The organism is uncultured Pseudoxanthomonas sp. (assembly GCF_947498795.1).
Lineage (GTDB): Bacteria > Pseudomonadota > Gammaproteobacteria > Xanthomonadales > Xanthomonadaceae > Pseudoxanthomonas_A.
In genome coordinates, this window is the sequence record NZ_CANMLQ010000001.1 from 1 (window position 1) to 113448 (window position 113448).

Below are 113448 nucleotides of genomic sequence, written 5' to 3' on the forward strand. Positions count from 1 at the left end.
GGGTGCCGAAGGCGGGTGAGGGGCGACGGCGCCGCGGGGCTGTGTCGTCGCGTGATGCATCGAGCGGTGTGATGCCCTGTCGTCGTGCGCGGAGGGATTCGGTGGTCCGAGAACGCACTGGCTTCGTTCGCCCCGCATCCGCCCTCTGGGCACCTTCTCCCCGCGCGCGGGGAGAAGGAAAAGATCGCACGATGCTGAAGATGCTTTTCCCTCTCCCCGCCAGCGGGGAGAGGGTGCCGAAGGCGGGTGAGGGGCGACGGCGCCGCGGGGCTGTGTCGTCGCGTGATGCATCGAGCGGTGTGATGCCCTGTCGTCGTGCGTGGTGGGATTCGGTGGTCCGAGAACGCACTGGCTTCGTTCGCCCCTCATCCGCCCTCCGGGCACCTTCTCCCCGCGCGCGGGGAGAAGGAAACAACCGCACGATGCTGAAGATGCTTTTTCCTCTCCCCGCCAGCGGGGAGAAGGGAGAGGCCTGTGGTGGTCGATCACCTCTGTGCGGTACTTGTCGTCATGCGACTGAACCAGAAAGGTGCGCTGTCAGAGCGCATCGCCTCGTTCACGAGGTTCGGAAGCTGGCGCACAAGGGAAATTTTCTTCAATGCACAAAGTTCCAGGGTGAGACGACGAGGAAGATTCGTTCGCGCGCGAGGCTCGAAGCTGTCATGACGAGACGAACTTCATCGACGTCGAACCTGGAAGGGTCGGAGGGTCGAGGCTTTTGGGTGAGACGACGAGGAACATGGCGATGCGATCGAACCAAACAGGTGCGCCGGCAGGGAGATCTTCTTCGCGCGCAAGGCGGTTCTGCCTCGCCATCGAGGAAATTTTCTTCGACGACGCCCTCCGCAACGCCGACACCCTCTCGACGTGACACGACAACAGGCAGAATAGTGCGATGACCGACGCCCGCCACCGCCAGGCCGATGCCCTGATCGACCACCTGCAGCGTGAGCAGGGCGGGCGGCTGACGATCTTCCTGGGCGCCGCGCCCGGGGTCGGCAAGACCTACACCATGCTGTCGCGGGCGCGCGAGCTGCGTCGCCAGGGCCGCGACGTGGTGGTGGGCATCGTGGAGACGCACGGCCGGGGCGAGACCGCCGCGCTGACCGAAGGATTGGACATCCTGCCGCGCAAGCGCGTGGCCTACCAGGGACGCTGGCTGGAGGAGATGGACCTGGATGCGCTGCTGGCGCGTCGCCCGCAGATCGCGCTGGTGGACGAACTCGCCCACCGCAACGCGCCGGGCAGCCGCCACGAGCGCCGCTGGCAGGACGTGATCGAACTGCTCGATGCAGGCATCGATGTCCACACGACGATCAACATCCAGCACCTGGAAAGCCTCAATGATGTCGTCCACCGGATCACCGGCGTGCGCGTCAGCGAAACCGTGCCGGATGCCGTGTTCGACCGGCTGCGCGACATCGTGCTGGTGGACCTGCCGCCGCGCGAACTGATCGAACGCCTGCACCAGGGCAAGGTGTACCTGCCGGAACAGGCGTCGCAGGCGTTGCAGGCGTTCTTCTCGCCCTCAAACCTGATCGCATTGCGCGAACTGGCCATGCAGACGGCGGCCGACCGTGTCGACGCCGACCTGCGCGAAGACCAGGCTGCGCGTGGCCTTCCCGGCATGCCGCTTCGCCGTCGCGTGCTGGTGGCGATCGACGGGCGGGGTCAGTCCGAGTATCTGGTGCGTGCCGCGCGCCGCATCGCCGAACGGCGCGATGCACCGTGGAGCGTGGTGACCGTGCAGGTGTCGGACACGGTGGACGAGGCGCAGCAGCGCGAGATCGACCAGGCCTTCGCGCTGGCACGCCGGTTGGGCGCGGACACCGACGTGCTGCGCGGTGCGCGCATTCCCGATGCGCTGCTCGACCATGCCACCCAGAGCGGCGCGTCCACGCTGGTGCTGGGACGTACGCGTGAACGGCCGTTCGCGCGCATGATCAACCGCACGCTGACGCAGCAGATCCTGCAGCGCGGCGCGCACTACGAGCTGGTCATCATCAGCACGCCGGAAGCGCGCGCGCGTTCGCGCCGTGGCAGTGCCGGTCCGAACGGCTGGCTGCCCCGGGAGGAGCTGGGCTTCGCGGCGACGGCCTCGGTCCTGTCAGTGGGCGTCGCCTGGCTGGCCGAGCGCTGGGTAGGGCTGGAAGATCTGTCGATGGTCTTCATCGTCGCGGTGGTGCTGGTGGCCGCACGCACGCGCATGACCGCTGCCGTGGTGGCCGCGCTGTTGAGCTTCCTGGCCTACAACTTCTTCTTCATCGAGCCGCGCTTCACCTTCAACATCGGCGCGCGCCAAGGTGTGGCCACGGTGTTCCTGTTCCTGGTGGCGGCCCTCGTTGCAGGACGCCTGGCCTCGCGCCTGCGCATGCAGGTGGTCGCGCTGCGTGCGGCCAATGCGCAGGCCACGGCATTGCAGGCCCTGGGCCGCGACCTGGCCGGCGCCGCCGACCTGGGCCAGGTGCTGGTCGCCGGCCGCAAGGCGTTGGAGCGCGCACTCGGCGCCGATGCCTGGCTACGCGTGCAGGGGCGCGAAGAGCCTGTCGACGCCACGCTGAGCGAGATCGACCGTGCTGCCAGCGGCTGGGCGCAGCAGCACGGACAACCGACCGGACGCCATACCGACACGCTGGCGGGCGCGGCGCGCTGGTTCCTGCCGCTGCGCGGCGACCGCGGCAGCCTAGGGGTGGTGGGGCTGCGTTTCGAGGACGCCGCCCGCCTGCTGCCGGAGCAGCGGCGGCTGGCGGAAGCGATGACGGAAGACATCGCGCAGGCGGTGGTGCGCACGCGGCTGGTGACGGAGCTGGAAGACGCGCGCGTCAGTGGCGAGACCGAACGCCTGCGGTCGGCGCTGCTGTCGTCGGTGTCGCACGATCTGCGCTCGCCGCTCGCCTCGATGATCGGTTCGGCCAGCAGCTTGGCCAGCTACTGGAGTGCGATCAGCGAAGGCGATCGACGCAGCCTGCTCGACACCATCCAGCAGGAAGGCGAGCGGCTGGACCGCTACATCCAGAACCTGCTCGACATGACGCGGCTGGGCCATAGCGGATTGACGCTCAACCGCGACTGGATCGGCGTGGACGAACTGCTCGGCTCGGCGGTCTCGCGCCTGCAGCGTTACCAGCCGGACGTGCGCGTGCAGACCATGATCGCCGCGGACGTGCCGACGATCTGGGTGCATCCGGCCTTGATCGAGCAGGCTGTATTCAACGTGCTGGAGAACGCCGCGAAGTTCTCGCCGCCGGGCGAACCGGTGCAGGTCGACGCGAAGCTCGTGGACGACGCACTGCGCATCGACGTGCGCGACCGGGGACCCGGCATTCCGGAAGACGAGCGCGCGCGCATCTTCGACATGTTCTACAGCGTGGAGCGCGGCGACCGTGGCCGCCACGGCACCGGTCTGGGACTGGCGATCTGCCAGGGCATGGTGGGCGCGCACGGCGGCAGCGTGCAGGCGCTGCCCGGGCCGGATGGCCGCGGCACGGTGATCCGGATTACCCTGCCGCTGCTCACTCCCGCACCACAGGCACCGGCTTGACCTACACCGCGCCACCCCCCGCGTCCGCACCGCCGGCCCGCATCCTGGTGATCGACGACGAGCCGCAGATCCGGCGGTTCCTCGACATCAGCCTGCGCGCGCAGGGCTATGTGGTGGCGCTGGCCGAGAGCGGACATGCCGGACTGGCCGAGCTGGCGGCGCAGGGTGCCGACCTGGTGGTGCTGGACATCGGCCTGCCCGATCTGGACGGCCACGAGGTACTGCGCGAACTGCGGCAATGGTCGCAGGTGCCGGTCATCATGCTGACCGTGCGCGACGGCGAAGCGGAGAAAGTCGCCGCGCTCGATGGCGGCGCGAACGACTACGTCACCAAACCGTTCGGCGTGCAGGAGCTGATGGCGCGTATCCGCGGCCTGCTGCGCACGCGCATCGCCGCCAGCGATGCGGCCATGCCGCTGTTCGACGACGGGCACCTGCACGTCGACCTCGGCCGCCGCGAAGTGACGCTGGACGGCGAACCCGTCGCACTGAGCCGCAAGGAATTCGCCCTGCTAGCCCTGCTGCTGCAACACCCCGGCCGCGTGGTCACCCAACCGCAACTGCTGCGCGAACTCTGGGGCCCCACCCACCAGGACGACACGCATTACCTGCGCATTCTCGTCGGCAAGCTGCGGCAGAAGCTGGGTGATGACGCGACAGCGCCAAGGTATATCGCGACGGAGCCTGGGGTGGGGTTGCGGTTTGTCGTGCGGGAGTGAGGCGAGAGGCGCCCCGTTACAATGGCGGCATGACGTCCCCCCCGATTCCCCATGACGCCCTGCGCCTGTCCGTCGCTCCGATGATGGATTGGACGGACACGCACTGCCGCGTGTTCCACCGGCTGCTGGCGCCGAACGCACGCCTGTACACCGAGATGGTGCATGCGCAGGCGGTGATCCATGGCGACCGCGATCGACTGCTTGGGTTCGATGCGGGTGAGCATCCCGTGGCGGTGCAGCTGGGCGGCAGCGAGCCGGCGCACCTGGCGCAGGCCGCGCGCATCGCGCAGGAATGGGGGTACGACGAGGTGAACCTCAACGTCGGCTGCCCGTCCGACCGCGTGCAGGCGGGGCGGTTCGGTGCCTGCCTGATGAGGGAACCCGCGCTGGTGGCCGAGTGCGTGGCGGCGATGATCGAGGCCGTGAGCATTCCGGTGACGGTGAAGTGCCGTCTCGGTGTGGACGAGCAGGAAGACTACGACCTCTTCCTCGCCTTCATCGATACGGTCGCGGCCACCGGTTGCAACACGTTCTTCGTGCATGCGCGCAAGGCGTGGCTGCAAGGGCTGTCGCCCAAGGAAAACCGCGAGATTCCTCCGCTGCGTTACGACTGGGCCTACCGGCTCAAGCGCGAGCGGCCGGCGCTGACGGTGGCGATCAACGGCGGCATCACCACGACCGCGCAGGTGCACGAGCACCTGCAGCACAGCGATGGCGTGATGATCGGCCGCGCCGCGTATCACGAGCCCTATGTTCTGCATGAAATGCAGGCGACCTTGTTCGGTGGCGACATTGCGCCCCGCGCGGACCTGCTGCGCGCATGGCGCCCGTATGTCGAAGCGCAGCTGGCGAAGGGCGTGGCGCTGAAGCACCTGACGCGCCACGTGCTGGGGTTGTTCCATGCGCAGCCGGGCGGACGCGCTTTCCGGCAGATCCTCAGCGAAGGGGCGCACAAGCCGGGCGCGGACTGGTCGCTGGTGGAACAGGCGCTGGCGGCGACCGTGCGCGAAATGCGGCCGGCGGCCTGAGCATGATCACGCGCGACGTCGCCGAGTTCGTCGCGCATGCGCGCACGCTGGCGCCGGACGTCGGGCCCGCCACGGCGCGTGCCGCGTTCCTCGTGTCGCCGGATGGATTCATGCGCGCCGAGCAGTCCGCGCAGGACAACCGGTACATGGCGGGCGCCGAGGCCTTCGACGCGGATGCCGCGCTGCGCGAGCATCACGCGCTGCATCGGGCGTTGGCGCAGGACGTGCCCGTGATCTGCTTCCCCGGCGACGATGCGACACCGGATGCGGTGTTTCCCAACAACGTGTTCGCCACCGCGCGCGTCGGCGGGGAACCGAGGCTGATCGTCGGCCGCATGCGCCACGAAGTCCGCCGGCGCGAGGCGGAACGCGCGGACATCCGCCGCTTCTTCCGCGACGCCCTGGGTTATGCCGAGATCGATCTGTCCACCCAGCCGCATCCCTGCGAACTGACGGGCGCGCTGGTCATCGATCGCGCGCGCGGGATCGGGTTCTGCGGGTTGTCCGAACGCTGCGACGAAACGGGGGCGGCGAGGATGCACGAGGCGTTCGGACTGCGTGCCACCTTGACGTTCGACCTGGCTCCCGGCGAGTACCACACCAACGTGGTGTTGGCGGTGCTGGCCGGCCGGGTCGCGCTGGTGCACCAAGAGGGGTTGGTGTCCCCTGGGCTGGTGGCCGCACTGGACGCGCTGTATCCCGATCAGGTGGTCGAATTGGATGCGGCGGAGCAGGCGGCCTTCGCTGGCAATGCCATCTCGCTGACCGAGGGCAGGGTATGGATGAGCCGGCGTGCACATGCAGCCCTCCGTCCCTCCTCGCTGGCGCGCCTGGCCGCCGCGGGACTGGCGGTGCATAGCGTGGCGCTGGACGCGATAGAAGCAGGCGGCGGTTCGCTAAGGTGTTGTGTTGCCGAGGTTTTCTGACGATTCAGCTGGCTGAATGCGGGGCGTTGCCCTGTGGATAAATTCAGAACCGATTCACTGCCGCGGACCAAGACTGCGCTTCCATTCTCCAGAGGCGGTTTCGGGTTTCGTTCAGTTTCGCGACCCCACTTCCGTTACGATTCCGTTATGCGTTTTCGTGCCCCGACCCTCGCCGCCCTTGCCCTGGCGGTTCTCGCCGCCGTCGCCGGCACCCATGCGGTGCAGGCGCAAGACGAGCGTGGCCGCAACGACGGTCCGCCGCCCCGCGAGCGCGGCTTTCCGCGCAGCGATGACCGGGGCCACCGCAATTCCATGTCCGATTCGGTGCGCCGCGTGCGCAGTGAATCGGGCAATCAGGTGTTGAGCGTGGAGCGCATGCAGTACGACGGCCGCGATGTCACGCGCGTCAAGTACATCGACGAGCGTGGTCGCGTGCGCACGGAAACCCAGGACGACCGAGGGGCGTCGCGCCGCGACGCAGACTCGCCCGTTCGTCCGCGTCGCGACCTTGCGCTGCCTCCGCAGCCTGCACGCGGCGATAACCCCCCGCGCCCGTAGTCTTACGTAGAATCCAGGCTCAACAGAGCACGTCCCGCGCGGCCCGCTGCCGCGCCGCATTCCCAAGGAGAGTCCATGCGTATCCTGCTGGTCGAAGACGAAGCCCCCCTGCGTGAAACCCTTGCCGCGCGCCTCAAGCGCGAAGGCTTCGCGGTGGACGCGGCCCAGGACGGCGAAGAAGGCCTCTACATGGGCCGCGAAGTGCCGTTCGACGTGGGCATCATCGATCTCGGCCTGCCCAAGATGTCGGGCATGGAGCTGATCAAGGCGCTGCGCGACGAAGGCAAGAAATTCCCCGTGCTGATCCTGACGGCGCGTTCCAGCTGGCAGGACAAGGTGGAAGGCCTGAAGCAGGGTGCCGACGACTATCTGGTCAAGCCGTTCCATGTGGAAGAACTGCTGGCGCGCGTGAACGCGTTGCTGCGCCGGGCGGCGGGCTGGAGCAAGCCGACGCTGGAGTGCGGACCGGTCGCGCTCGACCTCGCTGCGCAGACGGTCAGCGTCAACGGCAGCAATGTCGACCTAACCAGCTACGAGTACAAGGTGCTCGAATACCTGATGATGCATGCCGGCGAGCTGGTTTCGAAGGCCGACCTGACCGAGCACATCTACCAGCAGGACTTCGATCGCGACTCGAACGTGCTGGAAGTGTTCATCGGCCGCCTGCGCAAGAAGCTGGATCCCGATGGCGAGCTGAAGCCGATCGAGACCGTGCGCGGCCGCGGCTATCGTTTCGCGATCCCGCGCAGCGGCGAAGGCTGATGTCCCGCGCCGGCATCGCCTGCACTTGATGCCTGCGCCACCGTCCGGCGCCGCGCCTTCCGCCCCCGTCGGCCGTGACCGGTTCGACGGGTGGCGTCCGCGATCGTTGCGCGCGCGCCAGCTGCTGGCCGCCAGCCTCGCGCTGGTCGCGTTCCTTGCCCTGGCGGGCTACGCGCTGGACCGTGCGTTCGTCGACACCGCCGAGAACAACCTTCGCCAACGCCTGAAGAGCTATGCGCTCTACTACACCGACAAGGTGGAGTTCGGGCGCAACGGCACGTTGATTCCTCCCTACAACACGCCGGACCCGCGCTTCGACATGCCCGACAGCGGCATGTACGCGCAGGTGGTGCTGCAGGGCGTGCCGCCGTGGGGATCGAATTCGACCCTCGGGCCGGAGTTGCCAGCCCCGCGCATGCTGGGCGCGCTCGAGGAATCGTTCGAAGGGCCGTTGCCGATCCGCCGCGCCGATGGCAGCGACAGCGAGGCGTACCGGTATGGCGTGGGCTATGCGTGGCCGGCGACGCACCAGCACGCCGAGATCCCGTACAGCATCTACATTTTCGAGGATGCGCAGGCGCTGAGCGCGCAGATCCGCGTATTCCGGGGTTCGCTGTGGGTGTACCTCGGCGGTGCCGGCGTGATCCTGCTGTTGCTGCAGATGCTGGTGTTGCGATGGAGCCTGCGCCCGCTGCGGCGGGTGATCTTCGAACTCAGCCGCGTGCAGCGCGGCGAGCTGTCGGGCATGACCGAGAGCCATCCCCGCGAGCTCGAGCCGCTGACCGACAGCATCAATGCCTTCATCGAAAGCGAGCGCGAGAACCTGGAGCGCCAGCGCAATACGCTGGCCGACCTGGCGCACAGCCTGAAGACGCCCATCGCGGTGCTGCGGACGCAGCTGGACAGCGGGGGCGGCGATCCGCAGGCCTTGCGCGAGGAGCTCGATGTGCAGCTCAAGCGCATGAACAACCTGGTCTCGTACCAGCTGGCGCGCGCTGCGTCGAGCGGACACAAGCTCTTCTCGGCCGCGGTACCCATCGAGCCGCATGCCGAGGAAATCGTGCGTGGCCTGGAGAAGGTGTATGCGGCGAAGGGCGTGATCTGCGAATTCGAAATCGATCCGCGCGCCCGTTTCCACGGCGAGACCGGCGACCTGCAGGAGCTGATGGGCAATCTGCTCGAGAATGCGTTCAAGTGGGCGCGTTCGCGCGTGCTGTTGACGGTGATGGTGGGCGCGACGGCGCCGCAGCGTCGCCCCGGTGTGTTCATCGCCGTCGATGACGATGGCCCCGGCATCGCCGAGGACGACGTGGCGAAAGTCCTGCAACGCGGCGTGCGCGGCGACGAGCGCGTGCAGGGCCATGGCATTGGCCTGTCGATCGTGCAGGACCTGATCCGCGACTACCGCGGCGAGCTGCAGGTACGGCGCTCGGAAGAACTGGGCGGTGCGCGCTTCGAAGTGCGCCTGCCGCCCGGACTCTGACTCATTCCGCGTCGGGCGCCATCGGCGAAGGGCCGTAGAAGCGTTGCAGGTGCGCCGCCACGTCCGGCATGGCCTCGGCCAGTATGTGCGGCGCGGAGAAGTGGTATTCCGTGACGACCGCGAAGAATTCTTCCGGCGCCTCGGCGGCGTAGGGATCGAGGGTGGTGTCGCGGCCCAGGTCGACCTGCATGCAGAAGTCGTCGTACGCGCGCTGGAAGTCGCGTGCCCAGCGGCCGCGCCACGCATCCGGAAGCGGCGGGGTGCCGTCGAGTTCGCCATCCAGCACGTCCAGCTTGTGCGCCATTTCGTGCACGGCCACGCAGAAACCGGCGTCCGGTTCGGCCAGGTCGGCCTGCACATCGGCCCACGACAGGATCAGCGGCCCATGGTCCCAGGCTTCGCCCGCGAGGTCGTCTTCCCACTCGTGCAGCACGCCGGCGGCGTCGGTGTGCGTGCGCTGCACGCGGAAGGCGTCGGGGTAGACGATCAGCTGCGACCATCCGCGCAGGCCGGCTTCGCCGAACTCGAGCAGCGGAAGGCAGCACAGCGCGGCCAGTTGCGCCCGCTGCGCGTCGTCCAGGCGCAGTCCTGCCAAGGGCGTGATGGTCTTTCGATGCAGGAACAGCGCGGTCAAGGCGCGCAGCCGCTCCGCACGTACCTCATCCAGCGCGGACACCCATGGCGTGCCGGTGAGGATGGACTGCCACAGGTTGTCTTCAATCGTCGGGGGCGCGGGCCGCAGGCGGCGCAACAGTCCGATCACGTGGTACCGACGTCCGCCTCAGCGGAACATGCCCGGCAGGAAGCTGTGCCACTTGGACCCGCGGTTGCGCGGCAGCGGGGTGTCGTCGTCGTCGCCACCGCCCCGCGTGGTGACGGGCGCCAGGGTTGCCGGCACGCCGTACTTGGTACGGGCGGCATTCGCGCGAGCGCGCCGGGGGTCCGAGGCAACCGGCACGGCATCGACCTGCCGTTCCGCAACCGCGCGGTCGGCGATCTCCGGACACGTGTCGACGTTGCCGTTGGCGAGGCCACGCCCGTTCTGGGCGAACGCCACGGCCGAAGCAGCCAGGAGCAGCAGGGCAAGGCTGGCGCGAAGCATCGGGGAGACTCCTGTCAGTCGGGTACAGCGGCCAGAGAACGCCGCTGACTATAGCCGGATTGGCGCCGGAGGGCATGGATCCTCGAGCGCTTTGCGACGAAACCGCGCCCCGCGGCGACGGACCGGGGGAAACCCGGCATGGGCTGCTGCGACGCAACAGGGCGGTGCCCGCGCTTGCGGCAGACTCTTGCCATGCCCGCGCCCCACGACCGTCCCCTGACCGCCCCCGCCCTGCGCCTGGCGCTGATCGCCGGGGCCCGTCGGGTCATTGCGGCCCGGGATGGATTGAACCGCATCAATGTGTTCCCGGTCGCCGATGGCGATACCGGCAACAATCTCGCCTCGACGCTCGGCAGCGTGCTGCACGGCGCGCTCAGCCAGCCCAGCCAGCATGCCGGCGATTTGCTCAGCCGTGTCGGCAATGACGCGATCGATGGTGCGCGCGGCAATTCCGGCGCCATCCTGGCGCAGTTCCTCCATGGGGTGGCCGAGCACGTGCATGCGTTGCCCGAACTGGACGCGCGTTCGCTGGCGGCCGCGGTGCGCCGCGGTGCGCAGAGCGCCCGGCAGGCGCTGGCCCAGCCGGTCGAGGGCACAATCCTCAGCGTCATCAGCGCCTTCGCCGACGAACTCGACGCGGCGGCGGAAAGTGCGCAGCCCGACACGCGCAGCGGGTTCACGCGTGCGCTCATGCGCGCACGGCATGCGCTTGCCGACACGCCGCGCCAGATGGCGCTGCTGCAGAAGGCCGGCGTGGTCGATGCCGGCGCGCAGGGCTTCGTCGACCTGCTGGAGGGCATCGCCGAGTTCGTCGAGGGGGGGCCGCGCGCCGTGCGCGTGCGCGCCGGTGCACCGGTCGCGGCGAACGACGCCGCCGCCCCCCTGGACCATGACCACGAGATCGACCCGGATCGCCGCTGGTGCACCGAATGCCTGCTGCTCGGCGAGGGTCTGGACCGCGAGCGCCTGCGCGCGGCGCTGGAGGCGATGGGCGCCGATTCCATCGTCATCGCGGGCGGTACCGCGCGCCTGCGCGTGCACGCGCATGCCGGATCGCCGCAGGCCTTGTTCGATGCCTGCGCGCAGCAAGGGCGCGTGGAGGGCATGAAGGCCGACGACATGATCCGGCAGCAGGCGGTCGCCGCTGCGCCGCAACCGCTCGTGGTGGTCACCGACAGTGCCGCCGACCTGCCGGACGACATCGCCGAGCGTTACGCGATCGGCGTGGTGCCGGCCCGGGTGGATCTGGACGGCCGCGATTACCTCGACAAGGTGGGGCTGTCGACGGCCGAGTTCTATCGGCGCATGGCGGCTTCGCGCCAGTTGCCGCGCACGAGCCAGCCCCCGCCGGGGGATTTCCGCCGCCACTTCGAACTGGCGCTCGCACATCATGCGCGCGTGCTGTACGTGGGCCTGTCGCGGGCGTTGTCGGGCACGCTGCAGTCAGGCGAGCATGCGGCGGCCCGCGACCCCGGCAGGCGCGTGCGCGTCTTCGATACGGTCAACGCGGCCTGCGGCCAGGCCCTGCTGGTCTGGCGCGCCGCCGAGCTGGCCGCGCTGGGGCATGACGAGGCGGAGGTGCTGGCCGAACTCGCGCGCCTGCGTCCGCAGACCCGCATGTGGGCCATCGCACCCGACATCTCCCACGCGGTGCGTGGGGGCCGCATTCCCCGCTGGGCGGCGCCGATCGCACGGCTCAGTGCGCTGACGCCGATGGCGAAGATGAGCGTCGACGGCCGCATGGTCGTCGCCGGGCTCCTGCTGACCCGCGATCGCGCACCCGAAGCGTTCGCACGGCGCGTTGCGCGACAACTGCCGGCGGGACAGCGCTGGCGCCTGATCGTCGGACACTGCGATGCGCGGCCCGAGGGCGAGCGCCTGCTGGCCGCACTGCGTGCGCGCGTGTCGATCAGCGAAGACCGGTTGGTGGAAACCGGGGCGGCGATCGGTGCACACGCCGGGCAGGGCGCGCTGATCGTGGCGGTGCAGCCGGCCGCCGATGCCTGAACCTGTGCGGGGGCGTGGCCCATAATGGCGCCATGCTGATCGCCTCCCTGCTGTTGTTGTCCGCCTATCTGGTCGGGTCCGTATCGGGCAGTCTGGTGCTGGGCCGCCTGCGCGGCGTGGACATCCGCACGCAGGGCAGCGGCAACGCCGGCGGCACCAATGCCTTCCGTACCCAGGGCGCGAAGTTCGCGCTGGGCGTGGTGCTGGTCGACATCGGGAAGGGCGCGCTGGCGACATGGCTCGCGCTGGCCTTCGCGCCGGAGGACGGATCCGTGCCGCCGCGCGTGCTGGGCTTCATGGCGGCATTCGTGGCGGCGCTGGGCCATGTCTGGCCGGTGTGGCACGGCTTCCGCGGTGGCAAGGGGGTAGGCACGCTGTTGGGCGGCATGGCCGTGATGTGGCCGATGGCGCTGCTGCCCCTGTTCGCGGTTTGGGTGGTCGTGCTGGTGGCGACGGGCTACGTCGGCCTGGCGTCGATCGTCGCCACCGCTTGCCTGGTGCCGCTGTCGTGGTGGCTGCCGGTCGATCGCGCTGCACAGGTGTTCGCGATGGCCGCCGCGCTGCTGGTGCTGTTCACCCATCGGGTGAACGTCCGGCGCTTGCGCGATGGCACGGAATCGCGCTTCGAGCGCGTCCGTATCTGGCGCCGTCGCGCGTGAGCGGCGAACGCGAACTGCTGCAGCGCCTCATCGACGGCCCTGCGACAGGCGACGCGCTCGCGCGCGATACCGGGTTGACGCGTGCGGCGATGTGGAAGCGCATCGAAGCCTTGCGCGCAGGGGGAGTGCGCATCGACGCGCAGGCGGGGCGTGGCTATGCGCTGGCCGACGCGGTCGAGCTGCTGGATGCCCACCTGATCCGCGCGCGCATGCGGGATGCCGCCGCGCTGTCGTCGCTCGATGTGGCATGGGCCTTGGATTCCACCAACAGCGAGCTGCTGCGGCGCCCGGCACCGGAGCGCGGCGTGGAGGTGTTGTTGGCCGAACAGCAGACCGGGGGCCGCGGACGACGTGGCCGCCAGTGGGCATCGCCGATCGCGTCGAACCTCTACCTGTCGCTCTCGCGCCAGTTCTCGGGCGGGCTCGCCCGCCTGGCAGGCCTGAGCCTGGTGGTCGGCGTGGCCGTCGCGGAGGCGCTGCGGCAGGCCGGGTACGCCGCGGTAGGGGTGAAATGGCCCAACGACCTGCTGGCGCACGACCGGAAGCTGGGTGGCATCCTGGTGGAAGGGGGGGGCGAGCACGGCGGACCGGTACGTGCGGTGATCGGCATGGGCGTGAACGTGCGCATGCCGGCGCCGTTCGGCGCCACCATCGACCAGGCATGGACGGACTTGGCGAGCCTTGCCGAGGGCGTGCCATCGCGCAACGCACTGGCGGCCCGACTGCTGGACGCCCTGCTCCCGGCGCTCGACCAGTTCGACCGTGATGGGCTTTCGCCCTTTCGCGCGCGCTACGCCGCGCTGGATGCACTGGCAGGACGTGCCGTCACCGTGCATGGATCGCAGGGCGACGAGCAGGGCGTGGCCGACGGCATCGGCGACGATGGCGCGTTGCGGGTCAGGATGGGCGAAGCGGTGAAGTACGTGCATGCGGGCGAGGTCAGCGTGAGGACGACATGACGCAGTGGCTGTTCGATCTCGGAAACTCGCGGCTGAAATGCGCGCAACTGCACGACGACGGGAGCGTCGGGGACGTGCGGGCGATGACGTATGAGGAAGGCCTGGCGGACGCGCTCGCGGCTACCGTGGGGCATGACGGAACGTCGGCCGTCCTTGCCAGCGTGGCGTCGCCGGTGCGCACGGCGGTGGTCGTCGACTGGTTGACGACACGCTTCCAGACCGTATCCATCGCACGCACGGAGGCTGCATTGGCGGGCGTCCGTATCGCATATCCCGACCCTGCCCGGATGGGCGTGGACCGCTTCCTGGCCCTGCTCGGGGCGCGCCGGCGAGGTGCTGTCCCGTGGCTGGTCGTGGGGGTAGGCACGGCGATCACCGTGGATCTGCTCGATGGCCGCGGGCAACACCGGGGTGGGCGCATCGCGCCGTCGCCGCGCCTGATGCGCGATGCGCTGCAGGCCGCGGCCGCGCAACTGCCGGCATGCGGCGGTGACTATGTGGAGTTCGCCACGGAGACGGCCGATGCCTTGGCCTCCGGCTGCGAGGGCGCCGCGTTGGGGCTGATCGAGCGCAGCCTGCAGCAGGCGCATGCACTGCTGGGAGAACGGCCCGCCCTGCTGCTGCATGGCGGGGGTGCCCCCGGGCTGGCGTCGCAGTTGGATGCGCCGGCCGTGGCACCGGCACTCGTGCTCGAAGGGCTGGCGGTGTGGGCACGTCTGGGTGCGGCCGCTTGAGCGCGGATAGAATCGCATCATGCTGATCCGCGCCCTGATCGTCTTGTTGGTCGTCCTGAATCTGGGGGCCGCCGCGTGGTGGCTGAGCCGCCCCGCGCCGTTGTCCGAACCGGAGCCGGCGCTTCCCGCAGGCGTCGCCCGCCTGCAATTGGTGGATGAAACGGGACCGGCGGCGCTTCCGTCATCCCCCACGGCCGCACCTTCGGCCACGCCGACCGCCTGCGTCAGCCTGGGGCCCTACACGAGCCAGGCTGCCGCGACGCAGGCACAAGCCACGGCCGCCCGCCACCTAGTGCGCCCGCGCGTGCGTGAGGTCCCCGGCATGAGCGCCAGCGGCTATCAGGTGGTGATCCCGCCCGCCGCATCGCTGGAAGACGCACAGGCGGAAGCGGCGAAGATCGGTGCTGCCGGCTTCGACGACTTCCTCGTCGTGCGGCAGGGTGACCAGGCCAATGGCATCGCCCTGGGACGCTACCGCAGCCGCGACGCGGCGGAGCGTCGACTCGCCCAGCTGCAGGCAGCGGGCTTCGCCGCGCAACTGCAACCGGTCGGTCGCGCCGGTCCCGGCCTCTGGTGGCTGGATGCCGGCATCGTCGAGGGTACCGACCCCGCCGCACTCGCGCGCACGGCAGGCAGCGGCGAGCCGCAGCCGCTCGAGTGCACCGCGCTGCGCTAGAATTGCGCCCGCGCCGCTTTAGCTCAGCTGGTAGAGCAACCGCCTTGTAAGCGGTAGGTCATCCGTTCGATTCGGATAAGCGGCACCACGCTTCCCCGCCTCGCCGTCGCGCCACGTGCTGCGATGCCACAGGCCCGTCATCGCCGACCGCATAGACTGTGCGCCTGTTTTCGCCGCAGGACGTACCCATGAGTCGAGTCTTCCCCCCCGTCTCCCTGATCGGCGTTCCCACCGACGTCGGCGCCGGCCATCGCGGCGCCCGCATGGGCCCGGATGCACTGCGCATCGCCGGCCTGGGCGAGGCACTGGCAGCGCGTGGCGTGGACGTCGTCGATACCGGCAACGTGCAAGGGCCCGCCAATCCCTGGACGGGTCCGGTCAGCGGCTACCGTCACCTCGACGAAGTGGTGGCATGGAACCGGGCGGTGATGGATGCCACCGCGGCGGAACTGGCGCGCAACCGTCTCCCGATCATGCTGGGCGGCGACCACTGCCTGGCGATGGGGTCCATCACGGCCGTGGCGCGACACTGTCGCCAGGCCGGCAAGAAGCTGCGCGTGCTGTGGCTGGATGCGCACTCGGATTTCAACACCAGCGACATCACGCCGTCGGGCAACATCCACGGCATGCCGGTGGCGTGCCTGTGCGGCATCGGCCCCGATGCGCTGACGAAACTGGGCGGGGAGTCGCCGGCCATCACCCCGGCGATGGTCCGGCAGATCGGGATCCGCTCGGTCGATCCGGAGGAGAAGCGGCTCATCAAGGACCACCAGGTCGATGTGTACGACATGCGATACATCGACGAGGTCGGCATGAAGCGCACCATGGAGACGGCGCTTGAGGGGCTGGATGCCGATACCCACCTGCACGTGAGCTTCGACGTGGATTTCCTGGACCCCAGCATCGCGCCCGGCGTGGGCACCACGGTGCCCGGCGGGCCCAACTACCGCGAGGCGCAGCTGGTGATGGAGATGATCGCGGACACGCGGCTGATGGGTTCGCTGGACATCGTCGAACTGAATCCCGTGCTGGATCGCCGCAATCGCACTGCCAAGCTGACGGTGGACCTGGTGGAAAGCCTGTTCGGCAAATCCACCCTGATGCGCGACTAGGCCTGCCGGGACGAGGAAACTGCGCCTGAACGCGCCGGCAGGGGCTTCACGCGGCCTATACGCCACGACGACGAAGGTGCACGCACACGCCGCTGCGGTGTGGGACGCACCCGCATCGGCACCCCTTTTTCCACCCAGGAGATGACACATGAAGCGTGCAATGATGCTGCTGCTGACGGCGATGTTCTCGATGGCGGTCCTGTCGGGCTGCAACACCATGGCCGGTGCCGGCAAGGACGTGCAGAAGGTCGGCGAGAAGGTCGAGGACAAGGCCCAGGACTGCAAGGACGGCAAGTGCTGATGCATGCGGGTTGATGCGACCGCTCCTCGCGGAAGCGTTACAGGAAGGGGCCGGGCGACCGGCCCCTTTTGCTTGTCCGCTCGCGGCGCATGGTCAGCCTGCAGCCAGCGTGGTTGAATGACACTGCGGTCGTGCGGAGGCCGGGTCCCGCACCCCGGTTCGGCTTGCCCCGGCCCGTGAATACTGTCCACAGGAGTCGCCTATGAAGCGTGTCGCCGCGTTGCTGATGTTGTCCCTGTTCTCCATCGCCGTGCTGTCCGGCTGCAACACCGTCAAGGGGTTCGGCAAGGACGTGCAGAAGGTGGGCGAAAAGGTCGAGGATTCCTCCGGCAAGTAAGCGCCGGCTTCCTCACGCGTCATCAGGACGGGCCGCCATGCGGCCCGTCTTTTTTGCATCGCCGGGTGTTCATCGCCGCGAAGGCGCCGTCATTCGACTGAACGAGCCCGCGTTTCCTAATGCCGCGTTGACGCGCGTTTGATCGGATGGGAACGCCTGCCTTGCGATGCTGTCCCCGCGGCGCCCCCTGCCGCTCACTCAATGAGGCAACACCATGAATCAGGACATCATCGCCGGCAACTGGAAGCAGCTGAAAGGCAAGATCCAGGCGAAGTGGGGCGATCTGACCGATGACGATTTCAAGGTCGCGGAAGGCAACGCGGAGTATCTCGAGGGCAGGCTGCAGGAGCGTTACGGTTACGATCGCGACCGCGCCCGCACCGAGGTCGCGGACTTCCAGCGCACGCTGCGTTCCGACAGCAGCTTCAAGCACTGAGCCATCCGCGTTTCGCGGACGCCGGAACAAGACGGGCCGCCCCAGGGCGGCCCGTCTTTTTTGTCAGCGGCGAGGAGGGTCGGCGACGAACCCACCCGGGAAGGCACGTGGCGCGTCGTCGCGCCAGATCGGGCCTTGGCGGTGGCGCGGCAGGATGCCCATCGCGACCAGTCGACGATGCTCGTCGTAGCGCAGTTCACTCACCTGTTCGGGCTGGCGGGTTGCGCGCTCGAAGCCGGTACGTGAGGTCGGGGCCCATTCCCGGCCACCATGGCCGGTGCCGATGCTTTGCTGGCGCGAATATTCGTCGGCAACGATGCTGCGCGATGATCCGGCAGGCGCTGCGGCTTCGGCTTCCGCCTGCTTGCTCATCGTCCCGCGGGCGATCGGCGGCGGTTCGTACTGCGGGTAGCGGTAGGCAGGCGCTTCGCGGAATGCCGCCACGCCGATGACACCGACGTTGCGTTGACGCCCAGTACGCGCGGCGTAGCTGTTGCCCAGATCGGTGAACACGAACTGCGCCACGTCGTCCATCGACTTCCGCCAGCCGTTGATCTCGGTGGTCTGCCATGGCTCCAGTACATAGCCGGTTTGTGAGGGGTTCGCTGTCTGGCCGGTGACGGCGTTGATGCCGTCCACCGACAGCACGACCAGCACGCGCTCGCCGGTGGTGTTGGCCAGCCGCACGCTGTAGCGATGACCAGGCATGCCGGCGACCCAGAGGTCACCGCGATGCGGGTACCGTGCCAGCCATTCGCCGGTGTCGCGGTCGACCACGCTGACGTCCACCAATGGGCGGGCATGGGACGGGGCGCACGCGGCGAGCAACGCCAGCGTGGCCAGGGAAGCAAGGAAGCGATGCAGCATGTCCGTTCTCTAGGTGGGGACGATGCTGGGAACGGATCGTCGGCGGCAGTGGGGTTGCCTGGAACGGCGATGCCTGCCCCGGTTAAGCCGCCAGTGGGCCGCGCCTGCGACGCCGTGTCGCAGGCCGGCCACCGGCATCGCCCGCCCCCAGCCGGTAAACTGGCCGCTTTCCCGCATTCCCCGCTTCGCACATGACCACCCGCGTCCTTACCGGCATCACCACCTCGGGCACGCCGCACCTGGGCAACTACGTCGGCGCCGTGCGCCCCGCCGTGGCCGCCAGCCGTGCCTCGGACACGGAGAGCTTCTACTTCCTGGCCGACCTGCACAGCCTGATCAAGGCCCAGGACCCGGGGCGCACCCAGCGCTCCACGCTGGAGATCGCGGCGACCTGGCTGGCCTGCGGCCTGGAACCGGACAAGGTCTGGTTCTACCGCCAGAGCGATGTGCCGGAGATCACCGAGCTCACGTGGTTCCTGACCTGCGTGGCGGGCAAGGGCATCCTCAACCGCGCGCATGCGTACAAGGCCGCGGTGGACAAGAACAACGCCGACGGTGAAGACCCGGATGCGGGCGTCAGCGCGGGCCTCTTCATGTACCCGGTGCTGATGGCGGCAGACATCCTGATCTTCAACGCGCACCAGGTGCCGGTGGGTCGCGACCAGATCCAGCATATCGAGATGGCGCGCGACTTCGGCCAGCGCTTCAACCACGTCTACGGCAAGGAGTACTTCACCCTGCCGGAGGCGCTGATCGACGACAACGTCGCCACGCTGCCCGGCCTGGACGGGCGCAAGATGAGCAAGAGCTACAACAACACCATCCCGCTGTTCGCGCCGCGCGAGGAGCTCAGGAAACTGGTGTTCTCCATCCTGACCGACTCGCGCGGACCCGGCGAGCCGAAGGACGCCGAAGGTTCGGCGCTGTTCCAGCTGTATCAGGCCTTCGGCAGCGCCGAGGAAACGCGCGCGTTCGCCCAGAAGTTCGCCGACGGCATCAGCTGGGGCGATGCCAAGCAGCAGCTGTTCGAACGCATCGATGCGGAAATCGCACCGCTGCGCGAGAAGTACGAAGCGCTGATGGCCAAGCCGGCCGACATCGAAGCCATCCTGCGCGACGGCGCCCGTCGCCTGCGCGAACGCTATGCCGCGCCGCTGCTGGCCGAGCTGCGCCATGCGGTGGGCCTGCGTGACCTGTCCCAGCAGCCGGTGGTCGAGGCGAAGGCCACGGCATCGAAGGCCGCGCTGCCGGCGTTCAAGCAGTACCGCGATACCGATGGCCGCTTCTACTTCAAGCTCACGGACGCCGAGGGCAACGTGCTGGTGCAGAGCAACGGCTTCGATTCGCCGAAGGACGCCGGCAAGCTGATCGGTGTGCTCAAGCAGGCCGAGCAGGCGGACGCGATGGAGACGCCGGAGATCGTGCTGCAGGTCCCCGCCGGTGATGTGCTCGCGGCGTTGGCCGCGCTGCGCGCCGCGGAGGCCTGAGCCATGCCGTACCTGGCGGTCATCCTGTTCCTGCCGTGGTTCCTGTTGCTGGGATCGTTGTACTGGCTGTTCCCGCGCCAGCCGCGCAACGCGCGCCGCAAGGGCTTCGATCTCGCGGCGCTCGCGGTGGCCTTCGTGCTCAGCTTCATCGGCATGCAGTGGGGGTACGCGCTGGGTGCGTCCGATGTGGGCACCGGCGCGATCTGGAAGCAGGTGCTGGCGACGCTCGTCGCCTACGGCGCTTTCCTGTTCGTGCTGACGTTGGCGGTGCCGCTGCGCGGCTGGTGGTTGTCGCGCGGTTGACCTGCGCGTGGAGGGCGTGTTCCACCAAAGGCGGGTCGTGCCGTCGCGGATCGCGGACTAGAATCGGGCCATCCGTCCCCACACAGGCCCGCGGATGAGCCTCCACGGCATCCATACCATCGACACCGCGTTCCAGCGCGATCACTTCGACGCCGCCTACCTGATCGTCGAGGAAGGTCGCGGTGCGTTCATCGATTGCGGCACCAACCACTCCGTGCCGCTGTTGCTGGCGGCGGCGCAGCGCGCTGGCCTCGCCGCTGCCGACATCGAGCTGCTGATCGTCACCCACGTGCACCTCGACCATGCCGGCGGCGCCGGCCTGCTGATGCAGCACTTGCCGAATGCCACGCTGGTCGCACATCCGCGTGCGGCGCCGCACCTCATCGACCCAGGGAAGCTCATCGCGGGGGCGACCGCGGTGTATGGCGAAGAGGAGATGCAGCGCAGCTACGGCGCCATCCAGCCGGTGCCGGAGGCGCGCGTGCACATCGTCGAGGATGGCGAGACGGTGCTGTTGGCCGGCCGCGTGCTGGAATGCATCGATACGCCGGGGCATGCGCGCCACCACCACTGCATCTGGGATGCGCGCAGCCGCAGCTGGTTCACCGGCGACACGTTCGGGCTTTCGTATCGCGAACTGGACGGACCGCACGGCGCCTTCATCCTGCCGACCACCACGCCCGTGCAATTCGAACCCGGGGCGCTGAAGGCCAGCATCGCGCGCATGGTCGAACGCGCGCCCGAGGCCATGTACCTCACCCACTACGGGCCCGTGTCCGACGTACCGCGCCTTGCGCAGTCGCTGTACGAACAGATCGATGCGATGGTGGCCATCGCCGACGCCTGCGACGGGCGTGCGGATCGTCATCGCTGCATCGCCGCCGCACTGTCGGCGCTGTACCTCGAGCGCGCCCATGCCCAGCAGGTACCGCTGGCGGACGAGGACGTGCTGCGCCTGCTCGCCATGGACGTCGAACTCAATGCGCAGGGTCTGGGCGTGTGGCTGGATCGTGGGCGACCGTGATGGTGTGTTGCCTCCGGTAGGAGCGACGTGAGTCGCGACCGGATGCCATCATTGATGAGATGCCTGATTGTGCGAGGTGCGGTCGCGCCTTTGAGAAAGAACCGGAACTCCCGATTCATGCGGTCGCGACTCACGTCGCTCCTACACCAGCCGCATCGCATAGACTCCCGGTGTCCTCACGCCAGGTCATTTCCATGAAGTCTTCGCTCCCGCTGCTGCTGGTGTCCCTGTGCGCGATGCCGGTACTCGCCGCCGACATCCCCGGCGGCGGCATCAATGCCGACAACCTGTCGCGGCATGTGCGCGTGCTTGCGTCGGACGAGTTCGAGGGCCGTGCACCGGCGACGCGCGGTGAAGAGAAGACCGTCGCCTATATCGTCGACGAATTGAAGAGGGCGGGCGTCCGCCCCGGCGGCGAGCAAGGCACCTGGACCCAGGACGTGCCGCTGGTGCGTGCGCAGGTGGAGGGCACGGTGACGGCATCCCTGCGCATCGGCGGCAAGACGCAGGTGCTCGCCAATGGCGATGACGTTGTTCTGCAGAGCCTGAGGCCGGTTGACCGTGTGTCGCTCGTCGACGCGCCGCTGGTGTTCGTCGGCTACGGCATCACCGCGCCTGAGCGCAGCTGGAACGATTACAAGGGCGCCGACCTGAAAGGCAAGGTCGCGGTGGTGCTGGTCAACGATCCGGACTTCGAAACCGCATCGCCCGGTGCATTCGACGGCCGCGCGGTGACGTACTACGGCCGATGGACCTACAAATACGAGGAACTGGCGCGACAGGGTGCCGCAGGGGTGCTGATCGTCCACGAGACGGCACCGGCCGCGTATGGCTGGGCGACCGTGCGCGCGTCGGGCGTGTCTCCGGTGTTCGACATCCCGCGCGCGGACGCCGCGACCTACCACACGCCGCTGCGCGGCTGGATGCAGCGCGACCTGGCGGTGTCGCTGTTCCAGCGTGCCGGACTGGACTTCGAGATGGAGAAACGCCGTGCGCAGACGGCCGCCTTCGCTCCCGTGGCGCTGGGCGATGCGACCTTGTCGGCCACGTTCGCCGTCAAGCGTGACCAAGTGGTAACGCGCAACGTCATCGGACGCTTGCCGGGTGCGACCCGACCGGACGAAACGGTCATCTATTCCGCGCATTGGGACGCCTTCGGCATCGGCGAGCCGGACACGACAGGCGATGCGATCCGTCATGGAGCGGTCGATAATGCCACCGGTGTCGCGGCGGTGATCGAACTGGCGCGCGTGTTCGCCGCCGGTCCACGCCCGCAGCGGACCCTGTTGTTCATGGCGCTGACCGCGGAGGAGAAAGGTCTGCAGGGCGCGAGCTATTACGCCGCCAACCCGGTGGCGCCGCTGGAGAAGACGGCGGCGGTGCTCAACATCGAAATGCTCAGCCCCGATGGCCCGAATCGCGATATCGCTTCGTGGGGCAAAGGCCGTGTGTCGCTGGAAGGCGACCTGAAACGCGTGGCGGAAGCGCAGGGGCGCAACTATTCGGAGGATCCCAACCTGGAGGCGGGCTTCTTCTATCGCGCGGACCACTTCGCCTTTGCGCGCGCCGGCGTTCCCGCGATCACCGTGGGTGCGGGACTGGATCGCGTGGAGGGCGGCGTCGCAGGCGGCCGGGCGCTGCGCGATGCCTATTTTGCCCGTTGCTACCACCAGCCCTGCGATGCGTGGACACCGTCGTGGGATGCAGGCGGTCAGGCACGGGATGTGGCGCTGCTCTACACCCTCGGCCGCGAGATCGCGGACAGCGATGCCTGGCCCCGCTGGCTGAACGGTTCAGAATTCGAAGCGATCCGCGCGCGCAGCGAGGCTGAACGCAAATAGCGGCGCACGCGCACGGCGTTCATGTGATTCGCTGCGCTATGCTGCGTGTCCTTTCGCGATACCGGAGCGCACGTGGCCCCTCTTCATGCCCTGGTCTATCAGAGCCAGGCCACGCGCCCGCTGGATGCGGCCGATCTCGACCAGCTGCTGCTGGATGCGCGCGTGGCGAATGAACTCGCCGAGGTGACCGGTGCGCTCCTGTACGGTGGGCAGCGCTTCGTGCAGTACCTGGAAGGCGCGCGTGCCGACGTGGAGCAGATCTACGCCCGCATCGCGCGCGCCAGCCAGCATCAGCGGCTGGAGATCCTGGAGCAGGGCAGGGTGGAGAAACGCCTGTTCCAGCGTTGGCACATGGGATTCGCGACCGCACCGCAGACGCTGGTGCAGCAGCTCAGCCAGTCGCAGTGGCGTCGCGAGATTCCGTGGCTGGAAGACGAGTCCGCCGACTCTGCGGGCCTGACGCGCTTGCTTGCCTTCTGGAAAGACGAAGCCAGGCTGACGCGCTGAAGGCACCTCAGGGCCAGCGGTTGGGTCTGCCGCGCGGGCTGCCTTCGTCCATCGGCACCACGCAGAAGCGATGGCCGGTGGGCGCTTCCATCACCCACCAGCGGTTGCGTACGTGCTGGACGCGCCTGGCGCCGAGCGCTTCCAGCCGCGCGACTTCGGCCTCGATGTCGTCGGTCTCGATGTCGAGGTGCACGCGCGCGTCATGCTTCACCTTCTGCACTTCGATATGCAGGCCACCCGGGCCGGGCTCGAACTTGTCGTAGATGCCCAGACCGCCGTCGTCGGGATCGGTGACCTTCAACCCCAGGGCGGCGCTCCAGAAGGCAGAGGCGGCGGGCAGGTCGTCGACCTGGCTGTCTATGATGAAGCCGGCGAGACGGCTGCGGTGGGTCATGGCGACTCCTGCGGTGGGATCACGGCGGCATCCTGCCACGCTTCGCGGTCGCGCGTTGTCCTCTCACCACAGCGCTTGCCCACTGGAGGATTGAGCGACGAAACCCTGCGTCGCTCATCCCTTGCGACGGCCGCTCTACTGGGGCAGGGCCAGATCGTCGATCAATGCCTTGAGGAAACGCGCCGCTTCGCCACCCGTGCACGCGCGATGGTCGAACGTCACCGACAACGGGATCACCTTGTGCGATTCGAAGCCGCCCATCACCGGCGTAATCTGGTGGCGGGCGCGACCGGCGGCGACGATGGCCACGCACGGCGGCACCACCACAGGGGTCGCGTAGCGGCCGGCGAACATGCCGAAGTTGCTCAGCGAGATCGTGTAGCCGGTCAGCTCCGACGGCGGGATGCTGCGGTCTTCCACCTGCGCGCGCAGGCGGTTGATGCTCTCGCGCACGCCGCCGGCCTCCAGCAGGTCGGCGTTGCGCAGCGCGGGGACGAACAGGCCGTCATCGGTATCCACGGCGATGCCGATGTCGACATGCGGGTGCAGCGTGCGGGTGAGCTTCTCGCCATCGAACCAGGCGTTCATCGCCGGCACCGTCTTGCAGGCGCGGACGATGGCGCGGACCAGGCGGCCGGTTATGTCGTTGCCGGGTGTCCAGGCGTGCACGTCGGCGTCGTCGCTGAGCGTGGTCGGCACGACCTTGGCATGCGCATCGGCCATCACGCGCGCCATGTTCCGGCGCACGCCCTTGAGTTGTTCCGGCTGTCCGCTGACCGACACGCCCGGCGGCTGCGTGCGCATCGGCTTGCCGCTGGCGGACAGCGCAGTACGTTGATCTTCCCTTCTCCCTTCGGGAGAAGGTGCCCGCAGGGCGGATGAGGGTTCGGTGCGAGTACTGGCGGTCGGATGCTGTGAACCCTCACCCCCAACCCCTCTCCCGACGGGAGAGGGGAGCAGGCGCGTCCCGTCGGCAGCCGCCTGCTTGACGTCCTGCATCGTCACCGCACCATCGGCGCCGGTGGCGCGCACGCGCGCGAGGTCCACCCCGAGCTTCTTCGCCATCGCGCGCACGGCGGGCATGGCCTTGACGCCGCCCACGGCGATCGCCTGCTCGGTATGGATCGCGTTGGACGATTGCATGGCACCGACCACGGTGCCGGCGTCGGTCTCCGTGGGAGCGACGTCAGTCGCGACGACGGGGGATCCGGTTGCAGGGGTCGCGACTGACGTCGCTCCCGCAGAAGCGGACTTCGGCGGACCGTGGTGATGGCCGGTGTCCTGGCCCTCCGCACGCTGCGGCAGGCTGGCATCGGGCTCGAACACGGCCAGCATGCTGCCGGTGATGACGACATCGCCCGCGGCGCCGGCGAGCTTCATCACCTTGCCGGACACCGGGGAGGGCACTTCGACCACGGCCTTCGCGGTCTCCATCGACACCAGCGGTTCGTCCAGCCGGATCACGTCGCCTTCCTTGACGAACCATTCGACGATGGTCGCGTCCGGGAGGCCTTCGCCCAGGTCGGGAAGATGGAAGGTCTTGCTCTCGCTCATTCGGAAGTCTCTTCGGAAGTCGTGTCGTTGATCAGGTACAGGTCGCGCGCCGGCAGCCAGCCTTCGCGTCCATCCGCATGCGTGCACCACCACCAGTCGCCGAGGTCATGATGCAGTTCGACGATGTCGCCGGCCCGCACGTCCAGTTCCTGCGCGGAATAGTCACGCAGGGCGACCGCAAGGCCGTCGTCCTGTGGTTGCAGCCAGTCCACCGGCGCCCAGCCGGCATTGCCATCGGCCGTGGTGGTCCAGGCGAAGGCCGGCCATTCGGTGTCGCGTGCGCCGAGTGCGACCACGTCGCCGCGCGCGAACCGGATCGGGTTCGCGTACTGCCTGCGGTAGTCGCGGACGGCGCGGGCGCGCATCAGCCGTTCGCCATCGCCCGCTTCGCCGCCGCGACGATCTTGTCGACGCTCGGCAGGTACTTCATTTCCAGGCGGAACAGCGGGATGTGGGTGTCGTAGCCGGTGACGCGTTCGACCGGGGCCAGCAGGTCGTACATCGAGTGTTCGGCCAGACGCGCGGCGATCTCGGCGCCGAAGCCCGCGGTGCGCGGCGCTTCGTGCACGATCACGCAGCGGCCGGTCTTGGCCACCGATTCGGCGATGGTGTCGAAATCGAGCGGACGCAGCGTGGCCACGTCGATGACTTCGGCGCTGATGCCTTCGCCGGCCAGCTTGTCGGCGGCTTCCAGCGCTTCCTTCACCTGCGCGCCCCAGGTCACCAGGGTCACGTCGGTACCGTCGCGCAGCACGTAGCACACGTCCAGCGGCAGCGCTTCGCCATCGTCGGCGACCACTTCCTTGTACTGGCGGTAGATGCGCTTGGGCTCCATGTAGATGACCGGGTCCGGGTCGCGGATCGCGGCCAGCAGCAGGCCGTAGGCGCGCTGCGGCGAGGACGGCATCACCACGCGCAGGCCGGGCACGTTGGTGAAGATCGCTTCGTTGGCCTCGCTGTGGTGCTCCGGCGCGCGGATGCCGCCGCCCCACGGCACGCGCAGCACCATCGGGCAATGCAGGCGGCCGCGCGTGCGGGTGCGCAGGCGGGCGGCGTGGCAGATGATGTGGTCGACCATCGGGTAGACGAAGCCGTCGAACTGCGCTTCGGCCACGGGCTTCATGCCTTGCGCCGCCAAGCCGACGGTCAGGCCGGCGATGGTGGTTTCGTCCAGCGGCGTGTCGAGCACGCGCTCCGGGCCGAACTTCTGCTGCAGGCCGGCGGTGGCGCGGAACACGCCGCCGTTCACGCCCACGTCCTCGCCCAGCACCAGCACGGATTCGTCATGCGCGATCTCCCATGCCAGCGCCTGGGTGATGGCTTCGATCAGGGTGATCGCGGTCGGGGTCGCCGCGGCGTCCTGCTTCGCGACTGACGTCGCTCCCACAGTCTTGTTCTCGGGCTTCATCACGGTGCTCATGGGCGGCCCTCCGCGGCGATCGCGGCGGCGCGTTGCTGCAGCAGTTCCGGTGGGGGATCGGCGTACAGGTAGTCGAACATCGCCTCGACCGGCTGCACTGGCGTGTTGAGGTAGCTGTTGACCTCTTCGTCCACGCGCACGCCGCACTCTTCCTTCCATGCGGCCTCGTCGGCTTCGCTCCACGCGCCCTGCGCGGTCAGCCAGGTGCGCAGGCGCGTCATCGGTTCGCGTTCCCAGCCGGCTTTCACTTCGGCGTCATCGCGGTAGCGTCGTGCGTCGTCGGCGGTGGTGTGGTCGGACAGGCGGTAGGTGACGAATTCGATCACCGTGCCGCCCTGGCCCTTGCGGGCTCGCTCGCTGGCGCGGCGCATGCCTTCGAGCACGGCGATCAGGTCGTTGCCGTCCACCTGCAGGCAGTGCAGGCCGCCGGCCAGGCCCTTCTGCGCCAGCGTCTGCGCGCCGGTCTGCGCGCTGCGCGGCACCGAGATCGCCCAGCCGTTGTTGATCACGCCGAGCACCAGCGGCAGCTCATAGGCGCCGGCGGAATTCAGCGCGGCATAGAAGTCGGTCTTCGACGAACCACCATCGCCGCAGGTCGCCACCGCGATGTGCGGTTGCTTGCGCAGCTTGAACGACAGCGCCGCGCCGGCGGCGTGCAGGCACTGGGTGGAGATCGGCACGCAGAACGGGAAATCGATGCGCGCATCGCTGTCGCGGTCGAAGTCGCTGCCGCGCTCGTCGCCGCCCCAGTACATCAGTACGTCGCGCGGCTTCACGCCGCGCATGAACATGGCGCCGTACTCGCGGTAACTGGGGGCGTAGACGTCGCCGGTGCGCATCGAGGCGCCGATGCCCACATGGGTGGCCTCGTGGCCGAGGCAGCTGGCGTAGGTGCCCAGCTTGCCGGTGCGCTGCAAGGCGATCGCCTTGGTATCGAACGTGCGCACGAACAGCATCTGCTTGAACAGGTCGCGCAGGCGGGCGATGTCGCGCCCGGCCTCGGGCAGGTCATTGCGTACCAGGGTGCCGTCGGGGCCCAGGTACTGGAGGTATTCGATCTCGAAGCTTGCGGCGGTGGTCATCTGGACGGTGTTCTCGTCAGCCGGCGGAATTGGTTTCAAATGTAATTTTAGGAGCGATGGGGCTGGCGGCTGTCGTGCAATGCAGCAAGACGGGGGTGCATGGCAGGTGGCTGCGCGGAGAAACCGGTGCGGAAACAGGCGCTTGCCCGGGTGTCGTTCGGTGTCACCCTGCCTGCAGCCGGCGTGCGCCGGACGTGATCCGCGTCGCGGGCTGCGCAAACGACAAGGGGCGCGGTCGCCCGCGCCCCTGTCGACCCCACGATGGCGGGAAAGTTCAGCGGATGCGCTGGACCAGCCGGTCGTGGTTGTTGGCGGGGTTCGGGTCCGTGGTCGTGCTGCTAACGGTGGCGTCGAACTCCAGTTCCGTACCGCGCTTCGGCTTGCCCGGCACCACCAGGGCGAAGGCCAGCGTCTGCACGCCGCGCGGCATGGCGCCACGACGGGTGCAGTCGGCGGCGGCGCCGTCGGTGGTGTCCTGCACGCGCGTGCAGCTCCAGCCGCTGGGGGCGGCGACGGCGGCGTAGCGGGCATCGACGTTGCTGGTCAATCGCACGGTGACCTGCTCGGCCGCATCGGCACCGGCGTTGCGCACCGGCACCAGCAGCGTGGCGATGGTGCCGCGACGCAGCGGCAGGGCGGCGCCGAGCAGCTGCACCGACAGGTCGGCGCGGGTCTGCGGCAACGCGGCCACGGCCACCGACACGGCGGCGGTGTTGTCGCCGTTGGCCGGGTCGAGCACGGTCGAATTGGCCGACACGCCCAAGCCGAGCGTGGCACCCGCTGCGCTGGCCGGGATGACGGCGTCGAGGGCGAAGGTCGCTTCGTCACCGACCGCCAGCGACGGCACGGTGCAGGCCACGCGGGTGGTGCCTGCGGTGACTTCCGGTGCCGCGCAGCTCCAGCCGGCCGGCAGCGTGGCCAGCGACGGCGACAGTTCGGCCGAGAACACGAAGGCGAAGGCCGCCGGCGATGCCGCGCCGGGACCGGCGTTGCGCACCGTGGCGGTGTAGCGGACGGTCTCGCCCACGTTGGCGGTGGTGCGGTCTGCGCCGACGGTGGCCGACAGGTCGGCGCGGGCGAAGGACGGCACGCGGATGCTCAGGCGCACCGGGTCGTGGTCGGACGAACGCAGGGCCAGCGTGGCATCGCCGAAGTTGTCCACGCCGAAGTCCGCGTTGATGCGCGCATGGTCCACGCGCAGGCCGGCGTCCATCACCAGGGCTTCGTTGACCAGAACGTGGTCCAGCGTCTGCGCATTGCCCTCGAACGAGTACGAGTAACGCTGCGCAGGATCGGCGATCAGCTGGGAGCCGTCCACGAGCGGCACGCTCAACGGGCTGGGCATGTACGTCAGCACCTGGTCTTCCGCCGCGGCTTCGCCCTTGATGATGCCCATCACGTCGACATAGCCGTCGTTGAACTCGAACGCGTTGAAGTCGCCGACCAGCACGATCTTCTCGTCCGGGTTCGCCTGCTGCATCTCCTGCACCAGCTGGGCCAGGTAGACCGCCTGGGCGCCGCGCTTCACCCGCACGCGTTCGCCGCCGGTTGCCCAGCCGCTGCTGCCGGGCAGGGTGTCGTTGATGTCGTTGAGCGAGCGCAGGTGGTTGACGACGACCGTCAGCGGGTAGCTCGACGTGCCGTCCTGGTGAACGCGGGCGCGCAGGCGCAGCGGCGGACGGTCGTTGAGCAGGCTGGTGGTGCCGTTCGGGTTGGCGATGGTGGTCTCCTTGCCGAACTGCGCGACGTCCAGCACTTCCACGCGGGCGATGCCGTCCGCGGTCAGGCGCGAACTGACCAGGAAGCCGACGTTGATGCCGCCCACGTCGTTGCCCGGCTGCAGGTACGGCACGTAACCCGGACGCGTGGCGCAGGTCGCGTCGATGCGCTCGGAGAGCAACTGCAGCACGCGCAGGTTCTCCACTTCCACCGCGCCCAGGATGTCCGGGGTCTTCAGGTAGTCGCAGATCGCCAGCGCCGCCTTGGCCAGGCGCTTGTCCAGCGCTTCCGGCGTCAGTGTCACCGCACCGTTGCTGTCGTTGACCTCGTCGAACAGGCGCAGCAGGTTGAAGCTGCCGACGGTGACTTCATCGTAGGCGGCATCGTTGACGGCTTCCGGCGACATGCCGCCGGTGACCGTGGGCGGCGTGGCCACGTCGGGCAGCAGCGCCCACGTGCCGGCGAAATAGTCGAGCACGCCGAGCAGGCCGGTGACGTCGGCACCGGTGTCGGCCGAGAGCGGCGACGCGCCGACCTGGCCGCGACTGCGCACCATCAGGCGTTCCTGGTTGGTGTCGAAGCGCGGCGGGTTCTTGCCGGCCGGCACGGTGATGGCATCCATCACGGCGATGCCGGGCTCGCGGAACGGACGCGCCACGCCGGGCAGGGCGACGTGGAACACGCCGTCGCTGAAGGACAGCGCATCGTTCTCGTCGATGCTGCCGCCCGACGGGGCGATCACCACCGACTGCGCCACGCTGACGCGCATGCCTTCCAGGCGTTCCAGCGTGCCGGGCAGGGCGTCGGGCCCCAGCTCGGCGGCGGTCAGTTCGATCGCGGCAGGCAGGGCGACGCCGGTTTCCAGCACCTCGAGCGTCGGGGTGACGATCTCGGTGATGGCCAGCTGGTGCGGATTGGACGACGGGGTGAATTCCTCGACCGTACCGGTCACGCGCACGCGGTTGCCGACCGCGGCGGTGGCGGGCGGGGCGCTGCTGGTGAAGACGAACACGGCGTCCGACGTGGCCGGGTCGCCGTCGTCGTTGGCTGCCTGCAGGAAGAAGCCGTTGTTGAACTTGATCGCCGTGACGATGCCTTCGGTCACCACGCGCTTGCCGTTGTGCGGCGACAGCAGGCCGTTGCCCTGGATCTGCGCGATGGTCAGCGCCAGCGGCGGATCGGGCGGTTCCGGCGGCTCGGCGCCGCTGTTGCGCGGATTCGGCGCACCGACCGCGAAGTCGGCGCCGTTGTTGTTGGTGTCGATGCTGCCGTCGCCGCCACGCAGCGCCGCGGTGGTGTTGCTGAGCGTGCCGGTCGGCGCGCTGCCTTCGAAGCAGTTGGCCGCACTGCCGAAGCCGACGAAGTCGACCACGTTCGCATCGGCCGTCGGGCAGGCGCCCGTCAGCGCCGTGGTGCTGCGGCTCAGCGCGACCTTGCCGGCGGTGCCGCTCATCGCAATGGTGCCCACCGCGTCAGGCGCGGGGAGGTCCACCGTGCCGCCGGCGCCCTGCGCCTGCTGGACCAGGTAGAAGCCGCCGGCCGGGATGGTGCCCGTCAGGTTGGTGCGCCCGCTCCAGGTGGTGCCTGCGGAGGAGGTGTACTGCACGCTCCAGCCGGTCACGTCGACCGCAGTGGGGCCGTTGTTGCGCAGCTCGATGAAGTCGTTCTTCAGCGTGGCGCCGCTGTTGCCGCCGCCGCCGTAGACCTGGCTGATGACCACCTGTGCCTGGACCGACGAAGCGGCGAACAGCAAGGCGAAAGACGCGAGCACGGCCGCGACGCGGCCCCGTGGCATTTCCATGTAACGGGTTCTCCCTCAGTGGATTGGACGCCGACCCCCGCGGGAGCGATGCCGCCCCCGGTCGACGCAATGTAGCCCAAGCCTGTGGTACGCGCATTGCATGGGCGTGACACCGGCGCCGGTTTCCCGTCGCATCGCCCGGGCCGTCGACCGGCATCGGTTACGCTGGCGTCCCCGCCGCCGCTTGGGTGGTGCACCGGTTGAACGACGGATGGCCGTAGAGAAGAACGAACGCCCGCTGGAAGCAGGCATCCACACCGACCTGTCCGGCCGGATGAGCTACGGCGGCTACCTGCAGCTGGACCGCCTGTTGTCTGCACAGCACCCGGTGTCGGACCCGCCGCACCACGACGAGATGCTGTTCATCGTCCAGCACCAGGTCTCGGAGCTGTGGATGAAGCTGATGATCCACGAGCTGCAGGCGGCGATCGGCTTCCTCCAGCGCGACCAGGTCTGGCAGGCCCGCAAGGTGATGGCTCGCGCCAAGCAGGTGCTGCGCCAGCTGACCGAGCAGTGGTCGGTGCTGGAAACGCTGACCCCGTCCGAGTACATGGGCTTCCGCGACCTGCTGGGCCCGTCGTCGGGCTTCCAGTCGCTGCAGTACCGCACCATCGAATTCCTGCTCGGCAACAAGAATGCGGCGATGCTTAAGGTGTTCGCCCATGACCCGGAGGGCCATGCCGGGCTGGAGGCCGTGCTCGACGCCCCCAGCCTCTACGACGAATTCCTGATGTACCTTGCCCGCTGGGGCCACGGGATCCCCCTGCAGCACCTGCAGCGCGACTGGCGCCAGTCGCACGCCGCCGACGCCGCGCTGTTGCCGGTGTTCGAAGCGATCTACGAGGACACCGACCGCTACTGGCGCGAGTACTCGCTGTGCGAGGACCTGGTGGATCTGGAAAGCCAGTTCCAGTTGTGGCGCTTCCGCCACATGCGCACGGTGATGCGCATCATCGGCTTCAAGCGCGGTACCGGCGGGTCAAGCGGCGTGGGCTTCCTGCGCCAGGCGCTGGAGCTGACCTTCTTCCCGGAACTGTTCGACGTGCGCACGTCGATCGGCCCCGATCGCTGATGGGCGAGCAGGGTCGGCCGGATCGAAATCCCTTGGAAATCAGTGGATTGACTCGCTGAACAGGCAAGGCGACTGCTACACCACCGGCGTTTCAGCGATTTGACGAGGGCCCGCCGGGTCGGTGATCCTCGCCCGTCCCCTGCGCTCGTTGCAGGGGAAACCGAAATCCTGAACCACTTTTCTAGGGGGAGCCCGCATGAGCGGAGCCGTCGATACGTCAACGCCGGAACGGATACCGGAATTCAAGCAACTGCTGGGGCATCCGCGCCCCCTGTGGATGCTGTTCATGACCGAGTTCTGGGAACGCTTCGCGTTCTATGGCATGCGATGGGCCCTGGCCCTGTACATCGTCGCGCAGTTCTACGGCGGCGATAGTGCGGGCGAAGCGCCGGCCAGTCGCCTGTACGGCGCTTATCTGGCGCTGGTCTACGCGGCGGCGCTGTTCGGCGGCTACGTGGCCGACAAGGTCATCGGCTACCAGCGTTCGATCCTGCTGGGTGCGGTGGTCATGGCGGCGGGTTTGTTCATGATCATGTGGCCGGATGAGAACATCTTCAAACTCGGCCTGGCCACCGTGATCGCGGGCAACGGCCTGTTCAAGCCGAACATCTCGACCATGGTCGGGAAGCTCTACCTGCAGGGCGATGATCGCCGCGATTCCGGTTTCACCCTGTTCTACATGGGGATCAACTTGGGCGCGATGATCGCGCCATGGCTGACCGGCCTGCTGGCCGAGCGGATCATGGGCGGCTCGTCGGACATGCCGGTCTACAAGGTCGTGTTCCTGGTCTCTGGCATCGGCATGCTGATTTCGCTGGTGTGGTTCTGGTTCGGGCGCAAGCAGCTCGAAGGCATCGGCCGGCCGATGCCGGGCACAGAGGGAGCCGGCCGCGTGCTGGTGACGGCGATCTGCACCCTGCTCGCCATTCCGGTGATCTACTTTCTGCTGTCGATCGGTGCCGGCGCCCTCCAGTGGATCCTGACCGCGCTGTTCGTGGCGCTGTGCGTGCTGATCCTGCGCGAAGGCTTCAAGGATGGGCCAGTGCGTCGCGACATGGCCATCGCCATGCTGATCATCTTCGCGTTCAACGTGCTGTTCTGGTGCTTCTTCGAGCAGGCCGGCAGTTCGTTCAACTTCCTCGCCCAGAACATCGTCAATCGCGATTTCGGTGGCTGGACCTTCCCCGTGGGCTGGTTCCAGTCGGTGAATTCCATCGCCATCATCACGATGGCACCGCTGCTCGCTTGGCTGTGGGTGAAGCTGGGTAGCAACAACCCGTCGATTCCGCGCAAGTTCGGCTTGGGCCTGCTGTTCAACAGCCTGGCCTTCCTGCTGCTGATGTTCGCGCTGTCCAGCCTGGTGGATCCGCAGAGCCTGAAGATCCCGTTCTGGACCCTGTTCGCGGTCTACTGGATCCAGTCGATCGGCGAGCTTTGCCTGTCGCCCATCGGCCTGTCGATGGTGACCAAGCTGGCGCCGGTGCGCCTGGTCGGCTTCGGCATGGGTGGCTGGTTCCTGTCCACCGCGATCGGCAACAACCTCTCCGGCATCTTCGCCAGCCACGTCAGCGGCGAGAGCGGGATGAGCGTGGAGTCCGCGCTGAGCGGCTACACCTTCGGGTTCTGGGCATTGTTGATCCCGGGCGTGCTGCTGTTCCTGATCGCGCCGCTTATCCAGCGCCTGATGCACGGCGTGAAATAACGCATCGGCGCGCACCCCGCGGGTGCGCCTTTGCCGATGTGTCATCCCTGCGCAAGCGGGGATCCATTGAAAACGGCGGCCATGGGCCGCCGTTTTTTTGTTCGTAGAGCGGAGCTTGCTCCGCTGCTGTCGGGTTCGCACGCATCGCGCAGCCAAGCAAGCTCGGCTCTACGGAAGCGGGCCGCTCAGCCCTCGATGCGCTTCACGCCCTCGCCGGCCAGCTTGTCGATCAACTGGTCGAGCATCGCGCGTTCCTCGTCGCTCAGCGGCTCCAGCATGCGCTGGTGGTACTCGATCACCATCGGTGCGACTTCGTCGTAGACCCGGAAACCCTCGTCGGTCAGCGCCAGCACCGAGCGGCGCCGGTCGTCGCCGTGGATCTCGCGCTGGATCAGGGCCCGTTCCAGCAGGCGGGCGACCGCCCGGCTGACGGCGACCTTGTCCATGGCGGTGCGGCTGGCGACCTCGCCGGCGGACAGGCCCGGGAAGCGGCCCAGGACGGCCATGACCCGCCATTCGGTGATGGCCAGGCCGAAACGGCGGTGGTATTCGCGGGAAATCGCGCTGCTGATCCGGTTGGACAGCACGCTCAACCGATAGGAGAACAGGCGGTCGAGGTCGAAATCGGCGTGGACGGGCGGGCTGTCGGGCGGCTGGCTCATTGTTGCGCTGCTACTTGTGGGTGGTTTCAGCTGAAACTATATTGGCGTGCATCCACGCAAGCCTAGCGAGACGCCCCATGAACGCACAACCCAACCTGGGCATGCAGCCCACGACGTTCGACAACCCGATGGGCATCGACGGCTTCGAATTCGTCGAGTTCGCCGCGCCCGCCGGGCAGGCTCACCACCTGCACGATTACTTCCGCAAGCTGGGCTTCGTGCAGGTCGCGCGCCACAGGACGCGCGCCATCAGCACCTATCGCCAGGGCGACTGCACCTTCCTGATCAACGAGGACCCCGATTCCTTCGCTGCCCGCTTCGCTGCCGAACACGGCCCCAGCGCGTGCGGCTTTGCGATCCGCGTGAAGAAACTGGCCGAATGGGCGCGCGTGCAGGCGCTCAAGAACGGCGCCGAGTCGTTCGACGCGGCGGACGAGCTGACCAAGGCCGTGGCCGCGCCGGTCATCAAGGGCATCGGCGACTGCATGCTCTACATCGTCGACCGCTATGACGACCAGGGCACCATCCACGACCCCGACTACGAATACCTGCCCGGCGTGGACCTGATGCCGAAGGGCTTCGGGCTGACTTTCATCGATCACCTGACCCACAACCTCTACCACGGCAACATGGCCAAGTGGGCGGACTACTACGAGCGGCTGTTCAACTTCCGCGAGATCCGCTACTTCGACATCAAGGGCGCAAAGACCGGCCTGCTGTCCAAGGCGATGACCGCGCCGGACGGCATGGTGCGCATCCCGCTCAACGAGTCCAGCGACCCGAAGAGCCAGATCAACGAGTACCTCGACGCCTACAAGGGCGAAGGCATCCAGCACATCGCCTGCTTCACCGACGACATCTACACCACGGTGGAGAAGATGCGCGAGTCGGGTGTCGAGTTCCTCGACACGCCGGATACCTATTTCGACGTGATCGACCAGCGCATCCCGAACCATGGGGAAGACGTGGCACGCCTGGCGCGCAACAAGATCCTGATCGATGCCGACGTCGAGACCAAGCAACGCAAGCTGCTGCAGATCTTCACCCAGAACGCGCTGGGCCCGATCTTCTTCGAGATCATCCAGCGCAAGGGCAACGAAGGCTTCGGCGAAGGCAACTTCCAGGCACTGTTCGAGAGCATCGAGCGCGACCAGATGAAGCGCGGGGTGCTGTAGTCTTCTGCCTCAAGCCCCTCTCCCGACGGGAGAGGGGTTGGGGTGAGGGGCAGGAGGACAAGGATGACGAACCACCGCAGACCTCCGATGGCCACTCGTGCTTTGGAACGGGTGAGGGAACTGCGGGCACGATCGACAGATGCGGAACGCAAACTTTGGTCGATCCTCAGAGGCGGTGGCATCGAGGGTTTGAAGTTCCGTAGACAGCATTCCATCCCGCCCTACACGGTTGATTTCTGGTGCGTATCGATCAAGTTGGTGATTGAAGTGGATGGATCGCAGCACACGGAAACATCCGATCACTTACGAACGCAGTTCCTGGAATCAAAGGGTTTCACCGTCCTGCGGTTCTGGGACAACGAAGTACTGATGCAGATCGAAGCGGTGGCTGAGGCGATCTGCAGGACCGTCTCACCATCGCCCCTCACCCCAACCCCTCTCCCGTCGGGAGAGGGGCTTTAAAGGCATCGAGATGAAAACGCCCCCCGATCGCGGATACATGACCGGCTTCGGCAACCACTTCGCTACCGAGGCGATTCTCGGCACGCTGCCCGAAGGCCGCAACTCGCCGCAGCGCGTGGCGCACGGTCTCTATGCGGAGCAGCTCAGCGGCACCGCGTTCACCGCGCCGCGCGCCGAGAACCGCCGCAACTGGCTGTACCGCATCCGCCCGGCGGCGATGCACGGCACCTTCGCGCCCTACGCGCAGCATCGCCTGCACAGCGATTTCAGTGCCGGTCCGGTGTCGCCGGACCAGATGCGCTGGTCGCCATTGCCGATGCCGGAAGCGCCGACCGATTTCGTCGATGGCCTCTACACCATGGCCGGCAACGGCACGCCGGAAGCCCAGCACGGCGTGGGCATCCACCTGTACGCCGCCAACCGCTCGATGCAGGGGCGCTACTTCTACGATGCCGATGGCGAACTGCTGATCGTCCCGCAGCAGGGCAGCCTGCGCATCGCCACCGAGTTCGGCGTGATCGACGTCGAGCCGCAGCAGATCGCGGTGATTCCGCGCGGCGTGCGCTTCCTGGTCGAACTGCCTGACGGTGAGGCGCGCGGGTATGTCTGCGAGAACTTCGGCGCGCAGCTCCGCCTGCCGGACCTGGGGCCGATCGGTTCGAACGGGCTGGCGAATCCGCGCGACTTCGAAACGCCGGTCGCCGCCTACGAGGACGTCGAGGGCGAATTCGAACTGATCGCCAAGTTCCAGGGCCACCTGTGGCGTGCAGACATCGGCCATTCGCCGCTCGACGTGGTGGGCTGGCACGGCAACTACGCGCCCTACCGCTATGACCTGCGCCGCTTCAACACCATCGGCTCGATCAGCTACGACCATCCGGATCCATCGATCTTCCTGGTGCTCACCTCGCCGAGCGATACCCCTGGCGTGGGCAACATGGACTTCGTGATCTTCCCGCCGCGCTGGCTGGTGGCGCAGGACACGTTCCGTCCGCCGTGGTTCCATCGCAACATCGCCAGCGAGTTCATGGGCCTGATCCATGGCGTCTACGACGCGAAGGCCGAGGGTTTCGCGCCGGGCGGCGCTTCGCTGCACAACTGCATGACCGGTCACGGGCCGGATGCGGCGACGTTCGAGAAAGCGTCGGGCGCCGATCTGTCCAAGCCCGATGTCATCACCGGCACGATGGCTTTCATGTTCGAGACGCGTGCGGTGATCCGGCCAACGCGGCAGGCGGTGGACGCCGCACACCGCCAGCGCGACTACCAGGCGTGCTGGGCCGGCCTGCGCAAGCACTTCGCGCCGAAGGACTGAGCCGCGTTCACCGCAAGGCGTTTTCTTCCTGCGGGACCAGGCTCTCGTGCATGCGGGGCAGGGCCTCCGTGGGCAGTGCCTCGAAAAGGCGCTGCCGGATGCGTCCGGCGAGCGTGGCGGCCACGCGTCCCTCCAGGAAGCGGAAGGCATCGGCGAGCGCGTCGAGCATCGCCGCATCGTCCAGCCGCGCCTGCAAGCGGTCACGGTGGTGGCGCGCGCCGTCGTCGCGTTGCAGTTCCAGCATGCCAGACAGGTAGACCTTGGCCGCCACCAGCGAACGCCGTGGTCCTGGAGTAGTGGCGGAAGCGACGACGGCGGCGGCAGGCGCGGTGACCTGCATGCGCGACCCGTCGACGAGATATCCGGCCTGTACCAGGCGCTGCACCAGCAGCGGTGCATCCTGTCCCAGCAACTGCACCAGCTCGGCGAGGTCGCGTCGACCGTCGCAGAGGATCAACGTGCGTCGCTCGCGCATGCCCAGTGCACCCGTGTGGGCCTGCAGGATGTCACGGGCCAGATCGGTTTTCGACGGTCGCATGGCGAAAGGAACGGAAGGTCGCGCGCAGGCTATTCGCCGGCCATGAAGTGCGCATGACAACTGCACGTTCGCAGCGAATTAACGCGTGAACGCTACGATTCAGGTTTGTGCAATGGAGAGAGCCGATGAAGTCGATGCTGCCGATCGTGATGGTCGTCACCTTGTTGTCCGCGTGCCAGCGCGAAGAAGCCGGTACGCCGCCAGCCGAGCCGACGACCACGGCGACCAGCACACCGATGGCGGAAGCCCCGGCACCGACGCCCGCCGTGGACGACACCGCCGCGCCCGCCGGTCCGGTGACCCAGGCCAGTTTCCTCGGCTACGGCGACATGAAGCTGGGCAGCACGGTCGATGAGGCACGCGCGGCATGGGGCGGTGAACTCAATGGCGCGCCGATGGAGGGCACCACCTGCCACTACCTGTGGCCGAAGTGGATCACCCGCCCCGCCGACTTCGCTTTCATGATGGAAGAAGGCAAGTTCGTCCGCTACGACGTCGGCACCGACAAGGAAACCGCGCCGGGTGGCGGCAAGGTCGGGATGGGCATCGATGAATTGCAGAAGCTCTATGGCGGCGCGTTGAAGGCCTCGCCGCACAAGTACACGCAGGGTGGCCAGTACCTGGCGATGGACGCGGGCGACGTGGCACCGACCCGCCTGGTGTTCGAGGCCGACGCATCCGGCAAGGTCACTGCCTGGCGCGTGGGCCTGTCGCCGCAGGTCGACTACGTGGAAGGCTGTTCCTGAGCCACCTCGCCGCGAGGCGGTGCCCATGCTGGCTCCACCGTCGCGCGCAGGCATAGAATCGCCGCACACCACACGGGAAGGGGTCGTGCGATGACGGAAGCCTGGGGATATTTCGCGCTGGGACTGGTGCTGCTGGCGCTCGGCGGCGACTCGATCGTCAAGGGTGCATCCGGGCTGGCGCAGCGGATCGGCGCGTCCCCCTTCGTGGCAGGCCTGTTGCTGATCGCGTTCGGCACGTCGTTGCCGGAACTGGCGGTCAATGCGCGCGCGGCCTGGGTCGGGGCGCAGGAACTCGCTCTCGGCAATGCGGTAGGCAGCAACATCGTCAACCTGGGCCTGACGCTGGGCGTGGCGGCGCTCGCCGCGCCGGTGCTCGTGCGGTTGCGCGTGCTGTCCCCGTTGCTGGTCTTTCTGGCGCTGGCCTCGCTGGGGCTGATCGTGTTCGGCCTGGATGGCGTGGTCAGTCGCGTCGAAGGCGGCATGCTGTTGCTGGGTTTCGTCGCGGCGCTGGCGTTCCTGCTGGCGCGCGCGCCACGCGAAGCGCAGGCGGTGCGGACGGACGTCGAGGCGTTCGCCAGCACGCGCATCGTGCTTTGGTTGAACCTGCTGCGATTCGCCGTGGCGGCGGCCCTGCTGTACTTCGGTGCACGCTACGTGGTGCAGGCGGCGCCGGTGATCGGGGAGGGATGGGGGTTGTCGCCGCTGCTCACCGGCCTGCTGCCGGTCGCCATCGGCACGGCGCTGCCGGAGATCGCGGCCGCAGCCATGGCGGCGCGGCGTGGACAGGGCGACATGGTCGCCGGCCACGTCATCGGCTCCAGCCTGTTCAATCTGCTGGTGGTGGTAGGCGGCATGGCGGCATTCCGTCCGCTGGCGCTGCCGGAGTCCTTCGTGCGGCTGGAACTGCCGGCAGCCATCGCGTTCGTGCTGGTGCTGTATCCCATGCTGCGCGGCGACCTGCGTATCAGCCGCGTGGAAGGCGGCATCCTGCTCGCCGCCTTCGTCGGCTGGCTGATCCTGGAGATCGCATTGCTCGCCTGACCTGAACCGCGGGGTCAGGCTTATGTGAACGGGTTTGTTAAACTCGGGGCGATTGCTCGCGAATGACGCATTCCCTGCAACGCAAGGCGGTAGATGATTCCTTTCCTTGAAATCCTGCTGGCGCTGCCCTTCGTGCTCGCGCTGGTGGTGGCGCTGGCGCGCGGCCTGCCGCGCGGCGCGACCGCATGGCTGGCCGGGCTCGCACCGCTGCTGGGCCTGGTGCTGCTGGCGTGGATGACGCCGAGCGTGCTGCAAGGGTGGAACCTGCGCGCCGATCATGCGTGGATCCCGCAGATCGGTCTCGCGTTCACGCTGCGCCTGGACGGGTTGGCGTGGATGTTCGCCGGGTTGGTTCTGGCGATCGGTGCACTGGTGGTGATGTACGCGCGCTACTACCTCAGCGAGAAGGACAGCGCGCCGCGCTTCTTCGCCAGCCTGCTGCTCTTCATGGGGTCGATGCTCGGCGTGGTATTGGCCGGCAACCTGCTGTTGTTGGTGGTGTTCTGGGAACTGACCAGCATCAGTTCGTTCCTGCTGATCGGCTTCTGGTCGCATCGCCAGGATGCGCGTGAAGGTGCGCGCATGGCGCTGGCGATCACGGGCGCGGGCGGACTGGCGTTGCTGGGCGGCGTGTTGCTGATCGGCCGCATCGTCGGCAGCTACGACCTGGATATCGTGCTGGCGTCGGGCGACCTGATCCGCGCGAGCACGCTGTATCCGTGGGCCCTGCTGCTGGTGCTGGCGGGCGTGTTCACCAAGAGCGCGCAGTTCCCGCTGCATTTCTGGTTGCCGCATGCGATGGCCGCGCCCACGCCGGTCTCGGCCTACCTGCATTCGGCCACGATGGTGAAGGCCGGCGTGTTCCTGCTGGCACGCCTGCACCCGGCGCTGGCCGGGACCGACCTGTTCTTCTACGTGGTGACCAGCGTCGGCGCACTGACGCTGCTGGTTGGCGCGTGGTACGCCATCTTCCAGCACGACCTGAAGGGGTTGCTGGCGTATTCGACGATCTCCCACCTCGGCCTGATCACGCTGCTGTTCGGCATCTCCACGCCGATGGCCGTGGTGGCCGGTGTGTTCCACATCCTCAACCACGCCACGTTCAAGGCGTCGCTGTTCATGGCGGCCGGCATCATCGACCACGAGACGGGCACCCGCGACATGCGCAGGCTGGGAAACCTGCGGCGCTACCTGCCGTGGACCAGTGCGCTGGCAATCATCGCGTCGCTCGCGATGGCAGGCATTCCGCTGCTCAACGGGTTCCTGTCGAAAGAAATGTTCTTCGCCGAGGCGCTGGATATCCCGGGGCATCGCGCGATGCGCGACGCGATCAGCGTGGCGGCACTCCTGTACGGCGTTTTCGGCGTGGCTTACAGCCTGCGGTTCGTCTATGAGACGTTCTTCGGCGACGATCCGCACGCCGGTGGCGTAATCCCGCATGAGCCGCCCCGCTGGATGAAGATTCCCGTTGAGGTGCTGGTGGTGCTGTGCGTGGCGGTCGGCATGTTCCCTGCGTGGACCGTAGCCCCGGTGTTGCATGCCAGCGCAGCTGCGATCCTTGGCGATGCCATGCCCGAGTACAGCCTGGCGGTGTGGCACGGGATCAACAAGCCGCTGCTCATGAGTCTGGCGGGCATCGCTGGCGGCATCGCCCTGTATTTCGGATTGCGGCGGTTGTTCGACCTGCACGCCATCGTGCGTCGTTCGCTCGGTCGCAGCGTGTTTCGCTGGAACATGGAGGCGCTCTACGCGCTGGCCGGACGTTTCACCGGAGCGCTTGCCAACGGCAGCCTGCAGCGCAGCCTGCTGTGGCTGGTGCTTGCGGCCATCGTGGCCGGTGCCGCGCCCTTCATCGGTGGTGATGCCGCACCGGTGCAGTGGCGTGCATCGCAACCGATGCCGCTGCTCGGCTGGCTGCTGTGGCTGGTGCTGGTGACCTGCGCGGTGTGGACGATCCGCCTGTACCGGCAACGGCTGCTCGCCGTCGTGGTGCTCGGCGGCGCGGGACTGGTGGTCAGCCTGACGTTCGTGTTCCTGTCGGCGCCGGATCTGGCCCTGACGCAGTTGATGGTGGAAATGGTCAGCCTGGTCCTGCTGCTGCTGGGCCTGCACTACCTGCCGCCACGCTCGCCGCCCGAGCGCACGCCGCGCCGCCGCGTGCGCGACATCGTGGTGGCGCTCGCGGCGGGCATCGGCACGGGCGTACTGTCCTATCTGGTAATGACACGGCCGGGCGACACGATCAGCGGCGAACTGCTGGCGCGTTCGCTGCCCGAGGCCTATGGCAGCAACGTGGTCAACGTGATCCTGGTGGATTTCCGCGGCTTCGATACGTTCGGCGAGATCACCGTGTTCGGCATCGCCGCGCTGATCGTGCATGCGCTGCTGCGCCGCGCGCGGATGGCGCCGGAGAAGATCATGTCCGGCCCGCCGATCCCGCTGCCGGTACCGGCGGACCTGGCGCAGATCATGTTCCCGCTCACGCTGACCGTCTCCGTATTCCTGTTCCTGCGCGGCCACAACGCACCGGGTGGCGGTTTCATCGCCGGCCTCGTACTGGCGGTACCTCTGTTGGTGCAGTACGTGATCCAGGGCGCGGCGTCGGTCGAATCCCGCTTCGGCTTCGATTACGTACGCTGCATCGGCGTGGGCCTGATCGTCGCCGGCCTGAGCGGCGTGGCGTCGATGGGCTTTGGCGTGCCGTTCCTGACCAGCGGGCATCTGGATCTCGAGCTGCCGATCATCGGGAAGGTGCCCCTTGCCAGCGCGATCGGCTTCGACACCGGCGTCTACCTGGTGGTGTTCGGTGGCGCAATGCTGATCCTGTCGATGATGGGCACTATCAAGCCCTCGCGCACGCGCGTCTCGCACCTGGGCGTGATGGAGCCGGGCGAACGCTCCACCCGTACCGGAGAACTGCGCTGATGGAACTGGCCATGGCGAGCGCGATCGGCATCCTTACCGCAGCCGGGGTGTACCTGCTGCTGCGTGCGCGCAGTTTTGACGTCATCCTGGGGCTTACGCTGCTCTCGTATGCGACCAACCTGCTGATCTTCAGCGGCGGTCGGCTGGTGCCCGGCAAGCCGGCGGTGCTGCGCGAGGGCGTGGCGCCGACCCTGGCGAACTACACCGACCCGCTGCCGCAGGCACTGGTGCTGACGGCCATCGTGATCGCCTTCGCGATGACGGCGGTGACAGTGGTGCTGGCCATCCGCAGCCGTGGCGACAACGACAGCGACCATGTCGACGGCAGCAGGGCCGAGCGTGCGTTCCTCGCCGCCGAGCAGCGCCGGCACGATGAAGCCCGCGATGCCGCCAAGGCCGATGAGGCGGAGCCACGCGCATGAGCCACCTGCCGGTGCTGCCGATCCTGATCCCGCTGTTCGCCGCGTCGATCGCGCTGTTCTTCGAACACCGCCGGTTCGGCATGGTCCCGCAGCGCATCGTCGCGTGGGCCTCGATCGCCGCCATGCTGGCCGTGGCCTGCGTGCTGGTCGCGTCCGCGGGGTCCGGCGAGGTCTCGGTCTACCTGCTCGGCGACTGGCCGGCGCGATTGGGCATCGTGCTGATGGTGGACCGGCTGTCCGCCCTGATGCTGCTGGTGGGCCTGCTGCTGGGTGCGGCCTGCCTGCTGCATGCATGCGCCGGCTGGGACAGGCGCGCACCGCACTTCCACGCGTTCTTCCAGTTCCAGCTGATGGGCTTGAACGGCGCGTTCCTGACCGGCGACATCTTCAATCTGTTCGTGTTCTTCGAAGTACTGCTGATCGCGTCGTACGGGTTGATGCTCAGCGGTGGTCGTGGCGAGCGGATGCGCGCGGGCCTGCATTACGTGACGTTCAACATCGCGGCGTCGACACTGTTCCTGATTGCGCTGGGACTTCTGTACGGACTGCTCGGCTCGTTGAACATGGCCGAGCTGTCGGTGCGGGTGGCGCAACTGCCGGCGGGCGACATCGCGCTGGTGCGGGCGGCGGCAGGCCTGCTGTTCGTGGTGTTCTGCGCGAAAGCGGCGTTGCTGCCGATGTATTTCTGGCTTCCCGAAACCTATACCCACGCGCCGGCGGCGGTCGCGGGCCTGTTCGCCATCATGACCAAGGTCGGCCTGTACGCGGTGTTGCGGTTGGGCACGCTGACCTTCGGCGCAGCGGGACCGCTGGACGGGTTCGCCTGGCCCGCACTGTTGGCGCTGGGCGCGGCGACGCTGGCGCTGGCATCGCTGGGCGTCCTGGCGGCGAACCGGCTTCGCGCGCTGGCCGCATATCTTGTGCTGGGCTCGGCGGCGACGCTGTTCGTCGCGTTCGCGCTGCACACCGCCGGCACGATCGGTGCGGGGCTGTATTATCTGGTGCACAGCAGCTTCGCAGGTGCCGCACTGTTCCTGCTGGCGGACCTGATCCGTCGCCGGCGTGGCCGTGCCAGCGACCGCAAGGACGTGATCGCGGCGCTGCCCGACAAGACCGTGCCGGGCCTGCTGTTCCTGGTCGCTGCGGTTTCGCTGGCGGGCCTTCCGCCGCTGTCGGGCTTCATCGGCAAGCTGCTGCTGCTGGAAGCGGTGCCCTCCGGTCCGCGTACGTTCTGGATCTGGGCGCTGGTGCTGGGCACCAGTTTCCTGATGCTGGTCGGATTGGCGCGCGCGGGCACGCGGTTGTTCTGGCGCGTGGAGCCGTGGCCGGACGCGAGTGCGGAACGGCAGGAAGCATTCATGCCTGCCGACCAGATGGCGGTGGCACCCTCGCGTCCGCTCGAGACGGCGGCCGTCGTGCTGTTGCTCGCCTATGGCATCGTCCTGGTGCTCGCTGCGTCGCCGATCCTGGACTACACGCGGGCCACTGCGGCGCAGCTGCAGGCGCCCGAAGACTACGTCGATCACATGCGCGCCGTCGCGCCCATCCTGAGGGAGCCCTGAGCATGGCTGCGACCTGGCGCAAGCGCTTGCTGCCGTCGCTGCCTCTGAGCGTGACGGTGTTCTGCTTCTGGCTGCTGATGAACGACGAGATCAGCGCGGGCCAGGTGACGATGGCGCTGCTGCTGGCGTTGTTGATTCCTCCCTTCGCCGCACGGCTGGACCGCGAGTTCGCTAGCATCGGCCGCCTGCGCAGCGTGCCGCGCATGCTGGGCGTGCTGGCGCTAGACATCGTGCAGGCGAACGTCACCGTGGCGCTGCAGGTGCTCGGTCCCGAACGGAACATCCGCCCCGGCTTCATCTGGGTGCCGCTCGACATCAACAACATCCATGGCATTGCGGCCCTGACCAGCATCATCACGCTGACCCCCGGCACGGTGTCGTCGGTGCTGTCGGATGACCGGAGCCACCTGCTGGTGCATGTGTTGAACCTGGATGATGCCGACGAGGTGATCCGGCAGATCAAGACACGCTATGAAATGCCGCTGATGGAGATATTCCCGTGACCCCGCAGGCGCTAGTGATGTACGCGATCGTGGGCTCGATGCACGTGGTCGGGCTGGCGATGCTGTTGGCACTCGTGCGGCTCGTTCGCGGGCCCAGCGTGCCCGACCGCATCCTCGCGCTCGATACGCTGTTCGTGGCGGCGATCGCGCAGCTGGTGCTGTTCGGCATGTACCTGGGCACGGCAGTCTACTTCGAAGCGGCGCTGATCATCGCCATGCTGGGCTTCGTCGGCACCGTGGTGCTGAGCAAGTACGTGCTGCGCCGGGACATCGTCGAATGAGCTGGGTCTTCGCCATCCTGCTGGTGCTGCTGCTGGCCGTGGGCAGCTTCTTCATCCTGGTCGGCTCCTTCAGCCTGTTGAAGCTGTCGGAGTTCTTCAAGCGCCTTCACGGCCCCACCAAGGCCAGTACGCTGGGCGTGGGCTGCATGCTGATCGCGTCGGTCGGCTATCACGCGCTGAGCGGCACCGATCCGCAGCCGCGCGAACTGCTGATCACCGCGTTCCTCTTCATCACCGCGCCGATCAGCGCGCACCTGATGGCCAAGGCCGCGCTGTCGCTGCACATGGCCGAGCGTCCCCCGATGCCGGGCGGTGAACCGGCCAAGCCCGTCGATGCGGTCGACGAAGACGCCGGCCAGGACGCCTGATCCGCAATGCGTACCGCCCTCGTCTTCGGTGCCAGCGGCCAGATCGGCGAGGCGCTGCTCGCGCGGCTCGACGCACGCGACTGGCAGGTGTTCGCGGTATCGCGGACCGCGCGTCCTCCGTTGTCGAACGTGCAGTGGCTGCCGGGCGGGTTCGCCGGCATCGAGGGACTGCCCGACAGCGTCGATGTGATCTTCAGCACCGGCCCGCTGGATGGTTTCGCGCAGTGGTATGCCCGCGGGCTGGTCGCGGCGCCACGCGTGGTCGCGTTCGGATCCACCAGCCTCGACACCAAGAAAGCGTCGGGCGACGCGCACGAGCGCGACGTCGTCGCGCGGCTGCAGACCGCCGAACGAACCGTGTTCGAGACCGCGTCGGCCAATGGCGCCGCAGCAACGTTGCTGCGTCCGACCCTGGTCTATGGCGCCGGACGCGACCAGACGCTCGCGCGGATCGCGGCGATGGCGCGGCGCGTGGGCTTCTTCGTGTTGCCGCGTGGCGCCGAGGGCAAGCGCCAGCCGGTGCACGTCGACGATCTGGCGATGGCAGCACTCGCCGTCGTGGAGGCATCCGCCACCCACGGACATGCCTATTCGCTGCCGGGAGGCGAAACGCTGGCCTACAGCGACATGGTGTCGCGCACGCTGAAGGCGCTCGATCCGCCGGCGACGCTATGGCAGCTGCCGATGCCGGTCTTCCGCGCGGTGCTGTCGTTCGCCCGGATGGCGGGCGCGATGCGAGGGCTCACCGACGATGCGGTGGCGCGCATGCGCGAGGATCTGGTGTTCGATGCGGCGCCGGCGCGACGCGACTTCGGCTACGTGCCGCGGAAATTCATGGTCGACAAGCGCGCGGTGGAATCGTAGAGCGGAGCTTGCTCCGCTGCTGTTCGCAGTTCAGATAGATGCCGTGCACGGCATCAGCCAAGCAAGCTCAGCTCGGCCCTACTCAGTACTTCCAGCCCATCTTCCTATAGAACTTGCTCAGAACCCAGGCCGGCCCGATCAGCAGGTAGGTCAGGTCGGTCAGGAAGCTCGGCTTCTTGCCCTCGATCTTGTGGCCGATGAACTGGGCGATCCACGCCAGCACGAACACTGCGACCGCCACGAAGAACAGGTTCTGCAGCCCGAGCACGGCTTCCAGCCAGCGCGTCAGCCACGCCATCGCGATGAAGATCGCCAGCATGCCGAAACCGAGCGGTCGCGAGAGTTTGTAGTAGTACATCCACGCGCCGAACATCGCCAGCGCCGCCCACATGCCGGATTTCACCCAGGTGCCGAACACCGGGATGCACCAGAGCAGCGCCACCACCGTCCACAGGATCGCCGGCACGGCGAACACGTGGATCAGCTGGTTGGTCTCGTTGACGTGGTCGCCGGAATAACTGGCGAACCAGCGGTCCACCGGACGTTGCGCGGTCGCGTTCATTCATCCCTCCCGAGGATGGCAATGCGGCAGGGTATGGAGCATACCCCAGCCCGTCGGGCGCTGCCGGCCCGGCCGTCAGGTCGGTGGAGAGGTTCGACTGTGGGAGCGACGTCAGTCGCGATCAGTCTGGCCGCGGCCTTCCATCGCGACTGACGTCGCTCCCACAGGGGTCAATCGACGACGATGCCGGCCAGTTTCTGCAGCGCTTCGGCGTACTTGGCGCGTGTGCGCTCGATGACCTGGGCGGGCAGCGCCGGGCCGGGCGCGGTCTTGTTCCAGTCCAGCGTTTCCAGGTAGTCGCGCACGAACTGCTTGTCGTAGCTCGGCGGGCTGGTGCCGACTTCGTACTGGTCCGCGGGCCAATAGCGCGAGGAATCCGGAGTCAGCATCTCGTCCATGATGTAGAGGCGGCCGTCTTCGTCCGTGCCGAACTCGAACTTGGTGTCGGCCAGCAGGATGCCGCGTTCGGCGGCGACATCGGCGGCGAAGCGGTAGATGCGCAGGGTGGCGTCGCGCACGCGCTCGGCCAGTTCGGCGCCGACGGTCTTCACCATGGCGTCGAAGTCGATGTTCTCGTCGTGGTCGCCGACCGCGGCCTTGGTCGACGGGGTGAAGATCGGCTCGGCCAGCTTCTCCGCCTGGCGGAGGCCGTCGGGCAGCTCGATGCCGCTGACCTTGCCGGTGCGCTGGTAATCCTTCCAGCCGCTGCCGATCAGGTAGCCGCGCGCAATGGCTTCCACCGGCACCGGCTTGAGCTTCTTGGTCACCACCGCGCGCTTGGCGTACAGCGAGGCGTCGACGCCGGCCGGCAGCACGCTGGCCACGTCGATGCCGGTCAGGTGGTTCGGCATCAGGTGCGCGGTCTTGGCGAACCAGAAGTTGGAGATCTGGCAGAGCATCTCGCCCTTGCCGGGAATGGGGTCGGGCAGCACCACGTCGAACGCGCTGAGGCGGTCGGTGGCGACCATCAGCAGGTAGTCGCCCGGGGGCGCATCGGCGGGCAGGCGCTCGCGGGGCAGGTCGAACACGTCGCGGACCTTGCCGCGATGGCGCAGGGTGAGGCCGGGCAGATCGGATTGAAGCAACGTCGTGGGCACAAACACTCCTTGGGGAGTCCGGAAACCAGCGAAGCGGTACAGCGTCGTCGGGGCGTGCGGCAGGCCGTGCGCCCGTGCCCCGGGGCGGCCGTCTACCCGCGGTGGCGGGGCCGGGTACCTGACCGGGCCGCGTAGTGTACGGGCTGACGGGCGGCGTGTGCCGTAAAATGCCGCGATTGCCGGAGAAGGCGGGCCGAATGAAGCGCTGGTACGGAAAACTGCTGGGATTCGTGGCCGGTTGGCTGCTGATGCGCCATCCCCTGGGCGGCCTGGTGGGCCTGATCATCGGCCATGCCTTCGACGAGGACTGGTTCAGGCTCGGCCGCGACAATCCGTATCGCGCGCTCGGCCTGACCAGCGACGCCAGCGATGCTGAGGTCGATCAGGCTTATCGCCGGCTCATTTCCCAGTACCACCCCGACAAGATGGCTGGTGCCGCGGAAGACCTGCGCCGCCAGGCCGAACGGAAGGCAGGCGAGATCAACGCCGCCTACGACCGCATCAAGACCCAGCGCAAGCGCAAGTGAGCCTCTCCATGTCGAACTGCATCATCGCCCCGTCCATCCTGTCCGCGGACTTCGCCCGCCTCGGCGAGGAAGTCGACAACGTACTGAAGGCCGGCGCCGACTGGGTCCACTTCGACGTGATGGACAACCACTACGTCCCCAATCTGACCATCGGCCCGCTGGTGTGCAGCGCGCTGCGCAAGCATGGCGTCACCGCGCCGATCGACGTGCACCTGATGGTGGAGCCGGTGGACCGCATCATCCCGGACTTCGCCGAAGCCGGCGCCAGCATCATCAGCTTCCACCCGGAAGCCTCGAAGCACGTGCACCGCACGATCCAGCTGATCAAGTCGCTGGGCTGCAAGGCCGGCCTGGTGCTCAACCCCGGCACGCCGGTCGAAGTGCTGGACTGGGTGCTGCCGGAACTGGACCTGGTGCTGCTGATGTCGGTGAACCCGGGCTTCGGCGGGCAGGCCTTCATTCCGTCGGCGCTGGACAAGCTGCGGGCCGTGCGCGCGATGATCGACAAGACCGGCAAGGACATCCGCCTGGAGATCGACGGTGGCGTGAAGGCCGACAACATCGGCCAGATCGCGGCTGCGGGCGCGGATGCCTTCGTCGCCGGCTCGGCGATCTTCAATGCACCGGACTACAACGACGTGATCGATCGCATGCGCCAGGCCGTGGCGCATGCGCGCAGCTGAAGGGTGCATAGAGCGGAGCTTGCTCCGCTTGCCTTGCAAACAGCCGAGCAGGCTCGGCTCTACATTGAAAAAGGCGATGGCTTTCGACACCGCCCCGGAAGAATTGGAGGCTGATCCTGCCTCCGCCCGTCGTCCCTGCTATGGCCTTCCATACTACGGACCGACTGTGACGGGCCCGTGACAAGGGGAGGCGCGTTGTGGGAGCGATGTAAGTCGCGAGCCTTCAGTCGGCCAACGCGATCCATCATCTGCCGTGGGTTCCGGGCACGATGTTCGCGACTCACGTCGCTCCCACCCCCGCACCCGCTATGCTCGCGCGTCCCCCAGGAATTCCTTATGACCACACCCCGCTGGCGCCTCATCCTCAACGGCAAGTCCGCCGGCGATGACGACCTGCGCGAGGCCGTGGCGAAGATGCGCGAAGACGGCATCGCCCTTGACGTGCGGGTGACTTGGGAGGATGGCGACGCCGAGCGCTATGTCGCGGAGGCGATCGCCGATGGCGTGGACACCGTCATCGCCGGGGGCGGCGACGGCACGCTCAGCGAAGTGGCGACGACCCTCGCTCACCGCGACCAGAGAGCCGACGCGCTGCCTTCGCTCGGGTTGGTGCCGCTGGGCACCGCGAACGACTTCGCCACCGCCGCCGGAATTCCGGACGACGCGCTGCCTGCGCTGCAGCTCGTCCACGCGGGGGCCGCCGTGCCGCTGGACCTGCTGCGCATCGAGGCCGACGACGGTGTGCACTGGTGCGCCAACCTCGCCAGTGGCGGCTTCGGTACCGAGGTGACGGTGGAAACCGACGAAGGCCTGAAGAAGATGCTCGGCGGTCTTGCCTATCTCATCACCGGTATCGCCAGGCTGGGGCGCATCGAGCCGATGACCGCGCGCGTGCGCGGCCCGGAGTTCGACTGGCGGGGCGACTTCATTGCACTCGGCATCGGCAACGGGCGCCAGGCCGGCGGCGGGCAAGCGCTGTGCCCGGATGCGCTGGTCGATGACGGCCTGCTGGACGTGACGCTCGTGCCGGAGCTGTCCGGCGAAGTCGCCGCCACCCTCGGGACGCTGGTCAAGGACGGCAAGCACGCGGCGCTGGACCGCGTCGCCACCCGCGCACGGCTGCCCTGGGTGGAATTGGACGCGGACCAGCCACTGACCCTCAATCTGGACGGCGAGCCCGTGCAGTCCCGCCGTTTCCGCATCGAGTGCGTCCCCGGCCGGGTCCGCATGCATCTGCCGGCACCCTGTCCGTTGCGGATGCAACCTTAGGGAAGCGCTGAAAGCGCTCGCTTGCTCGTCATTCCCGCCTGACCAGACGTGCGTCTGTTGAACGCCGCGCGGATGACGGCAACAATTCATGCGTTCCCCAGTGGTCGTCGGCCCGATGCGTCGGGTAAAGTAGGCCCGTGTCCCATCCCGCGCTCCCGCTTTCCAAAGATTCCGCACGCCATGGCTGGCGATGGTGGCCCGTTGCCGTCGCCCGCACCGTCACCGTGTCCCGGAAGGAAAGCCCGCTTGATCTCGCACGCCCAGTTCCAGCAGTACGCTGCTGAAGGTTCCAACCGCATCCCTGTCGTCCGTGAAGTGCTGTCCGACCTGGACACGCCGCTCTCGGTCTACCTGAAGCTCGCCGACGCGCCATACACCTACCTGTTCGAATCGGTGGAAGGTGGCGAGCGCTTCGGCCGCTATTCCATCATCGGCCTGCCCGTGCGCCGCGTGGCGACGTTCCGGGGCCACACGCTGCAGATCCACGATCACGGCCAACGGGTCGAAACGCGCGAGGTCGCCGATCCGTTCGCCGAAGTAGAGGCACTGCGCGCCGCTTATGCGGTGCCGAAGCTCGAGGGTCTGCCCGGATTCACCGGCGGCCTGGTCGGCTGGTTCGGCTTCGAATGCATCGGCTATATCGAGCCCCGCCTGGCGATGGGCGCGAAGCCCGATGAACTGGACACGCCCGACATCCTGCTGATGCTGTCGGAAGAAGTGGCCGTGTTCGACAACCTCAAGGGCCGGCTCTACCTGATCGTGCACGCCGATCCGCGCGAAGCCGATGCATGGGAACAGGCGCAGGCGCGGCTGGACGCACTGACCGCCAAGCTGCGCCAGCCGGGTTCGTACCCCACCCCGATCGCCTGCGATGTGCTGGACGAGAGCCACTTCGTTTCCGGCTTCACCCATGACGGATTCATCGCCGCGGTGGAGCAGTCGAAGGAATACATCCGTGCCGGCGACATCTTCCAGGTGGTGCTGAGCCAGCGCCTGAGCGTGCCCTTCAACGCGCGGCCGGTGGATGTCTACCGCGCGCTGCGTGCGCTGAATCCCTCGCCGTACATGTACTTCCTCGACGTCGGCGACGTGCAGGTGGTGGGCTCGTCGCCCGAGATCCTGGTGCGCCTGGAGCAGGGCGAAGTGACCGTGCGGCCGATCGCGGGCACGCGCCCACGTGGGAAGACGCACGACGAGGATCTCGCGCTGGAAGCCGAGTTGCTCGCCGATCCGAAGGAACGCGCCGAGCATCTGATGCTGATCGACCTGGGCCGCAACGACACCGGTCGCGTGTCGGAAGCCGGCACGGTGCAGGTGGGCGAGCAGTTCGTCATCGAGCGCTACAGCCACGTCATGCACATCGTCAGCGAAGTCACCGGCAAGCTGCTGCCCGGACTGAGCTACGCCGATGTGCTGCGCGCGACGTTCCCCGCCGGCACGGTCAGTGGTGCGCCGAAGATCCGCGCGCTGGAAGTGATCCGCGAACTGGAGCCGATCAAGCGCAACGTCTACGCCGGCAGCATCGGCTACATCGGCTGGCACGGCGATGCCGACACCGCCATCGCCATCCGCACCGCCGTCATCAAGGACGGCCGGCTGCACGTGCAGGCCGGTGCCGGCATCGTCTACGACTCCGATCCCGAGAAGGAATGGGACGAGACGATGAACAAGGGGCGCGCGCTGTTCCGCGCCGTGGCTGAAGCGGCGAAGGGGCTGTGATGGAGATCGCGGTCGAGGGCGCCCGGATCAGCCTGCGCAACGACTACAGCGAGGGTGCGCATCCGCGCCTGCTGCAGGCGCTCGCTGTGGCGAGTGCCGAGATCAACCGCGGCTACGGGCTGGATGTCCACAGCGTCCGCGCCGCGGCGCTGATCCGCGACCGGCTCGCCCGCGACGCCGACGTGCATTTCCTTGCCGGCGGCACGCAGGCCAACCTCGTCGCGCTCGCGGCCTTCCTGCGTCCGCATGAGGCCGTGATCGCGCCGGCCAGCGGCCATATCGCCACGTACGAGACCGGCGCCATCGAGGCCGGTGGGCACAAGGTGCTGACGGTCGCCACGCCGGACGGCAAGTTGAGCCCGGCGCTCATCCAGCCGTGTATCGACGGCCACGCCAGCGAGCACATGGTGAAGCCCCGGCTGGTCTACATCTCCAACACCACCGAGTGGGGCACCGTCTACAGCGCGGCGGAGCTGCATGCACTCGGCACGTTCTGCCGTGCTCGCGATCTGCTGCTTTATGTGGACGGCGCGCGACTGGGTTCCGCGCTGACCACGCAGGACAACGATGTGGATCTGGCCCTGCTGGCGGCGGAAGCGGACGCGTTCTACATCGGCGGCACCAAGAACGGTGCGCTGCTGGGCGAGGCCCTGGTGATCATCAATCCGGCCCTGCGCGCCGATTTCCGCCACATCATCAAGCAGCGCGGCGCGATGCTCGCCAAGGGCATGGTAGTCGGTGCGCAGTTCGAAGCCCTGTTCGAGGACGGCCTGTACTTCGTGCTGGCGACGCATGCCAACGTCATGGCCGAACGGTTGCGCGGGGTCCTGCAGCAGGCGGGCGTGCCGCTGGCGGTGGACTCGCCCAGCAACCAGGTGTTCCCGGTGTTGCCCGATGCCGTCGTCGAGCGCCTGCAACAGCGGGTCGAGTTCGAAACCTGGGAGCGGCGCGGCGACGCCACCACCGTAATCCGGCTGATGACATCGTGGGCGACGCCGGAGTCCACCATCGAGGCATTCGCGGACGTTCTCGTACACATCCGCCACGAGAGGGCCGCCGAGTGAGCGGATACGCAACCCCGCTGTCGCCGCCGGTGCGTTCCACCCCAGGGTCCACCCACGGAGAGGTCCGATGAACGTTCGCTGCCTGTTGCTGGTCGCCACCCTGCTGTGGTCGCCCCACCTGTCCGCACAAGTCAACACGCTGCCTTCCCAGCCGCACCTGCTCGTGAAGGGCCAGGCCGAACGGACCGTCATGCCGGACCGCTTCACCCTGGACTTCCTCGTGCAGTCCACGATGCCGTCCCCCGGGGATGCGCGCGCGAAGGTCGAGCATAACGTGGCAACGGTGCTCGCCCTCTTCAAGGCGAACAGCGCACTCGCCGACAGCATCCATGCGTCGACGCTGTCCATTTCCCCTGAGCATGCCTTCGAGGGAGGGAAGCAGGTGTTCAAGGGAACCAAGGTGGTCCGCAGGCTACGTGCCACGTTCGTCCGGCTCGATGATGTGCGCGCCGTGTTGTCCGGGGTCGAATCCGGCCCGGAACTGCAGATCACCGGCATCCGTTCGGGATACGCGGCCGCCGCCGGTCTGCGCGCAGAACTCAAGCGCGAAGCCGCACAGCAGTCGCGCCGGTCCGCCGAGGGCCTGGCCTCCGCCTACGGCACGCGCCTTGCCGGTCTCTACACCATTTCCGATGTCGCGCCGAGCTTTGCCTACGGTGTGCAGGCGGGCATGTGGCCTGCGGCAGACGACGACACGGGCGTGACGCCGCCCGCGCCACCCGCGCCGGCGGCGGACATCGGCACCACGGTCGAGGTTACCGGCACCCGGATCGCGCCCGAGACGCTGCAGACCGGCACGATCACGTTCACCGAGAACGTGTACGCCATCTTCCTGATTTCGCCCTGAGTACCGTCCCATGCTGTTGATGATCGACAACTACGACAGCTTCACCTACAACCTCGTGCAATACCTGCAGTCGCTGGGTGCCGAGGTGAAGGTGGTGCGCAACGATGCGATGACGGTGGATCAGATCGCCAAGCTCGCGCCCGAGCGCATCGTCATCTCGCCCGGGCCGTGCACGCCGAACGAAGCCGGCGTGTCGCTAGAGGTCATCGAACGGCTGGGTCGGAACACGCCGATCCTCGGTGTCTGCCTCGGCCACCAGAGCCTGGGCCAGGCCTATGGCGGCAATGTCATCCGCGCGGGCCGCATCATGCATGGCAAGACGTCCCGCATCCGCCACGAGGGGAAGGGCGTGTTCGCCGGCCTGCCGGATGCGTACGAGGCCACGCGCTACCACTCGCTGGTGGTGGAGCGCAGGAGCCTACCCGACGCATTGGAAGTCACGGCATGGACGGAGAACGAAGACGGCAGCTTCGAGGAGATCATGGGCCTGCGGCACCGCGAATTCCCGGTGGAGGGCGTGCAGTTCCACCCCGAGTCGATCCTGACCGAGCACGGCCACGCGTTGCTGAAGAACTTCCTCGAACGATGATGTAGGGCGGGCCTCGGCCCGCCATCGCCACACCGGTGGGCCAAGGCCCACCCTACGGAGCCGACATGCCCCTGACCCCCCAAGAAGCCCTGCAGCGCACGATCGAGCACCGCGAGATCTTCCACGACGAAATGGTCGACCTGATGCGGCAGATCATGCGCGGCGACGTGTCGCCGACGATGAGTGCGGCGATCCTGACCGGCCTGCGCGTGAAGAAGGAAACCGTCGGCGAGATCGCCGGCGCCGCCACCGTGATGCGCGAGTTCTCGCGCACCGTCGAGGTGCCAGACCGCACGCATCTGGTCGACATCGTCGGCACCGGGGGCGACGGCTCGCACACGTTCAACATCTCCACGTGCTCGATGTTCGTGGCATCCGCTGCCGGCGCGCAGATCGCCAAGCACGGCAACCGCAGCGTGTCCTCGAAGTCGGGCAGCGCGGACGTGCTGGAAGCACTGGGCGTCAACATCGAGTTGCAGCCCGACCAGGTCGCACGGTCCATCGTGCAGTCCGGCATCGGCTTCATGTTCGCGCCCATCCACCACCCGGCGATGAAGGTCGTGGCGCCCGTCCGTCGCGAGATGGGCGTGCGCACGATCTTCAACATCCTGGGTCCGCTGACCAATCCGGCCGGCGCGCCGAGCATCCTGATGGGTGTATTCCATCCTGACCTGGTCGGCATCCAGGCGCGCGTGCTGCAGGAGCTCGGCGCCGAACGGGCGCTGGTGGTGTGGGGCCGCGACGGCATGGACGAACTGTCGCTCGGCGCCGGGACACTCGTCGGCGAACTGCGCGATGGGCAGGTACGCGAGTACGAGCTGCACCCCGAGGACTTCGGCATCGCGATGGCCGCGAGCCGCAACCTCCGCGTCGCCGATGCTGTGGAGTCGAAGGCGATGCTGCTGGGGGTGCTCGACAACCGTCCGGGTCCCGCGCGCGAGATCGTCGTGCTGAATGCGGGTGCGGCCCTGTACGTCGCCGGCGTCGCCGAAAGTATCGAAGACGGCATCGCGCGGTCGCGCGACGCCATCGCCAGCGGAAGGGCGCTGGCGCGGCTGCATCAGTTCGTGGCCACAACGCAGGCACTGGGAAAACAGGAAACGCACTGACATGGCCGCCAGCGGATTCGCCAGACTGCCCAAGCCGCCGTACTACGCGGTGATCTTCTCGTCGCAGCGCAATGCACATGACGATGCAGGATACGGCGCCATGGCCGAGCGCATGGTCGAGCTGGCCGTGCAGCAAGCGGGATTCCTTGGGGTGGAATCCACGCGCGGCGAGGATGGGTTCGGCATCACCGTGGCGTACTGGGAGAGCGAGGACGCGATCCGCGCCTGGCGCCACCATGCCGAACACACCGCTGCACGCGAGCAGGGGCGGCGCGACTGGTACGACCACTTCGAGCTGCGGGTGGCCAAGGTCGAGCGCGCCTACGGTTGGGACCGCGCCGAAGCCCCTCCTGAAGCGTAGCGGATGCGACAATGTGGCGTTCCCGGCAAAGGAACCGAACCAGGATTCACATGAGCGACATCCTCACCACCATCCTCGCCCGCAAGGCCGACGAGATCGCCGAACGCAGTGCACGCGTTCCGTTGGCTGACCTGCGGGCGCGCATCGCCGAGGCATCGCCGACGCGCGGCTTCGCCGATGCGCTCCACGCGATGATCGCCCAGGGCGACCCCGCCGTGATCGCCGAAGTGAAGAAGGCCAGCCCTTCGAAGGGCGTGATCCGTCCGGATTTCCGTCCCGCCGACATCGCGGTGAGCTACGAATTCGGTGGCGCGGCCTGCTTGTCCGTGCTGACCGATCAGGACTTCTTCCAGGGTGCCGACGACTATCTGAAGCAGGCGCGCGATGCCTGCACGCTGCCGGTGTTGCGCAAGGACTTCACCGTCGACCCGTATCAGGTCTACGAGGCGCGCGTGCTCGGCGCGGATTGCATCCTGCTGATCGTGGCGGCGCTGGACGACGGCGCGCTGGTCGATCTGTCCGGGCTGGCGATGGAGCTGGGCATGGACGTATTGGTGGAGGTGCACGACATCGATGAGCTTGAGCGTGCGCTGCAGGTGCCTGTCCCGCTGGTCGGCATCAACAACCGCAACCTGCGCACGTTCGAGGTGTCGCTGCAGACCACGCTGGAGATGAAGGATGCGGTGCCGCGGGACCGCCTGCTGGTGACCGAGAGCGGCATCCTGGTGCCGGAGGATGTCGCCACGATGCGCGCCGCCGGCGTGGATGCGTTCCTGGTCGGCGAGACGTTCATGCGCGCGGAAGAGCCCGGCGAGGCGCTGCGTCAGCTATTCTTCGCCGCATGACGGACGCTCGCTATCCGACACCGCGCGCCGAGGCGCCGGTCGTCGTTTTCGATTTCGACCATACGCTGTACGACGGCGATTCCGGCGGCCATCTGGTCAGGTGGCTGATCCAGCGCAATCCGCTGCGCGCGGCGGTGGCGCTGGCGGCATCGGTCGTGCTGGGGCCGATGGTGGCCTTCCTGCCGACGCGCCGTCGCGGGATCTCCGGCTACATCTGGATCGGCACGTTCGGCCTGCATGGTCGGCGCAGCTTCGATGCGCTGATCGACCAGTACGTCGCGAAGCACCGCGAGGAAGTCCAACAGCGCCTGCTGCCGCACGCGCTTGATGTCTTCCGCGACCACCGCGCCCGCGGCGACAACGTGGTGGTCGCGACCGGCGCGCCGCCGGAACTGGCGCGTGCGATCCTGAGTTTCGTCGCCCACGAGGACGTGCCGGTCATCGGTACCGCCGTCGGGCCCCGCTTGGGTGCAGTGGTCGCCACGCGACACTGCCACAACGAAGAGAAGATGCGCATGCTGCGCGAGCGCGGCTACGGTGAGGTCGCGGTGGCGTACTCGGACAGCAGCGCCGACCTGCCGCTTCTGAAAGCGGCACGCGCGCCCGTGGTGGTCAATCCGAAGACCACGCGGGTGGCGATGTTCCGTCGCGTCCTGCCGCCGGGCACGCCCATCCTCAACTGGGGCTGCAAGGACCGCGGCGGTACGGCAGCGTAGCGCAGGCCCTGGCCCGCCATCGGGATCAGGTGGTGATCGGCGCTCAGTGCACAGGCGCGGCGGCAACGGCGTACTGCTTGAACGCGCACACGCGGTGCATCAGATCCGTTCCGGCGCGTTCCAGTCCTTGACCAGGTCCGCGAGCTCGATCTCCGCGAAATCCTGGTACTCGCCCGCGTCGTAGAAACGGCCATAGCAGCCCTTGCAGCTCTCGAACCAGATGTGCGGCTGCAGCGGATCGACCATGCGGATCAGCGGGCGTTCGCCGACGCAGGCAGGGCAGTCGATCCGGTCGACCTTGTTGTACTGCTCGCCGACGGCCGGGTCGCCGATGTCGATCTCGTCCGCACGATCTTTCAGCGTCTCGTGGTCCACCATCTCGAACCACAGCCCCCTGCACTGCGTGCAACGATGGACGTGGGCCTGCGGCATGGGGATCAGTTCCATCGCGCTGTGACACTTGGGGCACTGCATGGGGCGGGTCTCGGGCGGGCGAATGGCGGGATTCTACCGCGGACCTCCGCCCGTACCAGCGCTGCCGCCTCAGATCCGCAGGGGATCGATATCGACCTTGGGAAGCAGCCGTCTGGTGAAGTAACTGTCCTTGTAATAGCGCACCTTGCGGCACAGGATGGGATGGGCGAGACCCTCGTACAGCACGATCTCCTTCTCCGGCCCCATCGCCTTCAGCTCCTGCGGCAGCATCAGCGCGCGCTTCTCCAGTACCTCGTTGTCGGACACGTTGCGTCCCTGCCCATGCGAGCGCGTGCGGGCGCGGCGCTTGATGGTGGTGTAGCCCAGCATTTCCGAATAGTCGTTGGCGTCCTGCTGCTCGCGCGGCGCATAGATGATCTGCAGCGCATGGTTGGTGATGATGGTGCGCGACAGCTCCTTGCCGTACACGGCGTCGAGCTGCGCCATCGACTGGATGATCGGGAGCAGGCGAAGGTTGTAGCCGGCCATGTACGCCACCGCTTTCGCAATGATGTCGACGCGGCCGATGGCGGTGAATTCATCCATCAACAGCAGGCACTGATGCTTCAGGCTCGGGTCGTTCTGCGGCAGCACCTTGGTGTTGACGTTGATCAGCTGGCTGAAAAAGAGGTTCACGATCAGTCGGCTTTCCGCCAGCTTGTTGGGCTGGATGCCGACGTAGATCGTCATGCGGCGGCGGCGGACGTCATCGAGGCGGAAGTCGTCGGCGCTGGTGGCCGCGTCCAGCACCGGGTTCAACCACGGATTCAGCGGCTCCCGGAACGAGCCGATGATCGAGGCGAAGGTAACGTCCGCCTGCGACAGCAGGCCCGCAAAGGCGGTCCGCGCCTGTGCGCTCAACCAGGGCGCTTCGACGAGTTTCTGGAGATACGGCTTCAACTCGCCACCATCGCCCGACGCGAGCCGCAGCACTGCTCCCAGTGTCGGCTTCTCGGCGGCGTGGTCCCGGTCGTGCCGTTCGAACAGATAGAGGGTGAAGGCGAGGAACGCGTTGCGCGCCTGGCTGACCCAGAACTTGTCCTTGTCGTCGCCATCCGGATACAGCATGGCGGCGATGCTCTGGAGATCGGAGACGCGGAAGGCGGGATCCGGCGAGACGTATGTCATCGGATTCCATCGGTGGCTGCGGCGGTCTTCGGCGAACGGATTGAACAGGTAGACCTCCTGGCCAATCGAGCGACGCCACCCGGAGGTCAGATCGAAGTTCTCCTGCTTGATGTCCAGCACCACCGCCGACTCGCGATAGTCGAGCAGATTGGGAATGACGATGCCGACGCCCTTGCCGGAACGCGTCGGCGCCGCGAGGATCACGAACTGCTGCCCCGGCAGGCGCAGCAGCTTGCCGTTCATCTGGCCGACGACGATGCCGGTGTCCTTGCTGGACAGGAAGCCCTTGTTGGCGAGATCGATCATGCCGGCAAAGCGCGCGCGACCATGCAGGTTCCGGTAGCTGCGCAGCTTGTAGACCATCACGGCGAGCGCTGCCCACACGAGCAACATCACGCCACCACCCACCGCGCCGGCCGTCTTGATGCGCCATGCATAGGGCTGCACGCGGGGATGGTCCAGGTGCCTGAGATACTCGAAATAGGTGCCCGCACCGACGAGGCCGCCATCGAGCCCGAGGAACAGCAGCGCGAGATAGCCGGAAAGATAGAGGGCGCCGACGGCCGCGAGCGCGGCGAGCGCCAGGATGATCACAACGCGTGTACTGCCCAAGTTGCCCCCTGTGGTCGTTCCCTGATGATGTGCCTGCGGCGTCAGCGGCCGCCAGCGGTCTTGCCGTCCTGCCTTGCGGTCTCGATGAGGACGTACTGGTCGTTCTTCTGCCAGCGGGGCAATCCATCCTGCAACTGGATGCAGGGTTGCCCGCCACAGGACGTGATGGTGACGTGCTGCAACGCCTCCAGGACCTCCGCATCCACCTTCGCCTGTTCCGAGCGCTTCACGTTGTGCCACGCCACGTAACCGGTGCCCGCGACCATCAGGACACAGGCCGCTGCGAGTGCGCCCACCGACTGCGCGCCGAGAAAACGCGTACGTCTGGCGAATGTCGACTGTTCGTGATCGAGCTTCTCGATCGCCTGGCGCAGCCTCGACACCGTCTCGTCGATGCTCTGCGTGGCCGCGGGAACCTCCTGGGCCAGCGCTTCCCGCATCGCACGCCGCGCGTGATCACCCATCTCGCGCGTACCTTCCTCGAAGGCTTTCCTGACATCGAGCGCGGACGACTTGAGTTCCTGCGCGGACGCCTCCTGTGCGTTGGCGGCCCTGTTGCACTGGTCCGTCAGGTGCGCCGCCAGCAGGGCGGCGTTGGCGACGAAATCTTCCATCTTCGACTGTTCCATTTCGTTCCTTGCAGCGCGCGCGTCACTCGACTAGCTCGGCATCAGCATGATGCATGAGATGTTTTACGTTCAAGGTGCTCCGCCGCGCAACGAAGTCGTGTAGGAAAATTCCTACAGCCAGCTGAAGTTTCGCGTGTATCCATTGATCGCGTCACGCACGCGTTCATCGCAGTGAAGGATGATTTCACATCGGATGTGACGTCGTTCCTGCTTTCACATCGACCTTCACATTCATGATCGTACCTGTCGTTTCGATTTAATCGTATTGCAACAAGTGCCTTGTTTTATAGGGTTTTGATGCGATACGCGATACGGGGTTTGAACGACATAAACATGTTTACGTTTCTTCTCGTGTTGACGTCGCAAAAACCCGTGGCTATGTTCGGCTCGACTGGCGTGATGCAGTGCGCGGCCGCAATGTGCGACGCACGTTAAGCGCTTGAAGGAAATGCAAGGAGCTTCGACGCATGGATGCGGTGACAGGGGGCAGTGCGCAGGACAGTTGCCTGCGCAGTGCGATGAGCACGGGATCATTCCTGATTCCCGCGCATGCTGGCGCGCATTGCCGCCCCGAAACATTCTTCAGTGCCGTGACGTGTTTCCCGAGAGGCGCGCAAGGGAAGTGGGTTGCTGACGATTGCAGAAAGGTGGATTCGTGATCCGAAACGTCGTTTTCCGCAGGATGATGGTGTCGTGTTTCGTGGTGCTGGTCGCGGGGTGCGCGACGCCGCAGGCGGCGGATATCCACGGGCGCTGGCGCCCGGTGAACCGGTTCGCCGAGGCGCCCCAGGCCATCCCGCTGCAGCAGGCTTACATCTACCAGGCCTCCCCGGCGGATGGCACGCTCAAGACCATGCTCACCCGCTGGGCGAAGGACGGCAGCCTTACGCTCGCCTACCTGCATCCCAACGACTACACGCTGCACGCGCCGGTCGCACAGATCCGTACCGGGAGCCTGGAGGATGCTGCCGCCGCGCTCTCCGCTGCTTACGCCGACCAGGGCGTTCGCGTGGTGATCGAACGCCCCCGGATCATCGTGAGCCAGGCGTCGCTACCCTCCGCCGACGTGACGCCCGCCGCGTCGCTGGGCGACTGACGGCGACGGCTCGCGCATGTTCAAGAAGAAAACCTCTTCTCCCGAGATCGACCGTGCCGTTGCGCATGGTGTCAGCTTCGAGCTGACACTGGCGGAACGCGCACGCAAGAGCGAGCGTCGCGCCTGGATGGTCGCGTGGTCGGCCATCCTGATGTCGTTGATCCTGGCGGGCGGCTATTTCCTCTTCCTGCCCCTCAAGGAGAAGGTGCCGTATCTCGTCATGGCCGATCCGTACACCGGTACGGCCAGCGTGGCGCGCCTCTCCGGCAACTTCCAGGACCGCGACGTCACGACCGAAGAAGCGATCAACAAGAGCAACGTGGCGCAATTCGTGCTGGCGCGTGAATCCTACGACTCGGGCCTGGTCGGCCAGCGCAACTGGCGCACGACGCTCTCGATGGCAGGCCCTGCGGTCGCGCCGGCTTACATCGCACTGCATTCGGAGAGCAATCCGGAGCGGCCTTTCCGGCTCTACGGCAGCGCCAGTTCCGTGCGGACCCGGATCCTCAGCATCGTCCTGATCGGCGGCGGCGCCGGTGCGCGCCCCACGGGCGCCACCGTGCGATTCCAGCGCAGCCTTTACGACAAGGGGCGTGGCCAGGCACAGCCCCTGGACAGCAGGATCGCGACCCTCGAATTCACCTACAACCCGGACCTGCGGCTGAGTGAGGAGGACCGGTTGCTGAATCCGCTGGGATTCCGCGTCACCAACTATCGCGTGGACGATGACTTCGCGGCGGCGACCGTGCCGGAGCGCGAGTTCCCGATGCCGCCGGCCGCCGCGCCCGTGTCGGCGGCGGCGACGCCGCAGGTCGCAGAGCCTGCCGCGGCCGGCATGCCGCCCGCGCCCCCCAGTGAGAACGATGTGTCGACGACCCCGCAGCCCGCGGAGCAGTCGGAACCCGAGACGCGACCCGGAGTGCCCCAACGATGAGGTTGAAGTACGCCCTGCGGCGCCTGGCCGCCATTGGCCTGCTGCTCATGACGCTGCCTGCGGTGGCGCAGGTGATCGAGGAGTACACGTACTCGCCGGACAAGGTGTACCCGGTGCGCACCGGCCTGGGCATCACCACGCAGATCGAACTGTCGCCGCACGAGGAAATCCTGGATTTCAGCACCGGGTTCAGCGGCGGATGGGATATCAGCCGCCGCGGCAACGTGTTCTATCTGAAGCCGAAGAACGTCGACGTGGACACCAACCTGCTGGTGCGCACGGCAGCGCATTCGTACATCTTCGAACTGAGGGTCGTGGCGACGGACTGGCGCGTGCTGGACCAGGCCCGCGCGGCAGGCGTGCAGTACCGCATCAAGTTCGCCTATCCGGGCGACACCAGTTTCGCCGGCACCGCCAACAAGCCGCAGGAAGTGGCGTCGGAACTCGACACCGACGTGGAGCCGGGGCGCGCGTACCACTTCAACTACGAGTACGCCCAGCGCAAGCGCGGCCCCACCTGGCTGGTGCCCACGACCGTGTACGACGATCGCCGCTTCACCTATATCCGGATGGGCGACCGCACGCGCTTCCCGAGCGGCAACTTCCCGGTCGTGTTCGCGCGCGACAGCGAGGACGGCGATGAATTCGTCGTCAACTCGACCGTGCAGGACGACACCATCGTCGTCCACGGCACGTATCCCTACTTGGTCATCCGCCACGGCGACAACGTGGTCGGCTTGCGCAGGAGCCCGGAGCAATGAACCAGACGCCGCACGATCAGCCGGACACGGGCCCCGAACGGGCAGCGCCGCAGAGCCCCTACCAGACATCGCGTCCCGCACCGGAGCCGGACCTCGACGCGAATGCGCCATACCTGCGCTCCGCGGATGTGCAGCGGCTCAATCGCAAGGCGCTGCTGTTCCTGGCGGGCATCGTCGTGCTCATGCTGCTCGTCGTCTTCTGGATATTCAGTGGCGGACTGTCGTCGAAAGACGACCAGGACCAGGCGCCCGCCAAGGGGGAGCAGGTCGTGATTCCCGCGGCTCCGCGCGATCTGCCCGACCTGCCGCCCGAGGCGCCGCCCGTGCCCATGGAGCCGGATCTGCCGCCCTTGCCGGTGGTCGACGACACGGATCGCTCGACGGCGTCGATGATGGCCATGCCGTCGGGATTGCCTGATCGACAGCAGCCCTCGCTGCGCGAACGCCGCATGCTCGACATGGCCAGTACGTTCGGGGACGGGCAGCCGGGGCAGGCACCACAGGATCCCGGCATGGCCGACTATGCCGCGTTGCTGGCCGGGCAAGCCGGGCAGGGGCCTGCCGCTCCGCGCGAGGCACCGGATGGCATGACCAGCGCGAAGCCGCTGTACAACCCCAATACGCTGCTGTTGCGCGGCACCTACATCCGCTGCGTGCTCGAATCCCGCGTGATCACCGATGTGCCGGGTTATACCTCCTGCGTGGTGACCGAGCCGGTGTACTCGGTCAACGGCAAGCGCCTGTTGCTACCGCGCGGCTCGAAGGTGATGGGCAGCTACAACTCGGAGGCCATCATCGGTGAGCGCGCCGCCATCGTCTGGGACCGGATCACCACACCGACCGGCATGGACGTGAACATGCGCAGTCCGGGTACCGACATGCTCGGCGCGGCCGGCAACCCGGGACACTATTCGGCGCATTGGGCGCAGCGCATCTCGTCCGCCCTGCTCATCAGCATGCTGAGCGATGCCTTCAAGTACGCGGGCGCGAAGAATGGTCCGCAGGAAACCTCCATCATCAATGGCGCCGTCGTCCAGAACCCCTACGAAAGCAACACCGCCAGGACGATGGAGCGTCTGGCCAACATGGCGCTGGACCGGAACATGGCGCGCCCACCGACGGTGACGATCAACCAGGGCACGATCGTCAATGTGTACGTGGCGCGTGACGTCGACTTCTCCGCGGTGATGCGCTGACGGGCGTTCATTCATGGATACGCAGAACGAGCCCCTTGCCCGCATCTCCAACGAGTTCCTGGACTACCAGTACCAGGTGCTCGGGATCGGCGATCACATGCAGTCCTCGGACGTCACCGAGATCTGCATCAACCGCCCCGGTGAGCTCTATCTCGAAACGGCGCGGGCGGGGTGGCTCAAGGCCGAAGTGCCGACGCTCACCTTCGAGCGCGCGCGGCAGTTCTGCACCTCGGTCGTCAACGAAAGCAACACCGGCCAGCGCATCACCGACATCGATCCGATGGTGTCGCTGACCTTTCCGACCGGCCAGCGCGCGCAGTTCGTGATTCCGCCGGCCTGCGACGCCGGCAAGGTATCGATCACCATCCGCCTGCCGGCGAAGTTCAGCAAATCGTTGGAGCAGTACGAACAGGACGGTTTCTTCGACGACATCCTCGAGCAGCAGCAGGTGCTCGGCGACCACGACCAGGAACTGCTGGAGCTCCGTCGCAGCCGCAACTATGCGGAGTTCTTCCGCAAGGCCGTGCACTACCACAAGAACATCGTGGTGGCCGGCGCGACCGGCAGCGGCAAGACGACGTTCATGAAGTCGCTGGTCAACCACATCCCCGACCAGGAGCGCCTGGTGACGATCGAGGACGCCCGCGAACTGTTCATCCGCCAGCCCAACGTCGTGCACCTGCTTTACTCGAAAGGTGGCCAGAGCGCCAGCAACATCACCGCCAAGAACTGCATGGAAGCCTGCCTGCGCATGAAGCCGGACCGCATCATCCTAGCGGAGCTACGCGGCGACGAGTCGTTCTACTTCATCCGCAATTGCGCATCCGGCCATCCGGGTTCCATCACCAGTTGCCACGCCGGGAGCACGGCGCAGACCTGGGACCAGCTCGCCCTGATGGTCAAGGCGTCTGCCGAAGGTGCGGGCCTCGAGTTCGAAGTCATCAAGCGCCTGCTGAAGATGACCATCGACATCGTCGTGCACATCAAGGCGCACGCGGGGCGCCGCTACATCACCGGCATCGACTTCGATCCCGCCCGTGCCTTGGCTGCCTGAAGGACGCACATGAACGCCACGTACCCATCGACGACAGGGCAGGGATCCGGCAGGCGGGGCAGCCTCGGCATGCCGGGTGGCCAAGAAGGGAGGGTCTGCTGATGCTGCCTGGCATGGAGCTGATGGGCTGTACCGGACTGGCGGTTCCGCCGACGGTGATGGAGCACGTCGTGAAGGTCGAGTCCTCGTTCAATCCGTACGCGATCGGTGTGGTCGGGGGGCGACTGGCCCGGCAACCCCGCAATCTGGCGGAGGCGCTGTCGACGGCCCGCATGCTGGAGGACCGTGGCTACAACTTTTCGCTCGGACTGGCGCAGGTCAATCGCTACAACCTAACGCGGCAGGGACTCGACAGCTACGAGAAGGCGTTCGATGTCTGCCCGAACCTGCAGGCAGGCTCGCGCATCCTCGCCGAGTGCTACTCGCGCTCCGGCAACGATTGGGGCAAGGCCTTCAGCTGCTACTACTCCGGCAACTTCACGACCGGCTATCGGCACGGGTACGTGCAGAAGGTATTCGCTTCCTGGCAGCGGCAGGTGGCCAGCGGCAACGCGCAGGCCATACCGGTGATCGATCGCAGGACGGTCGCACAGGAATCGCGGACGACGCGACGCACGGCATATGAGCAGGCCTCACGCGCGGCCTCGGGCGGTCGGGCATCGTCACGCGTCGCACGCCGCGTCGAGGAAGCGAGGTCCGAGCGGGTGGACGCGCCGCGTACTTCCGCCATCGCAGCGGATGCTCCGCGGCGCACGACGACACTGCCGGCCGCACCCGTCATAGCGCCGGCAATCGCGCAGGCATCGGCCGATGCGCCCGTCACGGTGCAGGCCTATCACCAGAACACCACCACGGCGCCGCAAGCGCCGCAGGTCGTGCAGACATCCGGGAGGGATGACGCTTTCGTCTTCTAGCAGTACCCGCCAGGGATGGCTCATCGGCACGCGAAAGTGCCACCTACCGTTGCAACCACCATTTGGGGTCCATCATGAACAACACGCACTTTATCCAGGCAAAGCAGGCTTCCAGCGCCATCGTCATGCTGATCATCGCCGCCACCGCGCTGGCATTTCCGGAGCTGGCGCTCGCCCAGGACGCCACCGGCGCGCAGGGACGGGTCACCAGCTTCTTCACCAACATCAATTCCCTGCTGAACGTGGCGTCGATCGCCATCGTGACCATCGCCGTGATCTTCGCGGGCTACCAGATCGCGTTCAACCACAAGCGGGTCGGCGACGTGGCGCCCGTGCTGATCGGTGGCTTCCTGATCGGTGCGGCCGCGCAGATCGCGAAGATGCTGCTGCCGTCCGACGTGACGTCGACCGCGATGGTCGTCGGACAGATGCTGACGCAGTATGCATAAGAACGTGCTTTTCAGGGGCTGCACCCGCCCACCCATGTTCATGGGGGTTCCGTATGTGCCCTTCACGATCGGGGCGGGCAGCTGCCTGCTGCTCACGTTCTACTTCAACATGTTCTTCCTGGCCCTGCTGCCGGTCGTGATCTTCATCATGCGGCAGATGGCGCGCCGCGACGAAATGATCTTCCGGCTGCTCGGCCTGCGGTGGCAGTTCCGGACCAAGGTCCGGAACCTCCGCCACCACGAGGGCATGTGGGTGTTCACGCCCAACAGTTATCGCAAGCGCTTCGACGACTCGATCCCGGATTGACCCATGCTCGCGCCCGACCTGTCCATCGCCGAATTCATCCCGCTGTCCGCCCACGTGTCCCCGCAGGTGGTCAAGACGACGGGGGGCGACTTCCTGCTGACGTGGCGGCTGGAAGGGCTGCCGTTCGTCGGGCGCGAGGAATGGGAGCTGGAGCATCGGCACAACACGTTCAACCGCATGCTGCAGACGTTGCGGGCGCCCGATTTCGTGAACGTCGCATTCTGGGTGCATGACCTGCGCCGGCGTGGTGGCATACGCTCCGGCGCGCGCTTCGGCCAGGCGTTCAACCAGGCGCTGTCGGACGGCTACTTCGATGCGCTGTCCGCGCAGAAGATCATGCAGAACGAGCTTTACCTCACGATGATCTACCGCCCCATCGTGATGGGGAAGAAGTTCGTCGAGAAGTCCGCCAACGTGCCGCGCCTCCAGGCCGAGCAGGAGCAGGCGGTGGACAAGATCATGGAGCTGGCGGGCAACGTCGAGGCAGTGCTCAAGGACTACGCACCGACCCGGCTGGGCATGTACGAATCCGATGCGGGCGGCGTCTTCTCCGAAACGCTCGAGTTCTTCGGCTTCGTCCTCAACCGCATCTCCGAACCGGTCCCGGTCCTGCGCGCGCCGCTGTACGATTACCTGGCAGTGAGCCGGCACATGTTCTCGTCCAAGACGGGCGATTTCGTCGTCAGCACGCCGGATGGACGGAACCATTTCGGCGCCATCCTGAATATCAAGGAGTATACGGACGGTACCTGGCCCGGCATCCTCAATGGCCTGAAGTATCTCGACTTCGAGTACGTCATCACGCACTCGTTCAGTCCGATGGGGCGCCAGGACGCACTGAAGGTTCTGGACCGCACCAAGGGCATGATGATCTCGTCGGGCGACAAGGCGGTGAGCCAGATCATCGAGCTGGATGGCGCCATGGACCAGGTCGCATCCGGCAACTTCGTGCTGGGCGAGTACCACTTCATCATGACCCTGTACGCGGAGGACCAGCAGCGCCTGTCGCAGAACGTGGCCGTGGCGCGGGCGGAGCTGTCCAACGCCGGCTTCGTGTCCGCCAAGGAAGACCTGGCCGTCTGTTCTTCGTTCTATTCCCAGCTACCGGGCAACTGGCGCTACCGCACGCGGCTGGCGAACGTCAGTTCGCTGAACTTCCTGGGACTGTCGCCGCTGCACAACTTCGCCACCGGCAAGCGCGACAACAATCCGTGGGGCGACAGCGTGACGGTCCTGCAGACCACCAACGGACAGCCTTATTATTTCAACTTCCACGCCACGCATCCCGCCGAGAATTCGCTGGGTGAGAAGGCCATTGCCAACACCATGGTCATCGGCAAGTCGGGCACCGGCAAGACCGCGTTGATCAACTTCCTGCTCAGCCAGGTGCAGAAGTTCGATCCCGTGCCGACCATCTTCTTCTTCGACAAGGACCGTGGTGCGGAGATATTCGTGCGCGCCTGCGGCGGCAACTACCTGGCGCTGGAGAACGGGCAGCCTACCGGCTTCAACCCGTTCCAGTGCGAACGCACCGATGCCAACGTGCAGTTCCTGGCGGGGCTGATCAAGGTCCTGGCGGCCAAGAGCCACTACACGGCACGGGAGGACGAGGACATCTTCCGGGCGGTCGAGTCCATGCTGGACATGCCGCTCCACTTGAGGTCGATGACCAACTTTCAGAAGAGCCTGCCCAACATGGGGGACGACGGACTCTATGCCCGCCTCCGCAAGTGGACGTCAGGCAACGCGCTCGGCTGGGTGTTCGACAACCCCGTCGACACGATCGACCTGAGCCGGGCCAGCATCATCGGCTTCGACTACACCGATGTCATCGAGAATGCCGAGATCCGCGTCCCCGTCATCAACTATCTGTTGCATCGGCTGGAAGAGCTGATCGACGGTCGTCCGCTGATCTACGTGATGGACGAGTTCTGGAAGATCCTCGACGGCGGTGGTGCGCTCAAGGACTTCGCCAAGAACAAGCAGAAGACCATCCGAAAGCAGAACGGCCTCGGCATCTTCGCCACCCAGAGCCCGGAAGATGCGCTCGCCAGCGACATATCTGCGGCGCTGATCGAACAGACGGCGACGCTGATCCTGCTTCCCAATCCGAATGCGGCGCGCGAAGACTACATCGACGGGCTGAAGCTGACCGACGCGGAATTCAAGGTCATCAAGAGCTTGGACGAGCGCTCGCGCTGCTTCCTGGTCAAGCAGGGCCACGCCTCGACCGTGTGCCAACTCAACCTGCGCGGCATGGACGATGCCCTCGCGGTCATCTCGGCCAGCACCGACAACATCGAGATCATGCATCGCATCGTCGAGGAAGAAGCTCTGCGGCTAGGCGTCGACAAGGCCGACCTGCGCCCCGAGCAGTGGTTGCCGCGTTTCCAGGAGGAGCGCAAGGGGTCGCGCAGTCGTCCCGACACCTCCGCACCCTTGTCTCCTCGGGAAGAGCGTTCCACCGGCCCGCGACCCGCGCGGACCACCCACTCCAGCTTTCAGTATTGACGGATAACCAAGGACATCATCATGAACGTCTCGACATCCCATGTTCGCGTCCGCCACGTCGCCCATGCCCTGCTAGCCGCGGGCGTCGTCTTCGCCGCAACGGCACAAGCGCAGTGGCGGGTCGTGGACAACGCTGCCAACAACAAACTCCAGGACATGAACAGCAGGATCGGCACGACCAGCGCGTCGGGTAACGGCAACGGCACGGTGAACGGAAATCTGAGGGATCTCTACCAGCAGCAGGTATTCGAATCTTTCAATGGCAACAATGAGGACAGCAAGGCCGCACCGGAGCCGGAGGAGAAACTCCAGCATGCGCAGCCCACCCAGAGCGGGGTGAACATGAATGCGGACAACCGCTGCAAGCAGGCGACCAGTGGCATCGCGCAGCAGCAGTATCAGCTGTGCCGGGAGATCGTGAACACGGAACTGGCGAAGTACAACTATTCGCTGAAGATGTACGAAGTGACCACGCAGCGCCAGCGCTATCTCGATGAGCTCAAGCGTCAGCGCGCCAGCATCCAGAGCCATGAGGTCGGCAAGCTGCAGGACAACACGAACCGCATCCTGCTGCTGATGTCGCAGATGGAGATCGACCGCCAGCAACAGCAGACGTACATGGACGCCTATGTCGCCCGCATCGGGTACCTGCAGGAAGCCAGCAAGACCCTGTCGCAGCAGGCGCTGGAGGGCAAGGGGAGCGCGTCTGGTCCGGGCGGCGTGGGTGGACTCATCGGCGGCGCGGTGGGCATCGGCACGTTGAAGTTGGCGCTGGACGCGGCACAGTCAAAGCGTCGTCATTGATCCGCTGCGGGTTGTAGTACCCGCCACGGGAAGCGATGTAGCAGCACGAAGGAATGGACATGGTGGATCTGCCTTCATTGGGTAATGGATTGGCGGCGGTGCTGCGCGAGGTGGGCGCTGCCCTGGGCGCGGTCGAGCGCTGGGCGTTTTTCAGGTTGGTGTTCGACTGGATAGACGAGGAGATCAATATCTTCCGCGACAATCTGCTCGGCGAGATGGCCGAGTGGGTGGGAGGCGTCGCCTTCGTCCTGCTCACGCTGTGGGTGCTGCTGCAAGGCTACCGGATCGTCACGGGCCAGTCGCGCCAGTTCATGATGGAGCTGGTGGTCAAGTCGCTGAAGTGGGTGCTGATCATCACGGTCGCCACGACGTTCGCCATGGGAAGCAGCAACATCCACCAACTGCTGACCGACGACATGCCTCGCTCGATCAACGAACTGGTGACAGGCGACGACGAAGGCCCCGAAGACTCCATCGACGACAACCTGCAGCAGATGGAACTGGCGATGGTGGCGATAGATGCGCTCTACACCAGCTTCGACGAAACCTTGCAGGAAGCCAAGACACGCACCATGTGGTTCACCGGCGTAGGCGTCGCGGGTCCCTCGCTGATGGGGGGTGCCATCCTCCTGATGTACAAGATGGCGATGGCACTCTTCGTGGGGCTGGGGCCGTTCTTCATCCTGACCCTGGGATTCGAGCAGACGAAGGGCATGTTCCAGAAGTGGATCTGGTACGGCGTCGGCACCATGTTCTCGCTGGCGGTGCTCGCCTTCACCGTGTCGATGATCTCCAAGCTGTTGGGCGTGGTAGCGGTCTCGTTCGCTGCTCAATACCTGACACTGCTGGCCACCAACACGTCACCACAGGGAATCAGCAGCATGGCGATGCAACAGGGCGGCCTCGGCTTGCTGATGACGCTGTTCCTGGTCACCGTACCACCCATGGCGGCAGCGTTCTTCCAAGGCACGGTGGGTCAGTTCATGGCGTACAACGCGTTTGGACAGGGGCAGGCGGTACAGCCGACCGGCTCTGGCTATGCCCCCATTCCAAGTCAGCCGGCTACCGGTCAGGCGGATACCAGAGCAACTGTTCAGGCCGGCATACCGAATGGAACTCATAGGAGCGTAGGCTAGATGCGCGCCAGAATCGTTGCCATGACGCTCGTGGTAGGGATGATCGCATTTAGCGGTCAGGCATCAGCACAGATGGCATGTCCTCAGGGTGTGACGCCAGGGAATTCTCAATGTCTTCCTACAGGTGGCACCGCGGCGCCTCCCCCGCGATCGCCACGCTGGCTGCTTACTTGGGGGGCGATGGCCGAAGATCAGAAGTCATCTGTCGTGGGAACCTCGAGCGGCGAACTGTCGCGAGGCGCCGCACAGCGAGCCGCAGTAAAGAAGTGCGAGGCCATGGGTGGCGTGGGCTGCAAGGCAGTGTATTCCTACAAGAATACATGTGCGGTAATCGCGGAGCCGGTTGCGCTTCTGGAACGAATGAATAGCTACTATCAGAACGGGCCTACGATAGAAGAAGCTACTCGTTTGGTGATTCCGCAGTGTAGAGATGGCAACGGTGGTCACGAGTGCCGCATCATCTACTCGAATTGCACATCTCCGGTACTGCGGCAATGACCAATGTCATAAAGACATGGAGATGAAGGTCATCACCTTCCTTCTTTTGTCATGCACGAACTTGAACACGACCGCGCTCGCTTAGGCGGTATTTCCACGAAGCGCAATGCCAGGGCCATGCAGATGAGTCGGATGGAAGGTAACTACATCTTGCGATGTGAACTGGCATGCGCGCTGTCGTTTCTCGGCATCGCGATGGCTTGAGCAGGTGACGGCCAAGGAGGCGAAATGAACCCAGTGGCTAGTGCGTGAGTGATCAAGGGAATTCAGGACGGACAGATGATTGCGCATTTCACTTCTGGAAGCAGGTCCCGATGGTCGCCAGTATTTCTTGGAATCGCCCTGTTCTCGGTAACCGCATGCAGTGATGCCGTGGATACGAAACGACGACCCCAGTACAAAGAGAACCCCAACCCGGTGCAGGCGTACCGGTTGCGCATGCACATCCACGATGCACCAGGTCCCCTCAAGGTGACGGTCAGTGCGATACAGCACGATGTCGTCACCCCGGAATGCCTGCCGCCGCCGAACGCCAATCCTGGTGGACACCTATCTCCTATACCGACGAATGACATTCCGTTACACCTGGAGCGGGTATCTGAGGCGGAGTACACCGGCGTCTTCTACAAGGATGCAATGATCGATGAGGACTACCACGGTAGAGGCATCTGCCGTTGGGAATTGATCCAGGTGCAGGTACAGCTGAGTGCAGCCGGCGCGGAGCAGGAAACACGGTTCATTTCCAGCCTGAATCGCGAACAGATTGAGGGAGGGGAGGGAAAGCGGACTTACTTCTGGAAATCGCGTTACCCTCGCGTCGAAGATTTTGACGCTTTCCCTGACCTCGGTGAGAGCGACGTAGATGCCATTCCTGAAGGGAGTCGCGCTGAGTTCTTCAGCGTCAGCATGGAAGCCGAGGAGTTGACCAAATGATGCTCGCATCCCAGCAGTACGCGAACTTGGTCGAGCACAGCTACGATCGCGACGGCCGGATGCGCGATCTCGTGAACAAGCAGATTGTGCTTGAGGGTGTGAGGTACAAGATTCTCCATTTCGTCGACAATGCGAAAACGGGCTATCAGGGCACGGTCTACCAGCACCTGGACAGCGGCGATGTCGTCGTCGCGCACAGGGGCACCGAATTCGAAAGACAGCGCTGGGACGATTTGATCAAGACGGATGGCGCGATGGTATTGACTCGGACCAATCTGCAGGCGGACGACGCAGTCGCCCTAACGCGATGGGCGCGCGATTACGCCGAGGAGCAAGGACAGTCGCCGGGAAAGCGTACGCCCGAAGTCACCGTCACCGGGCATTCGCTGGGCGGCACGTTGGCGCAAGTCAGTGCCCACCACTACGATCTGCGTGGCGAGACATTCAACGCCTATGGCGCGGTCAGCCTGGATCGCCGGATCCCGGAAGGCGGCGATCGCGTTGTGAACCACGTGATGGCGGCGGACACCGTCAGCTCCTCCAGTCCACATTACGGAAAAGTGCGCATCTACGCGCAGCCCGACGAGATCGGCATGCTGGCCGGCGCAGGCTACGCCAACAACGGCGCGCGACTGCTGGATCCGCGTGCGAGCCTGGTCGCCGGCATCCGCGGGTTTGGTTCACACGACATGCACCGCTTCCTCAACGTGGATGGTGAGCGGCGCCCAGACCGTTCCGTGCTCGGAGATGCGCAGACACACGCACTGGCCCGTGAGTATGCGCCGATGATCGGCAAGTACCGCGACGATGTGGAAGGAATGCGCAGCGCGATCACGATCGCGGCACGCGGTCCCCATGGGGCGATGCGCGATGGGTTCGAAGCGTTGCGTGGTGCGGTGCCGGCAGGCGAGCCCGGTGCGCGTGACGAGCGCGTGCGCATGGCTTCGCTCCTGCCGGCGTGGGGCACCTTCGCTGCCACTGCGCGCCCTCGCGATGGCAGTAACGAGAAGAGGGAGGACGGCATGGAGCCCGCCGGACCGTTCCGTCCGCCACGCAAATCCGAGGTGCGCTCTCCCGCAGACGAGGTGGATCGCCTGCTCTCCAGTGTGGGGGCCGACGACCCGGATGGTCTGCGTATCGCCCTGCATGACCTGCGGGTCTCGCCGTACGGGCGGGCCTGGCTGAGCCAACTCGAGAGCCATCGACAGCGACTTGCCGAACCCACCCCGCGTATGGAGGCGCAACAAAGGGAGCTGACGACACAGGAGCGTGCATCCCCCATGCCGAACGTCGAACACAAGCCCGTGCAGATGGACATCGCACGTTGACCGCGGAACGGCTTGTTAAACCATGAGTGTCCATGCACTACGAGGAACGTAGCCATGAAACGAAGCATCAAGTTCATCATTCCGCTGAGCCTGCTGGTGTTGTTCGATCTCAGCGCGCAGTCCACCAGCGGCTACTACCAGCCGCTTCACTACCGCATGGACGACCCCTTCGTGTTCTGCACGCAGGGCCAGGACGTGAGAAAGAATCCGATGCCGTGCTGGAAGCCCATGCCGCCCTTCACCGGCGCTTTCATGTTGATGCCCTATTGTCGGCCACCGAACCCGTACGGCAAGGATTGGACCCAGGACGACACGCTTTCGTTCGCCCAATACAAGTCGGTCTGTCCGAAGGCGATCGAGTCGGGTCGATGGGAGGGTCGCGGCCGGCCCGAGAACACGCCCATCCGTCATTGATGCCGACACCTTGCTTGCCCACGAACGCTCTTGTCATGGAGTCGCCCACATGAGGTTGCAACGCATGAAGGTCCTTTCCCCCGTGCTTCTGGTCGCGATGGCAACGCTTGTGGGCGCGTGCGATGCGCCTGCTCCGCGAAGTGCGCAGGCCGTGGAGCAGGCGACGCCCCCCCAGAATAAGGAAGAAGCCATGTCAGAGCTGAAGCCGCCCTCCACGGACAGCGTGTTGTATTTCATCTACCAGCGGGATGGCGACGGTGCGGTCAGCTACGAGGTCGACGGCGGTGCCACCGTCAGCTACTGGTACGGCCATGCGTTCGATCTCAAAGGAAAGCACTACTTCACGGGCTTCGGCAGCAAAAGCGAGGGCGAGGGTCCAGAGGGCGACAACGGGATGATGGACCCCGAGCATGTCGCCATCTCACAGGCGACGTTCACGCGCGTGGAGAAGGAGGGCAAGGCCGAGTGGTCCAAGCCCGACACGGACGGCTATGTCGGCGAGTTCGGCAGGATGGGGCGGGCCGAGCAGATTGATGAGTCGCGAAAGGCACAGTCTTTCACGACCGGCGACGGTCGCTACCTCTTGGCGGTACCGACGTTGGATTTCGTGAACGGCACGGACGTACGCATGTTCGCTTTGCTTCTGTTCGATCCCGACAACGTGGACGCACTCGGATTCAGGCAATGGGGCTATCTGGGGAGCATTCCCGTCAGCTACGACAATAGTGATGCGTGCGATGGTGGGGAGGTGATGCCTTGCGCGGCGAGCAGCGGGACGCTCGCATTCGAGCAGACCGGTGCGGGCCTGCCTGACCTCAAGGTTGTCTCGAAGGGAACCACCATCGCCGCGCCCGGCAAGGTTCGCGACATGACGGAGGCGGACACCGTGGTCTACACCTTCGATCAGGCGACGCAACGCTACGAAAAGTAAGCGGATTCACAGTTGACCGACTTGTAGCAGGCCCAGGGAGGGGCCCGGTTGACGTCCAGCGACCCCCCGGTCGCGTACTTCAGCAAAGGAGCCAACGATGGCCAGTCAGTACACACGTGAGCAGATTCTCGACATCATCGAAAGACAAGCACAGGAAAGCGGCATTCCGCGGGAAGATTTCCTGCGATTCGCCTACATCGAGACAGGCGGTCGCTTCGATCCGAATGCAAGCAATCCCAGTGGCGCGAAAGGACTTTTCCAGTTCGTACCGGGCACTGCCGAGGATTACGGAATAGCGGGGCGCGAGTTCGATCCGGTGGCGAACACCCGCGCGGCGGCGGCGCTGTATTCGGACAATCTGGCCGACATCACACGTCGGCAGGCCCGCAGTGGACACGATTTCCTCTCCGGGAACGAGACGCCGAGCGGACTGGACCTGTATCTGGCCCACCAGCAGGGCGCGGCCGGCTATGCGTCCATCCAGAATGCGATCGAGGCGGGTGAGTTCACCCGTACCAACACGCGCAGGAATATCCTCAACAATATCAGCGAGCGAGACGTGGAGCGCCTGACGGGGCGTGCCTACGAAGACCTGCGCGGCCTCGACGATCGCGAGTTGGCAAATACGTTCTCGCAGTACTGGAATACCAAGTACGCGGCTATCAGTATCCCGGACCGCGGCATCCAGGCGAGCCAGCCGGATGCGGCTGCCCGCGAGCGCACGTCGCCGCTGGCGGATGGTGTGCTGCAGCGTGGCGAACGCGGTGAGGACGTGCGCGCGCTGCAAACCTCATTGAACCAGCTGGGATTCCGCGACGGCCAGGGTGCGGAACTGGAGACGCGCTCCGGCATCTATGGAGGCAGGACGCAGGAAGCCGTGCGTGCGTTCCAGGCTGCGAACCAGCTTGAAGCCACCGGCAACGCCGACGCGCGTACGAGCGAGGCGATCGCACAGCAGCTTGCGCTTCCCGAGCAGGATCGCAATCGCGCCCCAGCCGCTGAAGCACGGCAGCGCGAGGGCGGATTGGCTTGGCCGACCCCAGGCAACCATGACATCAACCAGGCCGACAAGCCACGCGAGGGCCGGGGGGAGTTCGGTACGCCACGCAGCGGTGGGCGGCGTCATGGCGGCATCGACATCGAGGGCAACGTCGGCGATCCGGTCGTGGCCGTCGCGGGAGGTACCGTGGTGGTGCGTCCGAACAATGGGGCGGCAGGCAACACCGTGCACGTGCGGCACGATGACGGCACGCTGACCAAGTACTTCCATCTCGACGCCTTCAGCGTGCGCAATGGGCAGCGTGTCGAAGCCGGGCAGCAGATCGGCACCATGGGCAGGACCGGCAACACGCCTGCACAGGGAGACACGCACCTGCATTTCGAGATGTGGCGCGATGGCCGACAGGTGGACCCGTTGCCGCACCTGCAGGGCGCCGAACGTGGTGCTGCTGTTCCGACGCGGACGGCAGCACCCCAGGTGCTGCGTGACGGTGCGTCCGGTGCCGCGGTGCGTGACCTGCAGCAGCAACTGAACCATCTGGGGTATCGGGGCGCCGATGGTCGGCCACTTGAGACGGCGTCGGGAAAATTCGGTCCGCAGACCGAACATGCCTTGCGGGCGTTCCAGGAAGACCGCGGGCTGAAAGTGGACGGGATCTTCGGGGATCGCTCGCGTGAAGCACTGGCGACCGCCAATCGCGACCCGCGGTCTGCGGACGCCACAGCGCAGAATCCGCGCAGCGAGGATGCGCAGCGTTCATTCGTGGACCGCATGTTCTCCGCGATGCACGGGGGTGATGATCGTGCCATGCGCCAGGCGCTGGACGATTACCTCAAGACGCCCGCCGCGCAGGGCTGGCAGCCGAAAGACCCGCCATCGGTCACCGACCAGCAAGTGGCACAGCAACGCGAGCAAACCGGGCCGTCGCGCTGACAGGACGGGACACGTATGGGCCGATCCATCGGCCCATGCGTCGCACTGCGGCCTGGCGGCGCCTGCTTGCGTGTTCAGGACGCGGGCGCGAGCAAGTTCTGGCCACGCCGGATCAGTCACGCGCCGAAGCCGCGGCCGAGATGCAGTGAGGTTTCGGACGCCATGGGTGCGGCCCGCTCCGTTGCGTCGGTCAGGTGCAGGGTGGGCCGGTTTGCGCCGCGCCCATCCTGCACGCTTTGTGAGGCATGACTTCTGCAAGAGCCGTTGCCAACGGCGCGCTGCTGGCGACCGTCATCAACCCCGGGCGCGCTACCGCCGCCGATCAATGCGGTGAAGGCAAAGATGACGCAGGCAGTCCTGTCCGACACTCCGCTTGCCTGGCCATGCGGGCGCAGCGTCAACCTCGGAAAGGTATCGGCGCTTTGGCGCGCCAGCCCCCTGCGGAAGGGGCGCGGACAAACGAGGTGGCCCAGCGCTGCGCAGTATCACTGGCGAGGGCGTTGCGACGGTCGAGCAGGTGGAGACAATGACCCGGGCAGCGGCAGGCCCACAAGACCGGCCGCCTGTTCCCTGCGGTCAGCGGGTGCCGTACAGCACGACGGTCTTGCCGCGTGCGTGCAGGGAACCGTCGGCCTGCAGCTTCTTCAATACACGGCCGGCCATTTCGCGTGAGCAGCCGACCAGGCGTGCCAGCTCCTGGCGGGAAACGCGCAGCTGGGTGCCCTGCGGGTGGCTCATGGCCTCCGGTTCGCGGGCCAGATCGTGCAGCGTGCGGATGATGCGATCGGTGACGTCCAGGAATGCGAGGCGGCTGGCCTTCCTGCTTGTATCCAACAGGCGACGCGACAGCTGGGCGCCGATGGCATACAGCAGCTTGGGTGCATCGGCCGACAGCGTGCCGAGGAACAGCTGGTGCAGGCGCTCGTAGCTGACTTCCGCCAGCTCGCACTGTGTCCGCGTGCGCAGGATGACCTCGCGGCGGTCGGACTCGATGAACAGGCCCATCTCGCCCACGAATTCGCCGGAACCGAAGTAGCCGAGGACCAGCTCGCGGTCATCGTCTTCCTCGGTGATGATGCTTACCGACCCGCTCACCACGTAATAAAGCGTGCCGGCCGGGTCGCCCGGGCGGAAGACATCGGCGCGGGCCGGATACCGGCGCCGGTGGCTGTGGGCCAGGAAGCGCTCAAGCGTGGCGTTGTCCGGCGTCAGGGGGCTGGCGGCGGGGCGAGCAGGGGCTGAAAGGGGGATGCCTGGGCTCATGGTGGTCACGGCTTGTAATTCAGGAAGCTTAGTCCGAATACGTGGCCCACGGCAAACGCAGGCCATGCAAGGGCTGGGCCACTGCGCGACGGCCCGCTGGCGGATGGGCGGCGGACATTTCGCTGTCACCCCATATGGCGCATAATCCGCCCCCTCATCCGACACCCCCGAAGAGGGATCACCGCCGTGGTAAAACCCCTGCCTCGCCTGCGGCTGCAAGGCTTCAACAACCTCACCAAGGCGCTGAGCTTCAACATCTACGACGTGTGCTATGCCTCGTCCGAAGACGAGCGTCGCCGGTACATCGAGTACATCGATGAGGAATACAACGCCGACCGCCTCACCCAGATCCTGACGGACGTGGCGGAGATCATCGGTGCCAACATCCTCAACGTGGCCCGCCAGGACTACGACCCCCAGGGCGCGTCGGTGACCATCCTCATTTCCGAGGAGCCGGTGATCGACAAGAAGGATGCGGGCAAGGAGATCATCTCCGACGCGGTGGTGGCGCACATGGACAAGTCGCACATCACGGTGCACACGTATCCCGAAACCCATCCGGACAACGGCATCGCGACGTTCCGCGCGGACATCGACGTGGCGACCTGCGGCGTGATCTCGCCGCTGAAGGCGCTGAATTACCTGATCGAAAGCCTGGAATCCGACATCGTCATCATGGATTACCGGGTCCGTGGCTTCACCCGCGACGTGAAGGGCAAGAAGCACTACATCGACCACAAGATCAATTCGATCCAGGACTTCCTGGCCAAGAACATCAAGTCGCGCTACGAGATGCTCGACGTGAACGTCTACCAGGAGAACATCTTCCACACGAAGATGCACCTGAAGGAGTTCGACCTCGACAACTACCTGTTCGAGGAGAAGGCGAAGAACCTGTCGTTCAAGGAGCGCATGAAGATCGAGGCGCGCCTGAAGCGGGAGATCGAGGAGCTGTACCACGGGCGCAACCTGCCGGAATGAGGGGTTGGCGACGGGCGCGGGTTACATCCGGTTCGGATGGCCTTCGCTAGTCTGCCCACACACATGGCGGGACGACCCGCCCGCGGCGCGAGCCGTGCATCAGGACCGACGGCGGTCCGGAACGAAGGTTCCGGGCCGTTTCGCGTTATGGCCCGGGCACTCAACCTGAGGAGGTGACGTATGGCGTGGGTCTATCTGGTGTTGGCGGGATTGCTGGAAGTGGCGTGGGCGGTGGGCCTGAAGTACTCCGAAGGTTTTACCCGCCTGGTCCCCAGCGTGGTGACGGCCGTGGCCGCGGCGGCCAGCTTCTGGTTGCTGGCGGCGGCCCTCAAGCACATCCCGTTGGGAACGGGCTATGCGATCTGGGTGGGCATCGGTGCCGTCGGGACTGCCTGCGTGGGCATGTGGCTGTTCCAGGAGCCTGCCACGGCGGCGCGGCTGGTCTGCATCGGCCTGATCGTGGCCGGCATCATCGGCCTGAAGCTCGCGTCGTAGCGGGTGCCGCGCGAGTGAACCCATGAACCCGTCGTCCAGGCTGGATTGCGGAGCATTCAGCGCCATGGGACGGTGCGCCAAGGCGCACCCTACAAGCGATACGCGACGGCCTTCATCAGCTTCGAGGCCCCGGCCATCAGCATCGGAATGGGGGCCGGCAGGATGCGCGCGCCTGCTTCTTCGGCGTGTTCGGCATGGCGTGCCTCATCGGCCTTCATGACCTTCAGGATCTCGCGGCTGCGCAGGTCGGCGGGCGGGAGGGATTCAAGGTGTTCGTCCAGATGGGCCTCGACCTGGTGTTCGGTCTCCACCACGAACCCCAGGCTCCAGCCATCGCCGCGCAGGCCGGCGAGGGCGCCGAGGGCATAACTGCCCGCGTACCACAGCGGATTGAACAGGCTGGGCCGGCTGTCCAGTTCGCGCAGGCGGTCCGCGCACCAGGCGAGGTGGTCGGTTTCTTCCTGGGCGGCGTCCAGCAGGTGGACGCGGGTGGCATCGTCCCGGGCCACGGCGGCCTGGCCGAAGTACAGGCCCTGCGCGCAGACCTCACCCACGTGGTTGATGCGCATCAGGCCGGCAGCATGACGCTGTTCGTCCGGCTCGAGCGCGACCTCAGGCGTATCCCCGGCGGGGTTCGCTCGCTGGGCGGGGGGGCTGCCGAACACCGTGTCCAGGCCGCGCTGGGCCTCCACCAGCCATTGATCGAGGGGCGAATAGGTCCGGGTGTTCATGAGGCCATTGTGCCGCCTCGGCGCTCCCGGCGTCTGCCCCCGGGCCCTGCGTGTCCGAGGCTCCGGAGGGTTGCGCACTGCGGTATCGCCCCGTACAATCCCGCCTCTTCCGTTTCACCCTTCACAACGCGTGGCAAAGTTCCGCCCCGGGAAACCGCGGAATCCGCCCGACCAGACACATGAGATATACATGAGCACCTTTACCGCCAAGTCCGAGACCGTCCAGCGTGACTGGTACGTCGTCGACGCAGCAGGCAAGACCCTGGGTCGCCTGTCCACCGAGCTGGCCCGCCGCCTCCGCGGCAAGCACAAGCCCGTCTATACCCCTCACGTTGATACCGGCGACTACCTGGTCGTGATCAACGCCGAGAAGATCCACGTCACCGGCAACAAGCTGGCCGACAAGAAGTACCACCGCTTCACCGGCTACATCGGCAACCTGAAGACCGAGACGCTGGCCCAGGCGCTGGAGCGCCATCCGGAGCGCGTCATCGAGACCGCGGTGAAGGGCATGCTGCCGAAGGGCCCGCTGGGCCGCGACATGTATCGCAAGCTCAAGGTTTACGCCGGCCCGAATCATCCGCACGCCGCTCAGCAGCCGCAGGTCCTGGACATCTAATCATGGCTATCACTCAGAACTACGGCACCGGCCGTCGCAAGTCTTCCACCGCCCGCGTGTTCCTGCGCAAGGGTTCCGGCAACATCACGGTCAACGGTCGTCCGCTGGACGAGTTCTTCGGCCGCGAAACCGGCCGCATGATCGTGCGCCAGCCGCTGGAGCTGACCAAGAACACCGAAACCTTCGACATCACCGTGACCACCACCGGTGGCGGCATCACCGGCCAGGCCGGCGCCATCCGCCTGGGCATCGCCCGCGCGCTGGTGGAATACGATGAAACGCTGAAGTCGGAACTGCGCAAGGCAGGCTTCGTGACCCGCGACGCTCGTGAAGTCGAGCGCAAGAAGGTCGGCCTGCACAAGGCGCGTCGCGCCACGCAGTTCTCCAAGCGCTAACAGACGCGCTACACTACGCGTCACTGGTTACACAGCCCCGTCGCCAAGCGGTAAGGCACCTGACTCTGACTCAGGCATTCGGTGGTTCGAATCCATCCGGGGCTGCCAACTTGACGTCCACTGGACATCCGCAAAAGCCCGCCTCTGGCGGGTTTTTGCGTTGAGGGGTCTTGCGATGGTCGCGATGTTCCAACCTCCGTTCTGCCCTGCCGACGAGGCCGTGCGCCGCGTGCAGGAGCGCGGCTACGCGGTGCTCGAGCCGCGGGGCATGGCCGACGCCGTGGACGTCGATCTCGACGCGCTCGATGCGTTGCTGCCAAGCTGGGATCGGCTGGAAGTGGACGAGTACCTCAAGGACGGCGGCCGCTATCGGCGGCGGCGGCATTCGTGCTTCGTCCTGAATGCGGACGGCATCGCGCAAGCGCCGCACCGCGCGCACTGGCAGTCGCTGGATTACAACGCCCTGCATGGCGGCATGCAGCGCTGGTTCGAGCCGATCGAGCCGGCCGTCGCGGAAGCCCGGGCATGGCGACAACTCCTGCTGGGGCTGGGCCGCTGGTGTTCCGAACTCAAGGGCGCGCGCACGTGGTACGTCGAGGCGCACCAGTTCCGCATCGACACCACCGACGGCATCGGTCGGCCCACGCCGGAGGGTGCGCACCGCGATGGCGTGGATTTCGTCGCGGTGCTGTTGTTGGGCAGGCAGGGCATCAAAGGGGGCGAAACCCGCGTGTTCGCCGCCGCAGGGCCGGACGGGCAGCGGTTCACGCTGGAGGCGCCCTGGTCGCTGCTGTTCCTCGACGACGAGCGCGTGATCCACGAGTCCACCCCGATCCAGCCGCTGGACGGACAAGGCCATCGCGATACGCTGGTGCTGACCTTTCGCAAGGATGGCTTTCAGGGCGATCCTGGCGTGGGCTGACCGCAGCGAGTATTTCGTTACAATTGAAACCATGGCGCGTGGGCGCCGGCATCTGGAGTTCTGATGAAGCTGGGTTCCCTGAAAGAAGGTGGTCGCGACGGCACGCTCATCGTCGTATCGCGTGATCTGGCCCGCGGCGTACGCGCGACCGGCATCGCGCCGACGCTGCAGCGCGCGCTGGAAGACTGGAGCAACACCGCACCGCGTCTCAACGCGCTGTACGAATCCTTGAATGCGGGCGACGCCGACGGCGCGTTCGACGTCGATCTGCAGGCGCTGGCTGCGCCGCTGCCGCGCGCCTACGAGTTCGTCGACGGCAGCGCCTACCTGCCGCACGTGGAGCGCGTCCGCCGCGCGCGCGGGGCCGAGGTGCCGGAGAGTTTCTACACCGATCCGCTGATGTACCAGGCGACCAGCGCCGCGTTCTACGGACCGCGCGATCCGGTGAAAGTGGTGAGTGAGGAGTACGGGATCGACCTGGAGGCCGAAATCATCGTCGTCACCGACGACGTGCCGATGGCAGTGACGCCGGCGCAGGCAGCGGGCCACATCCAGCTCATCGGCCTGGTCAACGACGTGTCGCTGCGCAACCTGATCCCGGGCGAACTCGCCAAGGGCTTTGGCTTCCTGCAATCCAAGCCGCGCTCGGCACTGTCGCCGGTATTCGTCACGCCCGACGAACTGGACGCTGCCTGGCGCGACAGCAAGGTCCACCTGCCACTGGTCACCCACATCAACGGCGAGTGGTTCGGCGCGCCGGAGGCGGGGGTGGACATGCAGTTCGACTTCGCCCAGCTGGTCGCGCATGCGGCCAAGACCCGCCCGCTGTCGGCGGGCACCATCGTCGGTTCCGGCACCATCGCCAACGAGGACACCTCCAAGGGCGCGTCCTGCTTTGCAGAGCAGCGTACGGTCGAGACCCTGCGCGATGGCAAGCCGTCCACGCCGTTCATGAGTTTCGGCGACGTAGTCCGCATCGAAATGATGGACTGTGACGGACGTTCCATTTTTGGCGCGATCGAGCAGCGTATCGAGCCGCAACCCTTGCCTTGAGGGCGCGGCCGGCCCCAGTGTGACTTCAGGACGGAGCGGGTCGGGCATGGACATGGATTCCGGGGATTCGAAGGCGCAAGCCGCGGGGAGCGGGTTGCATGGCTGAGCACCTCAGGCTGTATTCCTACTGGCGTTCCAGCGCCGCGTATCGCGTGCGCATCGGTCTGAATCTCAAGGGGTTGGCCTACGAAACCGCGCCCGTGCACCTGGTCCGCGACGGCGGCCAGCAGCACGCGCCGGACTACGTCGCCAAGAATCCCCAGCACATGGTGCCCACCCTGCAGCACGGCGTGCGGGTGATCCGCCAGTCGCTCGCCATCCTCGAGTACCTGGACGAAGCCTGGCCGTCGCCACGCTTGTTGCCGATGACGGCCCGGGACCGCGCGCGGGTGCGCGCGCTGGCGCAGATGGTCGCGTGCGACATCCACCCGCTCAACAATTTGCGCGTGCTGCAGTACTTCGAAGGCACCTGGAACGTGCCGCAGGCCGAGCGCGACGACTGGGTGAAGCACTGGATCATCGAAGGGTTCGCACCGATGGAGGCCCTGCTTGCCGGCGATGCGGCCACGGGGGCCTTCTGCCATGGGCAGACCCCCGGCCTGGCGGATTGCTGCCTGGTGCCCCAAGTGTTCAACGCGCGCCGGTTCGGTGTGGACATGAGCGCCTTTCCCACGATCGTCCGCATCGAGCAGGCCTGTCTCGCGCTCCCGGCCTTCGATCAGGCCAGGCCGGAGAACCAGCCCGACGCCAACGCCTGACCGGATGTCGCCGGAAACGGAACGGGCGGGTTTCCCCGCCCGTTGACCCGCATGCCGTTCGGCGACGCGCCGTACTCAGCCGAAGCCGTGGGTGATCCGCGGCGAGCTGCTGGCCGTGTCGTAATCCGCGTACGGATCGTGCTCGCCCTTGCTGCCTTCGGAGAGGCGGAACTTCAGCGCCAGGCCATCGCGCGAGTCCGCGGCGCGCAGGGCTTCCTCCTGCTCGATCAGGCCTTCCTTCACCATGCGGAACAGGCACTGGTCGAAGGTCTCCATGCCTTCCTCGAGCGACTCCTCCATGGCGGCCTTGATCTCGTGCACCTGGCCGCGGCGAAGCAGGTCGCGGATCATCGGTGTATTGATCAGCACTTCCGCCGCCGGCATGCGACGACCGTCGGTGCCCTTGACCAGACGCTGCGACACCACGGCGCGCAGGTTGAGCGCTAGGTTCATCAGCACGTTCTTGTGCGCGCTTTCCGGGAAGAAGTTGAGGATGCGCTCGATGGTCTGGTCGGCATTGTTGGAGTGCAGCGTCGCCAGGCACAGGTGGCCGGTCTCGGCGAAGGCGATGGCCGCTTCCATCGTGGTCGCGTCGAGGATTTCGCCGATCAGGATGACGTCCGGCGCCTCGCGCATCGCGTTCTTCAGCGCATTGTGGAACGCATGCGTATCCAGTCCGACCTCGCGCTGGTTGACGATGGACTGCTTGTGCCGGTGCAGGTACTCGATCGGATCCTCAATGGTCAGGATATGGCCGGTGCTGGTGGTATTGCGGTAGTCGATCATCGACGCCAGCGACGTCGACTTGCCGGACCCGGTGGAGCCGACGATCAGCACCAGACCGCGCGGGGTCATGATGATGTCCTTCAGCACCGGCGGCAGGTTCAGCTCCTCGATCGTGGGGATCACGCTGCGGATCGCACGGATGACCATGCCCACTTCGCCGCGCTGCTTGAACACGTTGACGCGGAAGCGGCCGGCATCGTGCAGGGCGATGGCCATGTTGAGCTCGAGCTCGCGCTCGAACACCGGCACCTGCCCCTCGTCCATCAGCGAATAGGCGATCTTCTTCACCATGCCGGGCGGCAGCCCGGTGTTGCCGAGCGGATAGAGCTTGCCTTCGATCTTGATGTAGACCGGCGCCCCGGTCGTAAGAAACATGTCCGAGGCGTTCTTCTCGGTCATCAGCTTCAGGAAATAGCCGATGTCCATGTGCAAGACTCCCCACGATGCGCGGCACCACGTTGCAACGGCGCCGAAGGCTACAGACAATGGCCGCGCGTACCCCTCAACGTCACGGCACCCCAATGACTGTTAGCTTCGCATACTTCCGCAGGCCCCTGCATGTGATGGCCGCCGCAGTAGCGGCATTCGCGCTGTCGCCGGCGTTCGCCCAGAACGCACCGACCCCCGAGCTGGAAGCGGCGATCAAGGCGGTGCAGCGTGCCGACCAGGCCGATGCGGACCAGTACGCACCCGTCCCGCTCGCGGCGGCCCGTCAGTCCCTTGCGCAGGCGCAGGCCACGCGCAGCAAGAAGGAAGCCCTCGATTTCGCCGTGCGCGCCGCCGCGGACGCCGATCTGGCGCGCGCGCGCAGCGAAGAGGCCGTCGCGATGGCGGACGTGGACCAGCGTCGCGCGGAGATCGCGGACCTGCAGCGTCAGCTCGGGGAGGGTGGTCGATGAGCGCCCACGTCCGGACGGTTCGCCTGTCGCTGGCCCTGGTGCTGTCCTTCCTTGCGGTCACCGCGATCGCCGCCGACAACCCGGTGGTCGCCCAGCTCAGCCAGCGCTTGGCGGCACTGCAGTCCGATCCCGCGCTGAGTGAGTACGCGGCGTACGAGAAATTGCAGGCGCAGCATGCCGTGGCGGCGCTGGACAAGGGCCGTCGCAGTCAACGCGAAACCCTGCAGTTCGTGGCGGAACGCCGGGTCGAGATCGCCGAGGTCGCCGCGCGCACGCAGGCGGCACGCCGCGAGGCGGATCGCCTCGACCGGGCGCGGAGCGAGCTGCTGGTCGAAGCGAGCCGGCGCGAGGCCGAGCGCGCCCGGCGCGAGGCCGAACGCCTTCGCGTGCAGGCGCAGATCCAGGCCGAGGAGGCCGAGCGCCTGCGGCTGGCGGCCGAGGCCGAGGCGCTGGCACGGCAGGAGGCCGAGACCACCCTCGATACGGTGGCGGGTCAACAGGCGAACCGCTTGAGTACGGCCCGCCAGCGGGAGTTGAAACTGGCCCGCGAAGAGGCCGAGCTGGTGTCCGGGGCCAAGTTGCCCGCCTCGAAGTTCGAGGCGCGTGGTGAGGTGTTCGCGCTGGGCGCCAACGTGTTCGCTGGCAATTCCGCCACGCTCTCCGGCGGCGGGACGTCCACCGCGAGCGCGCTGGCGGCCTATCTGCAGGCCAATCCCAAGGCCCGGGCACGGATCGAGGGCTATGGCGATAACCAGACGCCGGGGCAGCGGCGGGCGGATGCATTGCGCGATGCACTGATGGCGGGTGGCGTGCAGAAATCGCGCCTGCAGGCCGTCGCCAAGGGAACGGGAACCAAGGCTCGCGCGCTGGAAGTGATCATCACGCACTGATTTTCTCTTGTAGATCAACTGCTTGGATGAACTTGCCTTGCTTCCCCGCAATTAGCCTGAACGCTGTTTGACACCTGTTTATGCTTTAAAATCAATGACTTGGGGTCGTGCTTGCCGGCCCGTTGGTCGAGGAGTAGGGTCATATTCCCAAGCGACTCCCGTCGCTTGGCTCACCGGAGAATCGACCCGATGACGCCCGTTCCGATCGCCCTGGAGACCGCCGCTGGTAAGCAGCACGCCGCGGGAGTTCCGGTGGGACGCACCCGCGGCTTCGGCCAGATGCTCCGCTCCCAAGCCAACGCCCCGCGCCTGTGAAGGCCGGGGCGTTCGTGTTTCTGCTGAAGGAGGTAATGATCATGTTCGAAGGTCAACCGCAGGCCGACATCGATGCACTCATCAAGGCCGATCCGGAGTTCAAGCAGCTGTACCAGCGCCACCGCGAGCTGGACAAGAAGGTCACCGACGCCGAACTCGGCGTGCTGCCCATCGATGACACCTTGCTCGGCCAGATGAAGCGCGAAAAGCTGCACGCCAAGGAGCGATTGCTCCGGATCTACGACGCCAAGCCGCACTAGACGCCTGACCTTTCTCGTCGCGGGCGGCGGCGGCCTCCTCGTCGGCCGTCGCCGTCCGCGTCACCCAAGTGCGATAATCCGGGCCCGTACCGCACCGGATGCACGGCCGCATGGCGATCCACTCTTCCGTACTTGAGCTGATCGGCGACACGCCGATCGTCCAGGCCAAGCGCCTCGACACCGGGCTCTGCACCCTCTACCTGAAACTCGAGAGCGCCAACCCCGGCGGGTCCATCAAGGACCGCATCGGCATGTCGATGATCGAGGCAGCCGAAAAACGTGGCGACCTGAAGCCCGGTGCCACGCTCGTGGAGGGCACGGCCGGGAATACCGGCATCGGATTGGCCTTGGTCGCCCAGCAGAAGGGCTACAAGCTGATGCTGGTGGTCCCGGACAAGATGAGCCGGGAGAAGATCTTCAACCTCAAGGCCATGGGCGCCGAGGTCATCCTGACCCGTTCGGACGTCGCCAAGGGGCACCCTGAGTACTACCAGGACCTGGCCGAGCGCATCGCGCGCGAAACGCCCGGGGCCTACTTCATCAACCAGTTCGGCAACCCGGATAATCCGGCCGCGCACGAGTTCGGTACCGGCCCTGAAATCCTGCGCCAGATGGACGGCCAGCTGGATGCCATCGTCTTCGGCTGCGGCAGTTCGGGCACCATGACCGGCCTGTCGCGCTGCTTCGCGGAGCACTCGCCGCAGACCGAAATGGTACTGGCCGATCCCGTCGGATCGATCCTGACGCAGTACATCAACGAAGGCACGCTCAGCACGAAGTCGGGCAGCTGGCTGGTGGAGGGCATCGGCGAAGACTTCCTGCCGCAGATCTCGGATTTCAGCCGGGTCAAGAAGGCCTACGCGATCAGCGACGCGGAGAGTTTCCATACCGCTCGCGAGCTGCTGGCGAAGGAGGGCATCCTGGGCGGCTCGTCCACCGGCACCCTGCTGGCGGCGGCGCTCAAGTATTGCCGCGAGCAGGCCACGCCGAAGCGCGTGCTCGTGTTCGTCTGCGACACCGGCAACAAGTACCTGTCGAAGATGTACAACGACTACTGGATGCTGGACAACGGCTTCATCGAGCGTCCCCAGCACGGCGACCTGCGCGACCTGATCCTGCGCCCTTACAGTCAGCGGGATACGGTCGTGGTCAGTCCCACCGATCTGCTGACCACCGCTTACCAGCGCATGAAGCTGTACGACGTCTCCCAGCTGCCGGTAATGGAGGGCGACAAGCTGGCCGGCATCGTCGACGAAAGCGACGTGCTGCTGCATGTATACGGCGACGAGGCGCGTTTCCGCGACCCCGTCTCGACGGCGATGGTCAGCAAGCTGGACCGACTCGATGTCCGGTCGCCGATCGAGGCGCTGCTGCCGGTGTTCGACCGGGGCCAAGTGGCCATCATCACCGACAGTGACGCTTTCCTCGGCCTGATCACCCGCATCGATCTGCTGAATTACCTGCGACGCCGCGCACAGTAGGAGCGGCGCCCGTCGGTCGGCGGGCGGGGTTTCGCATGGACGGTACGTTAAGACCCGGCTGGTAGAATGCCCGGCTGTTTGAAGGAACATGAACATGGCGCACTCTTCGACCCCCGCCAGTGGGGCGCCCGGCGACCTTGCCCTGGGCACACTGGCTATTCACGGTGGGCAGTCTCCGGACCCCAGCACCGGCGCGGTTATGCCGCCCATCTATGCCACGTCCACGTATGCCCAGAGCAGCCCGGGCGTGCACCAGGGGTTCGAATATTCGCGAACGCACAATCCGACGCGCTTCGCCTACGAGCGCTGCGTGGCGGGACTCGAAGGCGGCAGCCGCGGCTTCGCCTTCGCTTCCGGCATGGCAGCCACCTCGACTGTGCTGGAGCTGCTGGACAGCGGCAGCCATGTCATCGCGATGGACGACCTCTACGGCGGCAGCTACCGGTTGTTCGAGCGCGTGCGCAAGCGCACCGCCGCGTTGGATTTCAGCTTCGTCGACCTGACCGACCTGGCGGCGTTCGAGTCCGCCATCACCCCGGCAACGCGAATGGTGTGGGTGGAAACCCCGACCAATCCCATGCTGAAGATCGTCGACATCGCCGGCATCTGCGACATCGCGCACAAGCGCGGCCTGCGCGTGGTCGTCGACAACACCTTCGCCTCCCCGATCCTGCAGCGCCCGCTGGCGCTCGGTGCCGACATCGTCATTCATTCGGCCACCAAGTACCTCAACGGCCACTCCGACATGGTCGGCGGCATGGTGGTGGTGGGCGACGATACGGAACTCGCCGAACAAATGGCCTTCCTGCAGAACTCCATCGGCGCGGTGCAGGGGCCGTTCGACAGCTTCCTGGCCCTGCGCGGCTTGAAGACCCTGCACCTGCGGATGAAGGCGCACTGCGAGAACGCGATGGCGTTGGCGCAGTGGCTCGAGACGCATCCCGCGATCGAGAAAGTCATCTATCCCGGCTTGGCATCCCACCCACAGCATGCGCTTGCCGCCCGGCAGATGCAGGGCTTCGGCGGCATCATTTCCATCGTGATCAAGGGCGGCTTCGATGCGGCCCGGAAGTTCTGCGAGAACACCACGCTATTCACTCTCGCCGAATCGCTCGGTGGCGTGGAGAGCCTGGTCAACCACCCTGCTGTGATGACGCATGCGTCGGTGCCGGTGGAGCGGCGGAAAAAACTCGGGATCACTGACGGGCTTGTGCGGTTGAGTGTTGGGGTTGAGGCGGTCGACGATCTAAAAGGCGATTTGGCGCGTGCACTTAGTTAATGGCTGCCCCTGAAATGAGTCCGTCTGGTGTTGGTGATGACCGTTGAGCTCGCGAGATCTTGGTTGGATCTGCTTCGGGCCGGCTGGTTAGGTGCGTTGTATCGCCGCATCTTGCCGCTTCCTGTGCGGGAGTCAATACAATCGCAACGTCTCCGACGCAGTCGCGCGCGCTATGCATTCCCACGTACCCCAGCATGGACTCGAGATGTTTCGATCATCGATGACACTGCAATGCGAGTTCCGGCAAGTGGGGCTGGGGTTAACGTTGTCGGCTATTTGCGCGCGCAATTCGGCCTTGGCGAGAGTGCTCGCAATTATGCGCGCGCGCTGCGAGCTGCTGGCGTGCCGGTGGCACTTGTGGATATAGACCTGTCGTTGCCTCATGCGAGGGATGAGCGCAGCCTGGATGAGTACATCGGAAGCTCCCTGCCGCATCCTGTCACTCTGCTTTTTGTCAATCCCGACTATCTGCAACAAGCTCTAGTAAAGCTTGGGCATCCACATAAGCGTTGCGGATACTTGATTGGCTGCTGGTTCTGGGAGCTCGAGCGACTGCCACTCGAATGGAGGGATTCTCTGTCACAGGTGGATGAGGTGCTGGTGGCCACTGCTTTCATAGAAGCTGCGGTTCGCGAAGCAAGTACTAAGCCGATATTGCGTGTGCCCCTGCCTCTTCCTGCAATGCGGGATAGTGGATTGCAACGCTGTGATTTTGGCATTGATTCCGATGCGTTCGTGTTCCTTTTCTCATTTGATTTTGCCTCATGGATTGACCGAAAGAATCCGATGGCAGTCATACGCGCTTTCCGTCATGCATTCCCTGCAGGGCGAAATGATGTGCTGCTCGTGATTAAGTCGAGCAATGGGTACAGATTACCCCACTGGTTTCGAGAGCTCGTATTCGAGGCGGGTAACGATCCGCGCGTCTTGCTCCGCGACGAAGTGATCGACAAGGTTCATGTGACGGCCCTGCAGCGCTGCGCCGACGCGTACGTATCGCTGCATCGGGCTGAGGGTTTTGGGTTGGGCATGGCAGAGAGCATGGCTATGGGCAAGCCAGTGCTAGCAACCGGTTGGTCTGGGAATCTGGAGTTTATGGATGCGGAGTGTGCAGGGCTGATCGACTACTCGTTGGTGCCCGTTCCCGAAGCAGCGTATCCAGGAAGTGCAGGTCAACGATGGGCTGAGCCGGATGAGGAACATGCCGCGCACTGGATGCAACGTCTCGCCGATGATCGCGTGTTCGCAAAGGAGCTAGGTGAACGTGGACGAGATCGGGTGCGGGAGGTGCTATCCGCAGAAACAGTGGCTGGGCAATTACGGGCGCGGCTGTATGAAATTCACGAGAAACTAGCGGGTACCGCCCAGCGAATCGCCGTCAATGATAGTGCTCAAGGGGGCATGAAATGAACGAGATGTTGCGTGCCCTCTGGGCTTATCGCTATTTCATCCTGTCTTCCATCAAGAACGAGCTCAGGGTGCGGTTCATCCGAAGCAAGCTCGGATCGTTATGGATGGTCATCCACCCACTCATGCAGGTTCTGATATTTGCCACCATCCTTTCGGAAGTATTGGCGGCCAAGCTTCCCGGAATCGACAACAAGTACGCTTATGCCTTGTACTTGATGGCCGGCACGATGTGCTGGAACTTGTTCTCCGAAACGATTGGTAAGTCGGTCTCCTTGTTCGTAGATAACGGAAATCTCCTCAAGAAGATGTCGTTCCCGCGCATCTGCTTGCCCGTTATCGCGGCAGGCACCATGTTGGTGAACAACGTGATGCTACTGGGCGCAATTTTCCTTGTCTTCGCCTTGCTTGGGCATTTCCCCGGCACTCAGGCCTGGTGGCTTCCTCTATTGATGCTGATCACTTTGATGTTCGCCATGTCGGTGGGCCTCATCTTGGGGGTCCTCAATGTCTTCATGAGGGATATCGCCCAAGTGGTGCCGGTCGTGTTGCAGGCGATGTTCTGGCTGACGCCGATCGTTTATCACATCAGCATTCTCCCGGCGGAAGTGCAGAGCATTTTTAGGCTCAATCCTTTGTTGCCCCTCGTTACCAGTTATCAGAATGTCCTCCTGTATGACAAGCCACCAGTTTGGCTGGAATTGCAATGGATGGCGTTCGCAACGGTCGTGCTGGCCGTCGTGGCGCTTGTCGTCTTTCGCCGCGCCAGCCCAGAAATGGTAGACGCGCTATGAGCGGCGAGTTGAAGGTGGATAATGTCGGCAAGGCTTATCGCGCGTGGAACAGCGAGTGGATGCGCGCAGCGAGCTGGTTTGGACTCCCGGTCCGTCCCCGCGAAGAGCACTGGGTACTGCGGGGGGTTTCCTTCGAAATCGCGCCCGGCGAGGCTGTGGGTGTCATCGGGCAGAACGGCGCAGGGAAAAGCACGCTCCTGAAGCTGATTACGGGTACCGCTCAACCGACCGAAGGCCGCATCGCGAGGACCGGACGCGTGGCTGCCATTCTGGAGTTGGGCATGGGGTTCAACCCGGATCTCACGGGTCGCCAGAACGCCTTCCATTCCGCGGGGCTGATGGGCTATTCGCAGGAGCAGATCGAAGCCGCGATTCCGGAGATCGAAGCGTTCGCCGAGATTGGAGAGTATTTCGATCAGGCTGTGCGCACGTACTCCAGCGGCATGCAGGTGAGAGTGGCCTTCGCAGTCGCTACGGCCTTCACGCCAGATCTACTGATTGTTGATGAGGCGCTATCCGTCGGTGACAGCTACTTCCAGCACAAGAGCTTTGATCGTATGCGGAGGTTCCGTGAGCAAGGAACTTCCATCATGCTTGTTTCACATAGCCTTGGTGATGTAAAGGCGCTATGTGATCGCGTGATTCTGCTGGAGAAGGGTTTGGTCCTGAAGGACGGAGCCCCCGACGAAGTTATTGATTACTACAATGCGCTGATCGCACGGAAGGAGAACGAAAAACTGAGTGTTGAGCAGCGACGAAGCAAGTCAGGTTGGATTACGACACGAAGCGGTAACGGTCAGGCTCGGGTAGCGTCGTTGCTACTGATCGATGCAGTGACATCGCAAGAAGTATCGCTGGCAATCGTGGGCCAGAAGCTCCGGCTCATGCTTGAAGCCGAGGCCATATCGGATATTCCCAGTCTCGTACTTGGGTTCATGCTGAGGGACAAGCAAGGTCACGTTATCTGGGGAAGCAACACATGGCATTCGAAGCAGGTACAGCGCGACGTGCATCGAGGTGAGAGATTGGTGTTCACCTTGGATTTCACCTGTAGCCTCGGTCCAGGATCCTATTCGGTCTCACCGGCGTTGGTGAGTACTGACACTCATCTCGTCGACAATTTTGAGTGGGTCGACAACCTGCTCGTTTTTGATGTGATGAACGCGGGTTCGGACACTTTCATTGGTTCGAATTGGCTTGATGCGACATTTACCGTTGATCGGCCTGCAGCGAGTGCTATCGACGCGCGAGATTGACGAGAGAGCATGGATACATTGATTTCTTACGCGCAAAACTTCGAGGACGTCATCTTGTGGCGCGCGCTCTCGCACGTCGAAGATGGCTGCTACGTTGACGTCGGGGCCCAGAGCCCAGACACGGATTCGGTTAGTCGCCTCTTTTACGATCACGGCTGGCGCGGGCTGCATGCGGAACCGATGCCCCAGTACGCCGATCTCCTGCGCGCACGCAGACCCGATGAGACGGTCTTGCAGGTTGCTGTGGACGTTCGGCCGGGGGTCATTCGGTTCTATGGCGTTGGCGACACGGGATTGAGTACGACGGATCCAGCCATCGCCGAGAAGCACCGCGCAGCAGGTTTTGGAGTCGAGGAGATTCTTGTACCTGCCGTCACGCTCGATGAGGTTCTGGAGCAGGCTCCGAACGGCGTCGTTCACTGGCTGAAGATTGACGTTGAAGGTGCCGAGCAGCGCGTTATCGATGGCTGGACGGGAAAGGGCCCCAAGCCGTGGATATTGGTCATTGAGAGTACGCGACCGTTGAGCGCCGAACACTCCCATGAACAGTGGGAGCCAGCGGTGCTGGCGCACGGCTATTCCTTCGTTTACTTCGATGGACTGAATCGCTTCTATGTCGATGATTCTCACCCTGAGCTGAAGCGTGCGTTTGGGGCGGGGCCGAACATTTTTGATGACTTCAGCTTAAGTCCTCATTCCCAGTTTTGCGCGCTGGTGAACATCAACTATCATGCATTGGAGGCGGAACGTGCGAAACTCCAAGGACAGTTGGAAGCTCGCGACTGCGAGAGTCATGCGCAAAGGTTGGAGATCCAGCGCCTCGGAAGCGAAAACGCCGCCTTGATCGCTCGCACCGAAGAAGCCCGGCACGAGGCACACAAGTGGTGGAGCGCCCATGAGGAGCTTCAAGCCCAGACACAGGCCCGTGCGGGTGAGGTAGGGGGCCTCCGAATGGAAGCTGAGAGTCTCCAGTCGCATGTGAAGGCCGCGCGTGAAGAGGCTCATCGTTGGTGGTTGGCCCATGATGGCTTGAGCAGGCAGCTCGATGTCGTCCTGAAGGACCTCGACGATGAGCGGAAAATGATTGCTGCAGATCGCGAGCGACAGCGTTCTGAGCTTCAGGCATTGACTGAACGTATAGAGGCTGGGGAGCGTGAAATCAGTCAGTGGCGCCAAGCGCACGATGATATGAGCGCAAAGCTAGCGCTTGCCGTAGACAAGTTGATCGGCAAGGAAGCGGAGTATGCTCGTTCACTGGATGCGATGCTCGAGATGCAGCGCCGTAGCGCTATCGAGCATGTGGCTGAACTTGCCCGCGCGGGTGAGCGCTCACGCGTCGACTTCGCTGAGCTTGCCGCCCAAGTTGACGCCGGCAAGCATGAGGCGCATCGCTGGTGGTTGGCGCACGAAGTGCTACGCAGTCAACTCGATGCCATCGAAGGGAGTAGGTCGTGGCGCTGGACGCGCCCCATGCGAGCGGGCGCGCATCGGATCACGGGGGCAGTAGACTCGGTGAAGCGATTCCTACGACCCATCGCTGCTCGCGCCATCCAGGCCGTCTTCTCCAATCCCCAGCTTCATCGCCTAGTGAAGCCGATCGTGGCGCGCGCTCCTTTCATCTACTCCCGTCTGCGTGGTGTAGCGGTCAGGGAGCAGCTTTTTGACGGCCATGTGTCGATGTCCGCTGCGTTGGAGACGCCACTAGTCGCCATCGGGGGGGGTGAGCGCGACCATGCCGTGGTCTATCTCGACAAGCGCGCTGCACGCATATTGGCGGAGCTGAAGTACGAAAGGAATGAGAAGGCTACTTGATGAGAATCGTGATTGATCTGCAGGGCGCGCAAACCGAGAGTCGATTTCGGGGAATCGGTCGCTACTCGATGTCCTTGGCTAGCGCGATGGCCCGGAACGCTGGAGACCATGAAATCTGGGTGGCAGTTAACGGTGCATTCCCTGATGGCATCGGCGATATCCGCGCCAGCCTTGACGGGCTCGTTCCCGCCGAGCGTATCCGTCAGTTCTCTACCTTTCGTAAGGTCGGTTGGCCGCACGCTTCGGATGCTTGGCGCCGCGAAGCATCCGAACTTATGTGGGAAGGATTCCTGGAGGGTCTGCAGCCCGATTTCGTCCACGTCTCCAGCCTGTTCGAGGGAGCCCAGAGTGGTGCAGTGAACTCGATCGGGAAGTTTCCGGGGACTAGGGCAGCGACGGCGGTAACGCTTTACGATCTGATTCCGCTGTTGAATCCGGAAATCTACTTGGCATCCGATTGGGTTCGAGCATGGTACATGGACAAGATCGAGTCCTTGAAACGTGCCGACCTATTGCTGTCGATCTCCCAACACGCGCGTCAAGAAGCATTGGAGGCGCTTGGAATCAATCCCGAGCGTGTTATCAACATGTCTTCTGCAATATCCCCACACTTCGCGCCGATCGCGATGGACGCCGGGCGGCTGGAGCTGCTGCGTGAGCGCTTTGGGGTTGTCGGGCGCTATGTTATGTATAGCGGTGCGATGGAGCCTCGCAAGAATGCGGAAGGTCTGTTGCGTGCCTTCGCTATGTTGGAGGGCAGCGCTTCGGTCGGGACGCAGCTTGTTATCGCGGGAAAGGTATCTCCGGTAGATCGTGCGCGTTTTGACACTATGGCTTCAGAGCTGGGCATTGCCGACAAGGTGGTTTTCACCGGGTTCATTACCGACGATGAGCTGATCATGTTGTACAGCGCGACGGCCGTCTATGTTTTCCCTTCATTGCATGAGGGTTTCGGACTCCCGGCGCTGGAAGCTATGGCGTGCGGTGCGCCGACGATAGGTTCTGGTACCACCAGTATTCCTGAGGTCATTGGGAGAGCTGACGCTCTATTTGACCCACGCGATCCTGCTGCCATCGCGGGTTTGATCCAGCGCGTGTTGGTGGAAGATCGATTTGCAGCAGAGTTGCGCGCGCATGCGACGCTTCAGGCCAAGCGCTTCTCGTGGGATGCGACAGCCACCACTGCGCTGTCTGCAATGGAGGCTGCGGTCTCTCTGCGACCGATCAGGTCACGCATGTGGCCGATGTCGGCCGCCTCGTTGAACGAAACCTATCGTTCGATGATTGGTGCTATAGGGGCCTTGCGCAGTGGAATTGAACCCAGTGAACCTGAGCTCCAGGAGGCCGCTGCGCTCCTTGGGAAGGGGCTGGGCGAAAACGAACTGGTCGCACGCGCGGGCGATCTTCCAGCAAGGCTGCGATGGCGAGTCGAGGGTCCGTTCGATAGCAGCTACAGCTTGGCTCTTGTCAATCGTTGCCTCGCCGATGCGCTCTCCGCACGAGGACATGACGTCGCGCTCCATTCCACCGAGGGTCCAGGCGATTTCGAGCCATCACCCGTGTTCCTTGAAGCGAATCCAAAGATCGCACTGTTACATGATGCGACGAATTCGATTCCGCCCGACCGCGCTGAGGTGACTAGCCGCTTGTTGTATCCGCCACGGGTGGCCGACATGGCTTCGCGCATCAACATTCTGCATGCTTATGCGTGGGAGGAAAGCGGATTCCCGCAGGAGTGGGTGGAAGATTTCAATGATTCTCTGCAAGGAATCTCGTGCCTGTCCGAGCACGTCCGCAAGATCATGATCGATAATGGGGTATCCCCGCCGCTTGGCGTTTGTGGAAGTGGGGTAGATCATTGGGACGAGGTCGTTGCAGATGAGGCGTATCGCGTACCTGGCGAAGGTTTCAGGTTCCTACACGTGTCCTCGTGCTTCCCACGCAAGGGCGTCGACACAATGCTGCAAGCGTTCGGCAAAGCGTTCACCCGGGATGACGCCGTCTGCCTAGTCATAAAGACGTTTGCGAATCCCCATAACGAAGTCGGTCACTGGCTGGCCGATGCACGTGCCTCAAATCCGGATTTTCCGGATGTGCACGTCATCGAAGGTGATATCACTGACGCGGAGCTCAAGCATCTTTACGCATCTTGCGATGCACTAGTCGCGCCGAGCCGTGCCGAAGGTTTCGGCTTGCCGTTGGCGGAAGCGATGCTAGTGGGCCTGCCGGTCATCACCACAGCTTGGGGGGGACAACTCGACTTCTGTAATGCGCAGACCGCTTGGCTGGTCGACTACAGGTTCGTACACGCCCAAACCCATTTCCATCTACAAAACTCTGTATGGGCTGAGCCGGATGCTGGCGCCCTCGCCGCGGCCATGCGCGAACTTCGTTACTGCGAGCCGATCTTGGTGCGCGCCAGGACGGCAGCTGCAGAACGCCTGCTGCGATCCCGTTTCGGCTGGAGTGAAACCGCGCGTCGATTGGAGGCTGATGCGCGTGCTTTCGCGGTCCAGCCCACGCTGCCGCATGCACGCACAGGCTGGGTAACGACATGGAATACGCGCTGCGGCGTAGCAACCTACGCTAGCAACCTGGTCGCTGGAGGAGATCCTCCAGCAGCCATCCTGGCCGCCGAGGCGGATGACAGGACGTTCCACGATGGGCCAGAGACTATCCGTTGCTGGAGACAGGGAGAAGGTGATTCACTTGAGCGGCTGGAGGCAGAGATTGAGCGCTTGCGTCTGGACGTGCTCGTCATTCAGTTTCAGTACTCATTCTTTGACTTCACAGCGTTCGCTGCGTTCCTGCATCGGCAGCGGTCGGCGGGGAGAGTTTTGATCGTGTTGATGCATGCGACAGTTGATGCGAAAGAGAATCCTCGCAAACAGCTGAGATTTCTAGCGCCTGCGCTCGCAGAATGTGATCGTGTGCTGGTTCATTCGATACACGACCTTAATCGACTGAAGGATCTTGGCGTGGAGCGAAATACTGCGCTGTTCCCACACGGCATCATGGAGTCGACTGGAGCACCTGAGGGTTGCGGCAGTGGGCGCGTGCGCATTGCGTCCTATGGGTTCTTCCTTCCGCACAAGGGGTTGCTCGAGCTTATCGATGCGACGGCTCTGCTCTTGTCGCGGGGCGTGGATGTGGAACTGGCTATGATCAATGCGGAGTACCCGGTACAGATCTCCAGAGAGCAGATCGATCTTGCGGTTCAGAAGGTCGCACAACATGGATTGCAGGACCGGGTACGGATAGTGACCCAGTTCCTCCGCGATGAGGAGAGCCTTGCCGAGCTAGTGAAAGCAGACGTCGTAGTGTTTCCCTACCAGGGAACGGGAGAGTCCGCCAGCGGTGCCGTTCGGTACGGCTTGGCATCAGGGAGGCCGGTGGCAGTTACGCCGCTTGCTATCTTCGACGACGTAAAGGATGTAGTTAACCGCCTACCGGGTACGGATCCAAGATCCATCGCCGACGGTCTGCAAGCCCTCTTGGAGGCCGCTCGAACCGGACACGCGACGCTGGCCGAGACCCAGCGGCGTGCGGCACAATGGCGAGCTGAACACAGGTATCCTGCATTAGCACGGCGTCTGGAGATCATGAGCCGCCAGCTCCTGCGACAAAGCCGCGCCGATCGGCGTGTCAATGCTTATTGATAAACGGAACAATCAACGATGACGAAGAAGGCGATCATTACCGGGGTTACCGGCCAAGACGGTGCTTATCTCACCCAGTTGCTGCTCGAGAAGGGATACGAGGTACATGGAACTTACCGCCGCACCAGTTCGGTAAATTTCTGGAGGCTTGACGAACTCGGTGTGACCAACCATCCCAACTTGCACCTGAGGGAGTACGACCTGACAGATCTCGGCGCTTCACTGGCGATGCTGCAGAAAGTCGAGCCGGACGAGATTTACAATCTCGCGGCGCAGAGCTTCGTTGGTGTCAGTTTCGATCAGCCGACGACGACCGCCCAGATCACTGGTGTAGGAGCCTTGAACCTCCTTGAAGCCATCCGCTTGGTCAATCCGAGAATCAGGTTCTATCAGGCATCCACGTCTGAGATGTTTGGCAAGGTGCAGGCGGTTCCGCAGAAAGAGGATACGCCGTTCTACCCCAGGAGTCCGTATGGCGTCGCGAAGTTGTATGCCCACTGGATGACGATTAACTACAGGGAGAGCTACAACATCTTCGGTTCCAGCGGCATCTTGTTCAATCACGAAAGTCCGCTGCGTGGTCGCGAGTTCGTTACGCGGAAGATCACGGATTCAGTTGCGAAGATCAAACTTGGTCAGCTTGACGTTCTCGAACTCGGCAATCTGGATGCGAAGCGCGACTGGGGATTCGCCAAGGAATACGTTGACGGCATGTGGCGAATGCTGCAGACGGATGAACCTGACACCTTTGTTCTCGCCACCAACCGAACAGAGACCGTACGTGACTTCGTGCGCATGGCCTTCAGGGCGGCAGGCATCGATGTGGACTTTAGCGGTAAGGATCTTGATGAAGTTGGTATTGATGCCGCCACGGGTAAATCAGTCATGCGCGTCAGCCAGAAGTTCCATCGTCCGGCTGAAGTCGACCTGCTTATCGGCGATCCGGGCAAGGCCGAGCGCGTGTTGGGCTGGAAGCCTCAGACAAGTCTCGAGCAGCTCTGCCAGATGATGGTTGAAGCCGACCTCAAGAGAAACGAGCGTGGCTTTTCATTCTGATCTCACTGGTAAACGCGTATTGATTACCGGTGCGTCCGGCTTCACGGGGCGCTATGTCGTTGATCGCTTGGCTGCCGCTGGCTGCGAAGTGCACGATCTCCGCGCGGAGCGGGGTGGTACACAGATCAATCTGCTGGATCGGGCCGCTCTGTCGGCCCGCGTTCTCGAGGTTGCTCCGCAACTCGTCGTGCATCTTGCTGCCATCTCGTTTGTCGCGCATGGCGACCCGGAGGAGATTTATTCCGTCAACGTGGCGGGTACTCGCAACCTGCTGGATTCCCTCGCGCGCCTTCCGGTCACTCCCTCGAACGTACTTCTGGCTAGTAGTGCCAATGTTTATGGCAACGCGAGCGGAGTCCTCGACGAAAGGGCGCCGCTCTCTCCGCAGAATGACTACGCTGTCAGCAAGATGGCAATGGAAGCGATGGCTTCGTTGTGGCGCTATGCCTTGCCCTTGACGGTCGTGCGTCCGTTCAACTACACCGGCGTCGGACAGACCGAGAAGTTCCTAATCCCCAAGATTGTGTCGCATTTCCGTCGCGGTCAATCGGTGATTGAGCTGGGCAACACCGATGTCTCGCGCGATTTTTATGATGTTCGTTGCGTTGCCGAGGCCTACTTCCGGCTTTTGGCGCTACAGGGCGCGGGCGACACTTACAACGTCTGCTCGGGGAAGGAGTATTCGCTTGACCAGATCATCGGGATGATGCGCGAAGTATCGGGGCGAGACATCGAGGTCAGGGTGAATCCTTCCTTCGTACGCGCGAATGAGATCAAGTCACTCCGTGGCGACAATACCCATTTGCGAAGCAGAGTCGGAGAGCTTCCGGCGTTCGATCTCAAGGAAATGCTGCGCTGGATGTATAAGGCCGGCGAGCAGGCATGAGAGGTCAAGTGCCGGGCGGAACAGTCAGACGAGTGGACCGATGATCTATTTTTGGCAGATTATTGCGCCTGGTTTGGCAATGGTCATTGCAATCGTTGGGACCGCTGGGGCCCTATCGTTTGCAGGACGCCGGACGCCATGGACATTCTTAGGAGGCAGCGAAGTTCAGGGGTTGGTGCTGGCTAGCGTGCTCGTGCTGGCGCTATTGCTCAATGCGAATGGATGGGTAGCGGGCCGCTATCTATTTCCTGTACTGCTCGCTGTTGGATCCATGGGGGCTTTCCTGGCGTTCCGCCGCGGGCGCAACGACCCGTTGGCGCACGCCATACTGTGGAGCCTGTTTGTCGGTTGGCTGTGCATCACTTTGTTGGTGGCAGCTTGGGATCTGGCGTTCGCCGGGCGCCACCTTTGGATGCTAGAAGGCACCAACCATGATCTGGTTTTCTTTTACGGAGGCACCCAATGGGCGTTTCAGAATTCCTTGGCCGTGAATCAGGACTCTGTCGCACAAGCGTGGGGGTTGGGTAGATGCGGACAGGGCATGCAGTTCATTGGCGACGGCTGCGTTGTCCAACGCGGCGGAGCGTATACATTGTTGGCGCTCGCATCCAGCCTGGTCCCTGATCCCGGACCAAACCAGGTCCGCTCTATGGTGGGTATCGGCGCGCTGTTTCCGTTGCTTGGGCTACTCCCGGGGTTGGCTGGCCGCTTCGGCAGTGGACGCTGGTGGCCCCGTGGCGGCGCATTGACGGTCCTGCTGGTGATGCTCTGCATGAGCTGTACTGGTCTCATGCTTGCGGTCGTGAACGAAAATATCGGCACTGCGCTCGTGGCCGCGCTGCTCGTCGCGGTAGTGATGTGGGGGCTGGCTCCGATGGTGTCGCTGCCCGTTAAATGGGTCATTCTAGGTGCATCGGCCGGGTGCGCAGGGATTGTGTACGGCGAAGCAGCCGTGCATGCGTGCCTTGTCGTTGCCGTGTCAGTGGTGGTCACGGCACGCCGGGTTCGCTCGTGGCGGATGTTATTAGTGGGCGCCGCTTTGACGTTAGCCACATTTGCGTTGGTTCTGAATCGGCACTTGCCAGAGCTCTTTGCTTCTTACCGACAGGTCAGTGGCATCGTGTCGCAGGGTGACTGGCCGAGTTGGTACATTCATCAACCGTGGTGGTCATGGTTGGGAGCCCCCTTCGGCGGGCTCCTCATGACCGCGCAACCGCCGGTGACCACGGATGCCGTAGCTGTCGGGATGGTCTTGATGCTCGTCGTCACGTACTTGGCCGCGCGGGAGCAGCGTTGGCGCTTCTTCTGCGGACTGCTGTTGATAAGCGCGTTGATGGTCGGGTACATCCAATGGCAGGGCTATCAGTATGGAGAGCACAAGCTGATCCAGGTCCTGGGTCCAGCGTGGGCCGCCTTGCTCGCGTGGCTATTGGCTCGCCGGGCCCAGCGGCGACATTCCCTTGCGTTGGTACTGGTGGTGATCGCTGTTACGTATGCGTTGTCGGCGGCATACGCTGTACGAGCCCGCGCCATCATTGTCTCGCATGCTCCTGCGGCGCTCACCCACGCATTGGCCGAAGCGCTACGCCTCCCGCAACCGGGTGACGAAGTCATCATCGACGCAGCGGCAGTCCGTGGACCGCAAAAGTACGTAAAGCAGGATTTCGCCATCGTAGAACTGCACCAGCGGGGAGCGCGTGCACGCTTGGCTGCTAGCGGACAGCTACCCGAGGGCTATAGCGACGCCCTCTTCGAAGGCACGTTGGCAAAAGCCAATTCTCCTGACTGGCTTCTCGTGCTGAAGCAACCGGGCGCCAACTCCGCGACGCTTCCAGTCACTCCTCCAGTGCGGGAAGACGCTACGTTCGCCATGTACTCATTGAGGGATGGGCAGCTTCCGTCGGTCGTGGCTGGTAAAGGTTGGCACCAGTGCGAGCAGCAGCATTGCTGGACCTCAGGCGCGTTCACCTTCGAGGTTGTGGTGCCGCCCGATTGCAAGCATTCACAACTCGTTCTTGACGTAGCGCCGTTCCAGCCACCAAGCGATGGACGTATCGACGTAATTGTGAATGGCGCCACGCGAGCTGTTACTGACTTTGTGCAGCGCGAGAGACTGACTGTTCCCCTGGGCGCCGGTCGTTCTACCGTGATGCTCCGCCCGAACTGGCAAGTCAAGTCACCCCAGGCGCTTGGCTTGTCGTCTGATGGCCGCGAACTGTTTGCCAGTGTGTCCGGCGCACAGGTCCATTGTGGGCTGATGCTCAGAGGAGCGCCGTAATGCGGCCAATGCCTACTATCGAACCTGGCGGCCGTGAGGCGCAACCGTGAGCGAGAAATCCAGCCCTTTCAGTGAGTCCTACTACGAAGGCAATGGCCAAGGCGGCGATCGTCCCGCGTTGCGGCTGTTCACACGCCTGGCCCGCCGCTACATTCCCGGAACGCGCTTGCTGGATTTCGGCTGCGGCCCTGGATTCTTCCTGCGCCACCTCGCCAAGCATTTCGAGGCCCATGGGCTGGAGATCAGTCCTTGGGCGCGGCAGCACGCGCATGAGGTAACGGGCCTGCCGATCCATGCCTCGTTCGACGAGTTGCCCGACAATTCTTTGGACGGCATTGTATCTTTGCACGTGATTGAGCATATCCCTGACGAAGGGTTGGATCAGGTGGTTAAGGAGTGGAGAAGAATCCTCGTTCCGGGTGCGCGCTTGCTTCTAGTCACCCCCGATGCAGGTGGGAATGCGGCTCGCGAAAAAGGCAAAGATTGGATTGCGCTCACCGATCCCACGCATATAAATCTGAAAACCCACGCGCAGTGGCGCGAGTTCTTCGAATCACGGGGATTTGTTTGCCTTGAAGAGTTTGCGGACGGTCTCTGGGACTTTCCCTATAGGTATCGCTGGCTAGGTAGGGCTGAGGTTTTCCTTCGCGGCTGGCCCACTCTTCTGCAGTTCGTGCTCGCGCGTCCGCTTGTTGCGTCCGGGAAGGGCGAGTCCGCCATCTACGTATTGGAGAAGCGCGAGTAGCCGCCATCCGCATGATGGGATTCGTACAAAGGTAATCATCTCTTATGCTCTATCTGCTCGTCGTACTCATGGTTGCGCTTGGCGCATTCGGCACTCTGCTGCTCAAGATCGGCGCGGAGAAAGTGATCTATAACGAGGGCGCGCTGGTCCTGATCCGGACGGTCACGGGAAACCCGATCTTGTTAGTTGGCATGGTGATGCAAGTGATCCCGCTTGTATCCTGGGTCGTGCTGCTCAAGTTCATGCCGCTCACGAAACTCCAACCGATGATCGCGTTGACCTATGTGATCACTCCATTACTGGCAGTTGCCTTCTTAGGTGAGCATGTCGGTGGGCTTCGTGCCGCCGGCATCGCAATGATCGTGATCGGCGTGGTTCTGGTAGGAATGAGCTAGCCGATGAGAATCCTGATCGTGTTGACGTATTACACACCCTATATGAGCGGGGTGACGGAGTATGCGCGGATGCTCGCGGAAGACCTCGCTGATAGGCACGAGGTCACGGTACTCACCACGCAGCACGACCCAACGCTTCCGACGGAAGATCGTATCAATGGGGTTCGCGTGATCCGGGCGCCAGTTTTTGCCCGTCTACATAAGGGCGTCCTGAGTTGGCGATTCATTGCGCGCTTCGCATCTCTCGCGCATAGCCACGACGTGGTGAATCTTCACCTGCCGATGTTGGAGTCGGGTTTTCTCTCGTTGCTACTACCCCGCAAAAAATTGGTAGTGAACTATCAGTGCGACATGGCCGTCGTTGGCGGACTTCTTGACCGGCTTGCAGTCACCGTCACGCGCTTTTCATGCTTGCTGGCCGTGCGGCGGTCCCGCGCGGTAGGGGTCATCACGCAGGACTACGCGAACTCGTCAGACTGGCTGACCTTCTCCAGGAGCAAGCAGCTGGAGGTGCTGGCACCCATGAAGCACATGCCGGCAAGTCAACGACCGCGTAGGAGCGATGGCGTTTTCCGTTTTGGATTCGTCGGTCGATTCGTCGCCGAGAAAGGCTTGCCAGTCTTGCTGAAAGCGTTCGCAGACGTCCAGCGTGTTCACGAAGGCGAAGTCGTCTTGGTCCTAGTAGGGGACATACACAGCGTCGCGGGTGGCGGGATAATCGACGATATACATGGCGCTATTTCTGCTCTTGGCGGCGCCATTGAAGTCAGGGGACGGATAAGCGACGAGGAACTCCAAGAGTTCTACGGCGAGCTGGACGTCCTAGTGCTGCCCAGCGTGAACCGTTACGAGGCGTTTGGCATGGTGCAGCTCGAGGCCATGCTAGGTGGCGCACTCGTGATCTCGTCGGATCTGCCCGGTGTTCGCACGATTGTGGGAAATACCGGTAATGGAAGGATTGTTCCGGCCAATGACGCCGCGTCGCTCGCAGAAGCGATGGAAGCATCGATTCTGGATCGCACGAAGATCAGTCGTGAAGAGGTACGTGCCCAAGCACTTGATGCGTACCCGCAGCGACGCTTTTTCGAGCTCCAGGAAGCGCTACTGACCAAGGACCCGCGAGTCCTTGGTCCTTAGATCGCGGCAAGCACCGCAAGGGCACCCAACCCTACGGTTATCAGGCTGCCGCGGTCCTTAACCGCGAAGACAACGGGATCATCGTGCATCTCTCCGCGATGTGCCAGCATCCAGGTCCGGCTGATCCAGTACAGCAGGATAGGGCAGAGTAACCACAGAAAGAGCGGATTCTGGTATAGCGACTGGCTCTCGGGGGCGTTGATGTACAGGCAAAGCACCAGTACCGCCACCAGGCCTGCCGAGGTCCCCAACGACTGAACCACCGCCATGTCTTCAACATGGTAGCCGCGCCCGCTTGGCACATCTTTGCCGTGGTCGAGTGTCAGTCGAAGCTCGGTGTAGCGCTTGAGCATCGCCAGACTGAGAAAAATGAACATCGAGAAGGTCAGCAGCCAGAACGACAGCGTTACATCAAGTGCCGCCGCTCCGCCCACGATGCGTATCGTGTACAGCGCGGCCAAGGTAACGACGTCGATAACGACGATCTGTTTCAGTCTCAGCGAATAGGCCAACGTTAGTACGAAGTAGACGGCCATGACAAGCAGGAAGACCGGTGACGCCAGCCATGCGAGGGCCAGACCCGCGGCAGTCAACGAAGGTGCTGCCAGCAGGCCAGACCGTAGGGAGAGGCGGCCGCAGGCGAAAGGACGAAGTCGCTTGCGCGGATGTTCGCGGTCGGCGTCCAGGTCCAACATGTCGTTCAACAAGTAGACGCCCGACGCGCACAGGCTGAACGCTAGGAACGCGACCATGCTGGTCACAGACTGGGCAGTACTGAGGAACTGGTGGCTTGCGAGCAGGGGCACGAACACTAACAAGTTCTTGAGCCACTGATGTACGCGAATTGCCTTGATCCAAGCCCGCAATCCGCCTCCCTGTGCAGGCCAGTGTGCTGCCAGGTGCGCGTGGCGGGCGGCTGCCCTTGCGACGGAGCCGTCGCCGTTGACCACCCAGGCAGAGTGCGCGTGATGCCAGACCGCTGCATCCACGCGCGCATTGGCGACGTAATCGAACCCACGTTCGCCGAAAAGCTCCACCAGTCTTTCAGCTTTGCGTGCGCCAGCGAGATTCGTGGTGCCGTCGCTACTCAGCACCGCATCGAATAGCCCTACATGTTCGGCAATAGGGCGCGCAACGTCCGCATCCGAGGCCGTGCACAGGACGCGGCAGCGATCACTGCTCAAGCGCAGTAAGTCCAGGACCCGCTCATCGAACGGCAAAAGGGTCGGATCGACTGCAAATGCGGCGAGTCGCCGTTTTAGATGGGCCTTTCCCTTCAAGAGCCAGAAAGGCAGAGCGATCAAAAACCAAGGCTTGGCCGAAACCATCCGAAGGAAGCACTCGTACAGCAGGTCTGTTCGCACAAGTGTGCCATCGAGGTCGACGCAGAGCGGCCTGGTGATGCTCGCGTCTTGGGCGTTGCTCACGGGTCAGTCCCCCGCACGTCCGTACTGGTCCTCAAACCTGACGATGTCGTCTTCTCCTAAGTAGCTTCCCGACTGAACCTCGATCAGCTCAAGGGGCAGCTTGCCGGGATTGCGTAACCGGTGTGTTACGCCGAGCGGAATGTAGGTGCTCTGGTTCTCGGCAAGCAGAATGATCTCGTCGCCACGTGTCACTTCGGCTGTGCCGCTGACGACAATCCAGTGTTCGGCGCGGTGGTGGTGCATCTGCAGGCTGAGCACTGCGCCGGGCTTCACGGTGATCCGCTTCACCTGGAAACGTGCACCATTATCGATCGAATCGTAAGCGCCCCACGGGCGATAGACTTTCCGGTGAGCAGCAGCCTCGCTCCGACCTTCACGCTTGATCCGATTAACCACTTCCTTGATGTCCTGCACGCGATTTCGATGGCCAACCATGACGGCATCGTCTGTTTCGACCACCACAACATCCTCAAGGCCGACCATCGCAATCAGTCGCGATCCGTAAGCATAGGTATTACGGCAGTCGAGTTCGATGACGTCTCCGTGATGGGCATTGCCTTTGGCATCCTTGTCGGAAACATCCCAAAGGGCGGACCAAGAACCAACGTCGCTCCAGCCCGCGTCCAGGGGTACCACGACCGCGTCTTGAGTCTTCTCCATAACCGCATAGTCGATGGAATCGCTCGGACAGGCGCCAAACGCCTCAGGGTTCAGCCGGACGAAATCCTGGTCGATGGATGCCAGTTCGAGTGCCTGCTCGCAGGCGTGCATCATCGAGGGATTGAACTTGCGCAGCTCGTCGAGGTAGCGCGAAGCCTTGAAGAGGAACATGCCGCTGTTCCAGAAATACTCTCCGGATGCAACGTAATCACGCGCCGTGGCCAGATCGGGCTTCTCGACGAACCGCTCCACCGTACGGGCGCCATCGCCTGCCTTCGCCTTGACATAACCATAGCCCGTCTCCGGGCCAGCGGGAACGATGCCGAAAGTCACCAGCTTGCCCGCTTGTGCAGCACCAGCGCCAGCTCCTACGGCGCGCTGGAACGCCTGCTCATCCCTGATCTCATGATCCGAAGGCAGGACGAGCAGCAGAGCATCCTCGCCCGAGCGTAGAGCCTGCAGTGCGGCGATGGCAATGGCCGGCGCAGTATTGCGACCCATGGGCTCAAGGATCAGGGCTTCAGGTTCGGCATTCGACTCCCGCAGTTGTTCCGCGGCCATGAACCGGTGCTCCTGATTGGCCACCACGATCGGTTTCCGTCCGGCGATGGGCGCGACGCGCAACCACGTCGCTTGCAGCATCGTATTGTCGCCAACAAGCGGAAGAAACTGTTTTGGATAGGCCTCACGCGAGAGCGGCCAGAGGCGGCTGCCGGAACCCCCGGACAGGATGACGGGAAGGATGGGGAGCATCGGAGACTGTCCTTGAATCAATGGGATGGGGTTTCGCCGCCGATGAGCGCCGTCAACTCTCTGGTGCGTTCGGCGAGCAAATCGGCATTTCCACGCGTTTCCACGTTGAGCCGCAGCAGTGGTTCCGTGTTGGAACTGCGTAGATTGAATCGCCAGTCGCCGAAGTCCGCGCTGACGCCATCTGTGCGGTCCAGCTGAGGTTGGAAGGATGTATAGTGGTCTAACACGCGTCGAATCTTAGCGGATACATCTTCGACCCTGAAGTTGATCTCCCCACTGCAGGGGAAGGCACGCATTCGATCAGCGACCAGTCCCGCCAGAGACTGGCCTGTAGTCGATACCAGGCCTGCTATCAGTAGCCATGGGATCATTCCCGAATCGCAGTAGGCGAAATCTCGAAAATAGTGATGCGCGCTCATCTCACCACCGTAGATCGCGTCTTCGGCACGCATGCGTTCCTTGATGAAGGCGTGGCCGGTCTTGCTCATTACAGGCGTGCCGCCGGATGCCAACACCATTTCGACGGTGTTCCAAGTCAAGCGTGGATCGTGAATGATCCGGTCGTGCGGATTGCGTGCGAGCAGGGCTTGTGCCAGTAAGCCCACGAGGTAGTAGCCCTCGATGAATCCGCCTTCGGCATCAAAGAAGAAGCAGCGATCGAAATCACCATCCCAAGCGATACCGAAATCGGCGCCGTGCAACCTGACGGCGTCCGCCGTGGCGCTACGGTTGTCGGGTAGAAGGGGATTGGGAATACCGTTCGGGAAGCTGCCATCCGGTTCGTGCTGGACGCGGATGAACTCGAACGGTAGGTGCGGCGCCAGGAGGTCGATGATCAGTCCAGCGCCGCCGTTGCCCGCGTTGACGACAATCTTCAAGGGCTTCAGCGCGCTGCAGTCAACGTAACCCAGCAGATGTTCGATGTAGGCCGACTTGTCCAGTGCCTCGATTCTTCGCGCGCCACTCAGCTCTGCAGTCTCCTGCGTACTGGTGGCGAAATCGCGGATGGCGAAAAGGCCGCTGTCCCCGCTGATTGGGCGCGCACCCTTCCGGACCAACTTCATGCCGTTGTAGTCCATGGGGTTGTGGCTGGCCGTCACCATGACGCCGCCGGCAGCATCGCGATGAACTGTCTGGAAATAGACTTCTTCCGTACCGCACAGCCCGATATCGATCACATCGCGCCCGGCATGACGGAAGCCGGTTTCCAGCGCTTGCTGCAAGGCGGGGCTGCTGAGGCGGACATCGCGACCCAGCACGACGGGGCCCGGGTCGAGCAACGCTGCCATTCCTATTCCGATTCTACGAGCGAGCGCCTCGTTCAGCTCTTCCGGAACGCGACCGCGAATGTCGTAGGCTTTGAAACACTTCAGCGACTGCATGTAATGGGTTCTGATTGACGAAAAACGATCATTCCAAGGCGTCGGCAATGACGACAACGCGCGGCAGGAACGGAATTTAGGCCTCCCCTGCTGCGCGCGGGTCGAAACTTGACACCGCACCGGGAAGGGTTCCGCGCAGTGCTTACTGCTTAGGCTGCACTCGGTACCCGCTAACGCTGACGCGCGCGTTTTCAGGCACGAACAGACGGACTTCCACATCCGTGACGCTGGCCGGGACGGTGGCCACGAAATCCGCGAGCGCTGCGCCAGCGGCGGGCGCACTGGCAATCTCGGCGCTGCCCAACGTGTTGTTGCCCTGATTCGACACTACGTCGACCGTCGCGTGCGATCCCTCCGGCAGCGATTCGACGACGCCATCGAGAGTGACCTGATACGTGCCGGCATCCAATGCCGAGTACGGACCATACACAAGGTAGCCGGCTTTGCCTGTGCTACTGATCTTGCCATCGGCGACGGTGCCTACACCCGGCTCCGACGGCAATTCATCCTGCCCCACCACACGAACGATCGAGGTGGTCGGCACCGCTGGGGCAAGCGCCTCAACAGGAGCGGGAACGGCGCCAGGATCCGTGGCCACTGCGTCGGCGCTAGCGGGTTTGTCCTGACAACCGGCCAGAATGATGGTTGCGGTGAAAATGATCGCGAATTGGGTCTTCATGGTTTGGTCAGTGTGAAGTGAGGGGGGGGATTCGTGGGTATTCGACTGAGGAGGCTTGCAGGGACTATTGCAATGCGGCTTCAAGATCTGGCAACAGCGTAAACAAATCCCCCACCAACCCGATATCCGCAATCTCGAAGATCGGCGCTTCGCCGTCCTTGTTGATCGCCACGATGGTGCCGGCGTCCTTGATGCCGGTCAGGTGCTGGATGGCGCCGGAAATGCCGACGGCCACGTATAACTCGGGGGCGATGATCTTGCCGGTCTGGCCGACCTGCAGCTCGTTCGGTACGTAGCCGGCGTCCACGGCGGCGCGCGAGGCGCCGACAGCGGCGCCCAGCTTGTCGGCCAGGGCGTAGATGACCTTGAAGTTCTCGGCCGAGCCCACGCCGCGGCCACCGGAGACGACGCGCTTGGCGCTCTGCAGGTCGGGGCGGTCGGACTTGCCGGCGGCCAGGCCGACGTAGCGGGTGTGCGTCGGCAGGGCAGCGTCCACGCTGGCGGCTTCGACTGTCGCGCTGCCGCCCTTGGCGGCTTCCGGCCACGATGCCGTGCGCACGGTCGCGACCACGGTCTGGTCGGCCGGAGTTTCAACGGTGATGATCGCGTTGCCGGCGTAGATCGGGCGCTTGAAGGTGTGCGTGCCTTCCACGGCCATCAGGTCGGAGACCTGGTTGACGCCGAGCAGTGCGGCGACGCAGGGCAGCAGGTCCTTGCCGAACGTGGTGGACGGCGCGAACACGTGCGTGTAGCCCGCGGCGAGCTTGGCAATCTGCGGGGCCAGCACCTGGGCGATGGCGTTCGCATTGGCGGCATGGGTGACGGCCAACACCTTGGCGACGCCGGCGATCTGCGCGGCGTCGGCGGCGACGGCCGTCGGGTCGGCCGCCAGCACGACCACGTCGATGGCGTCGGCGTTCACGGCGGCGGCTGCGCTGACGGTCTTGGCGGTGGAGGCGTTGAGCTTGCCGTCCAGGTGTTCGGCGATGACGAGAACCTTGGCCATTACAGCAACCCCTTCTGCTTGAGTGCGGCGACCAGTTCGGCCGCGTCCTTCACCATGACGCCCTTGCTGCGCTTGGCAGGCGGAGCGTAGTGCGTGGTCTTGTGCGTATCGGCGGATTCGACGCCGAGGTCGGCCAGCTGCATCGTTTCCAGCGGCTTGCTCTTGGCCTTCATGATGTCGGGCAGCTTGATGAAGCGCGGTTCGTTGAGGCGCAGGTCGGTGGTGACGACCGCGGGAAGGTCGACCTCGAGCGTTTCCAAGCCGGCATCGACCTCGCGGACCACCGTGGCCTTGCCGTCGGCGATGTCGAGCTTGCCGGCGAACGTCGCCTGCGGACGGCCCCACAGCGTGGCCAGCATCTGGCCGGTCTGGTTGGCGTCGTCGTCGATGGCCTGCTTGCCGAGGATCACCAGGTCCGGCGATTCCTTCTCGACCAGCTTCAGCAGGGTGCGGGCGGCGGTCAGCGGCTGGGTGGCCTGGTCGGTGACCACGTGGATGGCGCGGTTGGCGCCCATGGCCAGGCCGTTGCGCAGGTGCGCCTGGGCGTCGGCGGGGGCGATGGTGGCGACCACGACTTCCGTG

110 protein-coding genes and 2 tRNA genes (1 of these 112 only partly in view) are annotated in these 113448 nt (G+C 65.2%); 87 read left to right on the forward strand and 25 right to left on the reverse strand.

What is annotated here, in order from left to right:
• Positions 1-895: 895 nt before the first annotated feature.
• The 7 genes from Q0907_RS00005 (at position 896) to Q0907_RS00035 (ending at position 9017) form a co-directional block, all read left to right on the forward strand.
• Positions 896-3541, forward strand: coding sequence for a sensor histidine kinase KdpD (locus Q0907_RS00005; protein ID WP_299340268.1), 2646 nt, complete (start codon positions 896-898; stop codon positions 3539-3541).
• The gene (locus Q0907_RS00010) at positions 3538-4260 is read left to right on the forward strand and encodes a response regulator transcription factor (protein ID WP_299340271.1); all 723 of its coding nucleotides are present in this window, start codon (positions 3538-3540) and stop codon (positions 4258-4260) included. The genes Q0907_RS00005 and Q0907_RS00010 overlap by 4 nt, the downstream gene beginning before the upstream one ends.
• A gap of 29 nt (positions 4261-4289) precedes the next feature.
• Positions 4290-5288, forward strand: a complete 999-nt coding sequence (dusA, locus tag Q0907_RS00015) for a tRNA dihydrouridine(20/20a) synthase DusA (RefSeq protein ID WP_299340274.1) — start codon at positions 4290-4292, stop codon at positions 5286-5288.
• A gap of 2 nt (positions 5289-5290) precedes the next feature.
• Complete coding sequence (locus tag Q0907_RS00020; protein ID WP_299340276.1) at positions 5291-6214, forward strand: arginine deiminase-related protein; 924 nt, start codon at positions 5291-5293, stop codon at positions 6212-6214.
• A 147-nt stretch (positions 6215-6361) separates the two neighbouring features.
• Positions 6362-6772, forward strand: coding sequence for a hypothetical protein (locus Q0907_RS00025; RefSeq protein WP_299340279.1), 411 nt, complete (start codon positions 6362-6364; stop codon positions 6770-6772).
• 75 nt (positions 6773-6847) lie between these two features.
• Positions 6848-7534, forward strand: a complete 687-nt coding sequence (locus Q0907_RS00030) for a response regulator transcription factor (RefSeq protein WP_055937106.1) — start codon at positions 6848-6850, stop codon at positions 7532-7534.
• 28 nt (positions 7535-7562) lie between these two features.
• Positions 7563-9017 carry a sensor histidine kinase gene (locus tag Q0907_RS00035; RefSeq protein ID WP_296279389.1) on the forward strand — a complete coding sequence of 485 codons (1455 nt, stop codon included), beginning with the start codon at positions 7563-7565 and terminating at the stop codon, positions 9015-9017.
• A 1-nt stretch (position 9018) separates the two neighbouring features.
• Here Q0907_RS00035 and Q0907_RS00040 read toward each other — a convergent pair whose 3' ends face one another.
• Both Q0907_RS00040 and Q0907_RS00045 read right to left on the reverse strand, forming a co-directional pair.
• Positions 9019-9738: a M90 family metallopeptidase gene (locus Q0907_RS00040; RefSeq protein WP_299342575.1), complete on the reverse strand. Its 720-nt coding sequence runs from the start codon at positions 9736-9738 to the stop codon at positions 9019-9021.
• A 60-nt stretch (positions 9739-9798) separates the two neighbouring features.
• Positions 9799-10119 carry a hypothetical protein gene (locus Q0907_RS00045; protein WP_296279391.1) on the reverse strand — a complete coding sequence of 107 codons (321 nt, stop codon included), beginning with the start codon at positions 10117-10119 and terminating at the stop codon, positions 9799-9801.
• A 192-nt stretch (positions 10120-10311) separates the two neighbouring features.
• Here Q0907_RS00045 and Q0907_RS00050 point away from each other — a divergent pair, with 192 nt between their 5' ends.
• The 10 genes from Q0907_RS00050 to Q0907_RS00095 all read left to right on the forward strand — a co-directional run bounded on the left by Q0907_RS00050 (position 10312) and on the right by Q0907_RS00095 (position 17340).
• Positions 10312-12126, forward strand: coding sequence for a DegV family protein (locus Q0907_RS00050; RefSeq protein WP_299340282.1), 1815 nt, complete (start codon positions 10312-10314; stop codon positions 12124-12126).
• A gap of 32 nt (positions 12127-12158) precedes the next feature.
• Entirely contained in the window at positions 12159-12785 is a 627-nt protein-coding gene (plsY, locus tag Q0907_RS00055; RefSeq protein WP_299340285.1) for a glycerol-3-phosphate 1-O-acyltransferase PlsY, read from the forward strand.
• A complete protein-coding gene (gene birA, locus Q0907_RS00060) occupies positions 12782-13744 on the forward strand; it encodes a bifunctional biotin--[acetyl-CoA-carboxylase] ligase/biotin operon repressor BirA (RefSeq protein WP_299340288.1) in 963 nt (320 codons plus the stop codon). The genes plsY and birA overlap by 4 nt, the downstream gene beginning before the upstream one ends.
• Entirely contained in the window at positions 13741-14478 is a 738-nt protein-coding gene (locus Q0907_RS00065; RefSeq protein ID WP_299340291.1) for a type III pantothenate kinase, read from the forward strand. Before birA ends, Q0907_RS00065 begins: the two co-directional genes overlap by 4 nt.
• Positions 14479-14497: 19 nt before the next feature.
• A complete protein-coding gene (locus Q0907_RS00070) occupies positions 14498-15154 on the forward strand; it encodes an SPOR domain-containing protein (protein ID WP_299340293.1) in 657 nt (218 codons plus the stop codon).
• A 12-nt stretch (positions 15155-15166) separates the two neighbouring features.
• Positions 15167-15242: transfer RNA gene (locus Q0907_RS00075), tRNA-Thr, on the forward strand.
• 100 nt (positions 15243-15342) lie between these two features.
• On the forward strand, positions 15343-16266 hold the full coding sequence (rocF, locus tag Q0907_RS00080; RefSeq protein WP_299340295.1) for an arginase: 924 nt from the start codon (positions 15343-15345) through the stop codon (positions 16264-16266).
• A gap of 148 nt (positions 16267-16414) precedes the next feature.
• Positions 16415-16567: an entericidin A/B family lipoprotein gene (locus tag Q0907_RS00085; protein ID WP_055937078.1), complete on the forward strand. Its 153-nt coding sequence runs from the start codon at positions 16415-16417 to the stop codon at positions 16565-16567.
• A 202-nt stretch (positions 16568-16769) separates the two neighbouring features.
• A complete protein-coding gene (locus Q0907_RS00090; RefSeq protein ID WP_055937075.1) occupies positions 16770-16904 on the forward strand; it encodes an entericidin A/B family lipoprotein in 135 nt (44 codons plus the stop codon).
• Positions 16905-17118: 214 nt separating this feature from the next.
• Positions 17119-17340, forward strand: a complete 222-nt coding sequence (locus Q0907_RS00095) for a CsbD family protein (protein WP_296279403.1) — start codon at positions 17119-17121, stop codon at positions 17338-17340.
• A 63-nt stretch (positions 17341-17403) separates the two neighbouring features.
• On the opposite strand, the gene Q0907_RS00100 is transcribed toward Q0907_RS00095, so the two are convergent.
• Entirely contained in the window at positions 17404-18207 is an 804-nt protein-coding gene (locus tag Q0907_RS00100) for a hypothetical protein (RefSeq protein ID WP_299340300.1), read from the reverse strand.
• Positions 18208-18398: 191 nt separating this feature from the next.
• Here Q0907_RS00100 and Q0907_RS00105 point away from each other — a divergent pair, with 191 nt between their 5' ends.
• The 5 genes from Q0907_RS00105 (at position 18399) to Q0907_RS00125 (ending at position 23369) form a co-directional block, all read left to right on the forward strand.
• Positions 18399-19694, forward strand: coding sequence for a tryptophan--tRNA ligase (locus tag Q0907_RS00105; RefSeq protein WP_299340303.1), 1296 nt, complete (start codon positions 18399-18401; stop codon positions 19692-19694).
• A gap of 3 nt (positions 19695-19697) precedes the next feature.
• Complete coding sequence (locus Q0907_RS00110) at positions 19698-19997, forward strand: hypothetical protein (protein ID WP_093488059.1); 300 nt, start codon at positions 19698-19700, stop codon at positions 19995-19997.
• 94 nt (positions 19998-20091) lie between these two features.
• Positions 20092-21021, forward strand: coding sequence for an MBL fold metallo-hydrolase (locus Q0907_RS00115; protein ID WP_299340306.1), 930 nt, complete (start codon positions 20092-20094; stop codon positions 21019-21021).
• Between the two features lie 194 nt (positions 21022-21215).
• Positions 21216-22862: a M28 family metallopeptidase gene (locus tag Q0907_RS00120; RefSeq protein ID WP_299340309.1), complete on the forward strand. Its 1647-nt coding sequence runs from the start codon at positions 21216-21218 to the stop codon at positions 22860-22862.
• 72 nt (positions 22863-22934) lie between these two features.
• Positions 22935-23369, forward strand: a complete 435-nt coding sequence (locus tag Q0907_RS00125; protein ID WP_299340312.1) for a BLUF domain-containing protein — start codon at positions 22935-22937, stop codon at positions 23367-23369.
• A gap of 7 nt (positions 23370-23376) precedes the next feature.
• Here Q0907_RS00125 and Q0907_RS00130 read toward each other — a convergent pair whose 3' ends face one another.
• The 6 genes from Q0907_RS00130 to Q0907_RS00155 form a co-directional block, all read right to left on the reverse strand.
• Positions 23377-23763, reverse strand: coding sequence for a VOC family protein (locus Q0907_RS00130; protein WP_299340315.1), 387 nt, complete (start codon positions 23761-23763; stop codon positions 23377-23379).
• A 135-nt stretch (positions 23764-23898) separates the two neighbouring features.
• The gene (locus Q0907_RS00135) at positions 23899-25317 is read right to left on the reverse strand and encodes a dihydrolipoamide acetyltransferase family protein (RefSeq protein ID WP_299340318.1); all 1419 of its coding nucleotides are present in this window, start codon (positions 25315-25317) and stop codon (positions 23899-23901) included.
• A complete protein-coding gene (locus Q0907_RS00140) occupies positions 25314-25682 on the reverse strand; it encodes an SH3 domain-containing protein (protein WP_299340320.1) in 369 nt (122 codons plus the stop codon). The genes Q0907_RS00135 and Q0907_RS00140 overlap by 4 nt, the downstream gene beginning before the upstream one ends.
• The gene (locus Q0907_RS00145) at positions 25682-26725 is read right to left on the reverse strand and encodes an alpha-ketoacid dehydrogenase subunit beta (RefSeq protein ID WP_299342577.1); all 1044 of its coding nucleotides are present in this window, start codon (positions 26723-26725) and stop codon (positions 25682-25684) included. Before Q0907_RS00145 ends, Q0907_RS00140 begins: the two co-directional genes overlap by 1 nt.
• Before the next feature lie 8 nt (positions 26726-26733).
• A complete protein-coding gene (pdhA, locus tag Q0907_RS00150; RefSeq protein WP_299340323.1) occupies positions 26734-27819 on the reverse strand; it encodes a pyruvate dehydrogenase (acetyl-transferring) E1 component subunit alpha in 1086 nt (361 codons plus the stop codon).
• Positions 27820-28093: 274 nt separating this feature from the next.
• Positions 28094-31339, reverse strand: coding sequence for a lamin tail domain-containing protein (locus tag Q0907_RS00155; protein WP_299340325.1), 3246 nt, complete (start codon positions 31337-31339; stop codon positions 28094-28096).
• A gap of 211 nt (positions 31340-31550) precedes the next feature.
• On the opposite strand from Q0907_RS00155, the gene Q0907_RS00160 reads away from it, so the two are divergent.
• Together Q0907_RS00160 and Q0907_RS00165 are read left to right on the forward strand one after the other, a co-directional pair.
• On the forward strand, positions 31551-32411 hold the full coding sequence (locus Q0907_RS00160; protein ID WP_299340328.1) for a tryptophan 2,3-dioxygenase family protein: 861 nt from the start codon (positions 31551-31553) through the stop codon (positions 32409-32411).
• A gap of 196 nt (positions 32412-32607) precedes the next feature.
• The gene (locus Q0907_RS00165; protein WP_299340331.1) at positions 32608-34113 is read left to right on the forward strand and encodes an oligopeptide:H+ symporter; all 1506 of its coding nucleotides are present in this window, start codon (positions 32608-32610) and stop codon (positions 34111-34113) included.
• A gap of 185 nt (positions 34114-34298) precedes the next feature.
• Here Q0907_RS00165 and Q0907_RS00170 read toward each other — a convergent pair whose 3' ends face one another.
• A complete protein-coding gene (locus Q0907_RS00170) occupies positions 34299-34775 on the reverse strand; it encodes a MarR family transcriptional regulator (RefSeq protein WP_296279425.1) in 477 nt (158 codons plus the stop codon).
• Positions 34776-34852: 77 nt separating this feature from the next.
• Here Q0907_RS00170 and hppD point away from each other — a divergent pair, with 77 nt between their 5' ends.
• The 3 genes from hppD to hmgA all read left to right on the forward strand — a co-directional run bounded on the left by hppD (position 34853) and on the right by hmgA (position 37727).
• Positions 34853-35950 (forward strand): 4-hydroxyphenylpyruvate dioxygenase, encoded by a 1098-nt coding sequence (gene hppD, locus Q0907_RS00175; protein ID WP_299340335.1) that lies wholly within the window; start codon positions 34853-34855, stop codon positions 35948-35950.
• Positions 35951-36013: 63 nt separating this feature from the next.
• Positions 36014-36412 (forward strand): DUF559 domain-containing protein, encoded by a 399-nt coding sequence (locus Q0907_RS00180; protein ID WP_299340338.1) that lies wholly within the window; start codon positions 36014-36016, stop codon positions 36410-36412.
• Between the two features lie 10 nt (positions 36413-36422).
• A complete protein-coding gene (hmgA, locus tag Q0907_RS00185) occupies positions 36423-37727 on the forward strand; it encodes a homogentisate 1,2-dioxygenase (protein WP_299340341.1) in 1305 nt (434 codons plus the stop codon).
• 7 nt (positions 37728-37734) lie between these two features.
• On the opposite strand, the gene Q0907_RS00190 is transcribed toward hmgA, so the two are convergent.
• Positions 37735-38265 (reverse strand): hypothetical protein, encoded by a 531-nt coding sequence (locus Q0907_RS00190; protein WP_299340344.1) that lies wholly within the window; start codon positions 38263-38265, stop codon positions 37735-37737.
• A 125-nt stretch (positions 38266-38390) separates the two neighbouring features.
• On the opposite strand from Q0907_RS00190, the gene Q0907_RS00195 reads away from it, so the two are divergent.
• From Q0907_RS00195 to Q0907_RS00235, 9 genes are all read left to right on the forward strand, one after another.
• Positions 38391-39011 carry a lectin gene (locus Q0907_RS00195; protein WP_296279433.1) on the forward strand — a complete coding sequence of 207 codons (621 nt, stop codon included), beginning with the start codon at positions 38391-38393 and terminating at the stop codon, positions 39009-39011.
• Positions 39012-39101: 90 nt separating this feature from the next.
• Positions 39102-40052 (forward strand): sodium:calcium antiporter, encoded by a 951-nt coding sequence (locus Q0907_RS00200; protein WP_296279435.1) that lies wholly within the window; start codon positions 39102-39104, stop codon positions 40050-40052.
• 93 nt (positions 40053-40145) lie between these two features.
• Complete coding sequence (locus Q0907_RS00205) at positions 40146-42977, forward strand: monovalent cation/H+ antiporter subunit A (RefSeq protein WP_299340347.1); 2832 nt, start codon at positions 40146-40148, stop codon at positions 42975-42977.
• Positions 42977-43399, forward strand: coding sequence for a Na+/H+ antiporter subunit C (locus Q0907_RS00210; RefSeq protein ID WP_299340350.1), 423 nt, complete (start codon positions 42977-42979; stop codon positions 43397-43399). The genes Q0907_RS00205 and Q0907_RS00210 overlap by 1 nt, the downstream gene beginning before the upstream one ends.
• Positions 43396-44961, forward strand: coding sequence for a monovalent cation/H+ antiporter subunit D (locus Q0907_RS00215; protein WP_299340352.1), 1566 nt, complete (start codon positions 43396-43398; stop codon positions 44959-44961). The genes Q0907_RS00210 and Q0907_RS00215 overlap by 4 nt, the downstream gene beginning before the upstream one ends.
• Positions 44962-44963: 2 nt before the next feature.
• A complete protein-coding gene (locus Q0907_RS00220) occupies positions 44964-45464 on the forward strand; it encodes a Na+/H+ antiporter subunit E (RefSeq protein ID WP_299340355.1) in 501 nt (166 codons plus the stop codon).
• 17 nt (positions 45465-45481) lie between these two features.
• Positions 45482-45745: a K+/H+ antiporter subunit F gene (locus Q0907_RS00225; RefSeq protein WP_296279827.1), complete on the forward strand. Its 264-nt coding sequence runs from the start codon at positions 45482-45484 to the stop codon at positions 45743-45745.
• Positions 45742-46113, forward strand: coding sequence for a Na+/H+ antiporter subunit G (locus tag Q0907_RS00230; RefSeq protein WP_299340356.1), 372 nt, complete (start codon positions 45742-45744; stop codon positions 46111-46113). The genes Q0907_RS00225 and Q0907_RS00230 overlap by 4 nt, the downstream gene beginning before the upstream one ends.
• Positions 46114-46119: 6 nt before the next feature.
• Positions 46120-46977, forward strand: a complete 858-nt coding sequence (locus tag Q0907_RS00235) for an NAD-dependent epimerase/dehydratase family protein (protein ID WP_299340358.1) — start codon at positions 46120-46122, stop codon at positions 46975-46977.
• Positions 46978-47059: 82 nt separating this feature from the next.
• Here the strand turns inward: Q0907_RS00235 and Q0907_RS00240 are convergent, their stop codons facing one another.
• Both Q0907_RS00240 and Q0907_RS00245 read right to left on the reverse strand, forming a co-directional pair.
• Entirely contained in the window at positions 47060-47539 is a 480-nt protein-coding gene (locus tag Q0907_RS00240) for an Mpo1-like protein (RefSeq protein ID WP_299340361.1), read from the reverse strand.
• A 170-nt stretch (positions 47540-47709) separates the two neighbouring features.
• The gene (locus Q0907_RS00245) at positions 47710-48636 is read right to left on the reverse strand and encodes a phosphoribosylaminoimidazolesuccinocarboxamide synthase (RefSeq protein ID WP_299340364.1); all 927 of its coding nucleotides are present in this window, start codon (positions 48634-48636) and stop codon (positions 47710-47712) included.
• Positions 48637-48833: 197 nt separating this feature from the next.
• Between Q0907_RS00245 and Q0907_RS00250 the strand changes: the two genes are divergently transcribed.
• The 11 genes from Q0907_RS00250 to Q0907_RS00300 all read left to right on the forward strand — a co-directional run bounded on the left by Q0907_RS00250 (position 48834) and on the right by Q0907_RS00300 (position 58365).
• The gene (locus Q0907_RS00250; RefSeq protein WP_296279451.1) at positions 48834-49163 is read left to right on the forward strand and encodes a DnaJ domain-containing protein; all 330 of its coding nucleotides are present in this window, start codon (positions 48834-48836) and stop codon (positions 49161-49163) included.
• A gap of 8 nt (positions 49164-49171) precedes the next feature.
• Entirely contained in the window at positions 49172-49846 is a 675-nt protein-coding gene (rpe, locus tag Q0907_RS00255; RefSeq protein WP_299340367.1) for a ribulose-phosphate 3-epimerase, read from the forward strand.
• 336 nt (positions 49847-50182) lie between these two features.
• Positions 50183-51115: a lipid kinase YegS gene (gene yegS / locus Q0907_RS00260; protein WP_299340370.1), complete on the forward strand. Its 933-nt coding sequence runs from the start codon at positions 50183-50185 to the stop codon at positions 51113-51115.
• A gap of 246 nt (positions 51116-51361) precedes the next feature.
• Entirely contained in the window at positions 51362-52834 is a 1473-nt protein-coding gene (trpE, locus tag Q0907_RS00265; protein ID WP_299340373.1) for an anthranilate synthase component I, read from the forward strand.
• Positions 52834-53898: an aminotransferase class I/II-fold pyridoxal phosphate-dependent enzyme gene (locus tag Q0907_RS00270; RefSeq protein ID WP_299340376.1), complete on the forward strand. Its 1065-nt coding sequence runs from the start codon at positions 52834-52836 to the stop codon at positions 53896-53898. The genes trpE and Q0907_RS00270 overlap by 1 nt, the downstream gene beginning before the upstream one ends.
• 67 nt (positions 53899-53965) lie before the next feature.
• The gene (locus Q0907_RS00275) at positions 53966-54745 is read left to right on the forward strand and encodes an SIMPL domain-containing protein (protein WP_299340380.1); all 780 of its coding nucleotides are present in this window, start codon (positions 53966-53968) and stop codon (positions 54743-54745) included.
• A 10-nt stretch (positions 54746-54755) separates the two neighbouring features.
• On the forward strand, positions 54756-55334 hold the full coding sequence (locus tag Q0907_RS00280) for an aminodeoxychorismate/anthranilate synthase component II (RefSeq protein ID WP_299340382.1): 579 nt from the start codon (positions 54756-54758) through the stop codon (positions 55332-55334).
• A gap of 65 nt (positions 55335-55399) precedes the next feature.
• Positions 55400-56443, forward strand: a complete 1044-nt coding sequence (gene trpD, locus Q0907_RS00285) for an anthranilate phosphoribosyltransferase (protein WP_299340385.1) — start codon at positions 55400-55402, stop codon at positions 56441-56443.
• A 1-nt stretch (position 56444) separates the two neighbouring features.
• A complete protein-coding gene (locus Q0907_RS00290; protein ID WP_296279466.1) occupies positions 56445-56804 on the forward strand; it encodes an antibiotic biosynthesis monooxygenase in 360 nt (119 codons plus the stop codon).
• A 50-nt stretch (positions 56805-56854) separates the two neighbouring features.
• Positions 56855-57649 carry an indole-3-glycerol phosphate synthase TrpC gene (trpC, locus tag Q0907_RS00295; RefSeq protein WP_299340388.1) on the forward strand — a complete coding sequence of 265 codons (795 nt, stop codon included), beginning with the start codon at positions 56855-56857 and terminating at the stop codon, positions 57647-57649.
• The gene (locus tag Q0907_RS00300; RefSeq protein ID WP_299340390.1) at positions 57646-58365 is read left to right on the forward strand and encodes an HAD-IB family phosphatase; all 720 of its coding nucleotides are present in this window, start codon (positions 57646-57648) and stop codon (positions 58363-58365) included. The genes trpC and Q0907_RS00300 overlap by 4 nt, the downstream gene beginning before the upstream one ends.
• A 99-nt stretch (positions 58366-58464) precedes the next feature.
• Here Q0907_RS00300 and Q0907_RS00305 read toward each other — a convergent pair whose 3' ends face one another.
• The 3 genes from Q0907_RS00305 to Q0907_RS00315 form a co-directional block, all read right to left on the reverse strand.
• Positions 58465-58839 carry a zf-TFIIB domain-containing protein gene (locus tag Q0907_RS00305; protein WP_299340393.1) on the reverse strand — a complete coding sequence of 125 codons (375 nt, stop codon included), beginning with the start codon at positions 58837-58839 and terminating at the stop codon, positions 58465-58467.
• 69 nt (positions 58840-58908) lie between these two features.
• Positions 58909-60561 (reverse strand): type IV secretory system conjugative DNA transfer family protein, encoded by a 1653-nt coding sequence (locus Q0907_RS00310; RefSeq protein WP_299342579.1) that lies wholly within the window; start codon positions 60559-60561, stop codon positions 58909-58911.
• A gap of 59 nt (positions 60562-60620) precedes the next feature.
• Entirely contained in the window at positions 60621-61208 is a 588-nt protein-coding gene (locus tag Q0907_RS00315) for a hypothetical protein (protein WP_299340395.1), read from the reverse strand.
• A 682-nt stretch (positions 61209-61890) separates the two neighbouring features.
• On the opposite strand from Q0907_RS00315, the gene Q0907_RS00320 reads away from it, so the two are divergent.
• The 16 genes from Q0907_RS00320 (at position 61891) to Q0907_RS00395 (ending at position 78407) form a co-directional block, all read left to right on the forward strand.
• Positions 61891-62304, forward strand: a complete 414-nt coding sequence (locus Q0907_RS00320) for a hypothetical protein (protein ID WP_296279829.1) — start codon at positions 61891-61893, stop codon at positions 62302-62304.
• Between the two features lie 16 nt (positions 62305-62320).
• Positions 62321-63238, forward strand: coding sequence for a type IV secretion system protein (locus Q0907_RS00325; protein WP_299340397.1), 918 nt, complete (start codon positions 62321-62323; stop codon positions 63236-63238).
• A complete protein-coding gene (locus tag Q0907_RS00330) occupies positions 63235-63999 on the forward strand; it encodes a TrbG/VirB9 family P-type conjugative transfer protein (protein WP_299340399.1) in 765 nt (254 codons plus the stop codon). Before Q0907_RS00325 ends, Q0907_RS00330 begins: the two co-directional genes overlap by 4 nt.
• A complete protein-coding gene (locus Q0907_RS00335) occupies positions 63996-65195 on the forward strand; it encodes a TrbI/VirB10 family protein (protein WP_299340401.1) in 1200 nt (399 codons plus the stop codon). Before Q0907_RS00330 ends, Q0907_RS00335 begins: the two co-directional genes overlap by 4 nt.
• Before the next feature lie 13 nt (positions 65196-65208).
• Positions 65209-66249 (forward strand): P-type DNA transfer ATPase VirB11, encoded by a 1041-nt coding sequence (virB11, locus tag Q0907_RS00340; protein ID WP_299340403.1) that lies wholly within the window; start codon positions 65209-65211, stop codon positions 66247-66249.
• A 101-nt stretch (positions 66250-66350) separates the two neighbouring features.
• On the forward strand, positions 66351-67163 hold the full coding sequence (locus Q0907_RS00345) for a lytic transglycosylase domain-containing protein (protein WP_299340405.1): 813 nt from the start codon (positions 66351-66353) through the stop codon (positions 67161-67163).
• 74 nt (positions 67164-67237) lie between these two features.
• Positions 67238-67612, forward strand: a complete 375-nt coding sequence (locus Q0907_RS00350) for a TrbC/VirB2 family protein (protein WP_296279486.1) — start codon at positions 67238-67240, stop codon at positions 67610-67612.
• On the forward strand, positions 67605-67919 hold the full coding sequence (locus tag Q0907_RS00355; protein ID WP_296279488.1) for a VirB3 family type IV secretion system protein: 315 nt from the start codon (positions 67605-67607) through the stop codon (positions 67917-67919). Before Q0907_RS00350 ends, Q0907_RS00355 begins: the two co-directional genes overlap by 8 nt.
• A gap of 3 nt (positions 67920-67922) precedes the next feature.
• Positions 67923-70430 carry a VirB4 family type IV secretion/conjugal transfer ATPase gene (locus Q0907_RS00360; protein ID WP_299340407.1) on the forward strand — a complete coding sequence of 836 codons (2508 nt, stop codon included), beginning with the start codon at positions 67923-67925 and terminating at the stop codon, positions 70428-70430.
• 21 nt (positions 70431-70451) lie between these two features.
• Positions 70452-71234, forward strand: a complete 783-nt coding sequence (locus tag Q0907_RS00365; protein ID WP_299340408.1) for a hypothetical protein — start codon at positions 70452-70454, stop codon at positions 71232-71234.
• A 59-nt stretch (positions 71235-71293) separates the two neighbouring features.
• Positions 71294-72370: a type IV secretion system protein gene (locus Q0907_RS00370; protein WP_299340410.1), complete on the forward strand. Its 1077-nt coding sequence runs from the start codon at positions 71294-71296 to the stop codon at positions 72368-72370.
• A gap of 750 nt (positions 72371-73120) precedes the next feature.
• Positions 73121-73801, forward strand: a complete 681-nt coding sequence (locus Q0907_RS00375) for a hypothetical protein (protein ID WP_299340412.1) — start codon at positions 73121-73123, stop codon at positions 73799-73801.
• Entirely contained in the window at positions 73798-75129 is a 1332-nt protein-coding gene (locus Q0907_RS00380; protein WP_299340414.1) for a hypothetical protein, read from the forward strand. The genes Q0907_RS00375 and Q0907_RS00380 overlap by 4 nt, the downstream gene beginning before the upstream one ends.
• Before the next feature lie 54 nt (positions 75130-75183).
• Complete coding sequence (locus Q0907_RS00385) at positions 75184-75543, forward strand: hypothetical protein (protein ID WP_299340416.1); 360 nt, start codon at positions 75184-75186, stop codon at positions 75541-75543.
• A 49-nt stretch (positions 75544-75592) separates the two neighbouring features.
• Positions 75593-76474: a hypothetical protein gene (locus Q0907_RS00390; RefSeq protein ID WP_299340417.1), complete on the forward strand. Its 882-nt coding sequence runs from the start codon at positions 75593-75595 to the stop codon at positions 76472-76474.
• A gap of 97 nt (positions 76475-76571) precedes the next feature.
• On the forward strand, positions 76572-78407 hold the full coding sequence (locus Q0907_RS00395; RefSeq protein ID WP_299340418.1) for a peptidoglycan-binding protein: 1836 nt from the start codon (positions 76572-76574) through the stop codon (positions 78405-78407).
• Between the two features lie 576 nt (positions 78408-78983).
• Here the strand turns inward: Q0907_RS00395 and crp are convergent.
• Complete coding sequence (gene crp / locus Q0907_RS00400; protein WP_296279500.1) at positions 78984-79670, reverse strand: cAMP-activated global transcriptional regulator CRP; 687 nt, start codon at positions 79668-79670, stop codon at positions 78984-78986.
• A 186-nt stretch (positions 79671-79856) separates the two neighbouring features.
• Between crp and speD the strand changes: the two genes are divergently transcribed.
• Together speD and sugE are read left to right on the forward strand one after the other, a co-directional pair.
• Positions 79857-80651 carry an adenosylmethionine decarboxylase gene (speD, locus tag Q0907_RS00405; RefSeq protein WP_055936923.1) on the forward strand — a complete coding sequence of 265 codons (795 nt, stop codon included), beginning with the start codon at positions 79857-79859 and terminating at the stop codon, positions 80649-80651.
• A gap of 180 nt (positions 80652-80831) precedes the next feature.
• Entirely contained in the window at positions 80832-81146 is a 315-nt protein-coding gene (gene sugE / locus Q0907_RS00410) for a quaternary ammonium compound efflux SMR transporter SugE (protein ID WP_296279516.1), read from the forward strand.
• Between the two features lie 89 nt (positions 81147-81235).
• Here the strand turns inward: sugE and coq7 are convergent, their stop codons facing one another.
• Complete coding sequence (gene coq7, locus Q0907_RS00415) at positions 81236-81877, reverse strand: 2-polyprenyl-3-methyl-6-methoxy-1,4-benzoquinone monooxygenase (protein WP_299340419.1); 642 nt, start codon at positions 81875-81877, stop codon at positions 81236-81238.
• 190 nt (positions 81878-82067) lie between these two features.
• Between coq7 and rplM the strand changes: the two genes are divergently transcribed.
• The 6 genes from rplM (at position 82068) to maiA (ending at position 85624) form a co-directional block, all read left to right on the forward strand.
• Complete coding sequence (gene rplM / locus Q0907_RS00420) at positions 82068-82496, forward strand: 50S ribosomal protein L13 (RefSeq protein WP_055936916.1); 429 nt, start codon at positions 82068-82070, stop codon at positions 82494-82496.
• Between the two features lie 2 nt (positions 82497-82498).
• Complete coding sequence (rpsI, locus tag Q0907_RS00425) at positions 82499-82891, forward strand: 30S ribosomal protein S9 (protein WP_056879499.1); 393 nt, start codon at positions 82499-82501, stop codon at positions 82889-82891.
• Between the two features lie 33 nt (positions 82892-82924).
• Positions 82925-82999, forward strand: a tRNA-Gln gene (locus Q0907_RS00430).
• Positions 83000-83066: 67 nt separating this feature from the next.
• Positions 83067-83813 (forward strand): 2OG-Fe dioxygenase family protein, encoded by a 747-nt coding sequence (locus Q0907_RS00435; RefSeq protein ID WP_299340420.1) that lies wholly within the window; start codon positions 83067-83069, stop codon positions 83811-83813.
• A gap of 63 nt (positions 83814-83876) precedes the next feature.
• Entirely contained in the window at positions 83877-84866 is a 990-nt protein-coding gene (locus tag Q0907_RS00440) for a fumarylacetoacetate hydrolase family protein (RefSeq protein WP_299340421.1), read from the forward strand.
• A gap of 98 nt (positions 84867-84964) precedes the next feature.
• Positions 84965-85624 carry a maleylacetoacetate isomerase gene (gene maiA, locus Q0907_RS00445; RefSeq protein WP_299340422.1) on the forward strand — a complete coding sequence of 220 codons (660 nt, stop codon included), beginning with the start codon at positions 84965-84967 and terminating at the stop codon, positions 85622-85624.
• Between the two features lie 75 nt (positions 85625-85699).
• On the opposite strand, the gene Q0907_RS00450 is transcribed toward maiA, so the two are convergent.
• Complete coding sequence (locus Q0907_RS00450) at positions 85700-86836, reverse strand: PilT/PilU family type 4a pilus ATPase (RefSeq protein ID WP_296279530.1); 1137 nt, start codon at positions 86834-86836, stop codon at positions 85700-85702.
• A gap of 95 nt (positions 86837-86931) precedes the next feature.
• Here Q0907_RS00450 and Q0907_RS00455 point away from each other — a divergent pair, with 95 nt between their 5' ends.
• From Q0907_RS00455 to Q0907_RS00530, 16 genes are all read left to right on the forward strand, one after another.
• Complete coding sequence (locus tag Q0907_RS00455) at positions 86932-87309, forward strand: DUF4398 domain-containing protein (protein WP_299340423.1); 378 nt, start codon at positions 86932-86934, stop codon at positions 87307-87309.
• The gene (locus Q0907_RS00460) at positions 87306-88199 is read left to right on the forward strand and encodes an OmpA family protein (protein ID WP_299340424.1); all 894 of its coding nucleotides are present in this window, start codon (positions 87306-87308) and stop codon (positions 88197-88199) included. The genes Q0907_RS00455 and Q0907_RS00460 overlap by 4 nt, the downstream gene beginning before the upstream one ends.
• Before the next feature lie 356 nt (positions 88200-88555).
• Positions 88556-88774, forward strand: coding sequence for a YdcH family protein (locus Q0907_RS00465; protein WP_055940917.1), 219 nt, complete (start codon positions 88556-88558; stop codon positions 88772-88774).
• A 110-nt stretch (positions 88775-88884) separates the two neighbouring features.
• Positions 88885-90255 carry a pyridoxal-phosphate dependent enzyme gene (locus Q0907_RS00470; protein WP_299340426.1) on the forward strand — a complete coding sequence of 457 codons (1371 nt, stop codon included), beginning with the start codon at positions 88885-88887 and terminating at the stop codon, positions 90253-90255.
• A 94-nt stretch (positions 90256-90349) separates the two neighbouring features.
• Entirely contained in the window at positions 90350-91534 is a 1185-nt protein-coding gene (locus Q0907_RS00475) for a cystathionine gamma-synthase (protein WP_299340428.1), read from the forward strand.
• 36 nt (positions 91535-91570) lie between these two features.
• The gene (locus tag Q0907_RS00480; RefSeq protein WP_299340430.1) at positions 91571-92944 is read left to right on the forward strand and encodes a glycosyltransferase family 4 protein; all 1374 of its coding nucleotides are present in this window, start codon (positions 91571-91573) and stop codon (positions 92942-92944) included.
• The gene (locus Q0907_RS00485; RefSeq protein WP_299340431.1) at positions 92941-93735 is read left to right on the forward strand and encodes an ABC transporter permease; all 795 of its coding nucleotides are present in this window, start codon (positions 92941-92943) and stop codon (positions 93733-93735) included. Before Q0907_RS00480 ends, Q0907_RS00485 begins: the two co-directional genes overlap by 4 nt.
• Positions 93732-94991 carry an ABC transporter ATP-binding protein gene (locus tag Q0907_RS00490; RefSeq protein WP_299340432.1) on the forward strand — a complete coding sequence of 420 codons (1260 nt, stop codon included), beginning with the start codon at positions 93732-93734 and terminating at the stop codon, positions 94989-94991. The genes Q0907_RS00485 and Q0907_RS00490 overlap by 4 nt, the downstream gene beginning before the upstream one ends.
• Before the next feature lie 9 nt (positions 94992-95000).
• The gene (locus Q0907_RS00495; RefSeq protein ID WP_299340435.1) at positions 95001-96803 is read left to right on the forward strand and encodes an FkbM family methyltransferase; all 1803 of its coding nucleotides are present in this window, start codon (positions 95001-95003) and stop codon (positions 96801-96803) included.
• Positions 96803-100462, forward strand: a complete 3660-nt coding sequence (locus Q0907_RS00500) for a glycosyltransferase (RefSeq protein ID WP_299340437.1) — start codon at positions 96803-96805, stop codon at positions 100460-100462. Before Q0907_RS00495 ends, Q0907_RS00500 begins: the two co-directional genes overlap by 1 nt.
• Positions 100463-100480: 18 nt before the next feature.
• Positions 100481-101518, forward strand: a complete 1038-nt coding sequence (gmd, locus tag Q0907_RS00505; protein ID WP_299340440.1) for a GDP-mannose 4,6-dehydratase — start codon at positions 100481-100483, stop codon at positions 101516-101518.
• Complete coding sequence (locus Q0907_RS00510; RefSeq protein ID WP_299340441.1) at positions 101502-102404, forward strand: NAD-dependent epimerase/dehydratase family protein; 903 nt, start codon at positions 101502-101504, stop codon at positions 102402-102404. Before gmd ends, Q0907_RS00510 begins: the two co-directional genes overlap by 17 nt.
• 40 nt (positions 102405-102444) lie before the next feature.
• Positions 102445-104682: a hypothetical protein gene (locus Q0907_RS00515; RefSeq protein ID WP_299340444.1), complete on the forward strand. Its 2238-nt coding sequence runs from the start codon at positions 102445-102447 to the stop codon at positions 104680-104682.
• A 46-nt stretch (positions 104683-104728) separates the two neighbouring features.
• A complete protein-coding gene (locus tag Q0907_RS00520; protein ID WP_299340446.1) occupies positions 104729-105427 on the forward strand; it encodes a class I SAM-dependent methyltransferase in 699 nt (232 codons plus the stop codon).
• 44 nt (positions 105428-105471) lie between these two features.
• Positions 105472-105822, forward strand: a complete 351-nt coding sequence (locus Q0907_RS00525; RefSeq protein WP_299340449.1) for an EamA family transporter — start codon at positions 105472-105474, stop codon at positions 105820-105822.
• A gap of 3 nt (positions 105823-105825) precedes the next feature.
• A complete protein-coding gene (locus tag Q0907_RS00530) occupies positions 105826-106959 on the forward strand; it encodes a glycosyltransferase family 4 protein (protein WP_299340451.1) in 1134 nt (377 codons plus the stop codon).
• Here Q0907_RS00530 and Q0907_RS00535 read toward each other — a convergent pair.
• The 6 genes from Q0907_RS00535 to Q0907_RS00560 all read right to left on the reverse strand — a co-directional run.
• Positions 106956-108386 carry a UbiA family prenyltransferase gene (locus Q0907_RS00535; protein WP_299340453.1) on the reverse strand — a complete coding sequence of 477 codons (1431 nt, stop codon included), beginning with the start codon at positions 108384-108386 and terminating at the stop codon, positions 106956-106958. The two genes, Q0907_RS00530 and Q0907_RS00535, sit on opposite strands and share 4 nt — an antisense overlap.
• Positions 108387-108389: 3 nt before the next feature.
• Positions 108390-109799 carry a mannose-1-phosphate guanylyltransferase/mannose-6-phosphate isomerase gene (locus Q0907_RS00540; protein ID WP_299340454.1) on the reverse strand — a complete coding sequence of 470 codons (1410 nt, stop codon included), beginning with the start codon at positions 109797-109799 and terminating at the stop codon, positions 108390-108392.
• A gap of 17 nt (positions 109800-109816) precedes the next feature.
• Complete coding sequence (locus Q0907_RS00545) at positions 109817-111181, reverse strand: phosphomannomutase (RefSeq protein WP_299340456.1); 1365 nt, start codon at positions 111179-111181, stop codon at positions 109817-109819.
• 142 nt (positions 111182-111323) lie between these two features.
• A complete protein-coding gene (locus Q0907_RS00550) occupies positions 111324-111860 on the reverse strand; it encodes a hypothetical protein (protein ID WP_299340458.1) in 537 nt (178 codons plus the stop codon).
• Between the two features lie 64 nt (positions 111861-111924).
• Complete coding sequence (locus Q0907_RS00555; protein ID WP_299340460.1) at positions 111925-112866, reverse strand: electron transfer flavoprotein subunit alpha/FixB family protein; 942 nt, start codon at positions 112864-112866, stop codon at positions 111925-111927.
• Positions 112866-113448, reverse strand: partial view of an electron transfer flavoprotein subunit beta/FixA family protein gene (locus Q0907_RS00560; RefSeq protein ID WP_296279563.1) — the 3' portion only. It continues 164 nt past the right edge of the window; the window shows 583 of its 747 coding nt (coding positions 165-747); its start codon lies off the right edge, out of view; its stop codon occupies positions 112866-112868. Before Q0907_RS00560 ends, Q0907_RS00555 begins: the two co-directional genes overlap by 1 nt.

Bases quoted from the DNA above. Each gene is read 5' to 3' on its own strand.
- Q0907_RS00230 (WP_299340356.1), top strand. From the start codon at position 45,742: ATGAGCTGGGTCTTCGCCATCCTGCTGGTGCTGCTGCTGGCCGTGGGC.
- hmgA (WP_299340341.1), top strand. From the start codon at position 36,423: ATGAAAACGCCCCCCGATCGCGGATACATGACCGGCTTCGGCAACCAC.
- Q0907_RS00525 (WP_299340449.1), top strand. From the start codon at position 105,472: ATGCTCTATCTGCTCGTCGTACTCATGGTTGCGCTTGGCGCATTCGGC.
- Q0907_RS00335 (WP_299340401.1), top strand. From the start codon at position 63,996: ATGAACCAGACGCCGCACGATCAGCCGGACACGGGCCCCGAACGGGCA.
- Q0907_RS00380 (WP_299340414.1), top strand. From the start codon at position 73,798: ATGATGCTCGCATCCCAGCAGTACGCGAACTTGGTCGAGCACAGCTAC.
- Q0907_RS00350 (WP_296279486.1), top strand. From the start codon at position 67,238: ATGAACAACACGCACTTTATCCAGGCAAAGCAGGCTTCCAGCGCCATC.
- Q0907_RS00155 (WP_299340325.1), bottom strand. From the start codon at position 31,339: ATGGAAATGCCACGGGGCCGCGTCGCGGCCGTGCTCGCGTCTTTCGCC.
- Q0907_RS00485 (WP_299340431.1), top strand. From the start codon at position 92,941: ATGAACGAGATGTTGCGTGCCCTCTGGGCTTATCGCTATTTCATCCTG.
- Q0907_RS00170 (WP_296279425.1), bottom strand. From the start codon at position 34,775: ATGAGCCAGCCGCCCGACAGCCCGCCCGTCCACGCCGATTTCGACCTC.
- Q0907_RS00490 (WP_299340432.1), top strand. From the start codon at position 93,732: ATGAGCGGCGAGTTGAAGGTGGATAATGTCGGCAAGGCTTATCGCGCG.
- Q0907_RS00540 (WP_299340454.1), bottom strand. From the start codon at position 109,799: ATGCTCCCCATCCTTCCCGTCATCCTGTCCGGGGGTTCCGGCAGCCGC.
- Q0907_RS00045 (WP_296279391.1), bottom strand. From the start codon at position 10,119: ATGCTTCGCGCCAGCCTTGCCCTGCTGCTCCTGGCTGCTTCGGCCGTG.
- Q0907_RS00200 (WP_296279435.1), top strand. From the start codon at position 39,102: ATGACGGAAGCCTGGGGATATTTCGCGCTGGGACTGGTGCTGCTGGCG.
- Q0907_RS00500 (WP_299340437.1), top strand. From the start codon at position 96,803: ATGAGAATCGTGATTGATCTGCAGGGCGCGCAAACCGAGAGTCGATTT.
- Q0907_RS00465 (WP_055940917.1), top strand. From the start codon at position 88,556: ATGTTCGAAGGTCAACCGCAGGCCGACATCGATGCACTCATCAAGGCC.
- Q0907_RS00395 (WP_299340418.1), top strand. From the start codon at position 76,572: ATGGCCAGTCAGTACACACGTGAGCAGATTCTCGACATCATCGAAAGA.
- Q0907_RS00130 (WP_299340315.1), bottom strand. From the start codon at position 23,763: ATGACCCACCGCAGCCGTCTCGCCGGCTTCATCATAGACAGCCAGGTC.
- rocF (WP_299340295.1), top strand. From the start codon at position 15,343: ATGAGTCGAGTCTTCCCCCCCGTCTCCCTGATCGGCGTTCCCACCGAC.
- Q0907_RS00250 (WP_296279451.1), top strand. From the start codon at position 48,834: ATGAAGCGCTGGTACGGAAAACTGCTGGGATTCGTGGCCGGTTGGCTG.
- Q0907_RS00090 (WP_055937075.1), top strand. From the start codon at position 16,770: ATGAAGCGTGTCGCCGCGTTGCTGATGTTGTCCCTGTTCTCCATCGCC.
- Q0907_RS00330 (WP_299340399.1), top strand. From the start codon at position 63,235: ATGAGGTTGAAGTACGCCCTGCGGCGCCTGGCCGCCATTGGCCTGCTG.
- plsY (WP_299340285.1), top strand. From the start codon at position 12,159: ATGCTGATCGCCTCCCTGCTGTTGTTGTCCGCCTATCTGGTCGGGTCC.
- Q0907_RS00515 (WP_299340444.1), top strand. From the start codon at position 102,445: ATGATCTATTTTTGGCAGATTATTGCGCCTGGTTTGGCAATGGTCATT.
- Q0907_RS00355 (WP_296279488.1), top strand. From the start codon at position 67,605: ATGCATAAGAACGTGCTTTTCAGGGGCTGCACCCGCCCACCCATGTTC.
- rpsI (WP_056879499.1), top strand. From the start codon at position 82,499: ATGGCTATCACTCAGAACTACGGCACCGGCCGTCGCAAGTCTTCCACC.
- Q0907_RS00105 (WP_299340303.1), top strand. From the start codon at position 18,399: ATGACCACCCGCGTCCTTACCGGCATCACCACCTCGGGCACGCCGCAC.
- Q0907_RS00305 (WP_299340393.1), bottom strand. From the start codon at position 58,839: ATGCAGTGCCCCAAGTGTCACAGCGCGATGGAACTGATCCCCATGCCG.
- Q0907_RS00195 (WP_296279433.1), top strand. From the start codon at position 38,391: ATGAAGTCGATGCTGCCGATCGTGATGGTCGTCACCTTGTTGTCCGCG.
- pdhA (WP_299340323.1), bottom strand. From the start codon at position 27,819: ATGACCACCGCCGCAAGCTTCGAGATCGAATACCTCCAGTACCTGGGC.
- Q0907_RS00240 (WP_299340361.1), bottom strand. From the start codon at position 47,539: ATGAACGCGACCGCGCAACGTCCGGTGGACCGCTGGTTCGCCAGTTAT.
- Q0907_RS00135 (WP_299340318.1), bottom strand. From the start codon at position 25,317: ATGAGCGAGAGCAAGACCTTCCATCTTCCCGACCTGGGCGAAGGCCTC.
- Q0907_RS00530 (WP_299340451.1), top strand. From the start codon at position 105,826: ATGAGAATCCTGATCGTGTTGACGTATTACACACCCTATATGAGCGGG.
- virB11 (WP_299340403.1), top strand. From the start codon at position 65,209: ATGGATACGCAGAACGAGCCCCTTGCCCGCATCTCCAACGAGTTCCTG.
- Q0907_RS00140 (WP_299340320.1), bottom strand. From the start codon at position 25,682: ATGCGCGCCCGCGCCGTCCGCGACTACCGCAGGCAGTACGCGAACCCG.
- Q0907_RS00070 (WP_299340293.1), top strand. From the start codon at position 14,498: ATGCTGATCCGCGCCCTGATCGTCTTGTTGGTCGTCCTGAATCTGGGG.
- Q0907_RS00085 (WP_055937078.1), top strand. From the start codon at position 16,415: ATGAAGCGTGCAATGATGCTGCTGCTGACGGCGATGTTCTCGATGGCG.
- Q0907_RS00555 (WP_299340460.1), bottom strand. From the start codon at position 112,866: ATGGCCAAGGTTCTCGTCATCGCCGAACACCTGGACGGCAAGCTCAAC.
- Q0907_RS00190 (WP_299340344.1), bottom strand. From the start codon at position 38,265: ATGCGACCGTCGAAAACCGATCTGGCCCGTGACATCCTGCAGGCCCAC.
- Q0907_RS00300 (WP_299340390.1), top strand. From the start codon at position 57,646: ATGACGGACGCTCGCTATCCGACACCGCGCGCCGAGGCGCCGGTCGTC.
- Q0907_RS00205 (WP_299340347.1), top strand. From the start codon at position 40,146: ATGATTCCTTTCCTTGAAATCCTGCTGGCGCTGCCCTTCGTGCTCGCG.
- Q0907_RS00270 (WP_299340376.1), top strand. From the start codon at position 52,834: ATGGAGATCGCGGTCGAGGGCGCCCGGATCAGCCTGCGCAACGACTAC.
- Q0907_RS00160 (WP_299340328.1), top strand. From the start codon at position 31,551: ATGGCCGTAGAGAAGAACGAACGCCCGCTGGAAGCAGGCATCCACACC.
- gmd (WP_299340440.1), top strand. From the start codon at position 100,481: ATGACGAAGAAGGCGATCATTACCGGGGTTACCGGCCAAGACGGTGCT.
- Q0907_RS00225 (WP_296279827.1), top strand. From the start codon at position 45,482: ATGTACGCGATCGTGGGCTCGATGCACGTGGTCGGGCTGGCGATGCTG.
- Q0907_RS00290 (WP_296279466.1), top strand. From the start codon at position 56,445: ATGGCCGCCAGCGGATTCGCCAGACTGCCCAAGCCGCCGTACTACGCG.
- Q0907_RS00145 (WP_299342577.1), bottom strand. From the start codon at position 26,725: ATGAAGCCCGAGAACAAGACTGTGGGAGCGACGTCAGTCGCGAAGCAG.
- Q0907_RS00390 (WP_299340417.1), top strand. From the start codon at position 75,593: ATGAGGTTGCAACGCATGAAGGTCCTTTCCCCCGTGCTTCTGGTCGCG.
- rplM (WP_055936916.1), top strand. From the start codon at position 82,068: ATGAGCACCTTTACCGCCAAGTCCGAGACCGTCCAGCGTGACTGGTAC.
- Q0907_RS00030 (WP_055937106.1), top strand. From the start codon at position 6,848: ATGCGTATCCTGCTGGTCGAAGACGAAGCCCCCCTGCGTGAAACCCTT.
- Q0907_RS00025 (WP_299340279.1), top strand. From the start codon at position 6,362: ATGCGTTTTCGTGCCCCGACCCTCGCCGCCCTTGCCCTGGCGGTTCTC.
- Q0907_RS00550 (WP_299340458.1), bottom strand. From the start codon at position 111,860: ATGAAGACCCAATTCGCGATCATTTTCACCGCAACCATCATTCTGGCC.
- Q0907_RS00220 (WP_299340355.1), top strand. From the start codon at position 44,964: ATGGCTGCGACCTGGCGCAAGCGCTTGCTGCCGTCGCTGCCTCTGAGC.
- coq7 (WP_299340419.1), bottom strand. From the start codon at position 81,877: ATGAACACCCGGACCTATTCGCCCCTCGATCAATGGCTGGTGGAGGCC.
- Q0907_RS00110 (WP_093488059.1), top strand. From the start codon at position 19,698: ATGCCGTACCTGGCGGTCATCCTGTTCCTGCCGTGGTTCCTGTTGCTG.
- Q0907_RS00360 (WP_299340407.1), top strand. From the start codon at position 67,923: ATGCTCGCGCCCGACCTGTCCATCGCCGAATTCATCCCGCTGTCCGCC.
- Q0907_RS00035 (WP_296279389.1), top strand. From the start codon at position 7,563: ATGCCTGCGCCACCGTCCGGCGCCGCGCCTTCCGCCCCCGTCGGCCGT.
- Q0907_RS00275 (WP_299340380.1), top strand. From the start codon at position 53,966: ATGAACGTTCGCTGCCTGTTGCTGGTCGCCACCCTGCTGTGGTCGCCC.
- Q0907_RS00005 (WP_299340268.1), top strand. From the start codon at position 896: ATGACCGACGCCCGCCACCGCCAGGCCGATGCCCTGATCGACCACCTG.
- Q0907_RS00460 (WP_299340424.1), top strand. From the start codon at position 87,306: ATGAGCGCCCACGTCCGGACGGTTCGCCTGTCGCTGGCCCTGGTGCTG.
- Q0907_RS00235 (WP_299340358.1), top strand. From the start codon at position 46,120: ATGCGTACCGCCCTCGTCTTCGGTGCCAGCGGCCAGATCGGCGAGGCG.
- Q0907_RS00320 (WP_296279829.1), top strand. From the start codon at position 61,891: ATGATGGTGTCGTGTTTCGTGGTGCTGGTCGCGGGGTGCGCGACGCCG.
- Q0907_RS00050 (WP_299340282.1), top strand. From the start codon at position 10,312: ATGCCCGCGCCCCACGACCGTCCCCTGACCGCCCCCGCCCTGCGCCTG.
- Q0907_RS00385 (WP_299340416.1), top strand. From the start codon at position 75,184: ATGAAACGAAGCATCAAGTTCATCATTCCGCTGAGCCTGCTGGTGTTG.
- Q0907_RS00325 (WP_299340397.1), top strand. From the start codon at position 62,321: ATGTTCAAGAAGAAAACCTCTTCTCCCGAGATCGACCGTGCCGTTGCG.
- Q0907_RS00020 (WP_299340276.1), top strand. From the start codon at position 5,291: ATGATCACGCGCGACGTCGCCGAGTTCGTCGCGCATGCGCGCACGCTG.
- Q0907_RS00165 (WP_299340331.1), top strand. From the start codon at position 32,608: ATGAGCGGAGCCGTCGATACGTCAACGCCGGAACGGATACCGGAATTC.
- Q0907_RS00440 (WP_299340421.1), top strand. From the start codon at position 83,877: ATGAAGCTGGGTTCCCTGAAAGAAGGTGGTCGCGACGGCACGCTCATC.
- dusA (WP_299340274.1), top strand. From the start codon at position 4,290: ATGACGTCCCCCCCGATTCCCCATGACGCCCTGCGCCTGTCCGTCGCT.
- Q0907_RS00180 (WP_299340338.1), top strand. From the start codon at position 36,014: ATGACGAACCACCGCAGACCTCCGATGGCCACTCGTGCTTTGGAACGG.
- Q0907_RS00480 (WP_299340430.1), top strand. From the start codon at position 91,571: ATGACCGTTGAGCTCGCGAGATCTTGGTTGGATCTGCTTCGGGCCGGC.
- Q0907_RS00370 (WP_299340410.1), top strand. From the start codon at position 71,294: ATGGTGGATCTGCCTTCATTGGGTAATGGATTGGCGGCGGTGCTGCGC.
- Q0907_RS00100 (WP_299340300.1), bottom strand. From the start codon at position 18,207: ATGCTGCATCGCTTCCTTGCTTCCCTGGCCACGCTGGCGTTGCTCGCC.
- trpC (WP_299340388.1), top strand. From the start codon at position 56,855: ATGAGCGACATCCTCACCACCATCCTCGCCCGCAAGGCCGACGAGATC.
- Q0907_RS00450 (WP_296279530.1), bottom strand. From the start codon at position 86,836: ATGGACATCGGCTATTTCCTGAAGCTGATGACCGAGAAGAACGCCTCG.
- Q0907_RS00475 (WP_299340428.1), top strand. From the start codon at position 90,350: ATGGCGCACTCTTCGACCCCCGCCAGTGGGGCGCCCGGCGACCTTGCC.
- maiA (WP_299340422.1), top strand. From the start codon at position 84,965: ATGGCTGAGCACCTCAGGCTGTATTCCTACTGGCGTTCCAGCGCCGCG.
- Q0907_RS00215 (WP_299340352.1), top strand. From the start codon at position 43,396: ATGAGCCACCTGCCGGTGCTGCCGATCCTGATCCCGCTGTTCGCCGCG.
- Q0907_RS00345 (WP_299340405.1), top strand. From the start codon at position 66,351: ATGCTGCCTGGCATGGAGCTGATGGGCTGTACCGGACTGGCGGTTCCG.
- trpD (WP_299340385.1), top strand. From the start codon at position 55,400: ATGCCCCTGACCCCCCAAGAAGCCCTGCAGCGCACGATCGAGCACCGC.
- hppD (WP_299340335.1), top strand. From the start codon at position 34,853: ATGAACGCACAACCCAACCTGGGCATGCAGCCCACGACGTTCGACAAC.
- Q0907_RS00455 (WP_299340423.1), top strand. From the start codon at position 86,932: ATGACTGTTAGCTTCGCATACTTCCGCAGGCCCCTGCATGTGATGGCC.
- Q0907_RS00280 (WP_299340382.1), top strand. From the start codon at position 54,756: ATGCTGTTGATGATCGACAACTACGACAGCTTCACCTACAACCTCGTG.
- Q0907_RS00120 (WP_299340309.1), top strand. From the start codon at position 21,216: ATGAAGTCTTCGCTCCCGCTGCTGCTGGTGTCCCTGTGCGCGATGCCG.
- Q0907_RS00495 (WP_299340435.1), top strand. From the start codon at position 95,001: ATGGATACATTGATTTCTTACGCGCAAAACTTCGAGGACGTCATCTTG.
- Q0907_RS00315 (WP_299340395.1), bottom strand. From the start codon at position 61,208: ATGGAACAGTCGAAGATGGAAGATTTCGTCGCCAACGCCGCCCTGCTG.
- Q0907_RS00435 (WP_299340420.1), top strand. From the start codon at position 83,067: ATGGTCGCGATGTTCCAACCTCCGTTCTGCCCTGCCGACGAGGCCGTG.
- Q0907_RS00545 (WP_299340456.1), bottom strand. From the start codon at position 111,181: ATGCAGTCGCTGAAGTGTTTCAAAGCCTACGACATTCGCGGTCGCGTT.
- Q0907_RS00115 (WP_299340306.1), top strand. From the start codon at position 20,092: ATGAGCCTCCACGGCATCCATACCATCGACACCGCGTTCCAGCGCGAT.
- sugE (WP_296279516.1), top strand. From the start codon at position 80,832: ATGGCGTGGGTCTATCTGGTGTTGGCGGGATTGCTGGAAGTGGCGTGG.
- rpe (WP_299340367.1), top strand. From the start codon at position 49,172: ATGTCGAACTGCATCATCGCCCCGTCCATCCTGTCCGCGGACTTCGCC.
- Q0907_RS00470 (WP_299340426.1), top strand. From the start codon at position 88,885: ATGGCGATCCACTCTTCCGTACTTGAGCTGATCGGCGACACGCCGATC.
- yegS (WP_299340370.1), top strand. From the start codon at position 50,183: ATGACCACACCCCGCTGGCGCCTCATCCTCAACGGCAAGTCCGCCGGC.
- Q0907_RS00065 (WP_299340291.1), top strand. From the start codon at position 13,741: ATGACGCAGTGGCTGTTCGATCTCGGAAACTCGCGGCTGAAATGCGCG.
- Q0907_RS00210 (WP_299340350.1), top strand. From the start codon at position 42,977: ATGGAACTGGCCATGGCGAGCGCGATCGGCATCCTTACCGCAGCCGGG.
- Q0907_RS00365 (WP_299340408.1), top strand. From the start codon at position 70,452: ATGAACGTCTCGACATCCCATGTTCGCGTCCGCCACGTCGCCCATGCC.
- crp (WP_296279500.1), bottom strand. From the start codon at position 79,670: ATGAGCCCAGGCATCCCCCTTTCAGCCCCTGCTCGCCCCGCCGCCAGC.
- Q0907_RS00095 (WP_296279403.1), top strand. From the start codon at position 17,119: ATGAATCAGGACATCATCGCCGGCAACTGGAAGCAGCTGAAAGGCAAG.